Origin of the sequence: Siminovitchia fortis (genome assembly GCF_003605365.2) — a bacterium.
GTDB lineage: Bacteria > Bacillota > Bacilli > Bacillales > Bacillaceae_C > Siminovitchia > Siminovitchia fortis.
Genome location: NZ_QYTU02000009.1, coordinates 1 through 93,714, shown reverse-complemented (window position 1 = coordinate 93,714; position 93,714 = coordinate 1). Strand labels below are relative to the sequence as shown.

Below are 93,714 nucleotides of genomic sequence, written 5' to 3'. Positions count from 1 at the left end.
CACCAGTTCACACTGGTGGTTTTGATTAATGTTTTTTTCACTTGCGCATAAAGGCCGCTAAATGTATAGTAATTCTATAAGATTAATACGAAAAGGGCTATCAGGAGTGAGAATGTTGATTCAACTGGAAAACATTTCTAAGATATATAGACGCAATGGTAAGGAGACACAAGCTTTAAAGAATGTCAGTTTGCATGTGAACAAAGGAGATATATTTGGAGTGATCGGCTTTAGCGGTGCCGGCAAAAGTACTTTGGTACGTATGGTCAACTTTCTGGAAAGTCCGACTTCGGGCAGTGTCCTGATAGATGGCAAAGATTTAAATTCCTTTTCGCCTAAAGAGCTTAGACAAGCACAGAAAGATATAGGAATGATATTCCAGCACTTTAACTTGCTGAATTCCAAAACGATTTACCATAATGTTGCACTTCCGCTCGTTCTCGCTAAAGAAAAAAAGCAAGTGATTAAGGACAGGGTAATGGAGTTGCTTCGCTTTGTAGGCCTCGAAGACAAAGCCCTCAACTATCCTAATGAGCTATCCGGCGGTCAAAAGCAGCGTATTGGAATCGCTCGTGCACTGGCCACAAACCCATCAATACTTTTATGTGATGAAGCGACATCTGCTCTCGATCCCCAGACGACAGACTCTATATTGAAGTTGTTGCAAAGGATCAATCAGGAATACAACATCACTATCATGATTATTACCCATGAAATGAGCATTATCCAAAAAATATGTAATCGTGTTGCTGTAATGGAGAATGGGGAGATCATTGAAGAAGGGGACGTTCTTGATGTATTCGGAAACCCGCAGCAAAGAGCAACAAGGAACTTTGTCCGCACAGTTATTCCGGATGAAGTGCCTGAAAGTGCCTTATCGAACTTTAGCCGTACGCCTGGCAGCCGTCTGTTCAAGTTGAAATTTAATGAAACAGCTAACCTTGCCATAAATCATGTCATCCGCCATCTTGATGTAACCGTCAATTTCATTTATGCCACAATGAACGAAATCAAGGATAATTCAGTCGGATATATGATTATACAATTAGTGGGAAATAGCACAGATGTGGACAAAGCGGCCGACTATCTACAAAAAGAAGAAATCAAAGCAAAGGAGCTGTTTGACTGATGCTTTCCACTGCTGTTACATTCGATCAATTTCTGCAAGCGATGATCGATACATTTTATATGGTCGGGTTTTCTTTACTGATTGGATCGATTATTGGCCTGCCGTTGGGAATATTACTTGTTGTTACACGTCCGGGCGGCATCATTGAGAATAAAGTTTTCTATAACATTGTCAACCCGGTAATCAATGCGTTCCGGTCGCTGCCCTTTATTATTTTACTTGTAGCCATCATCCCATTTACGCGGCTGATTGTCCACACATCCATCGGAACGGCTGCGGCAATCGTACCGCTCATCATTTATGTTTCGCCATTCATTGCCCGGTTGGTAGAAAACTCCATACTAGAAGTCGATGATGGTATCATTGAGGCCGCCAGATCAATGGGGGCTTCTCCGATGCAGACGATTTGGCATTTTTTGCTGCCGGAAGCATTAGGCTCACTTATTTTAAGCTTAACCACTGCAACGATCAGCTTGCTGAGTGCAACTGCCATGGCCGGCGCGGTTGGCGGAGGAGGAATCGGGGATTTGGCCATCAGTTATGGTTATGAAAGATTCGACTCAACCATCATGCTCATCACAGTCATCGTATTGATTATTCTAGTCCAGCTGATGCAGTCTATCGGCAACTGGCTGGCGGCGAAAGTGCGCAGAGAGGGCTGATCCCATGACCGCGGATACTTCTTCTATAGCCAACTGGCAATTCACCGATTAAAATACCGGTAAACTAGAACTAAAGAAATCCGCCATTAGAGGCGGATTTCTTTAGTTCTATCTAATTTCTTCCGGGATAAACCAATAATCGTCTTTGTTATGCTCTTTCATATACGCTTTAAATTCATCGGATTCATAGGCTGCTTTTACAGCTTTTGCCCAATTTGTATCTTTATTTTTCTCGTCAACCACCGCAACCAGTTCCAAATCCTTCAGAATATCTTCTTGCAGCAAAGTTGTCGAAGCATCCAAGCCTGAAGAATATACAATGCTGCCGGGAATGACTCCGTAATCCAAGTCATTCATAGCTCTTGGAATTTGTGCAGAATCCATTTCCCGAATTTCCAAGTTATACTTATTTTCCTCAATATCATTCTTCGTAGCCTTTACTAACTCTACGCCGTCCTTCAGTTTAATAAGCTCAGCTTTTTGAAGAAGTGCATAGGCCCTTGCCGCGTTGGACGGATCCTTTGGTATACCGATCACATCACCTTCCGCGACATCGTCAAGTGACGTCTTTCTGCCGGGAAAAATACCTGCCGGCACGGTAGGGATCGGGGTAAGCTTAGTTAAGTGTGCCCCTTTTTCCTTATTGAAGTTCTCATAATAAGCTGTATGCTGATCTACGTTCAAATCAATGGAGCCTTCATCCAATGCGATATCCGCTTGTAATAGTTCTGTGAAATCAGTCAGTTCCACTTTGTAGCCCTCATCCTCCAGGATAGGTTGGATGGCATCCTTGAATAATTCACTATAGGGGCCTGGTGAAGTCCCGACCTTTATGGTCTGCTTGTCTTTTCCTCCCTCATTTGCTTTATCCGAGCCGCATGCAGCCAAAAAAAGGGTGAAAAGGGTGAATATGGTCAATAACTTTAAACCTTTCATATTAGTCTCTCCTCTTTTGTACTTTAAAACATAGTTATCAGCTAAGTTTTATGTGAATTATGTATATAGTAACTTGCCCCTCAAAAAAAGTCAATGCGAAAGAACCTCCAACTCCTTAGGAGCATTTTCCTATTTACTGGAATTTCGTTATAATGATGATAGAGACGTTTAAGGAGGTATACCATCGGAATGGGGAACAGCAATTTCCAATTTCTTTCCGGCAAGTGGGCCATCTTGGCCAACCTGGGTGAAACGGCGGAAAGAAACGTCTTTATAGATCCAAACACTACATTGATGAAACTTCGCGTTTTTGCAGAGACGTTAACCAAATATGTATTGGCATATGAAGAAATAAAAGAAACATATGATACAAAACAAACGGACCGCATCCATGCTTTGAGAGCAGATGATCTGATCACCAAGGAACTGGAAGAGATTCTCGATACGATCAGAAGAAAAGGCAATAAGGCGATGCACGAGGGGTATGGATCCCAGAAAGAAGCGGAAATTTTGCTGCATATGGCTTTCAGACTTGCTGTCTGGTTCATGCAAGTGTACGGCGATTGGGATTTCAAAGAGCCGGAGTATCAGAACCCGGTTCCGGTTCAAACAGTTGATCAAAGTGAACTGGAAAAACTTTCGACGGCCTACGAAGAAAAGGTCCGAAATCTGGAAAACGAGCTGGAACGCCTTCGCCAAGAGCAGCTCTACGTGTCTGATCAAGAAAAGCTTCAGCGGAAAAAAGATGCCAAAAAATATGGCAGCGATCTTAACCTGACAGAAGAGGAGACGCGAGCAAAAATCGATGAGCAGCTGCGCTCGGCGGGATGGGAAGCCGATACGGAAGAACTGCGTTATTCTAAGGGGACCCGCCCTGAAAAGGGCAGGAACCTTGCGATTGCGGAATGGCCTCTAAAGCAGGGTTTCGCGGATTATGCGTTGTTTGCCGGCTTGGAGTTCGTCGGCATCGTTGAGGCGAAAAGACAAAGCAAAAACATCCCATCTGATATAGAGCAGGCGAAAAACTATGCGCGCCTGGTTGAAAAGAAGGATGGAGAAATCATTCATCAGCCATATGGGGATTACTTCGTTCCATTTTTATTTGCAACCAACGGAAGGCCTTACCATAAACAGGTGGAAGAAAAGTCAGGCATCTGGTTTCTTGATGCCAGAAAGGCGACGAATCATCCGCGTCCATTAGAGGGGTGGTACACGCCGCAAGGTTTGAAAGAATTATTGAAGCAGGATATTGGCCAGTCCAATCAAAAACTTCAGGACGAGCCTCTTGATTATTTGAATTTGCGCACCTACCAGGAAGATGCTATTAAGGCTGTGGAGCGTGCCCTTGAAAATGGAAAGCGAGAGATCCTGCTCGCAATGGCAACAGGGACGGGGAAAACGAGGATGGCCATCGGTTTGATTTACCGCTTGGTCAAGCACAGCCGGTTTAAACGAGTTCTGTTCTTGGTGGACCGGACAGCACTCGGTGAACAGGCGGAAGCAGCGTTCAAAGATTCAAAACTGGAAAACTACCAATCTTTTACACAAATATTTAATTTGCAATCTTTAAAAGACACTAATCCTGAACCTGAAACGAAAGTGCAGATTGCCACTGTGCAGGGAATGCTGAAAAGGCTGTTTTATGCCGAAGATGGCAACAAACCGACTGTCGACCAGTATGACTGTATCGTCGTGGACGAGGCGCACAGGGGGTACACGCTGGACAAAGAAATGTCCGAAGTGGAAATGCTGTTCAGGGATCACAAGGAATATGTCAGCAAATACCGCCAGGTGCTGGACTATTTCGATGCGGTAAAAGTTGGGCTGACAGCAACGCCTGCGTTACATACAACAGAAATTTTCGGAACGCCTGTTTTTACTTACTCTTACCGCGAGGCGGTTGTCGACGGCTGGCTGATCGACCATGAGCCTCCCTATCAATTTGAGACGGTGCTGAAGAAAAACGGAATTCGCTGGGCCGCCGGCGAGTCGGTGGATGTCTATAATACGCTGACGGGTGAGGTTGAAACGGAACTGCTGGAAGATGAAGTCAATATTGATGTAACGAATTTCAATAAAAAAGTGATCACCGAAAGTTTCAACCGGGCAATTTTGGCGGAGCTGGCCAATTATATTGACCCTGCCAGCCTTGGCAAAACACTTATTTTTGCGGCAACGGACGATCATGCCGATATGGTGGTACGGATATTAAAAGAAGAGCTGGAAAATGTCCACGGACCGATTGAGGACAATGCTGTGATGAAAATTACCGGATCGGTCAAAGATCCGTCCCAGGCAATTAAGTTATTTAAAAATGAGCGGCTTCCGAATATTGTCGTCACAGTTGATCTTCTGACAACAGGCATAGACGTGCCGGAGATTACGAACCTGGTCTTTATCAGGCGCGTGCGTTCGCGGATCCTTTATGAACAGATGCTGGGCCGTGCGACAAGGCGTGCCGATGATATCGGAAAGGATCACTTTTCCATTTATGATGCGGTTGGCATTTATGAATCATTGAAGCCGTACACCACAATGAAGCCGGTCGTGAAAAATCCAAAGGTGACGGTCCGGCAATTGGTTGAGGAGCTGGAACAGCTTGATGGCAAGGCTAAGGCGCAGCATAAGGATGAGCTGATCGCAAAAGTGCAGCGCAGAAAACAGCGCTGGCAGGAAAAGGATCATGAAGATTTCAAGGTGCTGTCAGGCGGCCAAACGATCGATGAATTTATCCATTGGATGAAACAGGCTGATGCCGTAGAGGTAGTGGAAAAATTTAATTCCAACCAAAACCTCCTTCAATATTTGGATGAAAATCGGGGAAGGCCGGTTCTTCAGTATATTTCCACCCATGAGGATAAGGTTGAAGCTGTCACCCGCGGGTATGGGAACGCAGACAAGCCGGAGGATTACCTGCAGAGCTTCCAGAAGTTTATAAAAGATAATATAAACTTAATCCCAGCCCTGAATGTCGTTTGTACGCGCCCGAATGAGCTGACGCGCAATCAATTAAGGGAACTGAAAATCACTTTGGACCAAAAAGGTTTTACGGAAAAAGGCTTGCAGACCGCGTGGCGCGATGCAAAAAATGAAGAAATCGCAGCGGATATTATCGGGTTTATCCGGCAGCAGGCATTGGGTGACCCCCTCATCGATCATGAAGAACGGATCAAAAATGCCATGAAGAAAATTTATAGCATGAAAGCTTGGCCGAAGGTACAGAAGTCGTGGCTTGAGCGGATTGAAAAGCAGTTGCTGAAAGAATCCGTATTGGGGCCTGACCCGGAGCAGGCTTTTAATGTCGAACCGTTCAAAAGCCGCGGCGGGTACAAGCAGCTGAACAAGATTTTTGACGGGGAATTGGACAGCATCGTAAATAGAATCAACTCATCCTTATACGTTAGTGATGAAAAGGAGCAGGCATAAAGTATGGGCAACCAACAGATTGTACAGAAGCTATGGAATTTATGTAATGTACTGCGTGATGACGGCATTACTTACCATCAATACGTGACAGAATTGACGTATCTCTTATTTTTGAAAATGATGAAGGAAACTGGCAGCGAAGGGGCAATCCCGGAGAATTACCGCTGGGATTCTCTGACAAGCCTCCATGGAATTGATTTAAAAACGCATTATCAAAAGCTTTTGATCGATTTAGGCAACGAAAGCAATGATATTTTAAAGCAGATTTATGCGAATGCGCAAACGAATATTGATGAGCCGAAAAACTTGGAGAAGATTGTCCGCTCAATTGATGAACTCGATTGGTATAGTGCAAAGGAAGAGGGACTGGGTGATCTTTACGAAGGTTTGCTGGAAAAGAACGCAAGTGAAACTAAATCGGGTGCCGGGCAGTATTTCACACCGCGTGTGTTAATTGATGCGATTGTGAAGCTTGTGGATCCTCAGCCGGGCGAGCGCTGCAATGACCCGGCGGCAGGGACATTTGGTTTCATGATTGCCGCTGACCGCCACATCCGCAAGCAGACGGATGATTATTTTGATCTCGGGGAAAAGGAAGCAGAATTCCAGAGGTACAAAGCTTTTTCCGGGGTGGAACTGGTCAGGGATACCCACCGTCTGGCCTTGATGAATGCGATGCTGCATGATATTCAGGGAGAGATTATGTTGGGGGACACGCTGTCCGATTTAGGGAAGGACTTGAAAAATTTCGATGTGATCATGACGAATCCTCCTTTCGGGACGAAGCAGGGAGGCGAGCGCCCGACGCGTGATGATTTGACGTTTACGTCAACGAACAAACAGCTGAATTTCCTTCAGCATATTTATCGAGCATTGAAGCCGGACGGCAAGGCAAGAGCGGCGGTTGTGCTTCCAGATAATGTCCTGTTTGAAAGCGGGGTGGGAGCAAAGATTCGGGAAGACTTGATGGATAAATGCAATCTGCATACCATCCTGCGCTTGCCGACCGGGATTTTCTATGCGCAGGGTGTGAAAACGAACGTCCTTTTCTTCACCAGAGGCAAGACTGATATAGGCAATACAAAAGAAGTTTGGGTATACGACCTTAGAACAAATATGCCGAGCTTTGGAAAGCGCACTCCGTTAACGAAGAAGCATTTTGAAGGCTTCATGGACGCATACAAAGCCGAAGACCGGACAAAAGTGAAAGACGAGCGCTTCAACGTCTTCACCCGTGAGGAAATCCAAAAGAAGGACAACAGCCTTGACATCGGCCTTATCGCTGACGAATCCCTGTCCATATACGAAAACCTTCCAGACCCCATCGACTCCGCCGAAGAAGCCATCGCCAAACTCGAGCAGGCCGTTGGGCTACTAACCGAAGTCGTCGAAGAACTGCGTGCAATCGAAGCGGGGAACAGCGGCGAAGAAACCGGAAAAGTGGCAGAACTGGCAGGAGTGAGCGGCAATGAGTAAGACAAAAAAGAAGCAGAAAACAATGGAAGAACTGCTCGAAGAGGCCCTGGTGCCGAAGGAGGAACAGCCTTATGAAGTGCCGGGGAATTGGGTGTGGGTTAAATTAATCTCTACAAAAGATACTAAGGACAATAGTTTTGGAGATGGGGATTGGATATTAAGTAGAAACATAGACCCTGATGGTGAAGTTAGATTAATCCAATTATCGGATATTGGAAAAGGAGAATTTCTCGACAAATCATCTAGGTATATATCATTAGAAACATTTAAGGAATTAGGATGTACGGAAATTTTTCCTGGCGATATTTTAATATCGAGGATGGCCGATCCAATAGCTAGAAGCTGTATCATACCTGACATAAAACAAAAGCTAATAACAGCAGTTGACATTGCCTATCTTAGACCGAATGAAACTATTGTTGGAAAAGAATATTTAAATTATCTTTTTAACTCAACTTTTTTTAGACAACAGGCTGAAGGTATAGCAAGAGGGACTACTAGGTTAAGAATTACACGTAAGAATCTGGGCAACTTACCAATTCCTCTCCCTCCCAAAAAAGAACAAAAGCAAATTGTCGTTAAAATTGAACGCCTTTTAAATAAGGTTAACGAAGCGAAACGGTTGATTGAGGAAGCAAAGGAAACGTTTGAGCACCGGCGGGCGGCTATTATTAAGTCAATATTACAAGAAAGGGTAATCAATGATAAAGTTCCAAATGGATGGAAGAAAGTAAAAGTTAAAGATATATTTAATATTTTTGGAGGAGGAACACCTCGCAAATCTAATAAAGATTACTGGAATGGGACAATTCCCTGGATTTCAGCAAAAGACATGAAGGCAATGTACATCACAGAGACAAAAGATTATATTACGGAGCAAGGATTAAATAATTCATCAGCCAAACTTGCAAATAAGTATTCCGTAGCCATGGTAGTAAGAAGTGGGATCTTACAAAGAACCCTACCTGTAGCATATTTGCTTACAGAGTGCACTGTAAACCAAGATTTAAAAGTTTTTGATTCCGGAGATAAGTTAATAAATAAATATTTCTTCTGGTATATAAAAGGTAATGAAAAAAGCTTATTAAATAAATATTCAAAGTCAGGAACAACCGTTAATAGCATTGAATTTGAAAGGTTTAAATCGCATGAAATTCTCCTCCCTCCTGCGGAAGTAATAGAGGAAAAAATTGGAAGGTTGGAAAGTCTCATACAGAAAGAAAAAAAGGTAAAAGAATTAGTTGAATTAATTAATCAAATAGAAGTCCTGAAAAGTTCCATCCTCTCAAAAGCCTTCCGCGGGGAGCTCGGCACAAATGATCCTGCTGAAGAGAGTGCCGCTGGGTTGTTGAAAGAGGTGCTTGAAGAAAAAATCTGAATCAATCTTCAGTTTTAGCGAAAATGCTGTATAGATTGGCACACAATGGTGTCACTACCTGATTAATGGCGGTTTTCGGGTAGTGACAGCTTTATGATGGGCCCGGTGAAATATACGCAGGAAGAAATCAAATCAGTGAAGGTGTGACCTAAGTAGCTGCTGAATTTTTTCAATATTACCAATATTTATTTCTTAAAACCACAGATTTGACATTCAATAATTTCTGATTTAGAATTTACCCATAAATACGATTAACGTAATATATTACGATATTCGGAAAGGAGAGGGATAAAATTTAAAAAGTAATCTTTTAATGGTAATTGGGTTGGAGGTCATTCCGGCATATGAAAGGGCTTGCACTTTTAAAGGAATGGGTAAGTTATAATAGACAGCCTTATACAATAAGAGAACTTTCCGGGAGTTATTAGAGCTAACATGCAATCGAAGAAATGACAGAAGCAAAGCCCGTTGTGTGGAATCAAAATTTTAATACTAAAAAGGAGACGATAAAATGACTGACAGTGCAGAAACAACCGATGTAAAACAGGCAACAAATGCGATGAGAATTGCACTTTCATTAAAACGAAATGGCGTAAGATATATTTTTGGGCAAAGTAATCCTCCAACTGTCACACTTGCATGCTCAGATATCGGAATTGAACAAATTGGATATAGACAAGAAAACTCAGGAACGTACATGGCACAGGCTTATGCAATGTGTACAAACACAATCCCGGTTGTCACCGCACAGCATGGGCCGGCAGCCACATTATTAGTTGCCGGACTCGCAGAATCTTTAAAAGCTTCTTATCCGGTTGTTGCCCTTGTCGAAGAAGTATCCAGAGAAGAAGAAGAAAAAAATGCCTTTCAAGAGATTGACCATTTGGAACTGTTTAAAGGTGTTGCTAAATGGATTAAAAAAATCCCGATTCAAGAAAGAATTGAAGATTATGTTGACATGGCATTTAAAATCGCTGCAAGCGGAAGACCGGGACCAACCGTTTTATTGCTGCCGAAAGATATTATTACCGATACAAAAGAATACCCAATTAATGAAACAAGAAGCCAAAATTCAGGAGTATTCCCGCTTGATCGAACTACAGCAGATTCAGCAAAGATAGATGAAGCAGCTGACCTTTTAAGAGAAGCGAAACAGCCATTTATTTATGCTGGCGGCGGTGTTGTTTCATCTGGAGCCCTTAATGAAATAAGGGAATTACAAGAAGAGTGTTCGATACCCGTTGCGACTACTACCATGGGAAAAGGATCAGTCGATGAGGAACATCCATTAACCATGGGCCCAATTGGTTATTATATGGGAAAAAGAGGGGTCAGCAAACATTTAAAACCGATGGTTCAAGAAGCCGACGTCATTCTATTAGTCGGTAACCGAACAAACCAAAATGGAACGGACAGCTGGACCCTTTTGCCAAAAGAGGCTAAATATATTCATATTGATATTGATCCGGTTGAAATCGGGCGAAACTATGAATCCCTCAGACTTGTTGGCGACGCAAAATTAACCCTTGCTGCCTTAAAAGAAAGCTTATTGAAAAAAGGCGTTCAAAAAAGAACTGAAACGCGGGAAAGTGTGGAAAAGCGTATTCAATTGTCCCGAGAAATGCACAAAGAGGATATGAAAGAAATCTACTCAGCTGAATCCGGAAAAATAAAAGTGGAAAGATTTTTATATGAAGTAGAAAAAAGATTAGATGATGACCATATTGTTGTGGCAGACGCCAGTATTTCATCCGTTTGGAATGCAAACTATCTTAAAGCCATCAAGGACAGAAAGTTTATCTTCCCAAGAGGGCTTGCAGGATTAGGCTGGGGGTTACCAATGGGGATGGGTGCTAAAATTGCCAATCCTGATAAAAAAGTATTCTGTCTGGTGGGAGATGGCGGATTCGGACATGTCTGGAGTGAGTTGGAAACTTGTAAAAGACTTGGTATTCAGGTAGTCGTGGCTGTTATTAATAACGGAATTCTTGGTTATCAAAAATATGCCGAAACAGCAATGTTCGGCCGATATACAAATATTTGCGATTTTTCATTTGTTGATCATACCCAGATTGCTGCAGGATGCGGTATTAAAGGCATCAAAGTCGACACCATTGAAGATATCCCGGCAGCCCTTGATGAAGCGTTCCAATCCAATGAAACCGTCGTGATTGATCTGCTCAGTGATCCGAATAATATACCGCCGGTTGGGGTAATGGATGCAATAAATAATTAAAAAAGGAGAATGAACATTATGGGAAAATTAACAGGTAAAGTAGCGGTAGTAACAGGTGCTGCACGCGGAATTGGCCGTGCCTATGCATTAAGATTGGCACAATTAGGCGCAGACGTGGGTGTAATTGATATCGATTTAAAATCTTATCAACAATTCGCAGGAGAGAGTATTGGTGAACAGTACGAAACCGTTGTAGATGAATTAAAAGCATTGGGGGTAAATGCTTTTGGTACGGAAGCTGACATTTCAAACCAAGAGCAGGTCCAAAAAGCCTTTCAAAAAATTGCGGAAAATCTGGGCGAAGTCGATATTTTAGTAGCGAATGCCGGCGGCGGCTCAGGTTCAGTTCTTGGAAATAAAGCTTCTGAAATGGATCCCGAACAATTACAAACCGTTTTACAAAGAAACCTTTTCGGAACGATCCATAGTGTGGCAGCCGTCGCACCGGGAATGAAAAAGAAAGGTTACGGTAAGATTGTAACCGTCACTTCAGTCACTGGTTTACAAGCAAACCCTGACGGGTCTTATTCTCACTATGCTGCTACCAAAGCAGCCATTGTAAACTATACAAAATATTTAGCTCAGGATTTGGGCCCATATAATATTACAGTCAATGCGATTGCACCAGGGTACATTGGAACCGGCCGATTAATCGAACAGTTTGAACAGGCTGGTGTTGAAACCTATACGAGCCAAACAGCATTGAAACGACTGGGGACACCAGAAGATTGTGCAAATGTTATTGAGTTTTTAACAACCGACCTGTCCGATTATGTTACCGGATCCGTGCTTGATGTAACCGGAGGGGTTTTGAGGTAAGCTTCCGAAGAGAGAGTGGCATGGCATACTGGTAAATGCATATGCCCCTCTCTCTTTAATTCAAACACCTGATTGTAACTTCAGGGATTTTTCCCTAAAAACAAGGGGGAGTATTTTTGAAAGCGTTAGTCAAAACGAAAGCAGTGAATGAATTTAAGATTGAAGAAAGACAAATTCCGATTCCTGAAAAAGATGAAGTATTGATCAAGGTGGAATATTGTGGGGTTTGTGGAAGTGATCTGCATGCAGCCAGTCATGCCGAAGGCTACGAATTTGTACCAAAACCGATTATTTTAGGGCATGAATTATCCGGATATGTCGCAGAAATGCACTCGGAATCCAAGAATAAAGATTTATTGGGTTCACGTGTTGTAGTTGAGCCGGGGGTATCTTGCAATACATGTGAGCAATGCCTTAGTGGAAGAAAAAATATTTGCTCGAATCTCAGAGTGTTAGGCTTACATTTTGATGGGGGTATGGCCGAATATGTAAAAGTGAAGGCCGACAGTCTCCATCAAATACCCGCGACACTCCCTTCAAATATTGCAGCATTGACCGAACCAATGTCCGTTGCGGTACATGCCGTTCAAAAAGTTGCAAATGTTAAAAAGAACCAAAATGTATTAGTTCAAGGCTGTGGAGTTATTGGTTTTCTTGTTGCGTTTGCTGCTAAAAACCGTGGTGCCAATGTAACCATTTCCGGGCTTAAAAAAGACTGGGATCATCGGCTCAGCCATGCCGAAAGATTTGGTATTGAAACCGAGTTTGCAGAAGACAAATCCGCTAAAGGGAAAGATTTTGATATTATTTTTGAATGTTCAGGTTCTCCTCTCGCTGCTGAATCAGGTGTGTTCAGATTGAAAAAAGGCGGAACCTATATATTGGTAGCTTTATATGAACAAGAAGTAAGGTTTCCTGTCAACATTATGGTTCGGGGAGAAATTAAGATGTTATCAAGCTACGGCTATGTTCGCAATGATTTCCAAGATGCTATTCATCTATTAAATGAATATCAGGAGCAATTAAAAAGTATTATTTCTGCTTATCCATTGGAGGACGGCTCATTTGCTTTCTTGGATGCGAAACAACAGAAAGTATTAAAACCTGTTATAAAAATGCAATTATGAATCGGGTAATGACATTGGTTGTAAACGAATACAACATTTCTCCTGATGCTTTTTCCTGACCTTATTGTTTACCCGTGAAGCTGTGGGGAAAAACGCGGGAAAGACTGGTCTCTTGTCAGAAGAACAATAATTTCTATTTTTGAAAGGGGTATATGAAAATGGGTTTTGTTAATACAGTAACAGGAAAAGTTAATATTGAAGATCTTGGTTGTACACTTGTACATGAACATCTTCTTCTTCGATCGGAAATGGTTACATTTCAATTCCCTCACTTATATGATGAAGAGGCACTTTATCAAAAGGCTGTAGATGGAGTAAAGGCCGTAAAAGCGCAGGGGGTAAAAACAATATGTGATCCGACTGTAGCCGGGATGGGCCGTGATGTCCGATTCCTGGAAAGGGTATCCCAAGAAACAGGAATGCAAATTATCACAGCAACCGGTATTTATTCTTTTACGGAAATTCCGGCACATTTCCAAAACCGCGATATTGATTATATGACTGAAGCATTGATTCATGATATTGAAGTGGGGATTCAAAATACGTCCATTAAAGCAGGCTTTTTAAAATGCGCTGCGGATGCCGAAGGAATTACCCCTGATCTGGACAAAGTATTTCGTGCAGTGGCACGTGCACAAAAAAATACAGGCGTGCCGATTATGACACATTCCCACCCTGCAAGCGGCAACGGGCTTAAGCAATTGGAAATCTTCATAGAGGAAGGGGTTAATCCAAAGTCCATTATGATTGGCCATACAGGTGATACAGATAATCTTGATTATATCCATCAAGTATTGGACAGCGGCGCATATATTGGTGCAGATCGTTTTGGCCAGCCGCCTTTGGAGTTCGCAAAAAGATACAGTACACTTCTTGAACTCTTAAGGCAAGGTTACGCAAATCGTATTTTTCTTTCCCAGGACTATTGTTGCAGCATTGACTGGTATACCGATGAACAGGTCAATCAAATGGTTCCGGATTGGTCCATTGAATTTCTATTGGGTGAAGTGATTCCGCAACTGCGGAAAGAAGGGGTAACCGAAGAGCAGATATATACCATCATGCATGAAAATGTAAAGCACTGGTTTGAGGGTAAATAATTTCGCTATATAATGATCAGCCTTTTGTATTGAGTATGCACACTCTGATGCATATTAAATATACAAAAGGCTTTTCTTTAGCCGACAGGAAAGTAGAACTTCTATCGCCCTTCGAATCCATTTTGCTGATGTTTATGATTCTCGACTTCCCCATTCCATTCAATTATTTTTGTACATATATTTAGTGTAGGTGATATAATTTTATACAAATAGCTTTACCATCATGGGATGTTAATAGCAAAGGGCTTCGAGGGGTGTTTGGATGAATAAAAATAAAGGATCCTTGGTGGCTGAAAGAACTTTAAAAGCGCTAATGTTATTTTCGAAGAAAAAGTATCTTTCGGTTGCAGAAATAGCTGCTTCCTTAGAAATAAGTTTACCTGCTGCATATAGACTGGTGGAATCTTTAAATAATACGGGATTTATTAAGCGAGAACAATCAAAAGAATACTCCCTTGATGCACCAAATATTTTACAATTATACAATATGGTTGAACAGGACCTTAGAGAGGTCGCGCGTCCAATTATCAAGAAATTAGCGAGTGAGCTTAGGGAGTCTGTTTATTTAAGTGTTGTTCACAGTGATAATTCCTATTATTCATTTATAGAAGCGGAAGACAGTCCTTCAGCGGTAAAATGGAGCGAAAATATAGGAAAAGTATATTCACTTTCCACCGGCACGGCAGGCAAAACGCACTTGGCTTATATAACAAAAGACTTTAGCGATTCAGATAAAGATGCCTTCATTTCGAAGCTGGAATTAAAAAAGTATACGGAAAATAGTTTGGTCAGCGTAGAGAAATTAAAAAAATCATTAGAGAAAATATTAAATGACGGTTACTGCTATACGAAGGGTGAGCATCTTCAGGGGGTAGTGGGTATCTCTGTTCCGGTTTTTAACTTTCAAAGAACCAATGTTGTTGCGGTTTTAAGTACATTTATGCCGGATTCACACTTTGATGAAAGTGAATTAAAGAATTATGTTGCACATTTAACTGCCGGGGCAAATGAGATTGGCAACTCAATCCCATAATCTTGGTTTCCGTGATGTTATTTGCACCCAATAACAAACTTTTCCTCCCCCAAAAGCCAGCAAAATTCCAACACGCATGCACCAATCCCTTGATTTCAGAACCCCTCCACAAAAAAGGCGACAAAAGCGGCAGCTGCAGGTGATGGCTTGGCACCATCGTTTTCAATAAAAGGGGTTGGTTGATCAGACATCGGCTGACCGGAGAGCGATCAGGTGTTGAAAGACGGGGTTCGGATGCACATGTCAAGAAAGACAGCCCCCTGCCGGGGAAGGTCCAGTGAGCTGTCCCAGTCCGCCAGCTGAGCTGGCCAGTTTTACCAGACCAATACCATAGACTACTACAGAGACTACAACAGAGATAAATATATATACCCTTTTTCCAAGGCAATTGCTTCAAAAAAATTCTTTTTTCCAAGGGTGTCCCTTTTCAAAGAATTCCCCTATAAAAAAGTTGACAGCATTGGTTGGTGCAGTCGGTGGCTTGTTGTTCGGCTTTTCAAGGATTAAATATTCATAATTTCAACTGGGGGAAAATGACGCACATACATATTACGAGGGGGAACGGATATGTTCACTGTCAGGGAAATTGAGCCTCTTGGGGAAAAAATGACCCGCCATGGTCCGCATTGTGAAGAGGCGTGGCGGGTTCTGTTACTTACCTTATCAGGATGATCTGGTACGCCTAAATAAAAAGATACCGAACCCTCCGACCAAAGGAGTTGTGACAAGTAATGAAATGATAATCTTCCGAGCCTTATCCATTGGAAATCTGTTTGACAGATAGATTTCTTCTAATCCGCCGCCTTCGCAAGAAATGCGATCAAAAACTGTATAATCACCATCAAATAACAAAACAGCTTCTTTTCCTTTGATGTCAATGGCCGTCCGTTCTTTCTCCAACTCAATCAGTTCATCACCTGATTTGCATTGCACCCCTTGAATGTCAAGACTGGCAGGTGCCCCCCAAACCTCTAGAGTTTTACCTGCTTTCATTTGAGAAAAAGTTTCACCCGGTTTGATGACCTGATTGGAAAAAGTACCCGGAGACTGTGCTTTTTTATATATCATCCATGAAGCAAAAGGTCCTGTAATGAAAAATGTTATACATGCCAAGCTAAATAGAGTTGCCGTTTTCTTTATCATTTGATCCATCCTTCCATTTTTTAGATAATACGCACACTCAGTCACAAAGTTTCATCTGTGGCAAAGTATTGAGACACTTTTTTATTTACGGTTTCGGATATTTGCCGGACGCCAGGGTAATGTAAAAGTATCAGTTGCAGTATAATCGATGGCATTAGTAATTATTTTATCAACGAGTTTGACGGAAGCATTTTGACATGAAAAGGTATTCATCTTTTATTCAGTCGCTCGACATTTTAAGTGATGCACAAAAGGAATGGCTTTTGAAAATTTTACCTTTTCGGAGAAATATGATATTAGACTGGATTTGAGGGGAGGGAAATTATTGTGAGCAATGTTCACACTCTTTTAGTTGTTTGGCAAAATGCAAAAAGCCGATTGTATTACCATGTAGGAACTTTGTCATTTTATAATGATCATTATGAATTTATTTATACAAATTACGGGTCTGGACATAGAAAACTTAAGGATGCTTTAAAAAATGGCTATATGTTGCACCCTGCGTTTCCAGATGCAAATAAAACATATCGATCAAAAAATCTGTTTGCAGCATTTGACCGCCGTTTGCCTTCTACTGATCGCTCTGACTTTAAATCCATCATGATTGATTTAGGTTTGAATGAGCACTCTACAAAAATGGACTTGTTACAGCAAACACGCGGACGATTGGCGAACGATACTTATTCTTTCGAACAACCACTTCGTCTTGGGAATGATGGAAAGCTATACACTAGCTTTTTTGTCCATGGTATGCGGCATCGTAATCTTCCTGCCCAATGGTCAACATGGTTGAGTTTCCGTGATCCATTGAAGCTAGTACAAGAGCCTACCAATGAATTTGACCCCAATGCGGTAGGCATTTATACACAGGGTGGTAAACATTTGGGATATGTTCCCGGCTTTTATAGTGAGGCAATTTATTCATTATTGGAGAATAAAGCGGAACCCTCTGTTAAAGTCGCGTATATAAACGAACTATCAACCCCGAATTGGTGGCTTAAAGTAGACTTTGAATGTAAGGTACCATTTGTCGAAAGTATCGCTTCCCCAGAAGTATTATCAGCAATGCAATAAATTTGGAAATTTGTAAATAGCCCGTAACTCTATGAATGTATAGATTTACGGGCTATTTCATTTATATAATAAGATCAAAGGTCAGCCAGTGAGAAAAATAAGGAGATCTCCATGTTTTCAATAAACAAATTTACTGTCAAAAACACCAATACAATCGCACTGATTCTTACCGCAGTATTAACGGCCCTTGCTAGTGAAATTAAAGTCACTCCCTTCGGCGGGGAGGCTTTTCGTTTTGGATTGGGGAGTATTGCTTTTTTTCTGCTTATTCTCATTTGGCCCCCGGCATCTCTCATACGCACTGGTTTCGTTACAGGGATCGTGGTCATATGTTTTCGTATTGCAGAGGATATATTTCTATTTGAAGTGTTTGATTGGACAAGCATAAGAAGTCACTTGCCCGCTTTTTTATATTATTTTATATTTGCACTGGGCTTACATGTCATTAAAGTTGATAGGTACAAAACTACTCCGCTTATTTTAGGCGCTTGGGCTGTTTTATTTGAATTTGTCGGCAATGGTGTCGAACAGCTTACCCGGCATTGGATGCAGGGCCAAGTAAATTTAGACTTGCAGACTTGGGCCTTGCTGGGAGGGGTGGCCATCATCCGCAGCTATTTTGTAGTTGGATTATATAGCTCCATAACAGTTTCGGAACAAAGGAAACGTATGCAGGAGATGCTTGAAGTAGGCTCTGAGTTATATGCTGAATCCCTCTACTTGGAGAAATCAATGAATCATATCGAACGTATTACTGCCTCAAGCCATGATTTATATAGGCATTTAAAAAAGAAAGAGCTGCATCAATTAAGCGCTCAAGCCCTGCATATTGCTCAAGAAATTCATGAAGTGAAAAAAGATTCACAGCGGGTTTTATCAGGGATTACGAAAATAACCGAGCGAAAAAGAAATCATATTCTTCTTCTGTCGGATGTGCTGAACCTCGTTGTCTCGGCAAATAAGAAATACAGCGAGCTGTTAAAGAAAAATATTACCTTTCATGTAAATAGTTCAGTTGACTTTGAAACAGATCAGCAAATGCCGCTTCTTGCCCTATTGAATAACCTGACAGCCAATTCCGTTGAAGCTATTACAAATAAAGGTGAAATTCATATTAAACTATTTGAAGAATCAGCGTACACTTGTTTCGTTATAAAAGATTCCGGCAAAGGTATTCCAAAAGAGTACGCATCTACGATCTTTGAAACAGGATATACTACAAAATACAGCGATCAAGGTGTTGCTGCGACTGGGATCGGCTTATCTCATGTAAAAGAGATTATCCATGCGCTTGAGGGGAAAATTGAATTGGAATTCCCGGAGAAGGGTGCTGTTTTTCGAATCCTTATCCCGACCAAAAATATCCGAAAGCGAGTTGAATAAAACTGCGTTATTTTATTGTAGATGATGATAAAGCAAGCAGAGCAATGTTGAAGAACATTATAACGGAATGTGATCTTGGAGTTGTTATAGGTGAGGCCAAAAGCGGGGCCGAATGTCTTTCGTCCATCCTTGCCGTGCATCCTGACGTTGTTTTAATTGACTTATTAATGCCTGGACTGGACGGAATTGAAGCAATTGAACAGCTGAGAATGAAGGGATTCCAAGGTCAATTTATTATGATCTCCCAAATCGTAAACAAGGAAATGGTTGGCGAAGCTTATGAAAAAGGGGTCGAATTTTTTATTCATAAGCCCATTAACCGAATAGAAGTACGGAGTATTTTAAAAAGAGTAGCAGAACAATTTCAATTAAGAAATTCATTACTCGTAATCAAGGAATCTTTGGGTCAAAGTGAATCAGCAACAACGAGACAGCAAAGCGTAAAAGAGATCGTTTTGTCGATATTGAATGATATGGGCATCATCGGAGAGTCCGGCAGCGATGATATTATATCGATGATGGAAATCCTCATATATGAAAATGAAGGAGTTATCCAATTGCCGCCGTTAAAAAATTTATATGAATCCATTGCGGCCAAGCCGGGCAATCATAACTTGAGCAGCAAAGCCATTGAACAGCGGATTCGCAGAATCATTTTAACAGCTGTCAATAATTTAGCTTCTTTGGGGTCGATTGATTACACAAATCCTGTGTTTGAATACTATGCACCCCGTTATTTCGACTTTCAAGTAGTAAGAGATCAAATGATCTCTATTCAGGAAGATCACAATGAGCCGAAAAAGGCCAAAGTGAACATAAAGAAATTTCTTCAAGCGCTGTATCATGACACAATAGAAAAATATAACGATAAATAGTGTAGGATTCCCTAGGATTCGACAGGTCACCCGTAAAATAATCATAACGCTATCTCATTGGAAGCGATTACTATGGGAAAGGGTGACTTTATATAGATGAAGAAAATTAAACTTACTCTGGCATCTCAAATACTTATTGGATTAATACTGGGAATTATTGTCGGGGCCATTTTTTATGGAAACCCGGCCGTGGAAACATATCTGCAGCCAATTGGTACTATTTTTATAAACATGATTAAAATGATCGTAGTACCAATCATTATTTCTACTTTAATCCTGGGTGTTGCCGGAACAGGCGACCTCAAAAAATTGGGGAAACTTGGCGGGAAAACACTCATTTACTTTGAAGTTGTTACAACGATTGCGATTATCGTTGGTATATTATCTGCAAATATTTTCAAACCGGGTGTAGGTTTGGACATGTCGACACTTTCCAAAGGCGATATCGACCAGTATGTCCAGACGACTAAAGAAGTGCAGAGTGAAAGCCATGGTATTTTGGACGTTGTTGTAAACATTGTGCCGAGCAATGTGATCCAATCGATGGCTGAAGGAGATATGCTTCCCATTATCTTCTTTTCTGTCTTATTCGGTTTAGGGATTGCGGCGATTGGCGAAAAAGGAAAACCTGTGCTCGCCTTCTTTGAAGGCGTAGCAGATGCCATGTTTTGGGTGACAAACTGTATTATGAAGTTTGCCCCATTCGGTGTATTTGCCTTAATTGGTGTATCGGTGTCAAAATTCGGTTTGGAATCATTAATTCCACTTGGAAAATTAATGATTCTTGTCTATTTAACGATGCTCTTTTTTATTGTTGTCGTGCTTGGAGGAATTGCCAAGCTGGTTGGCACAAATATTTTCCACATCATCAAAATATTGAAAGATGAGCTCCTTTTGGCCTATTCAACTTCCAGCTCTGAAACCGTATTGCCAAAGGTGATGCAGAAAATGGAAAAGTTCGGATGTCCAAAGGATATTGTGTCTTTTGTAGTTCCGACCGGCTATTCCTTTAACTTGGATGGATCCACATTATACCAAGCACTTGCAGCGCTTTTTATTGCCCAAATGTATGGGATCGATTTAAGCATGACGGAACAAATTACCCTTGTATTGGTATTGATGCTGACATCCAAAGGAATTGCCGGTGTACCGGGAGTTTCGTTTGTTGTATTGCTGGCAACTTTGGGAACAGTAGGAATTCCGCTAGAAGGACTCGCATTTATCGCCGGAATTGATAGACTTCTTGATATGGCACGCACGGTTGTGAACGTTGTAGGCAATGCATTGGCTACAGTTGTGATGTCTAAGTGGGAAGGCCGGTTTGATACTGAAAAGAAAGAGAGCTACCGCTCATCTGTTAATGAACTTGCAGAAAATCAGTTTAGTTAAAGAGGCCTGGCAAAGATGTGAATGATTGATAGTGAGGCAGCAGTTAACCAAAGCCTCCCCCTATACAAGAACGGGGGTTCAGGCTTTGGTTTTTCCACATTCTGCAAAACCTTTCCCATCCTTTGTCACCCCGACAATTTCAGATAATAACAAATAATTATTCTAATCTATAAAAGGCTCAAAAACACGATAATTAGGGTATAATAGAATAGGAGAAGATATTAGATTATTTCGCACCCCTGCATGCCGGGGTGCTATGCAGATGTGCCTACATCCTATATAAATTATGGTAAAAAGGAAGGTAGAAATGAGCAGACAAACGAAAACAGATGTTGTCTTAATTGGTGCCGGAACCATGAGTGCAACTTTGGGATCTCTGCTGAAAGAATTAGCGCCGGATTGGGAAATCAAAGTTTTTGAGAAGCTCGAAAATGCGGGTGAAGAGAGCTCTAACGAATGGAACAATGCAGGTACGGGCCATTCGGCACTGTGCGAGCTTAACTACACACCCCAGAGGCCTGACGGATCCATAGACATCAGCAAGGCTGTAAAAGTGAATGAACAGTTTCAGCTTTCAAGGCAATTTTGGTCTTATCTTGTAAAAAGCAATCTGATCAGCAATCCGCATGATTTCATCATGCCGATCCCCCATATGAGTTTAGTAGAAGGGGAAGAGAACGTAGCGTTTTTGAAAAAACGTTTTGAGGCATTGTCAAACAATCCTTTGTTCCAGGGGATGGAATTTTCCGATGACCCTGAACAGCTGAAGGAATGGATCCCGCTTATTATGGAAGGCCGTACGTTGAATGAGCCGATTGCGGCGACAAAAATCGACACGGGTACAGATGTGAACTTTGGTGCCTTGACCCGCATGTTGTTTGATCATTTGAAAAGCAAAAACGTCGAGGTCCACTATAGGCATTGTGTGAAGGACATTAAACGCACAAGCGACGGCTTGTGGGAAGTGAAAGTGTATAATATGGACAGCGGCCAAACTGAATTTCATGCTGCAAAGTTCGTCTTTATCGGCGGCGGGGGCGGAAGTCTGCCTTTACTGCAAAAAACCGGTATCCCTGAGTCCAAACATATTGGAGGTTTCCCGGTAAGCGGACTATTCTTGGTGTGCAACAATCCGGAGGTAGCGGAAAAGCATCATGCAAAAGTGTATGGGAAAGCGAAGGTTGGCGCTCCTCCAATGTCTGTTCCGCATCTGGATTCAAGATATATCGACAACAAGAAAACATTGCTGTTTGGACCGTTCGCGGGCTTCTCGCCAAAGTTCTTAAAAACGGGTTCAAATTTAGACCTGATCGGTTCCGTCAAGCCGAATAATGTCATTACGATGCTGGCAGCAGGTGTCAAAGAGATGTCATTGACAAAATACTTGATCCAGCAAGTGATGCTTTCGAATGAACAGCGCATGGAAGAGTTGCGGGAGTTTATTCCAAGCGCCAAAAACGAAGATTGGGACGTCGTGACAGCCGGCCAGCGTGTGCAAGTAATCAAAGATACAGAGGCTGGCAAGGGGACACTTCAATTTGGCACGGAAGTTGTAAGCAGCTCGGATGGCTCAATCGCTGCATTGCTTGGCGCCTCTCCGGGTGCTTCCACTGCTGTTCATGTCATGCTTGAGGTATTGGAAAAATGCTTCCCGGAACATATGAAAGAGTGGGAGTCAAAGATTAAAGAAATGATTCCTTCATACGGCGTGTCACTAGTGGAAAACCCGGATCTTTTCCAGGAAATCCTTACTTCCACATCGGAGACACTTGGCCTAAGCGAAAATTTGCCTTTCCAGACAGTATCATAATTAGAAAAGCGCAAGCGCCTGTTTATCGACGTACAGGCGCCTTGCGCTTTTCTTAATAGACAACAACCGGATCGTAAGTGCTGAGATTGTCGTACACGATTTTCATTACATCAGGAGGTGTGTTGACGCAGCCGGCAGATCCTTGGTTAAGATAGGCATTGCTTGCCCAGTTTGTGCGCCAGTCTGCGTCATGAAACCCTTGTCCGTCGTTTGTAAACGGAACCCAGTATTTTACATCAACAGAGTAATTGGGATTGCCTACTGCGCTTCCCCTAAGTGTATAGGGAGAGGCTTTGTAAAGAACATACCAAACACCTGGATGAGTTCCTTCATTGGTGCTCATTTTGCCGGTCACGACATTCGTAGTGACTGCCAACTTTCCATTTTTATAAATCCAGATGCGCTGTTCTGCAATGGATACTTCAGCGTATGTGTCGCCAATCCCGTTGTTTGTTGTTGTTTCATAGCCGATCGCATCATAGTCCCAGCCATTCCCATAAATATTGGAAGCAGAAATGGATTCCTTCCCTTTTTCAAAAGCCTTCACGAGCATTGCCGTTTCTTTCTCGGCATCGATTGCCCAGCCATAGCCCTGGCCTCTTACTGAGATGACCTTTCCAGAATGGGTTTTGAATTTAAAATCTTTATTCAATGTTGATTGGGCGCTGTTAATTTCGTCTATTTTTTTCTGAATGTCACTTTCAGTGATAGAAACCTTCCCGTCATTTGAGATGGAGGCCTTTTTAACCAATTCATCCGCTTTTAAAGTGTACACTTTGTCCTGCACTTTATAGTCGATGGTTCGCTGCATGAAATCCTGCAGCTTTTTCTCATTTTCTTTTATAATCGGGCTGTCCTCTTTGATTGGCTGTATGAAAACAGGCTTCAAGTGGATATCGCTTGTGTAGACTTGTTTATCATAATCTTTTAATAAAGCGGCGATATCATATTGTTCTCCATCAATACTTTCAGAGATGACAATTTTGTCTTGTTCCCACTTCACCTGGGCATCTTGGGGTGCTTTTAAACTCTTATTCAATGAAAGGAGTTTTTCTTCTACTTGCTTTTTCATCGTTTCGCTTCGAAACTGATCTGTCTTTTTGGGTGCCAGGGAATAATTTTTCTCCTTTGTGGAAGGAAAAAACGTCCACTGGCTTTTCAATAATTTTTTAACTTCGGGCATATCTTGATCTGTGAATGCCATCTGCGTATCTTTTTCATCCAAAATCAGTTCTTTTCCTATATAGACCCTGTTTTTTAAAGTGGATGTTTTTAATTTATCCATCACCTGATCAGCGGTGAGGCCGCCGACTTTGATGCCGTTAATCATAATGTTCGGATTGAACCGGGTAGCCTGATAATAGCTCAATCCCGCAAATATTAAAGCGATAATAATGATAGTGCCAATGATAATAAAATTGCGCTTTGCGGGTTTTTTGGATCGATTGCCCCGCCCAACATCAATTGGTTCATTTACCGCACTCATAAACATTCCCTCCGTTACTGGTAATCCAGCAATTGGTCATATTACAATTCTATTACAATTATACTACAATATGTTTGGCGAGGAGTTTGTCACATTTTGTAAGGTGTGAAATTTTTAAAAACCTTTAATGAAAGTTGCATAAGGAAAAGAGGATTTTGATGCAGGTTTGATAAAATTAAGCTATCCATATGTTTAAAATAAAATTGATTTCATGAAAAAATATACCTAAGATCAAGGAGACCAATATGAACTATCTTGGAAAGTACTTACAAATGCCGCCGACATTTGAAAAATTAAAAAAGTTAGAGCTGATTCTTGAAAAAGAAGGATATTCCCTTGAAAGGGATTTAGGGCTTATCTTACAGTGCGCCTACTTTGCTTATGATGTTACCCCCTATGATGTCATTACATTTGCAAGTACTGGTTGTGATGGAATACATTTCGGATTGTTAACTGACTTTGGAACAGTATCTGATTTAGAGGATGCTTTTGTTGTATGCATCAGTCCTATGGATTTCGGTTCACATATAAAGATTGTGGCAAGGAATATAAGGGAGTTTGTTGGTTTAATCTGTACAATGAAAGATGCAGTAACGGTTTCCAACTTTAATCATATGAAAGAAGAGGAAGAGTATCTGCGTTTGCTCAAAAAACTAAAACAAGAAGACAGTGAAAATGAGGAATACATAGAGAGAGCTAATTATGTAGCAGAAAAGATAAAATCCGCTATCGGATGTGAAATAATTGAGGATGTATATCATTATGTAGAAAAAAAAGTATTGGCAGAAAGAGAGAAACAAATAATTGTACCAACCCTTGACGGTATAGGAATAATAACCTTTGAAAATGTTAATAGCAGCCATACTATCTACAAACTTGAAGAGGATGTGAATATTGACCTGAATGAAATAAAATCTTTTTTTAATAATTCAACGACAGAAAGCAAGCTGGCTTTTATACGAGATGCCCAATTTACTCTCTTGATCTCAAATGAAATAGAGTTAAAAGAATTAGTCATGAATGAAATGATTCAATTAGGTTTAAATGATGAAGTAAATAGATTAAGGAATATAGACCAGAGTAATCTCCCAGAGAGTAATAGTTTTTCTACGAGTGCTTTTTTGGAATTAGACTAGATTATTAATGTTCTTTGGTGATATATAGAGCCGCTCCAGCGATGGACTTGCGGCTTTTCTTGTTTATGTCGAAACAGATTTCCCCCCGGATTTTCCGAAATTAATCATAAGGACAGAGCAGGCTCGAATATTTTACTTTGAGGGAAGTTCTGTAAAAAGGGGAGTTTTTTAAAAAATGGGGAGATCTCAGTGGAGTGGTTACCTTGATGCTATAGATGCTGCTTTAGACCAAGGAATGGCAGCGAAGGAAGTGGTTTGCTCCATTACGACTGGTTTTCGCCAGATTCCTTCGCTGCGGAATGCGCCGGGGTTGAATCCGTATCATGCGACTGTGGCTGATATTGGCTACGGTTTTGATGCAGTCAGAGGGACGATTAAACGGCTTCGCAGTGGCGAAACGATTTCTCTTGGTAAAGAGATGCTTGTTTTTGACCTGGATACATTGCGAATTAGCGAAAAACAAATGAGCCCTAATTTTGAGCTGGTAGCAAAAGAAGCGACACCGGATACTCAATATTTAATCGACCAAAGCCGGCTTTTAAACAGGCAGATAGCCCAAAAAATAAATGAGGCAAATCGGTACGGCAAGGCTCTTTTGGGAACGGAATGGAATGTGATTCTGAAACGCATCCAAAATGTTCAGGCCATTCCGCGGCTTTAGCAGATTATTGAAAGGGTGAGAAGGGCATGCCGCATCAAACTTCCGTTCATATGACTGCAGAGGAACAACAGCGCTTATTGGAATGGTGGGGAGCGACTGAGCGGGGAACAGCAGTGGTGAAGCGGCTGGTTTCATCTATTACGGAACTCAGGTTGAATCCTGAATCAAGCCACGCTGATGGGATGGTTTTATTTTATCGTGCTGCATCGGAGGTTTCCTATGGTTATGCCGGGATGAGGGGCTGTATCCGCCGTGCTTTCACACCTGAGTATTCCGGGTTTCTTCGGCATAATATTGTTAGGTGCCACAGTTTTGCGCGAAAATATTCTGTTGATACGAAGGTTCTTCTGGAACGGGTCGCCAAGCAAATCAGTGGGGCAGAAGCGCTGCAGATTGTAGAGAGAATCCGGGAAACACTTATTGAAAATGACGCGGCTCTAACAGAAATTGAGAACAAAGCGGATGCCTTTTTTGGCAAGGAAACCTTTGAAAAATTGCAAAACAGCCTTAAGCAATCCAATACTTTGCCTCCTTTCCAATAAAGGACTCAAAAAATCAGCTATAACCGTAACATAACGTCCGGTTATAGCTGATTTTACATTCTCTATTTAAAAGCAGGTATTTTTTTCAATACGATACAAATCGGAATGGCGACAGCGATGCCGATGACACTTTGCACGATATCCCCGGGAATGGAGGTTAATGGTACGATCCAGTTGCCATATATTAAGCTTTCCCAAAGATAATAGCCGGCGATCATCGGAGGCACTGAAATGATGATTCCCAGCAGGTTGTATGCTATGTTGTTTCCTTTGCGGCCACCCGCCCAGGCAATTTTTCCAACGATATAGCCCTGCAAAGCGCGTGTTAAAAAAGTGATGGGCGACCACAATGCCCAGCCTGAGACAAGGTCAAACAAACCCATGCCGACAGACCCGGCGAATGCTCCCTTTTTGGGACCAAATACGATGGCTGAAATAAAAAGCATGGCCGAACCAAGATGAACCAGGCCTCCATTTATCGAAATAGGCAGTTTAATATTTAAGAGCATGGTGGACACAAATACGAGTGCCGTCAACATGGCTGTCAGGATGAGATCGAAAGTTTTGGTTTTGGAACTTGAATAGCTTGCTGTTCTTTCCATCTTGCAGACCTTCTTTCTTTGCTATTGAATAGGCAGCAGGAATGATGCTGCCTGTTCTTTGTGTTTACTGATAATTTAGCAAATGTGTGGTCTCTTTGAAAGTGTCACTTTTATAAAAAGTGTGAGGGTCAGTTTGTGTTGAGGGTCAATATTGTAGAGAAAAGAAAATCACTATCCTGCCGGTTGGGAGGATAGTGATTTTCTGAAATAAAGATTTATATCAAATAAGTCGGGTGCCATGGTTTAACAGTTTTGTGATGGTAGGTTGATTTCTGTTTCATTGGAAGGATTCCAATTTTCGGCAGTCCTGTTAGACCGAAGGCACTGCTTATATTAATTTCGAACAAGATAATCAAATGCACCCAAGGCAGCAGTAGCACCTGATCCCATGGAAATGATGATTTGCTTATAGGCGCTGTCGGTGCAGTCACCCGCAGCAAATACACCCGGCAGTGTAGTGGCACCTTTTTTGTCCACCACAATTTCTCCCATTCTTGTGCGTTCAATTGTATCATCCAGCCAATCGGTGTTTGGCACAAGGCCGATCTGGACAAACACGCCTTGCAATTCTATGTGATGCTCTTCTCCGGTTTCGCGGTCAACGTAGGTGATGCCATTGACTTTATCTGTGCCGGTAATTTCCTTGGTTTGTGCGTTTTTGATCACTGTCACATTTGGAAGGCTGTAAAGGCGGTCTTGCAAGACAGAGTCAGCTTTCAACTCTGGAGCAAATTCAAGGACCGTTACATGCTTCACAATACCTGCGAGATCAATGGCCGCTTCAATACCGGAATTACCTCCGCCAATGACGGCTACGTCTTTTCCTTCAAACAATGGTCCGTCACAGTGAGGGCAGTAGGCGACACCTTTGTTTTTGAATTCCGCTTCGCCCGGAACGCCGACATTGCGCCAGCGAGCACCAGTTGATAGGATCACCGTTTTGCTCTTGAGAACGGCCCCATTTTCCAGTTCAATCTCAATGAGATCTTTCTTTTGCAAGCCTGTCGCGCGCTGTGAGCTCATAATATCCACATCATACTGCTTTACATGCTCCTCAAGGCTTGCCGCAAGCTTAGGACCTTCCGTCCGCTTCACGCTGATAAAGTTCTCAATGCCGACAGTGTCCATAATCTGGCCGCCAAAGCGTTCAGCCACTACACCTGTCCGAATGCCTTTGCGTGCGGCATAGACGGCTGCACTGGCGCCGGCAGGACCGCCGCCGACAACGAGGACATCAAAAGGTTCCTTAGCGGAAAGCTCGGCAGGATCTACACTGCTGCCCAACTTCGCAAGGATTTCTTCAAGGCTCATACGGCCGCTGCCAAATTCCTCTCCATTTAGGAAGACTGTTGGAACAGCCATGACGCCTTTGCTTTCCACTTCTTCTTTAAAAGCAGCACCGTCTATCATTGTGTGGCTGATGTCAGGATTCAGAACGCTCATCACGTTCAGTGCCTGAACAACATCAGGACAGTTGTTGCAGCTCAGGCTCACGTAAGTTTCAAAGTGATAATCGCCTTGCAGGCTCTTCACTTGGTCGATGACATCCTGTTCGACTTTTGGAGCCCGTCCACTCACCTGAAGCAAAGCCAAAACGAAGGAAGTGAATTCATGACCGAGAGGGATACCGGCGAAAGTGATCCCGGTATCTTCTCCCATGCGATTGACACTGAAGCTTGGCGTCCTGTCCAAGGTTGTTTTTTCTACTTTTATTTTGGAAGACATCTCTGTCAACTCATCCATCAAAGCCAGCATATCTTTTGATACATCATCGGCTCCTGCACTGACTTTTAACAGTACGTCGCCTTCCATCAATTGTAGATATTGTCTAAGTTGTTCCTTAATATCTGCATCCAGTATCATTGATAGCACTCCTTAAATTTTACCTACAAGGTCAAGGCTTGGTTTAAGAGTTTCAGAGCCTTCTTTCCATTTTGCAGGGCAAACTTCGCCAGGATTGTTGCGTACATATTGTGCAGCTTTAATTTTGTCGATAAGAGTACTTGCGTCACGGCCGATGCCTTCAGCGTTGATTTCAACTGCTTGGATGACGCCGTCCGGGTCGATGATAAACGTACCGCGGTCTGCGCGGCCTTCTTCTGGAACAAACACTTCGAACATTTGAGAAAGTTTGTGTGCAGGGTCGCCAATCATCGTATAAGTAATTTTGCCGATGGCATCAGATGTATCGTGCCATGCTTTATGTGTAAAATGGGAGTCTCTTGAAACAGAGAAAACTTCCACTCCAAGTTCCTGAAGGGCAGGATATTGATCTTGCAAGTCTTCAAGTTCAGTTGGGCAGACGAAAGTGAAGTCTGCTGGGTAGAAACAAACGACGCTCCAATGGCCTTTTAAATCTTCATCGGTGACATCGATAAACTCACCGTTTTTGTAGGCTTGTGCTGTGAATGGTTCTACTTCTTTTCCAATTAGGGACATAATGAAATTCCTCCTTGATGTATTTTTATAGATAGCAAGTTTATGGGCGCTATCTATATTGTTTTCTTGTTTACAATGATTATTATATAGGACAAATTATTAATGTCAAGGAATAAATTAAAATTATTTTAATTAAATATAGGTTATCGATTATGAAAGCGCAATCATACAATTGGCCAGAAAGATCAAGTTTTAGGTGCCTTTAGGGAATATAACGGCTGTTCACCTGATTGCCTGAAAGCAATCTTATCATCCGTAAATGAGATTTTATACCTTTAAATGAAAAGAGAAACTACTTCTAGCAAATTATAAAGTTGGTTTTCGACATTGTTGTTATAATAAGAGAGTGTCAAAACTATAGGGGGACTATTTCATACAAATAGACCTTTCGACAAAATTCGGGGAGTGACAGGCACTGTATGAATAAGAAGGACATAGCCAATATTCGTAAACAATTCAAGCTTGATAATGATTTGTTGACTATCACCAATATTTTTAATGTCTACATAAGGAAAGAGAGCAGCGACATTTATCATCAGGAAAGCCGTCCGTTTCCGATGTTGGACAGGGAACAGCAGGAATTGTTCATGAATAACTTTAAGAAGGTGCTGACAGGCCAGCTTGATGTGAAGTTATTTGAAGTGAAGTTTCAGGATCAGGCGGAGGATCACACTCGCATTATTCTTCAAGAAGGTTTGCAAGCAGATGATGTAGAAGAATGGAAAGAGCAAATGCTTCTTCTCGTTGATAAAATGTTTAAGGATGTTCAGTACGAGAAGGACATGGTTGTCACTTTCATTCGCGGAGAATATTTTAAACCGACAAAAAGAAGTAGTGAGGAAGCGGAAGAGAGCGATCGGGATGAGGTGTATTCGCATCCTTTTATTCTCTGCAGCATCAACCAGACGGAGCAGCCGAAAAGATCTTTGGTGTTTGATTATGTTGAGAAGGAATTCAAATCGAGCGTTGAGGTTGATTCGATTATCAATCTTGCATCTCCTGTCGCAGGATTTTTATTCCCAAGTTTTACAGATAATTCCGCTGATGTAAACCGAGTGTTGTACTCGGCGGGCAAAGCGAATAAACCTGATTATCACTTTATCGAAGATGTTTTGAATGGCGAAGAGATCATGACTGCCCAGGAAGATAAAGCTGTTTTTGAGTTTGTCGTAAATGAAGTGGTGGGAGGCCAGGTGGATACTCATACGCTTTCCAATGTATATGAAGAAATAAACCGGATGATGGATGAAGACGAAGAGGAGGAGGAAGTCACTCCTACATTGGATTATAAAGATGTGGAACGTGTGTTAAAAGTGAGCGGTGTGGAAGATGTCGATGCAGATAAGGTGGAAATGGCATTCCAAAAAGTCGTTGATGATGAAAAATACGAGCTGAAAGCAAGCAGCATTATCCCGAAATATACATCGAAATCGATCAAAATCGAAACGAAAGTCGCCAATATTTCTATCAGCCCAAAAGACTTGAAATATGTCAGGCAGGTTAATTTTAACGGCAAGCGCTGCTTGATGATTGAGGTTGATGAAGATGCCATGATTGAAGGCTTTAAATTGATTCCGGAGGCATCGTTGGGTTAAAGGCCATAAAAACTTGGGTGTTAAATAGGAGATAAACGGAATTACGACCGCATCTTCGGTAGCCAAGCGGCCGCTATGCCTCCCGAGTTTTGAGTTTTACTGCATCTACGGTCGCCATACGGTTGCTATGCCTCCCGAGTTTTGAGTTTTACTGCATCTACGGTCGCCATACGGTTGCTATGCCTCCCGAGTTTTGAGTTTTACTGCATCTACGGTCGCCATACGGTTGCTATGCCTCCCGAGTTTTGAGTTTTACTGTATCTACGGTAGTCATAGGGTCGCAATTCCTTCTTATACATCATTGCCGTTGCTGCGGGTAACCTTATCATAAAGTCTCTTTGCTAGCCGGAACATTGCATTTCGATTAACATGTAGGCGAAGCATAATTGAGGATTTAACCAATTTTTTTAAAAAAGGAGAAATTCACATGGCGCTTGTCAATCATCAAATTATTTTAGCTGAAAGACCAAAAGGCATGCCGGATAGCGGCACATTTAAATTTGTAAAAAAAGATGTAGAAGAACTGAAAGAAGGCCAGATACTTGTTCGAACCCTGTTTGTATCTGTTGACCCTTACATGAGAGGCAGGATGCAGGACGCTGAATCATATGTGGAGCCATTTAAAGTAAATGAAGTGATTGAAGGCGGATCCATTGGTGAGGTGATGGAATCAAAATCTGGGAACTTCAAGCAAGGCGATGTTGTTATTGGTATGTTTGGCTGGCAGGAGTACTATGTTGCAAATGAGAAGGAAATTAGAAAAATTGACCCATCACTTGCTCCCATATCAACACATTTAGGTATATTGGGGATGACTGGTTTAACTGCCTACTTTGGTTTGCTTGAAATTGGCCGGCCGAAGGAAGGGGAGACGGTTGTCGTGTCGGGAGCAGCAGGCGCTGTTGGATCTGCAGTTGGGCAAATAGCGAAAATAAAAGGTGCACGTGTCGTAGGCATAGCTGGTTCCAATGAAAAAATCAATTTCTTGAAAGAAGAATGGGGCTTCGATGAAGGCATCAACTACCGAACAGCAGAAGATCTTGAAAGTGAAGTAAAGCGTGCCTGTCCGGACGGTGTGGATGTGTATTTCGATAATGTCGGCGGAGAGATTTCTGATGCTGTATTTACCCAATTAAATCGATATGCGCGCATTCCGGTTTGTGGAGCTATTTCTACCTATAACCTTGAAGAAGTTGATATCGGACCACGCGTACAGCCGACGCTGATTAAGAAAAGTGCATTGATGCAAGGTTTCACTGTAGGAAATTATTCGGAACGTTTCAATGAAGGGGCAATGCAGCTCGGCCAATGGCTGCAAGAAGGGAAACTCAAATATCGTGAAACCATAAAAGAAGGATTTGAAAATATCCCCAATGCGTTTCTTGACCTCTTCAAGGGAAATAATATTGGTAAGCTTTTGGTGAAAGTTGCTGAGCGTAAGTATGTGGAATAAGAAAAAGGGCCGGTCAGGCCCTTTTTCAAAAACAAATATTATCTTACAAAAGAAATGCCAGCCCTTGGAATAGGGTCGCAATGCCTCCCGAGTTTTCAAATTCTCGGTTTCTTCGGCAGCCATACGGTCGCAATCCCTCCCGTTTATATAAAATAGGGAACCCGCAGGCGGGGTTCCCTAGCTCACATCCTTCACCGCCCGAATAAATTCCTTCATCGCCGGTTTATCGGCAGTTTTCATCCAATTGGACAGCTCTTGATCTTTGTTTTTAAAATAGAGGCCGAGTACCTCTTTCAGTTCCTCTCGATAATGGGAATCTGTTTCACTCTCCTCTTGAAGTGCCTGCACCATGTAAAACCAATCCCTTTTTTCGTCGGCAAAAGGCCGTTCCGGATACTCCTTGGCAATGGCCAGAGCATGTTCGAAGGTTTTTCCTTCATACAATTCCACCGCTAGCCAGCTTCCGATAAAGCGATGGCTGTTATCCAGCTTCATCACCTGTTTAAATTGTTCGCTTGCTTCTTTTAATTTGCCTTGTTTCATTAACGCACTGGCATAAATGGCCTGATCGTAGCTTTCAAGATGGCCGTCAGCCGCCGCTTCATACTGATTAAACCATCTGTTGAAGGCCCCCCATTGCTGTTTCTCATAATAGTATTCAACAAGCCTGAATATGGCTTGCGGGGAGTTTGTCTTTTCCGCATAGGCTTGCAAATAGGGAATGCTTTTTTCATTCTCGGTCGCATGCTTGTCGGATGATTCAGCATCCATCAGCCTGACAATCATACGCAAACTGTGAATATCGTCCGGATCTTTTTCGTAATTAGATTGATAGGCTGCCAACGCTTTTTTCAGTTTTTTGTCAACCAGCAATTGGTCGGCCTTCGTCATGCTGCGTTCCTTTAAATAAAAGAAAGGCAAGTTTCCCATCGTATCCTGATCCAGCCGATAGCCGTTGCTGCGTGTAATCAGCTCTCCATCAGCGCGGTAGGCTTCAACAGACCATGAAAATCTATTATCCGTATTTGTAAATGCCAACAATGACTTTGGGCTTACCGTAGACAGATCATCACCGGGGAATATTACTCCAAGCGGATGATCATATACCTCTTCGGCCGGCACTTTGATTTGATTGTCCGTGATGTATGATTTAAATACCGTACTGATCGAGCCGGAATCAATATCCGCCCCCAGGTTAAGCTGGTAATAGTCTGCACCTTCGATCTTCTCCCAGGAAAAGAGAATATGTTTATCTGTTATTTTTTGCTGGTTGACCGGAGATTTTATATCTATTAATTTTTGCAAAGTGATATCATAAGTGAATGTCTTTTTTTCCCCGACATCAATCCATTCATCCATAGTAACCGGCCATGTCCAGCCATCGATTTGGTCAAAGCTTAATCCTATAGTAATTTGATAGCTTCCGGGCAATACTCCCGAAATATTGAAATATCCATCTGCATCTGTTGTTTGTTGGTAAGGCTCATCCGGAGTAATACTGCTGCCTGCGTCTTCTTCTGCCTGTAAAAAGACGCCTGCATTTGCTACGGGTGTGCCATCGCTGTATACAATTCTTCCTTTGACTGTATTATTGATATGGCTTTGTTGTGCTAAAGCAGTTTGCAAACTTTTTTTCAAAGATAGAAGTTCTTCATAACCGGCGGGTATTTCATCAGCCTCCCGAGAATCTTTTTCCGCCGGTATTTCCTCATATTGCGCTAAGGCATTTTGAACCTCCTTATAAGCATCCTGTACATGACCTTGACGGAGTTTGATTTCTGCTTTCTTCTGGGCGATTTTTGCTTGGAAATAATCATTTTCCGGGTCATTGCTTTTACTCATTTCTTGTAAAAGCTGTTTGGCTGCCGAATAATCAGCTTGTTCAATCAAGATTTGCGTTTGTTCTAATTGAAGCTCCTGACCTACCCAAGAATCGCTGCTGCCGGCTGTTCGTTCGATGGCTTTTTGCAGGATGTCCTGCGCTTTATCAACTTGGCCAATGGTCTTATAATGAACCGCAAGCTGTTTTGCCGCAGAAGCGAAATACTCATCTATCGGACCTTTTGTCACATACATGTTCAGATAAGGATACATTTCATCCCAGGTAAATGTAACATCACGGTCAGGATGGCTGACTTGAGAAAACGCCGGCCCAATGTATACATCAAATTGGCCTGCCATATAATCATCCAGCATATAGTTCTGGATGATTTTCCATTTTTGCGAGTCCAAAATCATGCTGCTATCGAGTGATTGCAATAGCTTTGTCTTGGCTGCTGCCTGGCCGTACTCCACTTGCTTTTTCGCTATATATATTTGAAGTTGCGGCCCAATGACAAAAACGATCAATGGAATACATATCAAAATAAGGGCAGCATGCTTCACTTTTATTTTAATCTTCATACCGCATCACCGTCTTTTCCAGGTCTTCTTTCCAATAGACATACCCATCGATCTCAACCAGTTCGTCCGCCTTCGCTGTCATGGGATCGGAAATGTAATCGTAGTTGGTGAAATATTTAACTCCGAGTGATAAACATATCACCGTACAAATCGCAGCCAATGGAAGGAGAGGGAGTTCAATTTCTTTATTCCAAATCAGCCTGGCTTTTTCCTTCCAAGTAATTTGACGGAGACGGTCTATGACTTCCCGCTGTTTGGTAAACTTGATATCGTCCATCTCGTTATCGAGCTGCTTTTTAAATGCTTCCCGTTGTATTTTCATTGAGGTCCTCTCCTTTCGTCAATAGATCTTTCAATAGCAGCCGGGCTCGTTTTAGTCTTGATTTCACTGTGTTTTCATTTGTTTTGGTTTGTGCTGCAATTTCCGAGATTTTCATTTCGTTAAAATAATATAATGTAATCACTTCGCGGTATTTATAATCCAACTGCTGAATGGCTTCACTTATATTGTGATCCAATGCCATATCAACGATTGCTTCTTCGGGACTTTGAGCGGTTTCATCACCATTGATACGTTCCACAGCATCAAAGTGAAGAAAGATATTTTTCCATTGCCATTTTCGCATTCGGGAGCGGCACTGGTTAAGGGCAATGGCGGTAAGCCAGCTCTTTAGTTTTTCGGGATTCTCCAGCTGATGAATTTTTTCAAAAGCAGTAATAAAAGTATCCTGAACAGCTTCTTCAGCTGTTTGATAATCTTTCACGAGCAAATAAGCGGTGCGTAATAAGTAATCCCCGTATTGATGCATTACTTCCATTAAGGCTTGCTCATCTTTTTCTTTGAGTTTGTCAATGGAATCCAACGGCCGGCCCCCCCTTTCTGAACGGGTATAATACATAGATGCAATTGGCGGTAAAATAGTTGCAAAAAGTAAAAAATATCTCTGTTATAACTATACAGGGATATACCATTTTAACGAATATATTTAATGTTGCTTGAGGAACACTCAAAAAGAACTATTTTGAAAATCAAACAAAGAATTTGTGTTGCGTCCTTTGAATCTATGTGTTAGTATGATGGCTGTACATATGACCAAAACGTTCAAGTGGTCACTTCTTTTGTATAAGTTCATTTCATCATATTTCGGGGAGTGACAGGTACCTCCCAAAAAAAGAAGGTGAAAAATAATTGTCTATTGACCGGAAGCAGCAAATCATAGGGGCAGCAACAAATTCTTTTTCCTTATTCGGCTACAAAGCTACGACAATGGATCAAATAGCCAAATTGGCCAATGTCGGCAAGGGAACGATTTACACTTTTTACAAAAATAAAGAAGAATTGTTTCATGAAATCATTTCTTCCTTAATTCATGAAATGAAAGTATCAGTGGAAAATATCATACATGAAGATTTATCTTTTTATGAAAAGGTGGATCGTGCGCTTTTTAAGTTACTGGAATACCGAACAGATCATCAACTGATGATAAAGCTCATCCAGGAAGAAAAAGAAATGGGAACCCCGGCTGTTAAAGATGTCGTCCAAAAGATAGAAAATACGATTGTCCAGTATGTTGGAGGATTCGTCCAAAAAGGAATAGAAAAGGGCGAAATTAAACCGTGCGATCCCGAAATCACAGCTTTTGTGATTTTTAAGCTTTATATTGCCCTCATCTTTGACTGGGAGAAAGTCCGTAAGCCGCTGGAGAAAGATGAAATATCGAAGCTGTTTAAATTGTATTTGTTAAATGGGTTATCCAAAAGATAATCCTTTATTTAAAGTGGATATGACCAAATGAATGAAGTGGTCATAATTTATTTTCGTGAAATGACTAAATGAACATAATGGTCACTTGTTTGAAGGGGGAATAATGGTGTATGCAGAAATCAAGCTTTTTATCTGAATGGAAGCAAATTCTGGCAAATAAAAAGGTGCTTATCCCTATCATTGCAGTTGTCTTTGTTCCGTTGATGTATGCAGGGATGTTTCTTTGGGCTTTCTGGGATCCCTACGATTATTTGAGGGATTTGCCTGTTGCTGTCGTGAATGAGGATGCGGGGGCCGACTATGAAGGCGAGAATTTGGAACTGGGAAAGGAATTGGTTGATAAGCTAAAGGATAATGATCAATTTCAATTCCATTTTGCCACGAAAAAAGATGGTTATCGGGATTTGGAGAATCGGAAATATTATATGTTGATCGAAATTCCGAAGAATTTTTCGGAAAATGCAACTACCCTGATGGATGAAAAACCGAAGAAATTGGAACTGAAATATGTACCGAACGAGGCATATAATTTCCTTTCCTCTCAGATCGGGGAAACGGCGGCAAAAGAAATCAGGGCCGAAGTTGCCAAGGCCGTTACATCCACTTACGCTGAAACGATGTTTGATAAAGTAGGAGATGTGGCAGATGGCCTTGAAAAAGCCAGCGACGGCAGCGGGAAATTGGATAAGGGGGCAAAAGAGCTGGCAGACGGCTCCAAAGAGCTCAAGGACAATTTGGAGGTTCTGGCATCGAGTTCGATTGAATTTGAAAATGGAGTAACAAAAGCACGTTCCGGAACAGATGAACTGGCCGATGGTTCGAGGACTCTTGCCGGCGGAATGGATCAATTATCAGATGCCAGCAACAAGCTTGCCAGTGCATCCAAAGATGTTGAAAAAGGATCCAAGGCCCTAAATGGCGGCATTTCACAGGTTGAAAACGGTTTGCAAGAGGTCAACGGGAAAATGCCGGATTTAGTGGCGGGTACAGGAAAAGTCCAAGATGGTTTAAAACAGCTCCAGAATCAGTTGCCAAAACAGATGGCTGACGCTATCGGTGCAAAAATCAATGCAAGCAGCGGAGAGATGAATGCCGGCTTGGATCAACTGAATCAGGGAATCAAAGGCAAGCTGGAAAATGACCTTGTGAACGAATTATCAGGGCAGCTTTCTGCAGGGGTTGCAAAGGGAGCTGCCAACAACATTGAAAACATGCAAAAAGAACAGATGAATAAACTTTCTCAGGCGCTATTGGATAATGGAATTCCACAAGAAAAAGTCCAGGGAATCATTTCTCAAGTAACTGCTTCTTCCCCTTCGAAAGAACAAATTGAGCAATCAATGGCGAATCAACTTAAGCCGCAGGTAGAGGCAGGCATTAAGCAAGGAATGAGTCAAGCTACTGCAGGAATTGATAATGCTTTTAGCCTGTATAAGGGTGAAGTAAATAAGAAGCTCGGCGGATCTACTGCAGGTCTGGACAAAGAAATCCAAAAAGCGATTGATCCGGTGTTTGATCAATTGTCAAATGGTCTTGGAACCATCCAATCCGGCCAGGTTGCCCTTCAAAAAGGCGTCAGCCAATTATCGAATGGGGCAAAAGAACTTAGCGATGGATCTTCCAAGTTAAGCAGCGGCCAACAAGAGTATGTTAAGAACATGGAATTATTCAGACAAAAAATGAGAGAAGCAAATTCCGGTGCACACCAATTGTCAGATGGTGCCAATGAGTTAAGCAACGGAATGGGGCAGTTGGCGGACGGTTCATCCAAAATCAAAGACGGATCACAAAAACTGGCCGATGGTTCCGGGAAGCTTTCAGATGGGACATCTGAACTGCATGATGGAACTGCGGAGCTGCATGAGAAATTGAGTGATGCGGCAGAGGAAGCAAGCTCAGTAGAAGCCAATGATGATACGTATGATATGATGGGAAACCCCGTTAAGGTGGATAAGGAAGAAGTAAACCCGGTTCCTAACTACGGTACAGGTTTTGCGCCATATTTTATATCACTGGGATTATTTGTTGGTGCTTTATTGATGACGATTGTCTTTAATTTAAGGGAACCTGCCATAAAACCACGCAATGGCATTGCCTGGTTCCTGGGCAAATTCGGAGTCGTGGCTGTTACAGGAATAATACAGGCACTTTTGGTAGATGCTGTCTTAATATTTGGATTGGGGATTGAAGTGAAAAGTGTTCCATTGTTCATTTTCGTATCCATCATTACAAGTATAACCTTTATGACAATGATACAGCTCCTCGTCACAACACTGGGAGATCCGGGGCGGTTCATAGCGATTGTCATTCTTATTTTGCAGCTGACAACAAGCGCAGGTACATTCCCGCTGGAATTAATTCCAAAGATGCTGCAGTCATTCAATAACCTATTGCCGATGACCTATACTGTCCAGGCATTTAAAGCGGTCATTTCAAGCGGGGATTACTCATTTATGTGGCATAACATCGGAATACTGGCACTATACATTCTTGTCTGCACCGCGTTGACTGTCACATACTTTATTATCAAAAATAAAAAAACAAACAACCAGCATGCAGAAACTGCGGCATAAGTAAAATCGAAGACAGGTATTACGGATTGTTCGTAATACCTGTCTTTTTTGGTGTATGAAAAAACTGACAAGCACAGGTTTGTCAGTCGTTTATTTTGTCTAAAAGTTCATAAAGGTCGCTCAGCTGCTGGATTTCATAGGAGGGCTCTACTTCGCTCCGCTCTTTTTCCTCTCTGTTAATCCAAACAGACTTGATACCCGCACGATTGGCTCCGAGGATATCCGTATTTAAGTTGTCGCCTACCATGATTACTTTGTTTTTTTCTAAAGAGACCAGAGACAGGGCATGTTCGAATATACCTTTGTCAGGCTTTCCTTTTCCGTAGCCGCCGGAAATGACGATATGGTCAAAGTATGGAGCGAGCTCCGGGGTGATGGCCAGCTTAGTATTCTGCAAATCTGGTGATCCGTTTGTAATAAGCACGAGAAGGTAATCCTTTTTCAATTCGTCGAGTACCTGGAATGTGTCCTCATATACGAATGGAACTTTCCTTCGGTTTTTTGGAAAAAGTTCGCCCAGCTCGGCGCCCAAATCCGGATCATCTACGCCCAATTGCTTTAATCCCAATGTCCAGGCATTTTTGCGATATTCCGGAACAATTTTGCTCAGCTTTTGAAAATCCTCTGTCTCGTCGCGGAAGTCCCCCCACAAGCCTTCAAACGGATTGATGCCGATCATTTGGGTAAAAGGATAAGTTTCATAGGAAGAATAGAGTTCTCTTGCCTTCTCCCGAACCGCTTCTTCCAATTCATCCGGATTTAATCCGCACCGTTCTTCAGCCGCTCTGCACGTTGCGGCAAATGCTTCTTTTACACTTCTTTTATCCCATAAAAGTGTATCGTCCAAATCAAAAAAAATTGCCTTAATCATTATTTTCCCCACTTTGAATTATAATTAAATCTACCACCATTTTACCTATAGAACAGATAAAAGTCATTGGCTAAAAAATTGGGTTAATCGGAAAAAAGTTTGGAAAAAGGGTTAAAAAAGTCTTCCGCGGCCTTGGTCAATGTGGAAAAACAGCACCGTAGACTTCTTCATACACCCATTCATAGTCAGTTTGTACCCAATTAGGGAAATGATCAAGTAACCTTTTTCCGTCTCATCTGCGACACTGGTGAATGTCCTTTCAAGACAATGGCACTCCTTTTAAAATATATGGAAAACTTTTGTTTAATACACTCTCTCTATGGAGGGCTTATGTAAAGGTGATCATTCCAAACCCCAGGCAGTAAAGATTTATGGAATTCTCTTTTGCAGGCAAATATTACTGCATGTGAGGAACTAACGGAGAACTCGTATGTTGTGAGTGTTGGATATGTTGAAAACTCGTTGATTACCCAACATGAAATTGTATATACTGTAAGCAGGAGGTGGGATTCTCATGTCTCAAGAACATGAAGAAGAAGTATTATGGGAAACAGTCGCCATTTTAAAAGAGCAAAACCATTCTGAAAACGCCTTGGTTTTATTCAAAAGACTGATTGAAGGAACATTATCAAAATTAGGGCTCCCAACAGCATTTTTAGATGAAGTGAAAATAGATCTGCCCTCCAACGAGTTCATAATTCGCATTCGTGCACAAGATAAAAAAATTTACGAATCCCTAAAAAGTAAAGACACTACGGCAGCTTACGAAAACCTGGTGGATTACGTTGAAAAACTTTCCGAAGTGATTCCTGAGTTAGACCGAAAGGGAATTCTGGCCAAAATTATAGCCGGACAAACGCAGATGCGGGTGTCTGTTATGCCAAGTTCGGCTACAACTATACCACTGCAGGAAGAAGTGGACTATGCGAATAGTTATAGTACGCTTGAAGCTGCTAAAATTATCGGCGTATCTGATCAAACGATTCGGCGTTGGTGCGAAAAAGGGAAATATCCGGATGCTAAAAAAACAGAAGGCAATCGTTGGCGTATTCCAAAAAAATATTTCAAAATCACTCTTGAAGAAGCAAGAAAGCGGAAAGCCTTTGAACATCAGCTAAATGAATTCAATGCCCAATATGGGGAGGTTAATGACGATGACTTCCTATAATTCATCCTCCCCAATTGTTTTGCTTGATACAACTGTACTTTGTGGAGCCATTCGAGGAGAAGGAATCAACCGTCAAATACTAACCATGGCAGCTCAGACCATTGATTATCGAGTGGTTATCTCAAGAGTATGTTTAATGGAATTCCTGCGAAATGCAACACATGATGGAATCGGTGGGGCTATTTATCCAATTGAAATAGTTGAAGGTTTCTTGAATCATTTCGTTTATCCCATCCTGGAAAATTCCCCTGCTGTAAATAGCAGGGTTGGTCGTCACCATTGGGAAATTGTCAGGCGAAACGAGATGAAAATTGGAAAGGCCCTTGCAGAAATCAGTGAACTTTCAACTGAAAAGGCTGTTCTTTTAGCCGAAGAAAACGGATTGCAGAAGCCGTTACGTCAGTATGATGAACAAGATGTTCATGTCTGGGTAACGGCTATTCAAGAGAACTGTTCATACATAGTGACGAATAATACTAGACGCTTTCCTGAAACGATTGGAAAGATTAAACGAATAAAACCTGGTGAATTTTACAATATGGTGATAGATTAATATGTTCTTAGTTAAAATCGGGTTTTTTAATCATATTTACCTTCTTTTAATGATAAGGGCACCGATCCCTACTATCCAAATATACGAAAAGAAAAATATCCATAGATAAAGAATTGAAATAGACTCGTATCCTAATAGCGTAAAAACTGCTAAAGCCACAAATAAAGATGCTAAGGAAATATGTGATGAATATGCAAAAAAACGGAAAACATTGTGGATGACTCGTTCATCTGCTTCGGGCAAATTATCTTTTTTTCGTTTTTGTTTAATTACTTGAATTACTGTCAAAATAATAGTTGCTACAAAACCACCTGTAAGTACCTCATACGGAAATTCACCTTGAAAAAAATAGAAAAGAAATGAACCCAGAACAGCACCTATAAAAGTACAAGTTATAATAAAGAATGGCGTCCATTTTTCTAAAATTCTTCTCCGTTTTTTTCTGTCTTTTACACTCATTTGTCATCCTCCTCTAAAGTAAATATTTCATCGATTGGCATATCAAAATATGCAACTATTTTTAATGCTAATTCAAGACTGGGATTATACTTGTTTTTTTCAATTGCATTTATAGTTTGACGAGTGACTTGCAGATCCTCAGCCATTTTAATTTGAGTTATCCCCTTCTTTTTGCGGATTTCTCTAATATGGTTAACTACTGTCATTAATCAAACCTCCATATAAAGTAAAGATACCTTTACATTTATATTGGCAAAAAACCGAGTGAATGTAAAGATACCTTTACGTTCACTCGGTTTTTTGCCACACAATTATCCGATTTATAATACAGTAATCATTGTCCTTTTTAGGGTATTTTCACTGAAAAACTCACATTTCCCAATAACGCCGAAGCAAATAGGAGATCCATTTACAATGAGGGTGGTGGCGGATATTCTCCAGCAAGCCTTTCACGATGGCGGGGCTGAGGGCCGGCTTCAGCAAATGTTCTTTTAACAGGACAAGTGATTCTTTTTCGATTGAATCTTCCATTTCCTCCATCTTTTCTTGAATCAGTTCAAGAATTTGTTCTTTCGTTGCTTTTTCGCTTGCCGGACAAACCTGCGCTATTTCTTTTGTAATAAAGGGAATGGTCGTATGCCTTGCCAGTATATTGGTTTTTTCCACAAGCGATTGGGAAAGCAATTCTAAATCAACCGGTGCATCACTGAATAAAAGAATCTGTGAATAAGTATTCAAAAATCCCTTGATGCAATAGATTAAATCATATTTGGCTTCTTTGATTTCCTCGCGGTACAACCGTTCCACTATGGTTAAAATTACTTCCTCGAATGATTTTTCATAGGTGCGCATTTTATTTACAAACTTTTCATCAAGTGTATGCATCTGCTCCTTAAGAAATATTTTGGCGAAGTCCGAGTGCTTTTGAAAAGAATCAAACGTTGCCTGATAAAAATCATATAAGAGAGTCTCATTTTCTGTATTTCTGACCAAGTAGTCAATTTCTAATAAATCCTGCATCGTAAAATGATCAAGCAACTCTAATATCAATTCGTCCTTCGACTTGAAGGACAGGTAGAATGCACCTTTGGAAATGCCGCAATGTTCTGTTATTTGCTGAACAGACGTAGATTCAAATCCTTGCTTGGCAAAAAGCTCCAATGCCTTCTCCATGATTAACTGTTTTTTTGCCATTTTAATCGATCGCTCCCCGGGTATTCATTGACAAATGACCAACCGGTCATTATTATAGGAAACGGTAAGGAAAAAGTCAATTTTGGGCAGGTGTAATTGTGAACGGGTTAGTCAATTTTGTCTTAAAGAATAAACTTGCGGTATGGCTGTTAACAATCATCATTACGGTATCCGGTATTTACTCGGGGACACGAATGAAAACGGAGACGATCCCGGATATCTCCATTCCTTTTTTAATGGTAACGGGTGTATATCCAGGAGCGACTCCTGAACAGGTAATGGAAGAAGTCTCCATGCCGATAGAAAAAGCGACAGAAGGCCTGGACCATGTGAAAGCTGTTTATTCCAATTCCTATTCCAATATGGCGAGCATCCAGGTGGAGTATGAATATGGGATCGATATGGATGAGGCGAAAAGGGAATTAAAATCGGCTTTGGATAATGTTGAATTGCCGGAAGGGGCAGAGGAGCCGACAACATCCGCCATCAGCATGAACATGATGCCGGTTATTGCCCTGAGTGTCAGCAGCTCAAAAGAAGATATTGTTGAATTAACGTCAACAGTAGAAGAAGGTTTGCTGCCGAAAATCGAAAAGCTTGATGGAGTGGCCTCCGCTACCATCACCGGCCAGCATATCGAAGAAGTGGACCTCACGTACGATAAAGCGAAATTGGATGAATTGGATTTGACGGAAGATAAAGTCAAAGAAATGATCCAAGCCAGCAACATGGACGTTTCATTAGGACTTTATGAGTTTAAGGAAGGCGAGCAGGCTGTTGAAATTGACGGCAAATTCATGACTGTCAAAGAATTGAAGGATATGTTAATTCCTGTCACGCCGTCTGCTGCCAATCCATCGCCATTTGTGAAGCTTGGCGACATCGCAAAAGTCAAGACAGTCGGGAAGGTTGAATCGGTTTCCCGTACAAACGGAAAAGATGCCATTGCAATTCAAATTGTCAAAGATCAGCAGGCGAACACGGTTGATGTTGTCAATAAAGTAAAGAAATTAATTAAAGAAGAAAAGTCGAAGTATGATGGCCTTTCCATTGATGTAACGCTTGACCAGGGAGAACCGATCGAGGATTCCGTGGCAACGATGATTGAAAAAGCGTTATTTGGCGGATTGATCGCTATACTAATCATCCTTCTTTTCCTCCGGGATTTTAAATCAACGCTTATTTCGATCATATCAATTCCAGTATCAATTTTCATGGCATTAATGCTATTGAACTGGTTGGATATCACGTTGAATATTATGACGCTCGGTGCGGTTACGGTTGCGATTGGCCGGGTCATCGATGATTCGATTGTCGTTGTTGAAAATATTTACCGGCGCTTGCATTTGAAAGAGGAAAAACTAAACGGCCGCGCACTTATACGCGAAGCGACCATCGAAATGTTCAAACCGATTATGTCATCGACATTAGTGACGGTTGCTGTCTTTGCTCCGATGATTTTTGTCGGCGGAATGGTCGGCGAATTGTTCATGCCGTTCGCCTTGACAATGGCCTTTGCGCTTGGGGCCTCGTTGCTTGTGGCGATTACCATTGTGCCAGCTCTTTCGCATTTCTTGTTTAAAAAGAAGTTGTATGGCGAAAAAACCGAAAAAAGCCACAAAGGTCCCGGGAAACTGGCAAATGGGTATAAGAGATTTCTTAATGGGGTTCTTAACCATAAAATCATTGCGTCAGTGCTTGCGATTGCTTTACTTGCGGGCAGCTTGGCGTTAACGCCGCTTATTGGTTTCAGCTTTTTGGGCAGCGACGAAGAAAAAGTGATGTATTTAACGTACACGCCAAAAGCAGGGGAACTGCGTGAGGACACCCTGGAAAATGTTAAAGTTGTTGAAGATAAAATGCTGAAGCGTGATGATATTGACATTGTGCAAGTGTCTGTCACAGAAGCGGGGGATCCTTCCGCTGCCATGATGGGCGGAGGCGCCGGCGGAGCCTTAATGTTTTTGATTTTTGACCCGGATATGGAGAACTTCCCAGAGGCAAGGGAAAAAATAGAAAAGTATGTAACGACGCTTGATCAATCAGGAACTTGGAAAAACCAGGACTTCTCGTCAATGTCAGGCACCACCAATGAGGTGAGTTACACACTTTACAGCGAAAACTTAAATAAACTGAACGAATCGGTTGAACGGGTAGAAGACATCATGAAGAAAAATGATGGACTTAAAGATGTTTCTTCCAGTGCCGAGGAGGCTTTTGTCAAATATACATTTAGGGTGGAACAGGCTGAATTGCTGAAATACGGATTGACAACAGGGCAGCTCGCAATGATGTTAAATCCGCAAAAAACTAAAGATGTCTTGACGACAGTGGAAAAGGATGGAAATTCTTTAGATGTCATTGTTCAGCAAGAACAAGCGGATCAGCCGGATACTGTAGATGAACTTCTGGATAAGAAAATTCCAACAGCGCTTGGTGATACAGTGCCGCTTTCAGATCTCGTCAAAGTGAAGAAAGGATCCACGTACAATACACTTGACCGCAGTAAAGGCGAATATTATGCAACGGTTTCAGGGAAAGTGAAAGGCGATGACATTTCTAAAGTTACTTCACAAATTGGTAAAAAAGTAGATCAATTGGATCTGCCAAAAGGCGTGACTGTCGAAACTGCAGGCGTGCAGGCAGATATGGATGAAACATTTACACAGCTTGGCATGGCCATGCTGGCAGCGGTCGCCATTGTATATTTCATCCTTGTTGTTACCTTCCATGAAGGTGTTGCGCCATTTGCTATTCTTTTCTCACTGCCATTTACCGTAATCGGAGCTTTTGCCGGCTTGTTCCTTGCCGGTGAAACCATCTCAGTCTCCGTTATGATGGGGTTATTGATGCTGATCGGTATTGTTGTGACGAACGCCATCGTTCTGGTTGACCGGATTGTCCGAATGGAACGGGCCGGATTGACAATGCGCCAGGCGGTATTGGAAGCCGGGGCAACGCGTCTCCGCCCAATCCTGATGACCGCAATTGCTACAATTGGCGCGCTGATTCCATTGGCGCTTGGCAATGGCGGAGGAGGGTTGATTTCAAGAGGTCTTGGAATCACCGTCATCGGCGGTTTGGCAAGTTCGACATTACTCACTCTGATCATTGTGCCAATCGTATATGAAGTATTGTCTAAGTTATTCAAGAAAAACCGCAGAGAAATAGAAGAGAATTAATAAGAAAAGCGCAAGGCGCGCAGCCTTAGGCGACAAGCATAAGACAAGCGCTGAAGAAGGCGTAGTTTGTCTTCATCAGCGATTGACTTATGACCTCGAACCGATGGCGCCTGAAGCTGGACATATCATATCTCATTCTATATAGAAGATTCAGCCAAAATTTTATACCTTCTTAATGGGCCCTGCAGGTGAATGCCACTTGCGGGGCTTATTTTTAATGTGCCTGTGAACATAAATTTAGGGTATCCTATGCAAAAAGGAGCGTGAAAAGCATGACTTCATTTTGCCCGGAAATCTGGCCGGAGGATCCTGCGCCCGAATCTCAAAAAGACTGCCGTGAATGCGGGTTGTACCAGCAGGGATCACGGATGGTTTGGGGTGAGGGAAACGCAAAGGCACCCATTATGATTATCCTCGACAATCCCGGCGCCCGCGAAGACCGCGAAGGGAATCCGATGGTCTGCGGGACGAGGCAGACACTGCAGAAAGCGGCACATGAAGCCGGTTTGGATAAAGACGAGCTATACGTTACATATATTTTAAAAAGAAAGCCCGTACGCGCTTACGACAAGGAGAAGACACGTACAATCTGCATGCGCCATCTGGACGAACAGATTTTTAAACACAAGCCTGAACTCATTGTCTGTTTGGGGAACGTAGCAGTACAGTGCTTCTTCCGAAATCCCGAGCTCGATGTTAAGGGGTTGCGGGGAAGCTGGTATGAGGTCGACGGCTATCAAACAACCGTCGCTTACCATCCTCTTGCAGCCAGGCGTCGTCCCAATCTATATCCGCTGCTTCTGGAAGACCTGCAGCTTGTAGCCGCGAAGCATCATGGTCCTGCGGGTTAGCAGGGCTATGTTAATTTGTCGTGCAGGCAAGGATTCGTTTTGAATAAGGGTTAAGGAGAAAGAGGCGGTTTCGTGTAAATGGTCCCGCTTCTTTTTTAGGAAATTCACACGTAACTTATTGTTTAAAGGGTATAATACAAGGACAAAGACAGATGCTGGATCTTATGGATGTCTATATAAAAGTGCAGTTAATATTACATTGGAAAGGAGAAGCTATGAAAAAGGAAATAGGATGGAATTTTGACAATAGTTATGCCCGCTTGCCGAAAATGTTTTTTTCCAGCATTAATCCGACTCCTGTAAAATCGCCGGAATTAGTAATATTGAACGATCCATTGGCAGAATCATTAGGGCTGAATCCGGAAGCGCTAAAAGGTGAAGACGGCGCAGCGGTTTTTGCCGGAAATGAGATTCCGGAAGGGGCGGAGCCGCTGGCCCAAGCTTATGCCGGGCACCAATTCGGGCAATTTACAATGTTGGGTGACGGCCGTGCGGTACTGTTGGGAGAGCAGGTGACGCCAAAAGGCGAAAGGTTTGATATTCAACTGAAGGGTTCTGGCCGGACGCCATATTCTCGCGGAGGTGATGGCCGTGCGGCGCTGGGTCCGATGCTGCGTGAATGTATCATCAGCGAAGCCATGTATGCATTAGGGATTCCCACTACCCGCAGCTTGGCGGTTGTGACAACAGGTGAACCGGTATTTCGTGAAACGAGACTGGAAGGCGCCATCTTAACACGTGTGGCGGCGAGTCATTTGCGTGTCGGTACCTTTGAGTATGTTGTCAGATGGGGCGGCGTTGAAAACCTGCAAATTTTAGCGGATTACGCAATTAAGCGCCATTATCCGGAGATTGATGATGATGAAAATAAGTATCTTTCTTTTCTGCAGGAAGTGATCAACCGCCAGGCCGCGCTTATTGCGAAATGGCAGCTAGTCGGCTTTATCCATGGGGTGATGAATACCGATAACATGGCCATCAGCGGAGAAACAATCGACTACGGTCCGTGTGCATTCATGGATACCTACGACCCGAAAACAGTATTCAGTTCGATTGACTACCAAGGCCGCTACGCATATGAAAATCAGCCATTGATTGGCGGATGGAATCTGGCGAGGTTTGCTGAAACACTGCTTCCGCTATTGCATGATGACAAAGAAGAAGCTGTAAAACTGGCACAGGAAAAGGTTTCCGGTTTTAATGAAATCTTTCAATCACACTGGCTTGCAGGAATGAGAGCGAAGCTCGGCCTGTTTAATGTTGAGGAAAAGGATGAAGAATTGATCAAAGATCTCCTCAGCTTAATGGAAAAGCACCGTGCAGACTTTACGAACACTTTTCTTGCTTTAACCCGCAATAAATTTGATGAGTCGAGCCTTTTTAAGACGGGTGAATTTGCACAATGGAAAAAGCGTTGGGAGGCAAGGTTGGAAAATCAAGAAGAATCGAAGGCTGATTCACATAAGTTAATGCAAAACAGCAACCCTGCCGTGGTCCCTCGCAACCATCGCGTGGAAGAGGCGCTGGAAGCCGCGGTGGAAGAAGGGGATTTAACTATAATGGAGCGGCTTATGGAGGTACTGTCCGATCCTTATGAGTATTCCGCGGAAAAGGCTGAATACACAAAGGTACCGGAAACGAACATCCCTTATCAGACATTTTGTGGCACTTGAATAAGGGGCCTGTCCCCCACCGCATTAACGCGTTAACGTACTGGGGGCCTGTCCCCCACCGCGTTAGTGCGTTAATGCAAAAAAGGGGAGGTCGGTCCCCGCTCAATCTCCTTTTCTCATCACAAAACTCATATGCCTTCCGCACTTTTTATCTTGCCGATAAGAAAAACCATCCGGGCTCAAATAGGTGCAGGTTCGGTCTACGGAAATCTGATCCCCCGGAACTCCCGCCAGCTCACATTGCTTTTTCACTGTTAACTGATTATCGATATGGTATTTTCGGGTCTCGCCATTAAAATAAATGAAGTCATCAGCGTAGCCCAGGTCCCTGAATTTCGCGAATACATCCTCATCAACTTCAAATTTTTCCTGGCTCAATGCTGCCCCGATTTGAATATGAAAATCTTCCGGCTCACATTGTTCCGTCTCTATTAAGTGCTGAAATAATTTCAAGGTGATTTCTTTCACGGTTCCTTGCCATCCCGAGTGGATCACACCAATGAGTCCATTCGCTTCATTATAGAAAATCACCGGTACGCAATCCGCCGTAAAGCAGCATAATAGCAGATTTGGCTCATATGTGTACAGGGCATCCGTATCGGCGATGGCCGTGTCTAATCCATCTGCGCCGCGTCCTTTTTCAGAAAGCGTCACCTTGTGAAAATTGGAGGAATGGGTTTGATTGGCGCAAACGAAATCACTCAGTTCGCAATTAAGAAATTTGGCCAGGTCTTTTCGGTTTTCTACCACATCGGCAGTATTTTCACAAACATGCAGAGCCATATTGTTTTTTTCAGGTTCCTTCAGATCCTTCATGGTCATTCCTGCTATGAACTTCCCAGTATCCATATATAGTTTGGTTTTCATATCATCACCTGATTTTAATATATGTGAAAGGAAAGTTGTTGTATAGGGGATTCATAATTAACCGACTTTATTTTTCTAAATGTGCTTACAACGTCATGAAATCCATGTAAAATATAGGTAACATTACAAGACTTTTGTATGATTGGTAGAGTGTTTTGAACTTATGATTGGAGACTGGAAAATGGTAAGGGAACAGACGAGTTATTCTCGACTTGCACACATAACAAAAATCATCAACACCAAATCGAATCTCCAGGAAGTGTTGATGCACGTAACTAAAGCGATTTCTGAAGAAATTGTTCAATGTGATGCTGTAGGGATCTATTTGCCTCAGGAAGATGGAACGTTCAGGGGAGTTGCAGGAAAGCCCCAAACATTTGATGGTATGGCAATCGATACTGTGGTCATTGACCCAAAAGAAAACAAGCTGGCCAAAGAACTGATTGAGTTGAGAAAAACGATTTATATTCCGGAAGTATCCAAGGATGACAGGCCGGATCCAAAATTGATTAAAGCTTTTCAAGTCAAATCATTGCTGGCGTTGCCAATCACTTTCGAGCAAGAGGTATTTGGCCTTATTTTTTTACATAATCACGGGGTTTCAATGAGTTTAACAGGTTTAGAGATAAAAAGTGTCGAAGCCTATGTGAATATGGCTGCGGTTGCCATTCAAAATGCGAAATATTTGAAGCTGAAGGAGGACCTGCTTCTTGAAAAGCAGCTGATGCTTGGTATGTCACGCGATCTGACCAAGTGTTCCTCGATGGAAGAATGTATTGATATCTGTTTTTCATACTTAAAAAGGATCTTGGACAACAATACTATCATCGCGGCTTTTCTTCTGGATTCTACGGACAAAAAGGTGCCTTCTTTTATCATTAATAAGGGGACGGGAACCGATTATATCCGAATGGAACAAAGCTTTAAAGAAATTATTCAAGATGTTATTCGTACCAAAAATACGATCTATGTTCCGGATGTTCACAAAGATGAGAGAATAGACTGCAAAGATTGCCGGAATTTTAATATAAAGTCGTTGCTGGCCTTTCCCTTTGTTTCATTGGGAGAAGTGCTGGGGGTTATCATTGTTGCCGTACAAGAGGAAAATAATTTCAAGTACTGTGATTGCCTTATTCAATTTGCACAATCAATTGTTGACTGGACTGCTCCGGTTTTTTCAAACCTGAAATATGTAGGCAGGCTTGAAAGGATGGTCGAAGAACGAACGAGGGAATTGGCTGTGGCCAATGAAAAGGTGGTCAGCGTAATCGAAGGGATTACAGGCGGGTTCTTTGCAGTGGACAGGGATTGGAAAATTACGTACGTCAATCAACATCAAGTTTTACCGAATAATAAAACGGCAAAGGATGTACTTGGAAAAAGCCTGTGGGAGGTCTTCCCCGAAAGAATCAATACGGTCATGTATAAGGAGCTTCACCGGGCGATGTCCGGGCGGATTGCTGTACAATTCGAAATACTCTCGGCTTATGGAGAACACTGGTATGACATATCTGCCTACCCTTATGAGGATGGAATCTGCTGCCTTTTAAAAAACATAACGGAAAAGAAAAGGTATGAAAACGAATTTAAACGGTTATCGAGTTTGGATCTGATCGGACAAATGGCGGCAGGGATCAGTCATGAAATCAGAAATCCGATGGCAACGGTGAGGGGGTTCCTGCAATTATTAAAGATGGATAATGATTTTGGCAGACATGATCATTATTTAGAAATCATGATCGAAGAGCTGGACCGCGCCAACTCAATAATTACGGAATTCCTTTCCATAGGCAATACAAAGACCTCTGATATGAAAATGATGGATTTAAATACAATTATTTTTGATATGACCCCATTGATGAAGGTCGATGCGGTTACCCAAAACAAAATGATCGAAGTGGAAACGGAAGAGGTCCCGGAGCTGCTTTTAAATCATAATGAGATACGTCAATTAATCATGAATATATACCGAAACGGCCTGGAAGCGATGGAAGAAGGGAAAACGCTATGGGTCAGAACATACAAAGAAAAGGATTCTGTCGTTCTTGCTATTCAGGATCAAGGGATGGGAATCAGTTCAGAAGTGATGGAAAAACTGGGCACTCCATTCTTCACGACCAAAGACAACGGGACAGGTTTGGGACTGGGTATATGTTATGCCATCGCCGCCCGACACAATGCAAAGATTGAAATTGAAACAGGGAAGGAAGGCACGACGTTTTTTATAAAATTTCAAATGGTACAAAGGCATGATGGAAGCGGTCATAATTCGGAGTAAAATAAAAAAAACGAATGGAAGGAAGGGAAAAAATGATTAACAAAGTTGGCCAGATTATGTTGTATGTGAATGATCAGGATGAGGTATTACGATTCTGGACGGAGAAAGCTGGTTTCGTTGTAATTTCCGAAGAAAATAATGGCCAAGGGATGAGATGGATTGAAATTGCTCCCACAAAGGATGCAGAAACAAGTCTTATTCTGCATAATAAGGAGTTAATCGCAAAAATGGAGCCAGAGTTAAACTTGGGCACTCCTTCGTTGATGTTTTTCTCCGAGAACGTTGAAGAATTGTATCAAGACTTTCTGGATAAAAATATAACAGTTGGTGAAATGGTTGATATGCCTTCCGGGAAAGTGTTCAATTTTGCTGATAACGAAGGAAACTATTTTGCAGTCATGGAAAAAAGTTGAAAATAAAGTGATATTCTGCAGCATTTTCCTTGAGGTCAAAAAATGACCTCTGGAAATGCTTTTTTAATGGCTAAGGAGCTGAACGCCCGGGAAATCGTCTTGCGCTTGTCGGGCTAACTGGGCACTTCTGCTTTTGCAGCCCTTCTTTAACCAATCGAAAGTGTGGGCATATATTGTAAACATCAGGATTGAATCTTAAATCTTATAGGGGAGACTGATCATGTTCCCATTCCAATTTTTAAAAGGCACACTGCCGAAATGGTTAAGCGAGAATTATTTAAACAATGATATACAAAAATATGTTCAGGAATTAATGGAGCAGTCCATTTCTTCTTCCATCAAAAATGCCAAAATGATGGGCTCCATGGATTCGGACAGCGAACGCGGACAGGAGATGCAGGTGTCGGCTGAGGGGCCGCTGCAGGCAACGACTTTTGAGAGCCTTGATCATGTCTATGTGAAAATCCTGATTACGGATGAAAGCCAATTATCCCGAATGAAGGTCTACCATAATTCCAATCAGATGTTTATTGAGGGCATTCCCTCTTCAGGCCACCGGTCTGTCATCACCCTTCCTACAGCGGTAAAAATGAAAGATTCCGTTTCGGAGTACCGCGATTCGTATTTCCAGATAAAAATGAAAAAACGGGATGATCTTCAATACGCGGAGATTGCTGTCCCGCCGTTGGAACCATGATCCGTCAAGCCGGAAACTTGAAGAAATGGATCATTTCACGGATGCTGTTTTTAAATGAAAAATCGGCATCTTGATTTTTTAATCTGAAAAATGGACAAAGGGGCGGTGAAATTGAAAATTGTAGTGACATCTGATACACATATCTCCGGCAGGGCAAAGCGGCTGCCGGCACCTCTTTTAAAAGAATGCGAATCCGCGGACTTGATTATCCATGCGGGTGATTGGGTTGAAATGGGGGTTTACAGGGAGCTTTCAGAGTATGCCAAGGTTGTCGGCGTATATGGAAATATAGATGGCGAAGGGATACAGCAACACTTCAAAGCAAAGGAACTCATTGAAGTGAACGGCTTTAAAATTGGAGTCGTGCATGGACATGGTGAAAGCAAGACGACCGAAAAACGTGCATTAGAAGCTTTTGAAGAGGAAGGGGCAGACATCATCATTTTTGGCCACTCCCATATTCCGACGATTCAATATTATTACAAAGTCATGCTGATGAACCCCGGCTCTCCTACAGACAAGCGGAGGATGCCTTATTACTCATATGGAATTTTACATATTGATGAGGCTTTCCGGGCTGAAATCGTGATGTTTAAGTAAAAAACAATGGGGAATTGCCACCCCATTGTTTTTACCTTAACTGTTGTTTGAAAAAAATATGTTTACATACTACAGCAAATGCTGGTATTACTTCATCAAAGTTGAGAGATTCGCCGCTTCATCACATTCTATTTGCTGTTCTATTTCGTGTATGATGCTTTCAAGTGAATGGGCGATCCCTTTATCATCCTTGAACATGACGTTTTTAGAGGAAAAGTGGACCGGCGAATTCAGGCCGGCTGCAGCGGAAATTCGGAATAATGCTTTCCGTAATGTGATGACATAATTTGCTGCACGATGCTTTTTCTCATCAACGACAAGGGCTTTTTGCAGGTGTGGATCCGTTGTGGCCACTCCGACTGGACATATATTGGATTGGCACTTTAACGTTTGAATGCATCCGACAGATATCATGAACCCTCTGCCAATCTGGACAAGGTCGGCCCCCATGGCCAAAGCGACGGCAATCCGGTCTGGTGAAAAAAGTTTCCCGGACGCAATAATTTTCACCCGGTTCCGGACACCGTATTTTTTGAGGGTAGAGACTAAAATGAGCAGCCCGGATTTAATCGGCAGGCCGACGCTGTCCGCCAGTTCTTGATAGGAGGCTCCTGTTCCTCCCTCTGCGCCGTCAATCGTAATAAAATCGGGGCCTCTGCCGGTTTCGCTCATATACTTTGCCAATTCCTTGGCACTGTCATTTCCGCCAATTACAATCTTGATGCCAACAGGCTTACCGGTCGTTTCCCGAATTTTGTCTATAAAATCAAACATTGTCGGCACGTCATGAAACTGCCGGAAGCGGTTGGGGCTGTCCACCGCTTTGTAAGGCTCAACTTTCCGGATTTCGGCCACTTCCGGATTCACTTTTTCTGCATCAATATGGCCGCCGCGGACTTTCGCCCCTTGGGCTAGCTTAATTTCAAATGCCCTAACTTGGGGGATTTCACTTTTCCTTTTCAGCTCGTCCCAATCCACCTCTCCGTCTTTATCCCGGATGCCGAACAGGCCCGGCCCGATTTGCATAATAATATCGACGCCGCCTTCAAGATGGTATGGGGACAAGCCGCCTTCGCCGGTGTTCATCCAAGTCCCTTTTGCCATCGCAAGCCCCTTGGATAAGGCGGTTATCGCATTTTTTCCCAAAGCTCCGTAGCTCATAGCGGACATGCCGATCTGGCCTTTAAGGATAAAAGGGTGCTCCAGATGAGGGCCGATTACGATAGCGTCATCTTCATGGAGCAAGTAGGCGGAAGACTCGTCATCCTCAACCTTCTCAATCCTTTGAGTGAACAGGGGGTCTTTGATAAGCAGATATTTTTTTGTCAAAGCTATTGTTTCCTGGTCGACTTTCAGTTCTTCCGTCAGCTTTGGAAACATGTCATTGCGGATGTAAAATCCTTCTTCCTCAAAATCCCGTCTGGAACCGAAACCGATTACATCCCGTTTGTATTTCGCACTCCTCACAATATTTTCATAATCAGCCCTGGAGAATGGTTTTCCTTCCGTATCGCTGTTAAACCAGTACTGGCGCATTTCCGGTCCGATTTTTTCAAAAAAATAGCGGACCCTTCCAAGCAAAGGGTAATTTCTTAAAATAGCATGCATTTTCTGATTCCGGTCGAACAATATCAAATATATGAAAAAAATGATGAGTGCCGCCAAAACAAGGGCGCCGGTTGTAAAGGCGATGATGATCAATATGTCTGAGAGATTCATGGTGTCCTCCGTTTAAGTCCGATTTTCATTGTATTTTGTCCGAAAATGTTTTTTCTTATCAATTAGTGAAAGAAACTATATACAGTTGACCTAAATCGTAGTACCATCAAGGAAACCAGTTCAGTATTGTTATTTTTATCCGGACGGGCTTAGGTGAATAAAATGAAAAAAAGGAAAAAGGTGATGTTGATGAACGTGGTCAAAGGCTTGAGGAATAAGCTGATTGGCCTGATAGAGGCTGTCAACCGTTACCCATTGACGATGCTTTTTCTGCTGGCTGCCGCTACTGTGAATATGAATATGATCAATAATGAAACGGAAAGTTATACAAAATATCTTTTCACCTTTGTGATTGGCGCCCTTCTGAGCGCAGTTGCCCAGCAAACGTTCGAACGCTTTTTTACAAAGATAAGTGAACGGCTCCTGCTCATGGGGGGAGCGGCGGTTTTAACAGCCGGATATTTCTTTGCCATTCGATCGGCATCCACTTTTAATATGGAAATTGGAACCAAAACGGGCGTTGCCATATTTGCGCTGGTCATGGCGTTTATATGGGTTCCGTCCATCAAAAGCAAGATAACATTTAATGAGAGCTTCATGTCCGTGTTTAAGGCGTTTTTTATCACGGTTCTTTTTTCAGCGGTTATTTCGATCGGGCTTGACGCCATCTTGCTGGCTGTTGACCAGCTTTTATTTTCATTGGACTATAAAGCGTACGGGCATGTCCTGAATATTGTTTTCTCATTGTTTGCACCGACTTTCTTCCTGTCCTTCACCCCTCCTTACCCCGGTAAAAAAGATGCCGGCAGGTTGGGTGGGGACAAGGCCCTGCAAGAGGGGAAGGTGGCAAAAGCAGTCGATACCCCGAAATTGTTGGGGATTCTGATTTCGTATATCATCATTCCGTTGACGGCCGTATATACGGTGATACTTCTCGCGTATGTGCTGTTAAATATCCGCGGAGATTTCTGGACGAACAATCTGTTGGAACCGATGCTTGTTTCATATGCCATCACTGTCATTTTGGTGTATATTTTAGCAAGTAATTTGGAGAATCAATTTGCAGTCCTGTTCAGAAAAATTTTTCCGAAAGTATTAATTCCGATCGTATTGTTCCAAACGATTGCTTCCATTTTGAGAATCGGGGAAATGGGCCTTACACACGGACGCTACTATGTCATCCTGTTTGGAATTTTTGCTATTATCGCAGGGGTGATATTCAGCTTTTTCCCAATCAGGAAAAACGGATTAATAGCAGCTGTCTTAATTGTCTTTTCGGCTATTTCCATCATCCCGCCGGTTGATGCTTTTACAGTGAGCCGGGTAAATCAGATCAACCTGCTTAAAAGTACACTGACGGAAAACGGTATGCTCGAAGACAGGAAAGTCGCTCCAAATGCGGACATATCCACCAAAGATAAGAAAACCATCACGAGAACGGTCAGTTATTTGGACAGTATGGATTATATTGATGACATAGACTGGCTGCCGGATAATGTTTTTTATTACGGTAACTTTAAAGACACCTTCGGATTTGAAGAAGTGTATGATGAAGAGGGCAGGAGGCAGGATGACAGCCGATTCGCTTATCTTGACTGGGATCGAAGCCCTATGGTAAATATCGAAAATTACGACCGGATGGTCCACCTGTATATCGACCCTTATGAAAAGAAACAAGATGCCGCGGCAGGCATTCCGGTGGAAATAGATAACCAAACATACAAGCTGAAGAAAGTGATTGACGGGAAGGATATTTACTTGATCCTCGTTGATGGCGAGAATCAGGAGCTCATTCGGTTTGATGCGAAGAAAGCCTTCGATCAGATTCTTGAAAACCAAAAGGAACTTAAAGGGAACAATGATAATTTGACCGTTGAAAAGGCAACAGTAACGGAAGAAAACGATGCGGTCCGAATGAGTATCGTCGCAAATTCCGTTGATTATTCCAATTCCAGGTATAATGCCGATTTGTATGCGTTCATTCAAATAAAATAGGAAAAGGTATAGGTGCGGGCGATGGTCTATTTTCCTTGCAGCCATATTGTAAAATAAAAGTATTAACTTTAAAATAAGTATATTACTTTTTGTAACCTGGAGGAATGGCTAATGGAAATAGGCATAACTACATTTGTAGAAACGACACCCGATCCAAAGACAGGACATGTGATCAGCCATGCACAGAGATTGCGCGAAGTGGTCGAAGAGATTGTTTTGGCCGACGAAGTTGGCTTGGATGTATTCGGTGTAGGGGAGCATCATCGGAAAGATTTCGCTGCATCATCGCCAGCTGTCTTGCTGGCGGCCGCCGCGTCGCGGACAAAAAGGATCCGGCTCACAAGTGCGGTTACTGTGCTTTCTTCCGACGATCCGGTTCGCGTTTTCCAAGACTTTTCCATGCTTGATGGGATTTCGAACGGGCGCGCAGAGATTATGGCGGGGCGGGGATCATTTATCGAATCCTTTCCGTTGTTCGGCTACGACCTGAAAGATTACGACACGCTGTTTGAGGAAAAGCTTGAGCTGTTGTTGAAAATACGTGAGTCCGAGAAGGTAACATGGAAGGGCGGGCACCGTCCGGCCATCGACAATCTCGGAGTATATCCGCGGCCGGTGCAGGATCCGCTTCCTGTATGGATAGGAAGCGGCGGAAATACCCAATCTGTCATCAGGGCAGGCTTGTTAGGGCTGCCGCTTGCTCTTGCGATTATCGGGGGCAGGCCGGTACAGTTTGCGCCGCTTGTGGAAATATATAAAAGAGCGGCCGCCAAGGCGGGGCATGATCCGTCCAAGCTGCCGGTGGCATCGCACTCGCATGGGTTTGTTGCGGAATCGGCTGAAGAGGCGGCGGACAAGTTTTTCCCTTCCACCCAGCAGGTGATGAATGTGCTTGGCCGGGAAAGAGGCTGGGGACATTATAGCCGGGCAAGCTTTGACGCGGCCAGAAGCTTTGAAGGAGCGCTGTACGTAGGTGATCCGGAAACCGTAGCCCAAAAAATCATCCATCTTCGTAAGGAAGTGGGTATTACCCGCTTCATGATGCATGTTCCATTAGGCACGATGCCTCATGATCAGGTCATGAGAGCCATTGAACTGCTTGGAACAGAAGTTGCGCCGCGAGTACGGGAGGAAGTCTCCGGGTGGGAAGCGGGGCAGTAGACAAACAAACTGAAAAGGCAGTTCCTATATGTTGAGGGATCTGCCTTCTTGGAAGTGTTTAAACGGTTTTCAAAATAATTATAGAAGGACCCCCTGTGCCGCTGTAACGGCATTTTATTTTTATTGTTTGACATACCCAACAGGGGTATGGTAAATTTGCTTTGTGATCGAATATGAAAAAAATTAGGGGGAGGCAGGTTAAATGGTATAGTTGACTTCGGCAATCTCATTGGAACACTGTCGAATAAAATTTTAAATGATGAGAAAAGCTTATAGCGAGCATTTTAGGACGTTTTTAAAAAACGGCAAGTTTAAATTATTACCCTACAGGGGTAGCGTAAATTATAGAAAAAATATTACTGGGAGGACTTACTTTATGGAACAGGTAACATTAAATGTACAAGGAATGTCTTGCGGTCATTGTGTGAATTCAATTGAAGGGGAAGTCGGGAAACTAAAAGGTGTTCAATCCGTCAAAGTACATCTTGACCAGGGGAAAGTAGATGTTACTTTTGATTCCAATGCGGTGAATTTGAAAGAGATTAAAGATGTTATAGAAGATCAAGGATACGATGTAGAGTAATCCGATCAGGACCAAAACGAAATCGTGCAATTTCCTTTGCACGATTTATTTATCGGATAAAAATATACCCCTCTACAGTATATCCAGTTGGGAGTGATAAAGTATGAGCCAGAAGGAAGCAACCCTCCAAATATCAGGGATGACCTGTGCAGCCTGCGCAAACAGAATTGAAAAAGGGTTGAAAAAAATCGAAGGCGTAGAAGAGGCAAACGTGAATTTTGCGCTTGAGAAAACACAAATAAAATACGATCCGGAAAAAACGGAAGTAACGCAATTTAAGGAGAAGGTCCAGTCTCTGGGATATGATGTCGTAAGCGAAAAAGCAGAATTTGATATTTCCGGGATGACCTGTGCAGCTTGCGCCAATAAAATTGAAAAAAGGCTCAATAAGATGGATGGCGTTGATAGGGCTGCGGTCAATTTCGCGCTGGAGACAGTTCTTGTGGAATATAACCCCGATCAGGTATCCGTTTCCGACATGAAAGAGGCAATTAAAAAGCTTGGCTACACTTTAGAGCAAAAACAGGAAAATGCAGAAGGCCAAGTTGATCATAGGCAAAAGGAAATTGAAAAACAGGAAGGGAAGTTTCTATTTTCAGCTATTCTGTCTTTTCCACTGCTGTGGGCTATGGTCAGCCACTTTGAATTTACTTCTTTTATTTGGCTGCCTGATATGTTTATGAACCCGTGGGTCCAATTCGCACTCGCCACACCTGTACAATTTATTGTAGGCGGACAGTTCTACGTTGGAGCCTTTAAAGCGCTGCGAAATAAAAGTGCGAACATGGACGTACTTGTTGCATTGGGTACATCGGCCGCTTATTTCTATAGCCTATATCTAAGTATCAGATCGATTGGTTCGAATGCCCATATGGTCGAGCTCTACTATGAAACGAGTGCGGTTCTTATTACGTTGATTATTTTGGGCAAACTTTTTGAAGCGAAGGCTAAAGGCCGCTCATCTGAAGCCATTAAAAAGCTTATGGGACTACAAGCAAAAAATGCCACGGTTGTTCGTAATGGCCAAGAGATGATCATTCCGATTGAAGAAGTTTTACAAGGCGATATTGTTTATATAAAACCGGGCGAAAAGGTGCCGGTTGATGGAGAAATTGTGGAAGGCAGTTCCGCGCTTGACGAATCCATGCTGACAGGGGAAAGTGTCCCGATCGATAAAACGATTGGGGACAGCGTGATTGGATCAACCATTAACAAAAACGGCTTCCTAAAGATTAAAGCAACAAAGGTCGGGAAAGATACGGCCTTGGCGCAAATTATCAAGGTGGTTGAGGAAGCTCAGGGCTCCAAAGCGCCCATTCAACGTCTGGCCGACGTCATTTCGGGCATTTTTGTACCGATTGTGGTTGGAATCGCGATTATCACCTTCCTTGTATGGTACTTTGCCGTAAGCCCCGGAGAATTTGCGGAGGCCCTTGAAAAATTCATTGCCGTATTGGTTATTGCCTGTCCTTGTGCACTTGGTTTGGCAACACCAACTTCCATTATGGCCGGTTCAGGCCGCGCCGCAGAATTTGGAATTCTTTTTAAAGGCGGGGAGCATCTTGAAACTACTCACCGGTTGGATACGATTATTTTGGATAAAACCGGTACAGTAACCAATGGGAAACCTTCGTTGACGGATGTCATTTTAGCAGAAGGTATGAATGAAACCGAATTTCTAACACTTGTCGGATCAGCAGAGAAAAATTCGGAACATCCACTCGCGCAAGCGATCGTTGAAGGAATTCAAGATAAAGGGATTGAACTGGCCTCACCGGAAACATTTGAAGCTATCCCCGGTTTCGGAGTACAGGCGACGGTTAACGGGAAAGATTTACTGATCGGTACACGCAGGCTCATGGCAAAGAACAATATTCACGTGCAAGCTGAGCTGACAAAAATGGAGGAATTAGAGAAGCAGGGGAAAACGGCCATGTTGGCTGCCATTGACGGCCGCTTTGCCGGAATTGTCGCTGTCGCTGACACGATCAAAGAAACTTCAAAAGAAGCTATTGAGCGTTTGCGGGATATGGATTTAGATGTGGTCATGATCACAGGCGACAATACCCAAACGGCTCAAGCGATTGCCAAACAAGTTGGCATCAAGCACGTCATTGCTGAAGTTTTGCCGGAGGGTAAGGCGGCGGAAGTGAAGAAGCTGCAACAGGCCGGAAAGAAAGTTGCCATGGTAGGGGATGGAATCAATGACGCCCCGGCATTGGCAACAGCGGATATAGGGATGGCGATCGGTACAGGTACGGATGTCGCGATGGAAGCGGCGGATATCACTCTTATTCGCGGTGATTTAAATGCAATCGCCGATTCAATTTTCATGAGCAAAAAGACCATCACCAATATTAAGCAAAATCTTTTCTGGGCACTTGCATACAATAGCTTGGGCATTCCAGTTGCCGCAGCAGGCTTCTTGGCGCCGTGGTTAGCGGGAGCCGCGATGGCTTTTAGTTCCGTATCAGTTGTATTAAATGCCCTAAGACTCCAAAGAGTGAAGTTGAGGGGTTGAAAGGAAGGATTAATATGAAACGAAATATTTGGATCTGGGTCGTTTCGGCTGTTGTGTACCTGGTAATCGTCATCGCGGGCTACAGTGTATACGCAAGTGTGAATGCTAAAGCGGATGGACAAACTAATCACGCAGATGTAGAGCAGGAGGAAGAAAATATGGATCATCAACATAGTCACCATGAACACGGAAACCATGGTACAAACACTGCCAGTGAAGTTATACCCAAAGTGTCTTACGCGAACGGAGAAATCACTATTGAGTTAAAAGATAAAAATGGTCATGTTCCTGAACTCGAAGTTTCACATGAAAAGCATATGCATCTCATTGTCGTCAGTACAGATTTGAAAGAGTATTATCATGTACATCCTGAAAAGAAGGCGGAAGGAATCTATCAACTGCCCATCAGGTTAGCTGATCAATCTTATAAAGTGTTCGTTGATATCAAACCAAAAGGCCTGCAATATTCAATCAAACCGATCGAATTGCATGTTGGTGAATCGCATAAGCAACATCAAGACAATGATCTTATTGTAGATACGGATTTTACAAAAACAATCAATGGCCAAACGGTTGAACTAACCTCTACATCTTTGGAAGTTAACAAAGAGGTTACCTTTAATTTTGATGTGAAAGATGCCCAGCCAGAGCCCTATTTGGGGGCTTTGGGCCATGTGGTCATTTTGGATGAGGATGGAGAACAGTTTATCCATGTTCACCCGGTTTCAGAAGATCAAACAGTTTTCCAAACCCAATTTAACAAGCCAGGGGTCTATAAACTTTGGGCTGAATTCAAATTCGGGGAACGAGTCAATGCTTACCCATTTGTCATTGAAGTTCAATAATGATGTATTTGTATGAGAGGGGTTCAAAAACTTGATCGATTGTTCTGGAAGATACAGGTTGGGACCCCTTTTCCCTCTTTTAAAAGTGAGGAGGGTATGGTCATTATTGATCTATGTTCCGCTAGGTATTATCGTGCTTATCTTGTCTTTAAAGCTTTTACAGGCATTTTTCTGGGAGGTATAATAGCATTAGCATTTATCGAAAAGGATGGGTTAATATATGGGCTATCACCCCTTAATGAATGATACCAAATGGGATGAAATTAGAACGGCCATGATTGAGTTCCCGGAACAAGTTCTTTGGAGAACAAAAGATATCGAGACTGGATATATCAGCCATTGGGATGGAGATTGGTACTATCACTTCCGTACAGGGGGGTACAATCCAATAGAATGGTTGGAAATCAAGTTTGAAAATGCAAAAATTAAAGAGGAACTGGTGAACATTCTCAGAAAAATACATGTACCTGGTGAGTTATCGGAAAACAGGATTAGGATTTACGGTTATGTAAAGCCGGGAATATTCATTGACTATATATAGACTCTTTATCTGAATAAAAAGCCCGCCCCCATTTCGGAGGCGGGCATGAAGCGCTTATCATACACTTAAGCAATCCCCCAACTCTCCAATAGCAATTGAACGGCAGATTCCAATTCTTCCTCTGGTATCCCGGCAAATCCCAGAATGATTTTTGGAGGATGCTCCACTTTTTTGTCCAATGTGTAATAGGAAAGCGGATGGATCTTTACTTTGGCCTCTAACGCCCTCTTGACAAGTTCTTCCTCATTCATGCCATTTTTTATGGCGAGCAGCATGTGCAGGCCGGAATGTTCTCCTATCACTTCCACTTTTTTCTGGTAAGGTTTTAACACTTCCAGGGTCTTTTCAAGTTTTTTTCGATAGATTTTCCTCATCCTGTTTAAATGTCTCTCAAAATCTCCTTCTTTCATAAACTGGGTTAATATGTGCTGGTCGATTCTCGAAACGGAACAATGATAGAAAGATAGCGCCACTTCTTTATATTTTTTTAGCAAAGGTTTTGGCAAAACCATATAACTGATCCGGAGTGACGGGATAAGGGATTTTGAAAAACTTCCCAAAAAAATAACTTTTTCGCTTTGGTCCATGCTTTGCAATGAAGGGATGGATTTACCGCTGTAACGGAATTCACTGTCGTAATCATCTTCAATGATGTAGCGGTGCTCGCCGCCTGCTGCCCAATTCAACAGTTTAACCCGGCGGTTGACCGAAAGTACGGACCCGTACGGGAAGTGGTGGGACGGTGTGACGTAAACGACATTGATGTTTGTATTCTCGAGGGAATCCGTTTTTACGCCTTCATCATCCACTTTGAGCGGATGTATTTTATGCTGGGAGCTTTTCAATATATGCGAAATGACGTGATAGCCCGGGTCTTCCACGCCGTATATCGTTTCTTTGTCAAACAGGAGAATGAGCTGCTGCAGAAGGTTGTCACTCCCGGCCCCAATGACAATTTGCTCAGGGAAACATTGGACACCTCTTGCATGGTACAAATAATGGGCTATTTCTCTTCTAAGCTCCAATTCTCCTTGTTTATCACCAAGCAAAAGCAATGAATGATGCTGTTGATCAATCGTGTCCCTGGCATATTTCCGCCATTTGTGAAAAGGGAAATTCTCTGTATCAATCCAGCCCGGATGAAAATGATACTTCACTAATTCCTTTTCTTCGATCAATTCATCTGTTACGGCAGCTTCATTTTGTACATATTCCAAATCTTCATAAGCCAGGACAAAATAACCCTTACGGGGCAGTCCTTCGATGTATCCTTCTGCTATTAGCTGATCATAAGCCGTTTCCACGGTATTCTGGCTGACCTTCAGAAATTCGGAAAGCTTCCGCTTGGATGGCAGCTTGGATCCATATTCGAGGCGGCCTTCCGTTATTTCTTTTTTTATATATAAATAAAGCTGTTCGTATAGCGGAACATCGATGGAACGGTTTAAATTGCATGATAACATTTCCATACTATTAACCTCCCAAAATCTGACCCTGTCACTTTGGTTGAAACTGGCGCTTTTAACAGAGTCACCTTATTTCTATAATAATGGCAAATGGAAGAAAAAACAATCTCTTGGAGGGGTAATCATGACACAAACAGTAAGCGAAACAGCAAAAAATGTTTTGGAAAAGATTAATGGCGGCGTTATTATGGATGTTGTCAACGCAGAGCAGGCAAGGGTTGCGGAGGCTTCTGGAGCAGTAGCAGTCATGGCTTTGGAAAGGGTGCCATCCGACATTCGAGCTGCCGGCGGGGTTGCCAGAATGGCGGATCCGAGAACTCTTGAAGAGGTTGTGAATGCCGTATCCATTCCAGTCATGGCAAAAGTCCGTATTGGGCATATTGTTGAGGCCAGAGTACTTGAGGCAATGGGTGTCGATTTTATTGACGAAAGTGAAGTCCTTACTCCTGCAGACGAAGAGTTCCACCTCTTAAAAAGCGATTTTACTGTGCCATTTGTATGTGGGTGCCGTGATTTAGGCGAGGCTGCACGCCGGATCGGGGAAGGGACAGCCATGCTTCGTACGAAAGGAGAGCCTGGAACAGGGAACATTGTTGAGGCTGTACGCCATATCCGTAAAGTGAATGCGCAAGTTCGAAAAGTGGTTGCAATGAATGACGATGAATTGATGACCGAAGCTAAAAATCTTGGTGCACCGTACGAAATTCTTAAGCAGATCAAAAAAGAGGGCAGGCTGCCCGTTGTCAACTTTGCGGCCGGCGGCGTAGCGACACCCGCTGATGCAGCGTTGATGATGGAACTTGGAGCAGACGGCGTATTTGTTGGTTCAGGTATATTCAAATCAGAGAATCCCGAAAAATTTGCAAGCGCGATTGTCCAAGCGACAGCGAATTACAAAGACTATGATTTGATCGGCAAGCTTTCAAAAGAACTGGGGGCAGCTATGAAAGGCATCGACGTCAATCAGCTCAGCCTTGAAGAGAGAATGGCGGAGCGTGGTTGGTGATTAGGAAAAAATGATCGCAATGGTCATCACCTACGGTTCTACAAGAGAAGAAGCCACAGCAAGAATGAAACGTTTATGAGCGGTGACTTCAATACAAAGTTTTTGGAATTGCATCCAGTCATAAGTTAAAAATTAAAGGTAAATGTAGTAATAGCAGATATAAAAAAATGAATGTTTAACCGCGTTTAGTATAACTAGCCGCGGTTTATTTATGCATAAAATTAATCTGTTAATGAACTAAAACTGATAGCTACTTTTTCCTTATTTTCTTTTTAAGAAAAGGATTAAAGCTCTTTTATACAGAAATTTTTAAAAATACCTGTGATGTTGCTTCTTAGTCTATTACAGAAAGGAGGAATATTTTGTCCTCTTTATACGAACAACTACCGGACGATCTTTTGGCAGGTTTTTATGTGGAAATCAGAAAGAATATTAAAAAGGGAATTTTGTCTGAAACTATGTATCACGAGATCGCTTTGATCAAGGCAGCGGCGGAAAAACGGGGGGTTTCCGAACGAGAGTTGTATGAGATTTATCAAAAACAAATTAAACCCCTGTATAAATAAAGCGGTTCCATTTTAACGTCGGCAGGACCCTAAGTTAAACAGTTCGTTTTCGGCATCGAGCCTCAAGAAACCGACTATTTTCATGGATGAAAATAATACGCTCATTTCGGGGATGCGGTCAACCAATGCTGGATTACATTCTACAGAAAATGTGATTCCAGAAATGAAAACCCTCAATATTCGCCGTTGCCTTATTAAGGTTATGTGAAAAGACACCTACTATTATTGTAGGTGTCTTTTCACTATGTTTCATCTGGATGTATGGAAATAGAGCGTCGTTGAAGTTCGGCTTCTAGTTGTTGATTAAATTTAGGGTCAAGTTCTAATTTTTTCGCTTGGATGTAAGCTTTGATTAGGTCACTATCTGATAAGCTCTTCATGGCGTTTAAATTGTTTTTTTATGCTCCTTTCTATAAATTCACAAACGTGTAATAGCTTAATCTAGTCAGCGCTTTCAATGCAAGTGTTTTTTTAATTTTTACCAATATTTGGGTAATTTAACATCAGGAAATTTAATCCGATGTTGATTTATCGTAGGAAAGTTACTTCCTTTGAATTACCTTGTGCAATACATCTTCGAATTTACGTCGTGCAGCTTTGCTATGATGTTCGCAAAACTTCCTCGAATCGCTGCGCCGCAGGAGCACATTAGATGCGAAGTCTGCTAGTCGAAAGGCGCAAGAGCTAGACAAAGCAAAATAAGTATATTCATAAACATTTACAGTTTCTTTCCTTTGATTAGGAAAAAACTCGAAAGCAATCCTAGTATGGATCGCTTTCGAGTTTTTTTACTGGTATAAATTAGATTTCCCTTAAGGTCTTTTTTCCCCTAAGGACCGACCAAAGTCTGCCTTTACTAACCATTTATGAAATAGGCAAGAAAGATGGCGATGATGGCTATCGGTGCCGCGTATCTTACAATAAATTTCCATATAGAATGGATTGCCGGATTCATCCGCAGCTCATCAGCCGTCTCCGCTTTAGTCAGTACATGCCCAGCGAACAACGATACGAGAAGGGCATTGATCGGCATTCCAATTCTGCTCGTCAATATATCCGCAAAATCAAACACAGTGCCGCCCGGAAGGTGCAACTCTGATAAAACACCAAATGATAGAGCGCTAGGTATCCCGACAAGGAAAATGAGCAAGCCAAATACCCAAGCCATCCGCTTTCTGCGGTCATATTTTTTTGGATACCGGTTGATACGACAATTTCCAGCATAGCGATGGAGGAAGTCAGTGTAGCGAACAACATTAAGATAAAGAAAATAACCATAAATACGCCGCCAAATGGAATTTCATTAAATATAGCTGGCAGGATGACAAAGATTAAGCCCGGCCCCTCTTCCGGCGAATGGCCTAGCGCAAATACCGCCGGAAAAATGACAAGTCCCGCCAGTAAAGAAATGAATATATTCAATATTGAAACGTTCAAGGCTGATTGGCCAAGACGTTCTTCCTTTGGCAGGTAGGACGCGTAGGTCATCATCGCAGTAACACCGACACTCAGAGAGAAGAAAGCTTGTCCAAGCGCCAGCAGAAAAGTTTTTCCCGTCAAAAAGGACCAATCCGGGACAAACAGGAACCGGACACCTTCCATTGCTCCTTCCAACGTCAGAGAACGGATGGCGAGTACGATGAAAAAGATGAATAATAATGGCATCATCCATCGGCTCGCGCGTTCAATTCCCCCTTTGACACCGCCTTGGACAATCCAAACCGTCAAGAACATGAATGCTGCTTGTGCAGTTAAAACCTCGACCGGGTTCGAAATGACCGAGCCGAATAATTCTCCATAATCAGTGTTGTTAAGCTGGAAAACCAGTGCTCTCACCAAATAGGAAAGAATCCATCCTCCTACGACACTGTAGAAAGATAAGAGAATAAAGGATGTAACCAGGCCCATCCATCCGATCCAATACCATTTCCGTCCAGGAGCCAATAGCTTCATGGAAGTGACCGCATCATGCTGCCCTCTACGTCCAATGACAAACTCAGCCAGCAGAATGGGCAGACCGATTGCCATTGTTGACACAATAAATAAAAACAAAAACACGCTGCCGCCGTTCGTACCCGCCATATACGGAAACTTCCAAATGGCGCCGAGCCCGATGGCGCTTCCAGCGGCCGCCAATACAAAACCGATCTTCGATGTCCATTGCTCTCGTTGTTTCATCAAAATCACTCTCTTCGTAAACAATGCTCTTATTATAGCTTTTTTGAACAGAAAAACAAACAACCCCCGGTGATTTTTCAAAATGTATGAACGATAGAGGAGAAGAATATCAGGGAATGAGATGATTGGAAATAAATAATATCCCGGCCTTTTGGTTCGGCAATTGACCAAACCAAGTGACCGGGATATGGGAGCGAACTGATTTCAGCTTTTTTTCAAAAGCAGATATATAAAATAGGGGGCACCGATCAAAGCGACAACAATCCCGGCCGGAAGCCCTTCAGTGTCACCTATATTTCTGCCTACTGTGTCTGCCGCTAATAAAAGCCATCCCCCAATAAGAATGGCAATAGGAATGAATAATTGATTTCTTGGCCCTACGAATGCTTTTGCTATATGCGGGGCCATGAGTCCAATAAAGGTTATCCCTCCCGTTACGGAGACAGCCGCAGCCGCTAATGCAACAGCAGCGAACATTAGCGTTATACGTTCTTTTTCGATGGAGACTCCCACTCCAATAGCTACAGGTTCGCCCAGTCCAAGAAGATTTAGCTGGTTCGCTTTGAAAAGCGTAAATGGAATAAGAATGGCCAGCCAGGGAAGGACCGCCAAAATAAAAGGCCAATCTGTTCCCCAAATATTGCCGGCCAGCCATTTTGCAATGAAATCCACTTTTGCACGCTCGGCGGATGAAACGAGGACAATCATTGCGCCGGAAAGGGCCATTGAAAATCCGACACCAACCAGAACCAGTTTTATAGGCTGGACTCCAACGCTCTTCTTATATGAAAAAATATAAATGAGGGAAGCCGTCAATAACGCTCCTATAAATGCGACTAAAGGCAGTAAATAAATAAAGGATCCAGCCTCTATGAGAAAATACAAAAAGAATACAGCAATAGCAACACCTGCTCCGGAATTGATTCCTATGATACCAGGATCGGCCAAGTCATTGCGTGTAATGCCTTGTAAAATAGCTCCGGATAATGCCAGGCCCATTCCTGCTAAAAGGGTAATGATGATTCTTGGCAGTCGAATGGAAAACAGAACAAACTCCTCTTTAAACGAGCCTTTGCCCAGAAAAGTGGGAATTAGTCTGTCATAAGATAAGGCAGAGTACCCTATACCCAGCCCAATAAGAATGGTGATTGGAATAAGTAATAGCAACGAAAAGAGAATGAGTCGCTGTTTTTTGAGTAAAGTTGGCTGAATCATGATCATGCGCTTCCTCCTTTACGAACTATTAACAGAAAGAAAGGCAATCCCATTATCGCAATGATTGCTGCTGCCGGTGTTTCATACGGAGCGTTAATCGTACGTCCTAGCGTATCAGCCAAAAGCATGAAAGTGGCTCCTAGAATGGCTGCCATCGGGATGATCAGGCGATAATCGGTTCCAACAATTGCGCGCACAACATGAGGAACCATGAGTCCGATGAATACTAAATTTCCTACAAGTGCAACAGAAGCTCCAGCTAGCAGAATGACAACAATGAATAAAATAGCCTTCACCTGCGTTGTCTTCTGCCCCAACCCAATTGCTACTTCCTCGCTTAAACTGAGAATAGTGAGCTGCTTAGAGAGAAGTAAAGCAACGAGTATTCCTACTAGAATAAAAGGAATGATCACTTGAAGCTGATTCCAGGAAGTGCCGATAAGGCCTCCTGCTGTCCACATGGATACATCTTTAGAAACTTTGAAATAAATTCCAACTCCTTCCGCAATGGCGTACAAGAAGGCAGAGACAGCTGCGCCGGCAAGAACAAGGCGAAATGGGGAGAAGCCGCCTTTTTTCATTGCGCTAATCCCAAAGACCATGATGGTTCCGAGAGCTGCACCAATAAAACAGGCTATCGTAATACCGAAATAATTGGTTGTAGGAATGAAAACCAGTACTAACGCCAATGCGGCGTTTGCTCCTGCAGTTAATCCGAGTAAGCTCGGATCGGCAAGAGGGTTTTTAGTCATGCCCTGGATAACGGCACCTGAAACAGAAAGTGCGGATCCAACAAAAATAGCTGCCACCTCACGCGGGAATCGAATTTCACGGATCATTGACAGTTTTTCACCTGTTGTTTCTGTAGTCAATGCCAGCCACACATCATAAACGGTTGTGTCAGCTGCACCAAACACTATTGAAACAAGAAACATACTAACGCAGATAATCATTCCTGCAATCAGTTTGTATATAAATGGGATTGTACGTTGATCTTTTGTCATCTTTTCTCACTTTTCTTTTTATAAATGAAGGAAAAGGAGTTATTTGGAAAATACTCCTTTTGCCGAAAATCAGTTGCCAAGAAAGCTTTTTTTGAAAAAGTCCAACTGCAATTCCAAAGTGATTGGGTCGTTGAAATAAAATTCTTTTGAATTTACCTCAAATACATGATTATTCTTTACAGCCGGTATGCTTTTATATGTGTCGGTTTCTTGGAATGAATTATCCAAATCAGAATTTTTGCTTAGGATGACATAGTCACCGGCATATTCCGGAAGCACTTCTAAAGATAGTGCATAATATCCGTCTTTGAGGGCCATCTCCTTCACTTTTTCAGGCATGGCCAATTTCATCTCCTGGTATAAGATTTCAGTTCCGCGTCCCCAGTTGTCACCATATACATAAAGCTGTTTGTCCCAGTTTTCAATCACAGAAACGGTTGAATCCTCACCTATTTTTGCTTTGATTTCCTGGCCGGCAGCTTGTGCACGTTTTTTGAAATCGTCTACCCATTCTTTCGCTTCTTTTTCTTTATTCAATAGCTTGCCGATTTCCAAGTGTTGTGTCAGGTAGTCCACTTTGCCATACGTATACGTCACAGTAGGGGCGATTTCACTTAACTTATCAATGTTCTTTATAGTGGATAATCCAATGATCAAGTCCGGGTCCAATTCAATAATTTTTTCCAAATTCTCGTCAGAAACTTCTTCGACATCTTTTAAATCTTTTTCAAAGCGAGGGTTCATTTTAGACCAGGAATCTGCACCTACTAAATTGACGCCCAAAGCCATGACGTTTCCTGTAAAGCTGGAAAGGACGACTACTCGCTTAGGATTAGCGGGAACTTCTATGGGGCCGTTTTCAGATTCATATGTAATTGTTTCAGATTCATTTTCTTTGGAAGCAGAGCCGTTTTTCTGTTCGGCTGAGCTGCAACCGCTAATGAACAGCATGAGCGATAGTAGAGATGGAATCCAAATCTTTTTCATTCTTTTGTTCTCCTTTGATTAAATTATATGTGATGCACATGGGCTTGTTCGTACGGGGATCCCGTCCGATTTCCGCATCAATATGAAACACTTTTTTTAGCACACTACGGTTTATTACTTCTTCGCTGTTTCCTGCCTTTACAACCTCACCATCTTTTAGGGCGATAATATAATCCGCAAAGCGTGCCGCTTGATTCAGATCATGCAGAACCATGATAATAGTGCGATCCTGCTCTATATTGAGTCTTTGCAAAAGCTCTAAAACCTCCAGCTGATGTGCCATGTCCAGATAGGTGGTGGGTTCATCGAGAAAAATAATTTCTGTTTCCTGGGCCAGTGCCATAGCGATCCAAACACGCTGTCGCTGACCGCCGGACAGTGCATCTACGGAGCGGTATTTAAATGTACTTGTTCCAGTCACTTCAAGAGCCCAGTCAATAACCTCAATATCTCTGTTCGATAGGCGGCCAAATCCTTTCTGATAGGGAAAACGGCCATATGAAACCAATTCACCTACAGTTAATCCATTTATAATGTCAGGCGTCTGCGGAAGGATTGCCATCTTTTTGGCAAGAACTTTTGTATTCTCTTTTGTGATATCTTTGCCATCCAAAACGATTGACCCTGACCGATGAGATATAATCCGGGTGATCGCCTTTAACAAAGTCGACTTGCCGCAGCCATTCGAGCCGATTATTGTCGTAATCTTTTTATCAGGAATCTCAACATTCAAGTTTTTGACGATGAGATGCTCACCATAGCCAACATTCAAATTATCTGTATTCAGGCGGATCATTTTTTTACCTCCTTGTTAAATTTTAATTGATAATGATTATCAATTCCATTATGATATAACTATAGTGGCTTATTTTAGCGAAGTCAACAGTTTAATTGAGAATGAGAATCACTTATGTTTATTTAAGGAGCGGATTGGGATGGGACAGGATTTGTTTGACGTGACAGTAATCGGGGGAGGCCCCGCAGGTCTTTATTCCACTTTTTACAGCGGACTCAGGGGAATGAAAACAAAACTGATTGAATATCAGCCGCAATTGGGCGGGAAAGTACATGTTTATCCGGAAAAGATGATTTGGGATGTTGGCGGGTTAACGCCGATTACCGGAGCCAAATTAATTATGCAGCTTGTAGAGCAGGGGCTGACATTCAATCCCGAAGTCGTGTTAAATGAGAAAGTTGAATCGATCACAAAAAATGATCAAGGGATGTTCATATTACATACCGCTTCAGGACAAATGCATTATTCGAAAACAGTCATTGTTGCGGTCGGCAGCGGAATTTTGAAGCCGCAAAAATTGAATATAGAAGGAGCAGATAGGTATGAAGTGTCGAATCTGCATTATACGGTTAAGTCATTAAAATATTTTAAAGATAAAAACGTGATCATTTCCGGTGGAGGGAATTCGGCTATTGACTGGGCAAATGAATTGGAGCCTATCGCAAAAAATGTGTATCTCACTTATAGAAAAGATAAATTAGCTGCGCATGAAGCTCAGGTAACACAACTTTTGGACAGTTCAGTTGTTTGTTTCTTCAATACCTCTATTACAAAGCTGATTGCCTGTAACAACCAAGAGTTAATTGAACAGGTAGAATTGAAAAATGCGAAAACAGGGGAAGTTTCCTATTTGTCTATTGATGAAGTGATTATCAATCATGGATATGAGAGAGATATTGCATTGCTGGATAACAGCGAGGTGAAGATAAGAAGAGCAGATCATTATTATATTGCGGGGAATGCATGCAGTGAATCATCCATTGAAGGCCTTTATGCTGCCGGAGATATTCTTATGTACGAAGGGAAAGTCAATTTAATAGCTGGGGCTTTTCAGGACGCTGCAAATGCTGTGAACAAAGCAAAGCAGTATATTGATCCGGATGCTGATAAAACAGGAATGGTGTCTTCCCATAATGAGAAGTTCAAAGAACGCAATAGAGAGCTGGTCAAAAAAATAGTTCAGTTGTAAGATAACCGCTTCTCTAGTATTGTGGAGTCGATACTTAAAGAAAGGGCTGCTCCATCGCCATTGATTTGTGGCAAAAGAGGCAGCTCAATCTATTAATTATACGCTTATGACTGCAATAATCCCCTCAGCGTCATCAAGAACAAGCTCGATTCCCGCATAAGGATATTCATTTAAAAACTCATCCAGCCATAACCGCAGCGCTTCAATGATATCAATTGTTTCGAGGCCGTGCTTCATTCCATTGACATAGGCCTCTGCGGAAAAGCCACTGTCATCGTCATACAATAATTCCACTTCCACGTCTTCAGGCTGGACGTGCTTTTTGCGGGATTGATCAACGCAGATGGCGTTAATGATATCCTGTTCTGAAATTGTTATCTGCCCCACGGTCCGGTATCCTCTCTTCTTTTCTGCTGAGTCAAGGCTTGGAACACTTTACGGATCACTGCAAAAAGTACATAGATAGCAGCCAGGTTGATCATCAGTCCCAACAGGGAACCCAAAGCCCCCATGTTGGCGAAAAGACTACCGAAAAGCAAACCGGCCAACCCGCCGAACATCAGGCCTTTCATCAGTCCTCCTGAAAAGAATCCGCCTTTAGGGTTCGTCTGCTGCTTAGTGGAATTTGTTTTTGGCGCTTCCTGCTTTTGCTTCTGTTGGAAATTTGACTGGTTATTTTTCATATTGAAGCTTCTTTTACCAGATTTATAGCCTTTTGCCTCAACTGTTGCATGATCCTGAAAAACAAAGCTTCCGACTGGAGATAATAGAAGTGTTGCAGTGAGCAATGCTGTAATTATTTTTTTCATTTCAATCCTCCGTTGATTTTGTACAATACTATCATTATAGCCTAACTTCACCTTTTTCTATATGAAAATGATTTGGGGCTAAAACGATTTCAACGGGAAGTGTATAATAGACAGTGTATAAGGTTTTTGAAAACAAGGATTTTATTGAATTGGTGAAAGGTGAGTTGGATGATACATTGGATTTGTATCTGAAAAGCCTGTAAGAGTCAAAATACCGTTTTTTCAGAGGAAGGTACATATGTCAGAAGAAAACATTACGAGACTTGAATTAAATGGAAAAGAGTTTATATTAATCGGGACTGCCCACGTTTCCAAGCAAAGTGCGGAGCAGGTAAAAGAGGTCATCGAAGCCGAGCAGCCGGATTCCGTTTGTGTGGAGCTGGATGAGCAAAGATTCGAGTCAATCCAGAATAAAAATCAATGGAAAGACATGGATATCTTTAAGGTCATCAAGGAAAAGAAAGCGACGCTGCTGCTGATGAACCTGGCGATCTCTTCGTTTCAAAAACGGATGGCCAAGCAGTTTGGCATCCAGGCTGGACAGGAAATGATCCAGGGTATCGAATCCGCCAGGGAAATAGGCGCAAACCTTGTTTTGGCGGACCGGAATATCCAGCTCACGTTTGCCCGTATTTGGAACAACCTCGGTTTCTGGGGCAAGGCTCAGCTGCTTTCGCAGGTGTTCTTCAGCATTTTCAGCAATGAGGAAATTACTGAAGAAGAGTTGGAAAAGATGAAAAATCAGGATACGATCAATACCATTTTAAAAGAATTCACCGAAAGCTTCCCGAGATTGAAAGTTCCGTTGATTGATGAGCGCGATCAATATTTGGCGCAAAAAATCAAAGAAACTCCCGGGAAAAAGATCGTGGCAGTCCTCGGTGCAGCGCATGTCCCTGGAATCACGGAGGAAATCCACAAGGAGCACGACCTGAAGCGCTTATCCGAACGTCCCCCGAAGTCAAAAGTGCCGAAAATCATTGGCTGGTCCATTCCCATTTTGATTTTTGCCTTGATAGCCTATACGTTTTACGCCAATCCATCCGCAGGCTGGCAGCAGACCATCAGCTGGGTATTATGGCATGGCTCTTTATCAGCCCTCGGAGCAGCGCTTGCTTTTGGACATCCATTGGCCATTCTTACAGCATTTGTGGCTTCGCCAATCACCTCATTGAATCCACTCCTTGCAGCAGGCTGGTTTGCCGGCGCCGTTCAGGCCTATATGCGAAGGCCGCATGTAAGAGACTTTGAAAACATGTCGCAAGATGTTTTCAGCTTCAAGGGTTTTTGGAATAATAAGGTAACGAGAATTCTGCTTGTCGTCGTATTGGCCAATCTAGGAAGTTCCGTCGGTACATTTGTCGGCGGGGTGGATGTCATTCGGCTGTTTTTGGAAAATATGAGGTAAGTGATCCTTTAGACTTACCATAAAGAAGGTTGCATGAAGGGTTAAAACTAATGAAAATCTAATTTACCATCATATGTTGATTCCTCCTGAACATTGGGTATATATTGAAAGTATAAGATATAAGATAAAAAAGAGAATGCTGCTGGTTAAAGCATTCTTGGTATAGCAGTCACCCGCAGATGCGGTGGCCAATCAGCGGAAAAAAGTAATCTATTTCCTACTTTGCCCAGCAGGGTGGATTCCTTTTTTCCATTCCAATCAATATTATGATCAATGTGATGAATGAGCAAAAAGCAATGACATGATCAGTGAGTGATGATCATTCGCGACACCCCTTTCGTCTATCTATGGGGAATGCTACCGCACCCTGCGACTGCTAATTATATTATCCTATTTTTTCTGCAAAAAATCTGCCAATTCCGACAAAACATACCCATTTCAGTCGAAAAACGGATCCATATAAAGGTCCAGCGTTTTAAATACAAAGCCGCAGCCAGTATCTCATCTGGCTGCGGCTTACTTTATATTCTTCGCGTTCATCTGGAACTATTACAACGCCTCTTTAATCACTTTTTTATAATACAGAACGGACAGCAGGCCGAAAATGGAATACAGTACAGTGTACAGCAGCATCACGATAAACATTGGCGTCCACAGCTCCGTCCCGAAGAAGAACCATCCGGATTTGACGGCGAAATACCCATGGAGCAATCCGATGCCAAGCGGGATGCCGAAGTTGAAGAGTTGTTTCGACTGGATGCCCCGCAACAGGTCACCGCGCGTGTATCCAAGCTTTCTCAGGATGGTGTAGTTCGGTTTTTCATCTTCGCTTTCGTCCATCTGCTTGAAGTAAAGGATACAGCCTGAAGTAATCAAGAAGGTGAGTCCCAAGAAGCCGACAATAAACATGGAAAGACCGTATAATTGTTTTTGGGTTTTGACCATTTCATATAGCGAATTGTAAGTCCAGATTTCGTCAAAACCAAGCGTGCGAAAGATGTCATTCGCTTTTTCAATGTTTTTTTCATCCTTAATGTCGATTCCGATATAAATCGGCTCTTTCTGAATCTTAGGATTCAAATCCTTCTTCAGGCGGTCAAACACGGTATCGTCTACAATGGCAACCGGCATGCCGCCGCTTGTAAAGGTCCAGGGCAGGATGACTTCCTTACGCAAGCCTTTGTAATGTTGCGTAATTGCCCCGTTTTGTGTTTTCCACTTGATTTTGCCATAGTCTTTAAAAGATATAAACTTCTGCATCACATCGGAATATCCGGTAAATACCGTATCGTCAGGGGAAACATCGATCCCATCGACTTCCCTGTCACTGACGACGGCCATCTGCATGACATTGGGGTCAAAATTCATACCCTCCAGGTCGCTGTCCAGAATGTCTTTAATATTGGCTTCCACTTGGATCACGTTGATTTTTGTTTCAGTGAAGGCAATCTGGTTCTTTTTAAAAGTATCTTTCAATTCATCCGCATCTTTTACGTCTGTTATGGTGAAATCCGCTGGAACATTGTCCCGCGCTGATTTTTCCACCGAATAATACGAAATGTAAGTGAGTGACAAAAACCCGACTGCCAAGGCAGATACTGTTGTAATGACAGTAAGCAGCAGCGCATTTGATTTCATCCGGAACATGATAGAAGAAAGCGAAAGCACTTCGTTAATGTTTAAATATCCGTTCTTCCTTTTCCGGATTAAATGAAAGATAAAACTTACTGAACCTTTATAAAAAAGGTATGTTCCAATAATGACGGAGGCGAGAATAAACAGCATGGCTCCGAGTAATTGCGGTGCCGTTGTAAAATCACCGCCAAACAGTTTTGATGATACATAATAGCCTGTGACAATCAAAATGATTCCAAGGATTCCGATGAGCACTTGAAATATGGATAGCTTCTTCACTTTTGTTTCAGTGGAAGAAAGGACCCGGAATAAAGACAAGATGCTCTGTCTCTTGATAAAAAAGTAATTCATCATCAGGATGAAAAGATAGATGACAGAAAAGACGGCCACTGTTTGGATTAATGCCTTTGACGAGAATGTCAGCGTGGCAATCTCATTCACTCCGGTTATCTTATACAAGATCATGGTGATTAACTTTGATACGGAAAAGCCGGCCAATATTCCAATCACCAGAGAGCTGAAATAAAGAATGAAATTTTCTGCGCCCAGAAGCTGGAAGATTTTATTTTTTGTCATCCCAATCAGCTGGAAAAGCCCAATTTCTTTGCTCCTTCTTTTAATAAAAAGTTGATTGGCGTATAAAAGGAACACCGAAACAATGGCTATAAGCAGGACGGATGCGGCTCGGAGCGCGGCTCCGCCTTTGATGGAACCTTTGGCCGCGTCCATTGCCGGGTCATATTGCAAGGTGACAAAAGCGAAATAAAGGGCGACGCTGAAAATCAAGGCAAAAACATAGAGATAGTAGTTCTTTATGTTCTTTTTCAAGTTGCGGAAAATGATCTGATTAACGTTCATCGTGGACACCGCCCAGCACGCCTTGGGTTTTCATGATATCCTTCAGGAACGTCTGTCTCGTTTCTTCGCCTTTGTTCAACTGTGTATACATTTGTCCATCTTTGATGAAAATCACTCTTCTTGAAAAGCTTGCAGCCACCGGGTCATGCGTGACCATGATAATCGTCGCACCCAATTTTTCGTTTAAGCTGCTCAGTTTATTTAAAAGATCCGAAGCGGATTTGGAATCAAGCGCGCCTGTCGGCTCGTCGGCAAAAATGATGCTTGGATTGTGAATGAAAGCCCTGGCTGCGGATGTCCGCTGCTTTTGCCCTCCGGAAATTTCATTCGGATATTTATCTTTTATTTCGGCGATGCCAAGTTCAGATGCCAGCTGATGGAACTTTTGCTCAGCTTCCTTTTTCGGCGTCTTTGTAATCGACAAGGGGAGAAGGATGTTTTCTTTCACTGTCAAAGTGTCTAGGAGATTATACTCCTGGAAAATAAAGCCGAGATGATTTTTCCGGAATTCGGCAAGCTGTTTTTCTTTCATGCCGACAATATCCTTGCCGTTAATTTTGATCATGCCCTGGCTTACCCGGTCGATGGAGGAAAGGACATTGAGCAATGTTGTTTTTCCGGATCCGGAAGCACCCATGATGCTGACAAAATCACCTTTTTCCACCTCGATGTCTATCCCTTTTAAAACTTCCTGTCTATTGAATTTATTCCCGTAGCTTTTATAAATTTTTTGCGCTTCAAGAATGCTCATTTAGGTTCACTCCTTTATTCGTTATTTTTATGATAAAAGGATTGAATGTCTTTTTCCTTCGATTGGCCGAACAAATAATAAAAGCATGTGACAATCATGTCACATGCGTGTGAGATTCACAAATTCGTTTGGTTTAGGGAAAGTTAGAGCAAAGATTGTCCCTCTGCCCGGTTGAGATCTTACATGAATTTGGATCAGCAGGGATTCGGCCGCTTTTTTTGCCAGATACAGCCCCATACCGGTTGCGGCCCTATCCGGATGTGTTGTTGAGGTAAAACCTTTGTCAAAAATGCGGGGGAGGTCCTTAGGGTCGATGCCGCGCCCGAAATCCTGCACTTCAAGGAAGGTTTGATCATGATCCTTCTTACTCTTAATGATAATGTCGGATTCCTCGCTGTATTTTACCGCATTCGTTAACAGCTGTCTTATGATAAAAGCGAGCCATTTCTCATCGCTGAGGACTTCATCTGCTTTCAAATCAACTTCAAATCCGATGCCTTTTTGCATGCACCATGACTGGAGGTTTTTAATCTCTTTAAAAACCAACGGTTCTAATGCAATTTTTTCGACATGGAGGTCATTTTCAATAAATGAAATCCTCTTCTGATGAAGCTGCTGGTCAAGCAAAAGGTGGATGCGCAGCCATTCGTAAGTAAGCTGTGCCTTTATTTTATCGTCTTCCAGCCGTTCAATTATCAAATGCATGGCGGTGAGCGGCGTTTTCACTTCATGGATCCAGGATAATAAATCATCTCTTTCCTGTTCGAGGGCTATCCGGTTGGCGGTGGTGACTTCCGTCTGCCTTTCTGTTTGATCCTTGATGCGATGTTCCACTATTTTCTCGAATGGGGCTACCGCTTCGTCTATTTCAGAAAGATCGAGGCTTCCATCCCATTCCTTCAAACTTTTGTAAAAGGGAGTTTCTTTATTGTAGCGGACCGCCAAAAAGATCATAAATATCATGAAAGATAGAAAAACGATATAAATGATGGAGTTGATCGGGATGGATGAATCTATATAGGCGATAAAAAGGAGCAGGAGCTGCGTAAATAAAAACAGCAAAATCCAGCTGCGCCTTTCAATCAAAAATTTTTTTAACATCTACTGATCCTCTTCTTTCGCCATGTAGCCCTGGCCCACTTTAGTTTCAATCATTTTGCCAAGCCCTATTTCTCCCAAGCTTTTTCTTAAGCGGTTTACATTGACAGTCAGCGTGTTGTCACTGACAAATCTTTCATCATCCCACAAGCTTTTGATCAGATCGGAACGGCTGACAATAGTATTTTTCCTCTCAATGAGAATCTTCAAGATAAACATTTCATTTTTCGTTAATTCGACTGTCCCGTTTTCGTTGGTAACGGTATTTTTCGCGTAGTCGACGGTTGCGCCGCACCAGGTTTTCATGTCCATAGATTCTGTATTGTAGTTGTAGACGCGGCGAAGGGTTGCCTGTATTTTGGCAATGAGCACGTCAAAGTGGAAGGGCTTCTGGATAAAATCGTCCGCTCCAAGCTGCATGGACATCACCATGTCCGTCGGGTGGTCCCGTGAGGACAAAAAGATGATCGGCACGTTGGAGTGGGAGCGGATCATCCGGCACCAATGGAAACCGTCAAATTTCGGAAGCTGGATATCAATCACTACCAGATCCGGCTTGATGGCGGCAAACTCCTGAAGCACCCGGCCAAAATCAGTCACGCCATATACATCATACGACCACTGCGAAAGCCGCTCTTTGATTTCATTGAACAAAGTCGCATCATCTTCTATTAGAAAGATTTTAAACATGGGATCACCGTTCTTTTTAAGTCTTTAAAAGTATTGTATATGAAAAGGGGCTGTATTGGAAAAGGATCCTGAAATTTCATGTTGACTCACTTAATTTTTTTTGAAATAATAAGTCCAGTTTCATACTGGTACCTTTAATTCAGTCCCGTGAGGCTGGCAAGGACAACGGATATATGAAGCGGTGAGCGAGAAATATCATTTTCGCCATTGTTTCATGTAGAGACAGGCTTCTTGTCGGAAAAAACGGCAGGAGGCCTTTTTCTTTTTCCACCCTTGAATAATTCTTCAGTACCAGTTCAAAATTTAATTCATATTGGAGGAATTGGGATGGAAAAGATAGACAAGGATTTTTCATTGGAGGCAGTGCCTCAATCACACCGCAATAATTTCTGGCAGATTCTGGTCGTCATGTTGGGACTCACATTTTTCTCCGCCAGCATGTGGTCAGGAGGCACGCTTGGCAAGGGCTTGACTTTCATGCAATTTATCGGGATCACTCTTGCGGGCAACTTAATCCTTGGCGCCTATACAGGGGCGTTGGCGTATATCGCGGCAAAGACCGGTTTATCCACCCACTTGCTTGCCCGCTACGCGTTCGGGGAAAAAGGATCTTACCTATCATCTTTCCTGCTGGCTGCAACGCAAGTCGGCTGGTTTGGGGTCGGTGTCGCGATGTTTGCTGTCCCTGTTCAAAAAGTGACGGGGTTGGATACGTATCTTTTGATTGGAATTGCAGGAATCCTCATGACCGTTACAGCGTTTTTCGGCATGAAAGCTTTAACGATTCTCGGCTTTATAGCAGTTCCGCTCATTACGATCCTTGGCAGCTTTTCCGTATTCAAAGCGACAGAATCAGTCGGGGGCATGCAAGGGTTGTTTCAATACCAGCCGACAGAAGCGATTGGACTGGCGGCCGCTTTGACCATTTGTGTAGGTTCCTTTATAAGCGCTGGAACATTGACGCCTGATTTTACCCGCTTTGCGAGAACGAAACGTTCAGCCGTCGTTTCGACTGTTATCGCCTTTTTCATCGGGAATTCACTCATGTTCCTTTTTGGTGCCGTTGGCGCAATCGCTACAGGGCAATCTGATATCTCTGAGGTCATGTTCTTGCAAAATCTGATCGTGCCGGCCATTATTGTGTTGGGGTTGAACATCTGGACAACGAATGACAATGCTCTGTATGCATCAGGACTTGGATTTTCCAATATCACAAAAATTCCCAGAAGCAAAGTCGTCATCTTTAACGGGATTGTCGGTACGATACTGGCGATGTGGCTTTACAACAACTTTGTGGATTGGTTGACGATTTTGGGCTCAACACTGCCTTCGATCGGTGCCATCATATTGGCCGACTTCTTCATCGTGAACCGCGGCAAGTACAAAAAGTTTGAAGAAATGACTTTTAAAGCGGTCAACTGGACGGCCATAGTCGCATGGGCCGCAGGGGTTGCCATTGCCGAACTTGCTCCAGGCATCCCGCCTGTCAATTCGCTGTTGGGTTCAGTTATTACGTTTGTCGTTCTTTCCAAGCTGTTTGCTAAAAAACAAACTGAAGAAATAATCGTTACAGAAAAGGTGGGCTAAACGATGATCATTCAAAATGCAAAACTCCGGGGCAAAGACGGCTTGTGGAACATTTTCGTCAGGGAAGGTAAAATTGAGGACATTTCCCAGGGGGCTGTTGAGCAAACGGATCAAGAAGTATTGGATGTGGACGGCTCTCTTGTCCTTCCACCTTTCATCGAGCCGCACATTCATCTGGATACAACATTGACGGCCGGGGAGCCGGAATGGAATCAAAGCGGCACATTATTTGAAGGCATTCAAAGATGGTCGCAAAGAAAAGAAACCCTTACGCTGGAAGATGTCAAAACAAGGGCCAAAACTGCGCTAAAATGGCAGATTGCCCAGGGGATTCAGCATGTCCGTACTCATGTGGATGTAACGGATCCGGACTTAACAGCAATGAAGGCAATGCTGGAAGTCAAAGAGGAAATGTCTCCTTATGTGGATTTGCAGCTTGTCGCTTTCCCGCAGGAAGGAATCCTTTCTTATCCCAACGGAGCGGAGCTGCTGGAGGAATCCTTGAAAATGGGTGCAGATGTCGTCGGCGGAATCCCCCATTTTGAATTTACACGGGAATATGGGGTCAATTCACTGAAAACAGCCTTTGACCTGGCGGAAAAATATGACCGCCTTGTTGATATCCATTGTGATGAAATTGATGATGAACAGTCCCGCTTTGTCGAAGTTGTAGCAGCCGAAAGCTATGAACGGGGACTCGGCAGCCGGGTAACCGCAAGCCATACGACAGCGATGGGCTCCTATAACGATCCTTATACGTACAAACTGTTCAGGCTTTTAAAAATGTCCGGAATCAACTTTGTGTCCAATCCTCTCGTCAATATCCACCTGCAGGGAAGGTTTGATACGTATCCGAAAAGACGGGGGCTGACGCGCGTAAAAGAGCTGCTGGAAGCCGGAATGAACGTCTGCTTCGGGCATGACGACATTTTCGACCCATGGTATCCGCTAGGAACAGGAAATATGCTCCAAGTGCTTCATATGGGCATCCACGCTTCACAGCTAATGGGCTACGAACAGATCGTCAACTCCATCGATCTAATTACTGAAAATAGCGCCAGGACGCTAAATATAGAAGACAGCTACGGAATCGAAAAAGGCAAGCCTGGCAACCTGATCGTCCTTTCCGCCGAGAATGAATACGAAGCGATCCGCAGGCAGGCAGTTGTCAAATACTCTATTCGAAACGGCCGCATCATTTCCGAAACGAAGCCAAGCGAAACCACAGTAAATCTAGGGTCGGAAGAAAAAGTTGACTTTGTCAGGCCATAAGAACTAAACCTCAAAGAACTATGCTCTTTGGGGTTTTTTGACTTTTAAAGAATGATAAAAATTTGGATGAAACATCTATATGGAATGATGATGTGATAGGCCCAGCTTCAGGCTCCATCGGCACAAGGATTAAGCCAATCTCTTGAAGGCAAACTACGCCTTCGCAAGCGTAGGCTAGCTTTGCGCCTAAGGCTGCGCGCCTTGCGCTTTTCTTTACATTGAATACCGGAAGTATCAAAATGAAAGGAAAGCTTGATATTTGGAGGTTTTTTATGGGTCTGCTGGCCGTTCAGCCGTATGTCAAAGTCCGAAGGCAAATCATTGACGGTGAAATCGTATCCGAAGAAGAGGAACGAAAAATCTATCTTTATCAAGACCGTCTCGTTACAAAACACCGCGAGTTCCCAATAAGGGATATTTCCGATTTATCATTTCGAAAAATGGGTGACGAAGGCGGATTGTTATATGTACATACGAGCAGGGGGATCTTTTCGTACACCGTGCCATCATCACCGGAGTCTTTTATAAAAGCCTTCAGGGTTCATATAAAGAAAGAATATTTTTAGGGAGTGAATTCCGTTATGAAGGTAAGCTATTCTTCTCCCTTCTTACGATCTTCTGGTTAATCTATATTCTACGGGATGACAAGCCGGTGGCAAAATAAAAAGCCTGTCAGAGTGACAGACTTATTGACGAAAAGTTAGTATAATAGAAATAGCAGTCGCAGGGTGCGGCGGCCCCCCACAGATAGATAGAAAGGGGGTGACGCGTATGATCGTTACTACTGATCACATCATTGCTTTTTGTGCATTCTTGACATTGATCATTGTGTTGATCGATAGGAATGGAAAAAAGTAATCCACCCTGCCAGGCAAGTAGGTGAAGGATTGACTTTTTTCGCCAATTGGCCGCCGCACCTATGCGGTTGACTGCTATACCGAGAATGCTGTTACCAGCAGCATTCTCTTTTTTTATTCTATTGCTTCTGTGTTTATTATATACCCATTATCCTCGCAGAATCAACATTATATAATAGGGGTGGATTGTTATATGTACATACGTGAAGGGGACTTTTCGTACGGAGTCTTGTATAAATCCTTCAGAATCCATATAAAGAAAGAATATTTTTAGGGGAGTGAATTCCGTTATGGAGGTAAAGGGAAGTCAACATTTACTTGCATTGGAGTCAATTTTGTTCGAAGAAACGGATGAGAGCAATCAGCTAAGCATGAAAGAATTGGCCAAAAAGTTGAAACATGCTTTTTCAAGCGAGACTGACTTTGATCCCCGGGCAATTAAAAGAGACTTGGAAGCCCTTGATGAACAGGGCTTTGAGATTATCATTAATAAAGGCATTTATGGAAAAGTCATGTACAGCCACCAGCATCGCTTAAGAGGCCAAGGTGGCGATAGCTCTTGAAAATGCTGAGACAGGGGAAGTATTTGATACAGTTGTATATCCGGATGATTTAGAGGAAGAAGAATAAAGCAAATAAAGCTACTATCCTTTCGATTGATGGTCTAATCTAATATTTATAATAAAGCAGCTTGATATTATTGAGCTGCTCTTTTTGGCGTTCAGCTATACATATGATTTGAGGTTGAAGCCTTTTTTATCTTCCTGCGGCAACTGCCGTTACTAGTACTTTCCGAAGACCGTATAATGTATTGCAAATTGGCATTTGATAAGAAAGGAGGTAGAAAAAATGTCTATACGACAGCCAAATAGATTAAAAAGAGCCAGGCGTTCTCCCAATCTGTCAGAACCGTTATTATCCCGAAATGTAACGCCGGGATTGAATAGAAATCCAGGAAGTCGTCCCCAGGCAAATTCAGCGTTTAGGGCGACTAATAGCACACCCCAGCCTGTTACTGCAAATGCAGCATCCCAAATTTTTTTTCCCAACGAACAATTTGATTTGGCAAATGAATATAATCCCGCCAATTCCACATTTACGCCGCAAACAACCGGCGTGTATTCACTCCAAGCTTCTTACGCATTTCAACCTGCTGTCATCGGTAATTTCTCTTTAGAAATTGTTTTTCTTATTAATGGCGTTACGTTCAGTCTAAACAATGAATCATTTGTGGGCAGCCTTACAGGGATTATATCAACTTCTGATATTTTGCAATTAAACGCAGAAGATGAGGTAACTGTTGCGATGAGAAGCACCGCAGCCGGGACCATTCTTGCGTCCTCTGGTACACATTTTGCTGCCGCCAGGCTATCATCTTCTGGAATTTAAAATAATTAGAAGAAAGGAGGGAGGAAAATGTCATCTCGTAAAAGAAGAAGAAAGGGTTATAGCAAATCCAGTCCGCTTTTAGCCCCAAATGTGACAAGGGGATTAAATAGACAATCCATTGCACCAACCTCCAACGAACAGGGCGATTTTACAGTACCTGCTGCAGCTGAATTGGATATTGCCCAAACCACTTCTGCATTCAGGGCAGTCAGAACTGGTCCTGACCCTTTAGCAGCACTTACTTTTACAAAAGTATTATATACGACAGAGCGATTGGATATTAACAGTGAGTACGACACTGCCACCGGAAACTTCATCCCTCAACAAAGTGGGATATATTCGTTTAATGCAAGTATCGTATTTTTACCGTCAGTATTAGGCCAAACATATTTTATTGAATTATTCATACGCGTGAATGGTAACGTTATAGCCTCGGCTTTTGATTATTTTCCCGGTAATGAGGGTTATACGGATGTCTCGGCAATCGTTCAATTACAGGCTGGGGATACCGTAGATGTCATAACGAGAAGCGGTGTGGCCGGAACAATCAACAATTTTTCCACCCCAGACCGAGTGCGCTTTGAAGGGGTAAGGATTAGTTAGTATGAACGAACAAGGAAAAAAAGAAGGGCAGGCCAAGCATCAAAAAAATATGCGGCGGCTTGGAAAAAGGCATAGAAACTTTAGGCCAAAAGAATCAAAGGAAAACCCAAGCCTCCCGGCGAAAGTATTTTTAAGAAAGAAATTTCTTAAAATTTTGCCGAGGAGGAGCATGATGAAAAAATTCTTTGCCGTTATTGCCAGCTTCATTCTTTTATTGAGTTTCCTTCCGCCTGCCGGTCATGCAAAAGCGAATGGCTCGAAAGAGCAGCGCTATTCGGTCCTGTTTAACAAGAATTCCATTCCTTCCACATTTGACCAGCAGGTAAAAAGCTTGGGCGGAGAAGTAACCTATACCGTTCCGGAAATTGGCTTTGCTCAAGTGAAGGTTCCATCAAAGGCATTTGGAAAATTGAAAGGGATTTCTGGTGTAAGCACGGCCAATCCTTCGATTAAGTGGAATCTGCCTAAGGCACACAGGATCAAAGCAAACAATATCAGTCCCGGTAATGCGGTTCTTTGGGACAAGCAATGGGATATTCAGCGCATCACAAATAATGGGGAAAGCTATAAGCTTGGAACGGGTTCCCATAATGTCGTCGTGGGAGTGATTGATACAGGAATCGATCGGGATCATCCAGACTTGGTGAAAAACCTGATGCCTGGTTCCAAAAACTTTGTTCCGGCCGGAGGATTCCAAGGGACGGAACCATATGAAAATGGAGATCCAAACGCATTCGATGATCTCCATGGGCATGGGAGCCATGTTGCCGGATCCATCGCAGCAAATGGGGCCATGCTGGGCGTAGCACCGGATACAGGAATCCGGGCTTATCGCGTATTTGGCACCAGCTCTGCGGAAACATCATGGATTATTGCAGCAATGGTTGCCGCAGCCAACGATGGGGTGGATGTCATTTCCATGAGTTTGGGCGGATTTGATGTCAAGGGGCAAATTTTTTATATTGATCCTGAAACAGGGAAAAAAGAAAATCTCGGAAATGATGTGGCGGATTTCAAAGCCTACAAACGTGCCGTCGATTATGCTACAGGCAAAGGGTCTCTTGTAGTTGTGGCTGCAGGAAATGAAAGCCTGAATGCAACGAATAAAAAAGAGGTCATGGAATATATCAATTTAGAACTTGCCGAATATGGGCTTTATGCTGTCGGAGCCGGTTTTGAAGTGCCGGGCACCATTCCGGGTGTCGTGACGGTTTCTGCAACGGGACCGAAAGATGTTCTGGCAAACTACTCAAACTACGGTCCGGGATTTATAGACATTGCCGCAGTGGGCGGGGATGCGAGAATGTACGATCAATATGAAGCAGAAGGAAGGTTTGATGAATATATAAACAAGCGCCTGTTTGAACAGGAGTTCAACCTGAGTGCAGGTGAAGATGGCGGCTACTATTGGTCCATCGGTACATCCATGGCTACTCCAAAAGTATCTGCTGTCGCTGCACTGCTAATCGACAAACATGGAAAAATGCCGCCGAAAAAACTGGAGGACCTGTTATACAAAACGGCTGTCGATCCAGTAAAGGGTACCGACAAAAAGAACTTTGGAAGCGGGCATTTGAATGCTTACAGAGCTTTAAAGTAAACGAAGGATTATATGATAATCCATAAAACAATAATGTAGGATTTCCTTATAATTGCCATAATTGCCGTTTTTTGGTCCTCATGAAATGCTTATGAGGACTTTTTTTAATGGTTGGGTGGCGGACTGATCCCCTTAAGAGTGTCTTGATCCTTATCACGGTCACTGGCTCCGCTCTCCAATGCCCGCGAAGGGACAAAAGTGCGTAACGCGGTCACTGGCTCCGCCCGCCCATCCCCCCAAAAAAGCTCCATGAAGCGCTCCTTCTTAAAGTGTTCATTTTTTGTGAAAAACCCCGTAATCCAATTGTAATAATTGAAACCTCGGTGTAAAATTAAAAGAGTTGCAGATACATATTTTTGTCGGGCAAACTTTATAAAAAGGGAAGTTTTTCAATTGGCTGGACGGATCAAATTACCTGGGTGGATTCTATTGTTTTTGGTGATTTTTCTTATAATCGGGGGAATTGACAGACTGGTAAACGTCTCAATCAAGGCGAAAAGCCAGGAAGAAATCCAAGAGGAGAAAGTTGTCAGCAAGTATCCTAAGATTAACCTGAAGACTGTAACAAAGCAGACGGATGAATATACATATTCTATCAACGAACCTGACATAGATAGTGAGAATGTCAATAAATCCATTAATAAATGGATCAAGGGCCAGAAAGAGAAATTTATAGAGGAAGCCGTACAAAACAAAGAGGAGCTTACAGATGGCATGCGTGCCGATCTCAACATCCAGATGGAGACCAATCGGATTACGGAAGATTATTACAGCCTTGTTTTCCGGAAATATATGATAAACGGCGGAGCAAACGGACAGAATACGGTGAAAGTTTTCAACATCGATATTGAAAATGACCGCTTTCTAAAAATCGGCGATATTTTGGATTTGAATAAAGACAACCTGGAAGGCATTCAAAAGGTTGTTTGGGATGAGCTTCATAACAATAAAGAAATCCAGCCGTATTTGGTTGTTGAAGATTTTAATCAGTGGGTGAAGCATCCGGAAGACTGGGAATGGTCCATCGACCGCAAGAACTTTTCCTTATACATAGATGAATACAAAATTGCCGCAGGAGCGGCTGGCGCTATTGAAATTGATGTCCCCGTTGAAAAGATGTATATCTATCTGCAGAAAGACGTTGATTCATTTTTAAAAATGCCAAAAGAGCAGAAGCTTGAAAAAGAAAAAATCATTCAGCAGGAACAATTGAAACTGGATCCGAATGGTAAATATGTGGCGCTGACATTCGATGACGGTCCAAGTCCAGATGTAACGCCAAGAATACTGAAAACATTGAAGGAACACAATGCAAAAGCCACCTTCTTCATGCTTGGAAACCAAGTGGATTATTATCCTGAGCTTGCCCGGAAAGTGGCGGAAGAGGGGCATGAAATCGGCAACCACTCTAGAAGCCATCCGAACTTATCGAAATTAGGGCCGAAGAAAATAAAAGAGGAAATGGACTATTCGAAGGAAAAAATTGTGGAAGCAACCGGAATAACTCCTCATCTGCTCCGTCCTCCTTATGGCGCCTATAACGATCATTTTGTAAAATACGCAAAAGAAAACGGCGATTCTATCATTCTTTGGTCAGTGGATTCTTTGGATTGGAAGATCCGAAATGCTTTTTCGGTGAAAAAAAAAGTCGAAAGCAGCGTTGCTCCGGGGGGAATGGTCCTTATGCACGATATCCATTCCTCAACGGCAGATGCATTGCCGAATCTTTTGACTCAATTGGAAAAGGAAGGCTATCAATTTGTCACGGTGTCCCAGCTTCTCAACTGGAAAGAAGAGCAGGGGACAGGCCCGCATTTTGGAAGTTTGAAATAATCAATTTGAAAGGAGCAGCACGGGCTGCTCCTTTGGTGTTTGTATTGACATGCCTTCATTCTATATGTTATTAAATTAAATATTAGCACTCATGCGGATAGAGTGCCAAGGACCAATGGAAAGGGGATTTTCAGATGGCAAAACAGGCTTTCAAAGCTGAGTCCAAAAGACTGCTTGATTTGATGATCAATTCCATCTACTCCAATCGTGAAATCTTTTTGCGGGAATTGATCTCAAACGCGAGTGATGCAATTGACAAGATGTACTACAAGGCGCTTACGGATGACTCTTTGACGTTTAACCGTGAGGATTATTACATAAAAATTGATGCCGACAAAGAGAGCCGGACCTTGAAAGTAATGGATACCGGGATCGGAATGACAGAGGAAGAGCTTGAAAACAACCTCGGAGTCATTGCCAAGAGCGGTTCGCATGTCTTCAAAAGCGAAAATGAGATTAAAGACGGCCATGACATCATCGGCCAATTCGGTGTCGGGTTTTATTCTGCTTTTATGGTGGCGGACAAGGTGACGGTTTTAACAAAAGCTTTCGGAAGCGATCAGGCTTTTAAATGGGAATCCACCGGCGCGGACGGCTATACAATCGAGCCGTATGAAAAAGAGAACGTCGGCACTGAAATCCTCTTGAAGATCAAGGAAAACACCGAGGATGAAAATTATGATGAGTATTTAGAGGAATATCGCTTAAGATCAATCATCAAAAAATACTCCGATTTCATTCGCTATCCAATCAAGATGGAAGTCACCGAAAGCAGGCTGAAAGAAGGCAGCGAAAATGAATTCGAGGAATACAAAGAGGAACAGACGATCAACAGCATGGTTCCGATTTGGAGAAAGAACAAAAGCGAACTGACTGACGAAGATTACGTGAACTTTTATCAGGAGAAACATTATGGCTTTGACAAGCCCCTCAAGCATATCCATATTAAAGTCGACGGCACTGTCAGGTATAATGCAATCCTATTTATCCCAGAAAATATTCCTTTTGACTATTACTCGAAAGAATTCGAAAAAGGGCTTGAGCTGTATTCCAGCGGCGTACTGATCATGGAGAAATGTCCGGATCTGTTGCCCGATTATTTCAGTTTTGTCAAAGGGATGGTTGACTCCGAAGACTTGTCGCTGAATATTTCAAGGGAAATTTTACAGCAGGACCGGCAGTTGAAGTTTATCGCCAAAAATATCCAAAGCAAAATCAAACGGGAATTGGAGAACTTTTTAAAGAACGACAGGGAAAAATACGAACTGTTCTACAAATCTTTCGGCCGTCAGCTTAAATTCGGCGTCTATAACAATTTCGGCCAGGATAAGGACGTCTTGCAGGATCTGTTGATGTTCTATTCTTCCAAAGAAGAGAAGCTTGTCACACTCGATGAATATGTATCAAGAATGCCGGAAGACCAGAAATATATTTACTATGCGACCGGCGAAACGAATGAAAGAATCGCCCGGATGCCGCAGACCGAGCTTGTGGCGGACAAGGGGTATGAGATTCTATACTTTACGGAAGATGTCGATGAGTTTGCGATTAAAATGCTGATGTCCTATAAAGATAAAGAATTTAAATCTGTCGCAAGCGGTGACCTGGGCATTGATGAGGAAACCAAGGAGAAGACTGAGGCGGAAGAAAAGGAAAACAAGGACCTTCTGGATTATATGAAAGAGACCCTTTCCGGCAAAGTGAAGGATGTCAAAATTTCCACACGCCTTAAAAACCATCCGGTGTGCCTGACGGCTGACGGGGAGGTTTCCATTGAAATGGAAAAGATCCTCAGCGCCATGCCGAACAACCAGGAAGTAAAAGCGGATAAAATCCTCGAAATCAATGCGGATCACGACGTATTCAGGTCATTGAAAGCCGCTTTCGAACAAGATAAAGAAAAGGCTGCCCTTTATACAAATCTCCTGTATAATCAGGCGCTGCTCATCGAAGGATTGCCGGTTGCAGATCCAATAGAATTTACAAATGATATTTGCAAGGTTATGGTATAAACATGGGGCAGTCCCAAGAAACGGGGCTGCCCTCTTCATATAAATTATTTGCAGGAGGTATGGACATTGTCGAATCCATTTGAAAATTTTACCCCGGATTTTTGCACGTCAGGCACATTTATGAGGCTGCCTTCCGAAAGGGAAAACCCCAAAGTGGCCATTTTGGGAATGCCTTTTGATACGGCGGCTTCCTACAGGGCAGGCGCAAGGTTTGGCCCGCAGGCGATACGTCAGGCATCTTTGACCTTATCACCGCAGAATGAATTGCTGAAAGTTTCGCCTTTTGAAGATACGCAAGCTATTGACATGGGGGATTTGCCTGTTATCACCCAAAATATTCATAAAAGTTATGATATTATGGAAAAAGCCATGTTGGAACTAATGAAGAAAAACATCATTCCTATCGGGCTGGGAGGAGACCACTCCATCACATTAGCAAGTCTGCGTGCAGCTGCCAAGGTTTACGGACCTGTCGCCTTGCTTCAGTTTGACTCTCATACAGATACATGGGATACATATATGGATGAAAAATACTGGCACGGCTCTCCTTTTATCCGGGCACATGAAGAGGGGCTTGTCCAGCCGGATAAAGTGATTCAAATTGGCATGCGTGGCTGGGATATTGATTCCAGCTTGGAATTGGGCTACAACGTTGTTACACAGGATGAGCTGTTCAACCGGGGAATTGACGATGTTGTTCAACAAGTTAAAGACATTATTGGTAATACACCTTGTTTTTTAACCTTTGACATTGACTTTGTTGACCCAGCCTATGCGCCGGGTACCGGAACTCCAGAGGTTGGGGGCTTTAGCAGCCATGAAACACTAAAAATGGTCCGTTCCCTGACAGACATGAACTTTATAGGTTTTGACCTTGTGGAAGTGCTGCCGTCCTTCGATCCAACCCAAATAACGGCTCTGTTGGCAGCAACCATTGTGCACAACTTTGGAAGCCTTGCAGCCGTTCAGTTGAATCAAGATAAGGCAAAATAAGAAATAAATTGAAGCCGCTCCATTCCGAGCGGCTTTTCAAATTGAGTTCTAAGAAAGTATAATTTTTTTCAAAGATATTCGTATAAAATT

78 protein-coding genes and 1 pseudogene are annotated in these 93,714 nt (G+C 42.6%); 51 read left to right on the top strand and 28 right to left on the bottom strand.

The genetic code is table 11. The annotated features are described in order from the left end of the window. Positions 1-115 precede the first annotated feature (115 nt). Together D4N35_RS06325 and D4N35_RS06320 are read left to right on the top strand one after the other, a co-directional pair. Positions 116-1,129, top strand: coding sequence for a methionine ABC transporter ATP-binding protein (locus D4N35_RS06325; protein ID WP_120071568.1), 1,014 nt, complete (start codon positions 116-118; stop codon positions 1,127-1,129). Beyond that, positions 1,129-1,791 carry a methionine ABC transporter permease gene (locus D4N35_RS06320; RefSeq protein WP_120071566.1) on the top strand — a complete coding sequence of 221 codons (663 nt, stop codon included), beginning with the start codon at positions 1,129-1,131 and terminating at the stop codon, positions 1,789-1,791. The genes D4N35_RS06325 and D4N35_RS06320 overlap by 1 nt, the downstream gene beginning before the upstream one ends. 108 nt (positions 1,792-1,899) lie before the next feature. Here the strand turns inward: D4N35_RS06320 and D4N35_RS06315 are convergent, their stop codons facing one another. Beyond that, positions 1,900-2,727, bottom strand: a complete 828-nt coding sequence (locus tag D4N35_RS06315; RefSeq protein ID WP_120071564.1) for a MetQ/NlpA family ABC transporter substrate-binding protein — start codon at positions 2,725-2,727, stop codon at positions 1,900-1,902. A gap of 189 nt (positions 2,728-2,916) precedes the next feature. Between D4N35_RS06315 and hsdR the strand changes: the two genes are divergently transcribed. The 8 genes from hsdR to D4N35_RS06275 all read left to right on the top strand — a co-directional run bounded on the left by hsdR (position 2,917) and on the right by D4N35_RS06275 (position 15,322). Then, positions 2,917-6,153 carry a type I restriction-modification system endonuclease gene (hsdR, locus tag D4N35_RS06310; RefSeq protein ID WP_120071562.1) on the top strand — a complete coding sequence of 1,079 codons (3,237 nt, stop codon included), beginning with the start codon at positions 2,917-2,919 and terminating at the stop codon, positions 6,151-6,153. Positions 6,154-6,156: 3 nt separating this feature from the next. Next, positions 6,157-7,629 carry a class I SAM-dependent DNA methyltransferase gene (locus tag D4N35_RS06305; RefSeq protein ID WP_120071560.1) on the top strand — a complete coding sequence of 491 codons (1,473 nt, stop codon included), beginning with the start codon at positions 6,157-6,159 and terminating at the stop codon, positions 7,627-7,629. After that, complete coding sequence (locus D4N35_RS06300; RefSeq protein ID WP_164876301.1) at positions 7,622-9,007, top strand: restriction endonuclease subunit S; 1,386 nt, start codon at positions 7,622-7,624, stop codon at positions 9,005-9,007. The genes D4N35_RS06305 and D4N35_RS06300 overlap by 8 nt, the downstream gene beginning before the upstream one ends. Before the next feature lie 511 nt (positions 9,008-9,518). Next, complete coding sequence (locus D4N35_RS06295; protein ID WP_120071558.1) at positions 9,519-11,243, top strand: acetolactate synthase catalytic subunit; 1,725 nt, start codon at positions 9,519-9,521, stop codon at positions 11,241-11,243. An 18-nt stretch (positions 11,244-11,261) separates the two neighbouring features. Further along, positions 11,262-12,062, top strand: a complete 801-nt coding sequence (locus D4N35_RS06290; protein ID WP_208646275.1) for an SDR family NAD(P)-dependent oxidoreductase — start codon at positions 11,262-11,264, stop codon at positions 12,060-12,062. 116 nt (positions 12,063-12,178) lie between these two features. After that, positions 12,179-13,189, top strand: coding sequence for a zinc-dependent alcohol dehydrogenase (locus D4N35_RS06285; protein WP_120071556.1), 1,011 nt, complete (start codon positions 12,179-12,181; stop codon positions 13,187-13,189). A gap of 158 nt (positions 13,190-13,347) precedes the next feature. After that, complete coding sequence (locus D4N35_RS06280) at positions 13,348-14,289, top strand: phosphotriesterase family protein (RefSeq protein ID WP_120071554.1); 942 nt, start codon at positions 13,348-13,350, stop codon at positions 14,287-14,289. Between the two features lie 262 nt (positions 14,290-14,551). Continuing rightward, positions 14,552-15,322: an IclR family transcriptional regulator gene (locus tag D4N35_RS06275; protein ID WP_120071552.1), complete on the top strand. Its 771-nt coding sequence runs from the start codon at positions 14,552-14,554 to the stop codon at positions 15,320-15,322. A gap of 663 nt (positions 15,323-15,985) precedes the next feature. On the opposite strand, the gene D4N35_RS06270 is transcribed toward D4N35_RS06275, so the two are convergent. Next, positions 15,986-16,465 carry a hypothetical protein gene (locus tag D4N35_RS06270; protein ID WP_120071550.1) on the bottom strand — a complete coding sequence of 160 codons (480 nt, stop codon included), beginning with the start codon at positions 16,463-16,465 and terminating at the stop codon, positions 15,986-15,988. Positions 16,466-16,792: 327 nt separating this feature from the next. On the opposite strand from D4N35_RS06270, the gene D4N35_RS06265 reads away from it, so the two are divergent. From D4N35_RS06265 to D4N35_RS06245, 5 genes are all read left to right on the top strand, one after another. Continuing rightward, the gene (locus tag D4N35_RS06265) at positions 16,793-17,539 is read left to right on the top strand and encodes an HIRAN domain-containing protein (RefSeq protein WP_120071548.1); all 747 of its coding nucleotides are present in this window, start codon (positions 16,793-16,795) and stop codon (positions 17,537-17,539) included. Between the two features lie 111 nt (positions 17,540-17,650). Next, on the top strand, positions 17,651-18,922 hold the full coding sequence (locus tag D4N35_RS06260; protein ID WP_120071546.1) for a sensor histidine kinase: 1,272 nt from the start codon (positions 17,651-17,653) through the stop codon (positions 18,920-18,922). Between the two features lie 2 nt (positions 18,923-18,924). Further along, positions 18,925-19,797, top strand: coding sequence for a response regulator (locus D4N35_RS06255; protein ID WP_120071544.1), 873 nt, complete (start codon positions 18,925-18,927; stop codon positions 19,795-19,797). A 96-nt stretch (positions 19,798-19,893) separates the two neighbouring features. Further along, positions 19,894-21,186 carry a glutamate/aspartate:proton symporter GltP gene (gltP, locus tag D4N35_RS06250; RefSeq protein ID WP_120071541.1) on the top strand — a complete coding sequence of 431 codons (1,293 nt, stop codon included), beginning with the start codon at positions 19,894-19,896 and terminating at the stop codon, positions 21,184-21,186. 286 nt (positions 21,187-21,472) lie between these two features. After that, positions 21,473-22,996 carry a malate:quinone oxidoreductase gene (locus tag D4N35_RS06245; RefSeq protein ID WP_328591065.1) on the top strand — a complete coding sequence of 508 codons (1,524 nt, stop codon included), beginning with the start codon at positions 21,473-21,475 and terminating at the stop codon, positions 22,994-22,996. Between the two features lie 52 nt (positions 22,997-23,048). Here the strand turns inward: D4N35_RS06245 and D4N35_RS06240 are convergent, their stop codons facing one another. Then, on the bottom strand, positions 23,049-24,482 hold the full coding sequence (locus D4N35_RS06240) for a L,D-transpeptidase family protein (protein ID WP_120071537.1): 1,434 nt from the start codon (positions 24,480-24,482) through the stop codon (positions 23,049-23,051). Positions 24,483-24,727: 245 nt separating this feature from the next. On the opposite strand from D4N35_RS06240, the gene D4N35_RS06235 reads away from it, so the two are divergent. The 3 genes from D4N35_RS06235 to D4N35_RS06225 all read left to right on the top strand — a co-directional run bounded on the left by D4N35_RS06235 (position 24,728) and on the right by D4N35_RS06225 (position 26,821). Then, positions 24,728-25,618: a hypothetical protein gene (locus D4N35_RS06235; protein ID WP_120071535.1), complete on the top strand. Its 891-nt coding sequence runs from the start codon at positions 24,728-24,730 to the stop codon at positions 25,616-25,618. A gap of 175 nt (positions 25,619-25,793) precedes the next feature. Then, a complete protein-coding gene (locus tag D4N35_RS06230; RefSeq protein WP_120071533.1) occupies positions 25,794-26,279 on the top strand; it encodes a hypothetical protein in 486 nt (161 codons plus the stop codon). 26 nt (positions 26,280-26,305) lie between these two features. Next, positions 26,306-26,821, top strand: a complete 516-nt coding sequence (locus D4N35_RS06225; protein ID WP_120071531.1) for a hypothetical protein — start codon at positions 26,306-26,308, stop codon at positions 26,819-26,821. A gap of 62 nt (positions 26,822-26,883) precedes the next feature. Here the strand turns inward: D4N35_RS06225 and D4N35_RS06220 are convergent, their stop codons facing one another. The 3 genes from D4N35_RS06220 to ahpC all read right to left on the bottom strand — a co-directional run bounded on the left by D4N35_RS06220 (position 26,884) and on the right by ahpC (position 29,862). Next, entirely contained in the window at positions 26,884-27,423 is a 540-nt protein-coding gene (locus tag D4N35_RS06220) for an ECF transporter S component (RefSeq protein WP_120071529.1), read from the bottom strand. A 333-nt stretch (positions 27,424-27,756) separates the two neighbouring features. Next, a complete protein-coding gene (gene ahpF / locus D4N35_RS06215; RefSeq protein ID WP_120071527.1) occupies positions 27,757-29,286 on the bottom strand; it encodes an alkyl hydroperoxide reductase subunit F in 1,530 nt (509 codons plus the stop codon). A 12-nt stretch (positions 29,287-29,298) separates the two neighbouring features. Further along, a complete protein-coding gene (gene ahpC / locus D4N35_RS06210; protein ID WP_120071525.1) occupies positions 29,299-29,862 on the bottom strand; it encodes an alkyl hydroperoxide reductase subunit C in 564 nt (187 codons plus the stop codon). Positions 29,863-30,281: 419 nt separating this feature from the next. On the opposite strand from ahpC, the gene D4N35_RS06205 reads away from it, so the two are divergent. Continuing rightward, positions 30,282-31,457 (top strand): DUF4317 domain-containing protein, encoded by a 1,176-nt coding sequence (locus D4N35_RS06205; protein ID WP_120071523.1) that lies wholly within the window; start codon positions 30,282-30,284, stop codon positions 31,455-31,457. A 427-nt stretch (positions 31,458-31,884) separates the two neighbouring features. Then, on the top strand, positions 31,885-32,910 hold the full coding sequence (locus D4N35_RS06200) for an NADP-dependent oxidoreductase (RefSeq protein WP_120071520.1): 1,026 nt from the start codon (positions 31,885-31,887) through the stop codon (positions 32,908-32,910). A gap of 177 nt (positions 32,911-33,087) precedes the next feature. On the opposite strand, the gene D4N35_RS06195 is transcribed toward D4N35_RS06200, so the two are convergent. From D4N35_RS06195 to D4N35_RS06185, 3 genes are read right to left on the bottom strand one after another with little or no spacing between them, the layout of a single operon-like run. Beyond that, entirely contained in the window at positions 33,088-35,313 is a 2,226-nt protein-coding gene (locus D4N35_RS06195; protein ID WP_120071518.1) for a carboxypeptidase regulatory-like domain-containing protein, read from the bottom strand. After that, positions 35,303-35,635 (bottom strand): hypothetical protein, encoded by a 333-nt coding sequence (locus D4N35_RS06190; protein ID WP_120071516.1) that lies wholly within the window; start codon positions 35,633-35,635, stop codon positions 35,303-35,305. The genes D4N35_RS06195 and D4N35_RS06190 overlap by 11 nt, the downstream gene beginning before the upstream one ends. Continuing rightward, positions 35,610-36,176 carry a sigma-70 family RNA polymerase sigma factor gene (locus tag D4N35_RS06185; protein WP_120071514.1) on the bottom strand — a complete coding sequence of 189 codons (567 nt, stop codon included), beginning with the start codon at positions 36,174-36,176 and terminating at the stop codon, positions 35,610-35,612. Before D4N35_RS06185 ends, D4N35_RS06190 begins: the two co-directional genes overlap by 26 nt. A 326-nt stretch (positions 36,177-36,502) precedes the next feature. Between D4N35_RS06185 and D4N35_RS06180 the strand changes: the two genes are divergently transcribed. Continuing rightward, positions 36,503-37,078 (top strand): TetR/AcrR family transcriptional regulator, encoded by a 576-nt coding sequence (locus D4N35_RS06180; RefSeq protein ID WP_120071511.1) that lies wholly within the window; start codon positions 36,503-36,505, stop codon positions 37,076-37,078. A 110-nt stretch (positions 37,079-37,188) separates the two neighbouring features. Beyond that, a complete protein-coding gene (locus D4N35_RS06175) occupies positions 37,189-39,651 on the top strand; it encodes a YhgE/Pip domain-containing protein (RefSeq protein ID WP_120071509.1) in 2,463 nt (820 codons plus the stop codon). A gap of 82 nt (positions 39,652-39,733) precedes the next feature. Here the strand turns inward: D4N35_RS06175 and D4N35_RS06170 are convergent, their stop codons facing one another. Next, positions 39,734-40,522 carry an HAD family hydrolase gene (locus D4N35_RS06170; protein WP_120071507.1) on the bottom strand — a complete coding sequence of 263 codons (789 nt, stop codon included), beginning with the start codon at positions 40,520-40,522 and terminating at the stop codon, positions 39,734-39,736. 514 nt (positions 40,523-41,036) lie between these two features. On the opposite strand from D4N35_RS06170, the gene D4N35_RS06165 reads away from it, so the two are divergent. Continuing rightward, on the top strand, positions 41,037-41,690 hold the full coding sequence (locus tag D4N35_RS06165; RefSeq protein ID WP_120071505.1) for a helix-turn-helix domain-containing protein: 654 nt from the start codon (positions 41,037-41,039) through the stop codon (positions 41,688-41,690). After that, positions 41,677-42,243, top strand: coding sequence for a PIN domain-containing protein (locus D4N35_RS06160; RefSeq protein WP_164876300.1), 567 nt, complete (start codon positions 41,677-41,679; stop codon positions 42,241-42,243). Before D4N35_RS06165 ends, D4N35_RS06160 begins: the two co-directional genes overlap by 14 nt. 36 nt (positions 42,244-42,279) lie before the next feature. On the opposite strand, the gene D4N35_RS06155 is transcribed toward D4N35_RS06160, so the two are convergent. From D4N35_RS06155 to D4N35_RS06145, 3 genes are all read right to left on the bottom strand, one after another. Further along, the gene (locus tag D4N35_RS06155; RefSeq protein ID WP_120071501.1) at positions 42,280-42,702 is read right to left on the bottom strand and encodes a hypothetical protein; all 423 of its coding nucleotides are present in this window, start codon (positions 42,700-42,702) and stop codon (positions 42,280-42,282) included. Beyond that, positions 42,699-42,908 (bottom strand): helix-turn-helix transcriptional regulator, encoded by a 210-nt coding sequence (locus D4N35_RS06150; RefSeq protein WP_120071499.1) that lies wholly within the window; start codon positions 42,906-42,908, stop codon positions 42,699-42,701. Before D4N35_RS06150 ends, D4N35_RS06155 begins: the two co-directional genes overlap by 4 nt. A gap of 163 nt (positions 42,909-43,071) precedes the next feature. After that, positions 43,072-43,896 (bottom strand): TetR/AcrR family transcriptional regulator, encoded by an 825-nt coding sequence (locus D4N35_RS06145; RefSeq protein ID WP_120071497.1) that lies wholly within the window; start codon positions 43,894-43,896, stop codon positions 43,072-43,074. A 98-nt stretch (positions 43,897-43,994) separates the two neighbouring features. On the opposite strand from D4N35_RS06145, the gene D4N35_RS06140 reads away from it, so the two are divergent. The 3 genes from D4N35_RS06140 to D4N35_RS06130 all read left to right on the top strand — a co-directional run bounded on the left by D4N35_RS06140 (position 43,995) and on the right by D4N35_RS06130 (position 49,602). Then, entirely contained in the window at positions 43,995-47,078 is a 3,084-nt protein-coding gene (locus D4N35_RS06140; protein ID WP_120071494.1) for an efflux RND transporter permease subunit, read from the top strand. A gap of 272 nt (positions 47,079-47,350) precedes the next feature. Continuing rightward, on the top strand, positions 47,351-47,929 hold the full coding sequence (locus D4N35_RS06135; RefSeq protein ID WP_120071492.1) for a uracil-DNA glycosylase: 579 nt from the start codon (positions 47,351-47,353) through the stop codon (positions 47,927-47,929). A gap of 215 nt (positions 47,930-48,144) precedes the next feature. Further along, positions 48,145-49,602: a protein adenylyltransferase SelO gene (locus D4N35_RS06130; RefSeq protein WP_120071490.1), complete on the top strand. Its 1,458-nt coding sequence runs from the start codon at positions 48,145-48,147 to the stop codon at positions 49,600-49,602. A gap of 102 nt (positions 49,603-49,704) precedes the next feature. Here the strand turns inward: D4N35_RS06130 and pgeF are convergent, their stop codons facing one another. After that, positions 49,705-50,469: a peptidoglycan editing factor PgeF gene (pgeF, locus tag D4N35_RS06125; RefSeq protein WP_120071488.1), complete on the bottom strand. Its 765-nt coding sequence runs from the start codon at positions 50,467-50,469 to the stop codon at positions 49,705-49,707. 181 nt (positions 50,470-50,650) lie between these two features. On the opposite strand from pgeF, the gene D4N35_RS06120 reads away from it, so the two are divergent. The 4 genes from D4N35_RS06120 (at position 50,651) to D4N35_RS06105 (ending at position 54,457) form a co-directional block, all read left to right on the top strand. Beyond that, entirely contained in the window at positions 50,651-52,747 is a 2,097-nt protein-coding gene (locus tag D4N35_RS06120; RefSeq protein ID WP_120071486.1) for a GAF domain-containing protein, read from the top strand. A 32-nt stretch (positions 52,748-52,779) separates the two neighbouring features. Further along, positions 52,780-53,160, top strand: a complete 381-nt coding sequence (locus tag D4N35_RS06115; RefSeq protein ID WP_120071582.1) for a VOC family protein — start codon at positions 52,780-52,782, stop codon at positions 53,158-53,160. Positions 53,161-53,380: 220 nt separating this feature from the next. Then, entirely contained in the window at positions 53,381-53,857 is a 477-nt protein-coding gene (locus tag D4N35_RS06110) for a hypothetical protein (RefSeq protein ID WP_120071484.1), read from the top strand. A gap of 105 nt (positions 53,858-53,962) precedes the next feature. Next, on the top strand, positions 53,963-54,457 hold the full coding sequence (locus D4N35_RS06105) for a metallophosphoesterase family protein (RefSeq protein ID WP_306463592.1): 495 nt from the start codon (positions 53,963-53,965) through the stop codon (positions 54,455-54,457). 87 nt (positions 54,458-54,544) lie between these two features. On the opposite strand, the gene D4N35_RS06100 is transcribed toward D4N35_RS06105, so the two are convergent. After that, complete coding sequence (locus tag D4N35_RS06100) at positions 54,545-56,176, bottom strand: FMN-binding glutamate synthase family protein (RefSeq protein WP_120071480.1); 1,632 nt, start codon at positions 56,174-56,176, stop codon at positions 54,545-54,547. 162 nt (positions 56,177-56,338) lie between these two features. On the opposite strand from D4N35_RS06100, the gene D4N35_RS06095 reads away from it, so the two are divergent. From D4N35_RS06095 to D4N35_RS06070, 6 genes are all read left to right on the top strand, one after another. Next, the gene (locus D4N35_RS06095; RefSeq protein ID WP_235870306.1) at positions 56,339-58,171 is read left to right on the top strand and encodes a DUF4153 domain-containing protein; all 1,833 of its coding nucleotides are present in this window, start codon (positions 56,339-56,341) and stop codon (positions 58,169-58,171) included. Between the two features lie 111 nt (positions 58,172-58,282). Continuing rightward, positions 58,283-59,332 (top strand): LLM class flavin-dependent oxidoreductase, encoded by a 1,050-nt coding sequence (locus D4N35_RS06090; RefSeq protein ID WP_120071478.1) that lies wholly within the window; start codon positions 58,283-58,285, stop codon positions 59,330-59,332. Positions 59,333-59,708: 376 nt separating this feature from the next. Beyond that, positions 59,709-59,915: a copper chaperone CopZ gene (copZ, locus tag D4N35_RS06085; protein WP_120071476.1), complete on the top strand. Its 207-nt coding sequence runs from the start codon at positions 59,709-59,711 to the stop codon at positions 59,913-59,915. A 103-nt stretch (positions 59,916-60,018) separates the two neighbouring features. Continuing rightward, positions 60,019-62,436 (top strand): heavy metal translocating P-type ATPase, encoded by a 2,418-nt coding sequence (locus D4N35_RS06080; protein ID WP_120071475.1) that lies wholly within the window; start codon positions 60,019-60,021, stop codon positions 62,434-62,436. Between the two features lie 14 nt (positions 62,437-62,450). After that, positions 62,451-63,281 carry a DUF8832 domain-containing protein gene (locus D4N35_RS06075; RefSeq protein WP_120071473.1) on the top strand — a complete coding sequence of 277 codons (831 nt, stop codon included), beginning with the start codon at positions 62,451-62,453 and terminating at the stop codon, positions 63,279-63,281. A 220-nt stretch (positions 63,282-63,501) separates the two neighbouring features. After that, positions 63,502-63,822, top strand: coding sequence for a DUF6678 family protein (locus D4N35_RS06070; RefSeq protein ID WP_120071469.1), 321 nt, complete (start codon positions 63,502-63,504; stop codon positions 63,820-63,822). 65 nt (positions 63,823-63,887) lie between these two features. Here D4N35_RS06070 and pdxR read toward each other — a convergent pair whose 3' ends face one another. Further along, a complete protein-coding gene (gene pdxR / locus D4N35_RS06065; RefSeq protein WP_120071467.1) occupies positions 63,888-65,291 on the bottom strand; it encodes a MocR-like pyridoxine biosynthesis transcription factor PdxR in 1,404 nt (467 codons plus the stop codon). A 121-nt stretch (positions 65,292-65,412) separates the two neighbouring features. Here pdxR and pdxS point away from each other — a divergent pair, with 121 nt between their 5' ends. After that, positions 65,413-66,294, top strand: a complete 882-nt coding sequence (gene pdxS, locus D4N35_RS06060) for a pyridoxal 5'-phosphate synthase lyase subunit PdxS (protein ID WP_120071465.1) — start codon at positions 65,413-65,415, stop codon at positions 66,292-66,294. 362 nt (positions 66,295-66,656) lie between these two features. Then, positions 66,657-66,860 (top strand): hypothetical protein, encoded by a 204-nt coding sequence (locus D4N35_RS06055; protein WP_120071463.1) that lies wholly within the window; start codon positions 66,657-66,659, stop codon positions 66,858-66,860. A gap of 242 nt (positions 66,861-67,102) precedes the next feature. Here the strand turns inward: D4N35_RS06055 and sda are convergent, their stop codons facing one another. From sda to D4N35_RS06025, 6 genes and pseudogenes are all read right to left on the bottom strand, one after another. Beyond that, positions 67,103-67,240, bottom strand: coding sequence for a sporulation histidine kinase inhibitor Sda (sda, locus tag D4N35_RS18640; RefSeq protein ID WP_120071461.1), 138 nt, complete (start codon positions 67,238-67,240; stop codon positions 67,103-67,105). A 476-nt stretch (positions 67,241-67,716) separates the two neighbouring features. Beyond that, a pseudogene (locus D4N35_RS06045) lies at positions 67,717-69,038 on the bottom strand (sodium-dependent transporter). A gap of 204 nt (positions 69,039-69,242) precedes the next feature. Then, positions 69,243-70,253 carry a FecCD family ABC transporter permease gene (locus tag D4N35_RS06040; RefSeq protein ID WP_120071578.1) on the bottom strand — a complete coding sequence of 337 codons (1,011 nt, stop codon included), beginning with the start codon at positions 70,251-70,253 and terminating at the stop codon, positions 69,243-69,245. A gap of 2 nt (positions 70,254-70,255) precedes the next feature. After that, complete coding sequence (locus D4N35_RS06035) at positions 70,256-71,257, bottom strand: FecCD family ABC transporter permease (protein WP_120071459.1); 1,002 nt, start codon at positions 71,255-71,257, stop codon at positions 70,256-70,258. A 69-nt stretch (positions 71,258-71,326) separates the two neighbouring features. After that, complete coding sequence (locus D4N35_RS06030; RefSeq protein WP_430722771.1) at positions 71,327-72,208, bottom strand: iron-hydroxamate ABC transporter substrate-binding protein; 882 nt, start codon at positions 72,206-72,208, stop codon at positions 71,327-71,329. Continuing rightward, positions 72,195-73,040: an ABC transporter ATP-binding protein gene (locus tag D4N35_RS06025; protein ID WP_120071454.1), complete on the bottom strand. Its 846-nt coding sequence runs from the start codon at positions 73,038-73,040 to the stop codon at positions 72,195-72,197. Before D4N35_RS06025 ends, D4N35_RS06030 begins: the two co-directional genes overlap by 14 nt. A gap of 139 nt (positions 73,041-73,179) precedes the next feature. On the opposite strand from D4N35_RS06025, the gene D4N35_RS06020 reads away from it, so the two are divergent. Continuing rightward, the gene (locus D4N35_RS06020; RefSeq protein ID WP_120071452.1) at positions 73,180-74,229 is read left to right on the top strand and encodes an NAD(P)/FAD-dependent oxidoreductase; all 1,050 of its coding nucleotides are present in this window, start codon (positions 73,180-73,182) and stop codon (positions 74,227-74,229) included. Between the two features lie 96 nt (positions 74,230-74,325). Here the strand turns inward: D4N35_RS06020 and D4N35_RS06015 are convergent, their stop codons facing one another. Together D4N35_RS06015 and D4N35_RS06010 are read right to left on the bottom strand one after the other, a co-directional pair. After that, complete coding sequence (locus tag D4N35_RS06015; protein ID WP_120071450.1) at positions 74,326-74,616, bottom strand: DUF2653 family protein; 291 nt, start codon at positions 74,614-74,616, stop codon at positions 74,326-74,328. Beyond that, on the bottom strand, positions 74,604-75,038 hold the full coding sequence (locus tag D4N35_RS06010) for a hypothetical protein (protein ID WP_120071448.1): 435 nt from the start codon (positions 75,036-75,038) through the stop codon (positions 74,604-74,606). Before D4N35_RS06010 ends, D4N35_RS06015 begins: the two co-directional genes overlap by 13 nt. Before the next feature lie 238 nt (positions 75,039-75,276). Here D4N35_RS06010 and D4N35_RS06005 point away from each other — a divergent pair, with 238 nt between their 5' ends. After that, complete coding sequence (locus D4N35_RS06005) at positions 75,277-76,446, top strand: TraB/GumN family protein (protein WP_120071446.1); 1,170 nt, start codon at positions 75,277-75,279, stop codon at positions 76,444-76,446. A gap of 549 nt (positions 76,447-76,995) precedes the next feature. On the opposite strand, the gene D4N35_RS06000 is transcribed toward D4N35_RS06005, so the two are convergent. The 4 genes from D4N35_RS06000 to D4N35_RS05985 all read right to left on the bottom strand — a co-directional run bounded on the left by D4N35_RS06000 (position 76,996) and on the right by D4N35_RS05985 (position 81,478). Then, on the bottom strand, positions 76,996-78,939 hold the full coding sequence (locus D4N35_RS06000; protein ID WP_120071444.1) for an ABC transporter permease: 1,944 nt from the start codon (positions 78,937-78,939) through the stop codon (positions 76,996-76,998). After that, complete coding sequence (locus tag D4N35_RS05995; protein WP_120071442.1) at positions 78,929-79,690, bottom strand: ABC transporter ATP-binding protein; 762 nt, start codon at positions 79,688-79,690, stop codon at positions 78,929-78,931. Before D4N35_RS05995 ends, D4N35_RS06000 begins: the two co-directional genes overlap by 11 nt. A 99-nt stretch (positions 79,691-79,789) precedes the next feature. Beyond that, positions 79,790-80,791, bottom strand: coding sequence for a sensor histidine kinase (locus D4N35_RS05990; protein ID WP_120071440.1), 1,002 nt, complete (start codon positions 80,789-80,791; stop codon positions 79,790-79,792). Beyond that, on the bottom strand, positions 80,792-81,478 hold the full coding sequence (locus tag D4N35_RS05985) for a response regulator transcription factor (RefSeq protein WP_120071438.1): 687 nt from the start codon (positions 81,476-81,478) through the stop codon (positions 80,792-80,794). A 327-nt stretch (positions 81,479-81,805) separates the two neighbouring features. Here D4N35_RS05985 and codB point away from each other — a divergent pair, with 327 nt between their 5' ends. From codB to speB, 10 genes are all read left to right on the top strand, one after another. Then, positions 81,806-83,065: a cytosine permease gene (codB, locus tag D4N35_RS05980; protein WP_120071576.1), complete on the top strand. Its 1,260-nt coding sequence runs from the start codon at positions 81,806-81,808 to the stop codon at positions 83,063-83,065. 3 nt (positions 83,066-83,068) lie between these two features. Further along, a complete protein-coding gene (locus D4N35_RS05975) occupies positions 83,069-84,337 on the top strand; it encodes a cytosine deaminase (RefSeq protein ID WP_120071436.1) in 1,269 nt (422 codons plus the stop codon). Between the two features lie 272 nt (positions 84,338-84,609). After that, positions 84,610-84,903 carry a hypothetical protein gene (locus D4N35_RS05970; RefSeq protein WP_120071574.1) on the top strand — a complete coding sequence of 98 codons (294 nt, stop codon included), beginning with the start codon at positions 84,610-84,612 and terminating at the stop codon, positions 84,901-84,903. Positions 84,904-85,484: 581 nt separating this feature from the next. Continuing rightward, entirely contained in the window at positions 85,485-85,757 is a 273-nt protein-coding gene (locus tag D4N35_RS05965; protein WP_120071434.1) for a hypothetical protein, read from the top strand. A gap of 286 nt (positions 85,758-86,043) precedes the next feature. Then, on the top strand, positions 86,044-86,583 hold the full coding sequence (locus D4N35_RS05960; RefSeq protein ID WP_120071432.1) for a C1q-like domain-containing protein: 540 nt from the start codon (positions 86,044-86,046) through the stop codon (positions 86,581-86,583). Between the two features lie 27 nt (positions 86,584-86,610). Further along, positions 86,611-87,186 carry a C1q-like domain-containing protein gene (locus tag D4N35_RS05955; RefSeq protein WP_120071430.1) on the top strand — a complete coding sequence of 192 codons (576 nt, stop codon included), beginning with the start codon at positions 86,611-86,613 and terminating at the stop codon, positions 87,184-87,186. Between the two features lie 169 nt (positions 87,187-87,355). Continuing rightward, positions 87,356-88,786, top strand: coding sequence for a S8 family peptidase (locus D4N35_RS05950; RefSeq protein ID WP_235870305.1), 1,431 nt, complete (start codon positions 87,356-87,358; stop codon positions 88,784-88,786). A 438-nt stretch (positions 88,787-89,224) separates the two neighbouring features. Beyond that, positions 89,225-90,619, top strand: a complete 1,395-nt coding sequence (locus tag D4N35_RS05945; protein WP_235870308.1) for a polysaccharide deacetylase family protein — start codon at positions 89,225-89,227, stop codon at positions 90,617-90,619. A gap of 134 nt (positions 90,620-90,753) precedes the next feature. Further along, the gene (gene htpG, locus D4N35_RS05940) at positions 90,754-92,631 is read left to right on the top strand and encodes a molecular chaperone HtpG (RefSeq protein ID WP_120071426.1); all 1,878 of its coding nucleotides are present in this window, start codon (positions 90,754-90,756) and stop codon (positions 92,629-92,631) included. A 120-nt stretch (positions 92,632-92,751) separates the two neighbouring features. After that, positions 92,752-93,624, top strand: a complete 873-nt coding sequence (speB, locus tag D4N35_RS05935) for an agmatinase (RefSeq protein WP_120071570.1) — start codon at positions 92,752-92,754, stop codon at positions 93,622-93,624. Positions 93,625-93,714: the final 90 nt, after the last annotated feature.

Coding starts and splice junctions, on each gene's coding strand:
- D4N35_RS06320 (WP_120071566.1), top strand. CDS start 1,129: ATGCTTTCCACTGCTGTTACATTCGATCAATTTCTGCAAGCGATGATC.
- D4N35_RS06315 (WP_120071564.1), bottom strand. CDS start 2,727: ATGAAAGGTTTAAAGTTATTGACCATATTCACCCTTTTCACCCTTTTT.
- hsdR (WP_120071562.1), top strand. CDS start 2,917: ATGGGGAACAGCAATTTCCAATTTCTTTCCGGCAAGTGGGCCATCTTG.
- D4N35_RS06305 (WP_120071560.1), top strand. CDS start 6,157: ATGGGCAACCAACAGATTGTACAGAAGCTATGGAATTTATGTAATGTA.
- D4N35_RS06300 (WP_164876301.1), top strand. CDS start 7,622: ATGAGTAAGACAAAAAAGAAGCAGAAAACAATGGAAGAACTGCTCGAA.
- D4N35_RS06295 (WP_120071558.1), top strand. CDS start 9,519: ATGACTGACAGTGCAGAAACAACCGATGTAAAACAGGCAACAAATGCG.
- D4N35_RS06290 (WP_208646275.1), top strand. CDS start 11,262: ATGGGAAAATTAACAGGTAAAGTAGCGGTAGTAACAGGTGCTGCACGC.
- D4N35_RS06280 (WP_120071554.1), top strand. CDS start 13,348: ATGGGTTTTGTTAATACAGTAACAGGAAAAGTTAATATTGAAGATCTT.
- D4N35_RS06275 (WP_120071552.1), top strand. CDS start 14,552: ATGAATAAAAATAAAGGATCCTTGGTGGCTGAAAGAACTTTAAAAGCG.
- D4N35_RS06270 (WP_120071550.1), bottom strand. CDS start 16,465: ATGATAAAGAAAACGGCAACTCTATTTAGCTTGGCATGTATAACATTT.
- D4N35_RS06260 (WP_120071546.1), top strand. CDS start 17,651: ATGTTTTCAATAAACAAATTTACTGTCAAAAACACCAATACAATCGCA.
- gltP (WP_120071541.1), top strand. CDS start 19,894: ATGAAGAAAATTAAACTTACTCTGGCATCTCAAATACTTATTGGATTA.
- D4N35_RS06245 (WP_328591065.1), top strand. CDS start 21,473: ATGGTAAAAAGGAAGGTAGAAATGAGCAGACAAACGAAAACAGATGTT.
- D4N35_RS06240 (WP_120071537.1), bottom strand. CDS start 24,482: ATGAGTGCGGTAAATGAACCAATTGATGTTGGGCGGGGCAATCGATCC.
- D4N35_RS06235 (WP_120071535.1), top strand. CDS start 24,728: ATGAACTATCTTGGAAAGTACTTACAAATGCCGCCGACATTTGAAAAA.
- D4N35_RS06230 (WP_120071533.1), top strand. CDS start 25,794: ATGGGGAGATCTCAGTGGAGTGGTTACCTTGATGCTATAGATGCTGCT.
- D4N35_RS06225 (WP_120071531.1), top strand. CDS start 26,306: ATGCCGCATCAAACTTCCGTTCATATGACTGCAGAGGAACAACAGCGC.
- D4N35_RS06220 (WP_120071529.1), bottom strand. CDS start 27,423: ATGGAAAGAACAGCAAGCTATTCAAGTTCCAAAACCAAAACTTTCGAT.
- ahpF (WP_120071527.1), bottom strand. CDS start 29,286: ATGATACTGGATGCAGATATTAAGGAACAACTTAGACAATATCTACAA.
- ahpC (WP_120071525.1), bottom strand. CDS start 29,862: ATGTCCCTAATTGGAAAAGAAGTAGAACCATTCACAGCACAAGCCTAC.
- D4N35_RS06205 (WP_120071523.1), top strand. CDS start 30,282: ATGAATAAGAAGGACATAGCCAATATTCGTAAACAATTCAAGCTTGAT.
- D4N35_RS06200 (WP_120071520.1), top strand. CDS start 31,885: ATGGCGCTTGTCAATCATCAAATTATTTTAGCTGAAAGACCAAAAGGC.
- D4N35_RS06195 (WP_120071518.1), bottom strand. CDS start 35,313: ATGAAGATTAAAATAAAAGTGAAGCATGCTGCCCTTATTTTGATATGT.
- D4N35_RS06190 (WP_120071516.1), bottom strand. CDS start 35,635: ATGAAAATACAACGGGAAGCATTTAAAAAGCAGCTCGATAACGAGATG.
- D4N35_RS06175 (WP_120071509.1), top strand. CDS start 37,189: ATGCAGAAATCAAGCTTTTTATCTGAATGGAAGCAAATTCTGGCAAAT.
- D4N35_RS06170 (WP_120071507.1), bottom strand. CDS start 40,522: ATGATTAAGGCAATTTTTTTTGATTTGGACGATACACTTTTATGGGAT.
- D4N35_RS06165 (WP_120071505.1), top strand. CDS start 41,037: ATGTCTCAAGAACATGAAGAAGAAGTATTATGGGAAACAGTCGCCATT.
- D4N35_RS06160 (WP_164876300.1), top strand. CDS start 41,677: ATGACTTCCTATAATTCATCCTCCCCAATTGTTTTGCTTGATACAACT.
- D4N35_RS06155 (WP_120071501.1), bottom strand. CDS start 42,702: ATGAGTGTAAAAGACAGAAAAAAACGGAGAAGAATTTTAGAAAAATGG.
- D4N35_RS06150 (WP_120071499.1), bottom strand. CDS start 42,908: ATGACAGTAGTTAACCATATTAGAGAAATCCGCAAAAAGAAGGGGATA.
- D4N35_RS06145 (WP_120071497.1), bottom strand. CDS start 43,896: ATGGCAAAAAAACAGTTAATCATGGAGAAGGCATTGGAGCTTTTTGCC.
- D4N35_RS06135 (WP_120071492.1), top strand. CDS start 47,351: ATGACTTCATTTTGCCCGGAAATCTGGCCGGAGGATCCTGCGCCCGAA.
- D4N35_RS06130 (WP_120071490.1), top strand. CDS start 48,145: ATGAAAAAGGAAATAGGATGGAATTTTGACAATAGTTATGCCCGCTTG.
- pgeF (WP_120071488.1), bottom strand. CDS start 50,469: ATGAAAACCAAACTATATATGGATACTGGGAAGTTCATAGCAGGAATG.
- D4N35_RS06120 (WP_120071486.1), top strand. CDS start 50,651: ATGGTAAGGGAACAGACGAGTTATTCTCGACTTGCACACATAACAAAA.
- D4N35_RS06115 (WP_120071582.1), top strand. CDS start 52,780: ATGATTAACAAAGTTGGCCAGATTATGTTGTATGTGAATGATCAGGAT.
- D4N35_RS06110 (WP_120071484.1), top strand. CDS start 53,381: ATGTTCCCATTCCAATTTTTAAAAGGCACACTGCCGAAATGGTTAAGC.
- D4N35_RS06100 (WP_120071480.1), bottom strand. CDS start 56,176: ATGAATCTCTCAGACATATTGATCATCATCGCCTTTACAACCGGCGCC.
- D4N35_RS06095 (WP_235870306.1), top strand. CDS start 56,339: ATGAAAAAAAGGAAAAAGGTGATGTTGATGAACGTGGTCAAAGGCTTG.
- D4N35_RS06090 (WP_120071478.1), top strand. CDS start 58,283: ATGGAAATAGGCATAACTACATTTGTAGAAACGACACCCGATCCAAAG.
- copZ (WP_120071476.1), top strand. CDS start 59,709: ATGGAACAGGTAACATTAAATGTACAAGGAATGTCTTGCGGTCATTGT.
- D4N35_RS06080 (WP_120071475.1), top strand. CDS start 60,019: ATGAGCCAGAAGGAAGCAACCCTCCAAATATCAGGGATGACCTGTGCA.
- D4N35_RS06075 (WP_120071473.1), top strand. CDS start 62,451: ATGAAACGAAATATTTGGATCTGGGTCGTTTCGGCTGTTGTGTACCTG.
- D4N35_RS06070 (WP_120071469.1), top strand. CDS start 63,502: ATGGGCTATCACCCCTTAATGAATGATACCAAATGGGATGAAATTAGA.
- pdxR (WP_120071467.1), bottom strand. CDS start 65,291: ATGGAAATGTTATCATGCAATTTAAACCGTTCCATCGATGTTCCGCTA.
- pdxS (WP_120071465.1), top strand. CDS start 65,413: ATGACACAAACAGTAAGCGAAACAGCAAAAAATGTTTTGGAAAAGATT.
- sda (WP_120071461.1), bottom strand. CDS start 67,240: ATGAAGAGCTTATCAGATAGTGACCTAATCAAAGCTTACATCCAAGCG.
- D4N35_RS06040 (WP_120071578.1), bottom strand. CDS start 70,253: ATGATTCAGCCAACTTTACTCAAAAAACAGCGACTCATTCTCTTTTCG.
- D4N35_RS06035 (WP_120071459.1), bottom strand. CDS start 71,257: ATGACAAAAGATCAACGTACAATCCCATTTATATACAAACTGATTGCA.
- D4N35_RS06030 (WP_430722771.1), bottom strand. CDS start 72,208: ATGCTGTTCATTAGCGGTTGCAGCTCAGCCGAACAGAAAAACGGCTCT.
- D4N35_RS06025 (WP_120071454.1), bottom strand. CDS start 73,040: ATGATCCGCCTGAATACAGATAATTTGAATGTTGGCTATGGTGAGCAT.
- D4N35_RS06020 (WP_120071452.1), top strand. CDS start 73,180: ATGGGACAGGATTTGTTTGACGTGACAGTAATCGGGGGAGGCCCCGCA.
- D4N35_RS06010 (WP_120071448.1), bottom strand. CDS start 75,038: ATGAAAAAAATAATTACAGCATTGCTCACTGCAACACTTCTATTATCT.
- D4N35_RS06005 (WP_120071446.1), top strand. CDS start 75,277: ATGTCAGAAGAAAACATTACGAGACTTGAATTAAATGGAAAAGAGTTT.
- D4N35_RS06000 (WP_120071444.1), bottom strand. CDS start 78,939: ATGAACGTTAATCAGATCATTTTCCGCAACTTGAAAAAGAACATAAAG.
- D4N35_RS05995 (WP_120071442.1), bottom strand. CDS start 79,690: ATGAGCATTCTTGAAGCGCAAAAAATTTATAAAAGCTACGGGAATAAA.
- D4N35_RS05990 (WP_120071440.1), bottom strand. CDS start 80,791: ATGTTAAAAAAATTTTTGATTGAAAGGCGCAGCTGGATTTTGCTGTTT.
- D4N35_RS05985 (WP_120071438.1), bottom strand. CDS start 81,478: ATGTTTAAAATCTTTCTAATAGAAGATGATGCGACTTTGTTCAATGAA.
- codB (WP_120071576.1), top strand. CDS start 81,806: ATGGAAAAGATAGACAAGGATTTTTCATTGGAGGCAGTGCCTCAATCA.
- D4N35_RS05975 (WP_120071436.1), top strand. CDS start 83,069: ATGATCATTCAAAATGCAAAACTCCGGGGCAAAGACGGCTTGTGGAAC.
- D4N35_RS05970 (WP_120071574.1), top strand. CDS start 84,610: ATGGGTCTGCTGGCCGTTCAGCCGTATGTCAAAGTCCGAAGGCAAATC.
- D4N35_RS05965 (WP_120071434.1), top strand. CDS start 85,485: ATGGAGGTAAAGGGAAGTCAACATTTACTTGCATTGGAGTCAATTTTG.
- D4N35_RS05960 (WP_120071432.1), top strand. CDS start 86,044: ATGTCTATACGACAGCCAAATAGATTAAAAAGAGCCAGGCGTTCTCCC.
- D4N35_RS05955 (WP_120071430.1), top strand. CDS start 86,611: ATGTCATCTCGTAAAAGAAGAAGAAAGGGTTATAGCAAATCCAGTCCG.
- D4N35_RS05950 (WP_235870305.1), top strand. CDS start 87,356: ATGATGAAAAAATTCTTTGCCGTTATTGCCAGCTTCATTCTTTTATTG.
- htpG (WP_120071426.1), top strand. CDS start 90,754: ATGGCAAAACAGGCTTTCAAAGCTGAGTCCAAAAGACTGCTTGATTTG.
- speB (WP_120071570.1), top strand. CDS start 92,752: ATGAGGCTGCCTTCCGAAAGGGAAAACCCCAAAGTGGCCATTTTGGGA.